This window comes from Teichococcus aerophilus (assembly GCF_014490485.1).
In the GTDB taxonomy this organism is placed as follows: Bacteria; Pseudomonadota; Alphaproteobacteria; order Acetobacterales; family Acetobacteraceae; genus Pseudoroseomonas; species Pseudoroseomonas aerophila.
This window is the reverse complement of sequence record NZ_JACTVA010000002.1, coordinates 112,251-227,593: the sequence shown is the minus strand read 5'-3', so window position 1 is coordinate 227,593 and position 115,343 is coordinate 112,251. Positions and strand designations below refer to the sequence as shown.

The following is a 115,343-nucleotide window of genomic DNA, read 5'->3' as shown; positions in this document are numbered from 1 at the left end:
CGAGTATCCCAGGGGGATCAGCGTACGAATGGCGTAGCGGCCTTCGGCATCGGTGCGGAACTGGCCGCGCATGTCCATGGTGGATGGGTCGTTCGCCTGCAGGTCGTAGGCACCATCCGCGTCAGTCGACCAGATCTCGACGATCGCGTCCGGCACGCCTTCGCCCTGCTCGTTGACGACCTGGCCGAACAGCATCATCTCCGGCCCCTTGGCGTGCACGGCGATGCTCTCGCCATAGCCGAATTGCGGCGAGGCTTCCCGGTAGAACGGGCCGAGCAGGCTGGTCTCGGTCGCCTCGCCCACGCGGTTGGCCTGGTCGTCCATCAGGTTGACGAGCCGGGAAAGGCCGAGCGTGTCGGAAAGCAGGATGAACTCTTGCCGGTACGGCGTGCAGGTCTGCCCGACGCGCGTCAGGAAGCCGATGGCGCCCAGCCACTCCTCCGGCGTCAGCTTCACCTCGCGCGCGAAGTCGTGCAGGTGGCGTACCAGGCTCGCCATCACCTCCCGCAGGCGCGGATCGGGGGTGGAGGCCATCTGCGCGATCACCGCCTCGGTGACGGTGTTCTGGTCCAGGTCAGCCATTCTTGTCATCCTCCAAACCGGGGCCGGTCTCCATGGCCTGCCCTCGGTACGCGCATGTTCGGCTAGTCAGGCTTGATTCCGGCGGCCGCGATGATAGGGCGCCACTTGGCGATCTCGGCGCGGGTGACGTCCGCCAGGTTCTCCGGCGTGCCGCCGGTCGGCTCCACGCCCTGCATACGTAAATTGGCCAGTGATGCCGGGTTCGCCAGCAAGGCATTGGTCGCCCGGTTCAGCCGCACCACGATCTCGGCCGGCATGCCGGCGGGGCCGAACAGGTTCCACAACCCTTCCACGACGAAATCGTCGATGCCGGCTTCCTGGATGGTCGGCGTGTCCGGCAGGCTGGAGACCCGGCGCGCGGACGTCACCGCCAGCGCCTTCAACGTTCCCGCCTCCAGATAGGGCTTCAGTCCCAGCGGATGGTAGAACATGGCATCGACCCGCCCAGCCAGCAGGTCGGTGATGCCCTGCCCGGCGTTGCGATAGGGCACATGGTCCGTCTTCAGCCCGGTGCGAAGGTTCAGCAGCGCCTGGGAAAGATGCCCGGTGGTGCCGTTGCCGGCCGATGCAAAGGTCAGCGGCCGGCTGCGCCCCAGGGCCAGCAGCTCTGCCACCGAGGACACGCCGAGCGAGGGCGGCACCCCCAGCACCGTGGGCGTCGTGACGAACGGGGCGATCGGCGTGAAGTCGCGCACCGGGTCGAAGCCCAGATCGGGAAACAGGCTGACATTGATGCCATGCGTGCCGTTGGTCGCCAGCAACAGTGTGTATCCATCCGGCGCCGCCTGCGCCACGGCCTGGGAGCCGACATTGCCGCCCGCGCCGGCGCGGTTATCCACGACCACGGGCTGCCCGGCTTCCCGCGCCAGGGCCTCGGCCAGGATTCGGCCGAGGATATCGGTCGTCGTGCCGGCCGCGAAGGGCACGATCAGGCGGATCGGCCGGTTCGGCCAGGCGCCGCGCGCGGCGCTCTGCGCCAGGGCGGGGTGCGCCAGCGCCGTTGCGGCCAACCCACCCAGCACGGTGCGACGAGACCAGCGCGTCATGGGACAGCTCCTGCCGTGGTCGGGTTCCGTTCTTCGGTCACGTAATCGGCGATGGGCCGCGTGGCCTGGCCGCGGCGCAGCAGCACGCACTCATCCGGGAAGCTCTGCTGGAACTGCGTGCCGCGATCGGCCAGCAGGCCAAGGAAGCGGTCCAGGTGCCGCATCGCGCCATTGGGCAGGTCGTGCAGCACCAGCACGGCCCGCCCGACGCACATGGCCAGGGCACGGTCCACCCAGCCGTCCGGGTCCTGGAAGTCGCCGGGTACGGCATTCCACAGGATGCAGCTATAACGTTCGCGTTCCAACAAGCGCAGCGCGGCACCGTTCAGCAGGTGCCGGCCTAATGCCCCGCCGCCGCCCTGCGGGCGGAACAGCCTGTCCGGATGCGCGAGGTCGCCGATCAGCTTCTGCGTCCGGCCGATCTCAGCCTCCGCCACCTCGGCCGTCACCGGCCCCAACGGACCGGCATGGGACCAGGTGTGGTTGCCGATCCAGTGCCCCTCGTCCCTGGCACGCTCCGCGATCATGCGGTGCGCCGCCAGCTTGTGGCCCAGGACGAAGAACGTCGCCTGCAGCCGGTGGGCGCGCAGGACATCCAGCACCCCCGGCGTCACCTCCGGCTCCGGCCCGTTGTCGAAGGAGAGGGTGACGGTGGTCATGGCGCGTCCAACGCCCGTTGCCGGCGGCAAAAGCTGGCTGCAACTGGGGGCGATGCCATGACCGTTCCTTCCCCTGCCCGGATCAGGCCTCGTCCTGAACCGGGTTGGACAGGATGCCGATGCCCTCGATCTCGATCTCGGCGGTGTCCCCGGCCTTCATGAACACCGGCGGCTTGCGCGGATAGCCGACGCCGCTCGGCGTGCCGGTGGCAATGATGTCCCCTGGCTCCAGCGTCATTGCCTCGGTCAGGATGGCCAGGATGCGGGGCACAGAGAAAATCATGTCGGAGGTGTTGCTGTCCTGCATGACCTGCCCGTTGATGCGGGACGTGATGCGGAGCGCATTCGGCCCCTGCGGGATCTCGTCCGGCGTCACGATCTCCGGCCCCAGACCGCCGGTGCGGTCGAAATTCTTGCCCATGGTCCATTGCGTGGACTTGCGCTGGTAATCCCGAATCGAACCTTCGTTCATGCAGGTATAGCCAGCGACGCAGGAGAGGGCATTCGCCTCCGTCAGGTGCCGGGCCCGCTGCCCGATGACGATAACCAGCTCGGCCTCGTAATCGAACTTCTCCGACGCCTTCGGGCGCAGCAGCGCTTCGCCCGGCGCGGCGAGCGACGTGGCGCCACGGAAGAACACGGCGGGATAGTCGGGGATCGGGTTGTTCCCCTCCTTCGCGTGCTCGACATAGTTCAGGCCAATGCAGATCACCTTGCCCGGGCGCGGCACCACCGGCAGCAGCTTGAGCGATCCGAGCGGACGCTTCGTGCCCCCGGAGAGCTTGGCCTGCAGCTCCGCCGCCGAGCCAGGCAGGCCGAGCGCGCCCAGCGCCAGATTCACGTCCTGCGGCAGGCCAGGCACGACCTCCTCAAGGGCGACGACATCGTTGCCGACCTTGGCGCCCAGAACCGCGCGCCCATCCTGCTCGAATGCGACAAGCCGCATACGACGCTCCTCCCTCTTTGCTTACCCGAACGTTTTATCGAAATTCTATCGCCGTCAACCAGAATCGTCGATAAAAGGACGTGGTGACGCAGTGAAGCTGGAGGCCCATGCAGCCGATCGATGCCACGGAGAGTGACCTGACCCTGGCCACGTCCGTCCACCGCCGTTTGCGGGAAGACATCCTGGCCGGAAAGCTCCCCCCAGGGCTGAAGCTGAAGCTGCGGGATCTTGCCGGGCAATATGGCGCCGGGGCGTCGCCCATGCGGGAAGCCCTGTCCAAGCTGGCGGCGGAAGGACTGGCGGAACGCCTGGAGCATCGCGGCTTCCGCGTCGCCGAGGCGCGGCCCTGCCAACTGGCCGGGCTGATCCGCAGCCGCGTGCTGGCCGAAGGCGCCGCGCTGCGCGACGCGATCCACCGTGGCGACCAGAACTGGGAAGAGGCCCTGGTGCTGGCAGAGCACCGGTTGAACCGCGTCGCCCGCTCCCTCAACCCGCAGCGCTTCCTGGCTAATCCGGAATGGGAAGTCTGCCACCTGGGCTTCCACCAGGCCTTGCTGGCAGCCTGCGACGCGCCCGCGCTGCTGTCCTTCTGCGAACGGCTGCGGGAAGAGGCCGGGCGATACCGCGCGCTGGCCAATACCCGCGCCTACCCGGACCGCGACGTCGCCATCGAGCACGCGGAGATCGCCCGCGCCGCGCTCAGCCGGGATGCCGACAAAGCCTGCACCCTCCTGGCCCAGCACTATGAGCGGACAGGCCAGTTCGTCGGTGCCGAGATGAACCGGCTGCATCACGCGGAAGCCTTGTCCGGCTAGAGCAGATCCCCATCAAGTTGAATCGTCTGATGGAGTGAAATGCTCTAGCCGGGTGCGGTAACGGAGCGGCTTCGGCGCTTCGCCGTGATCTCTGCGATGCACACCGGCCGGAACTCCCAGGCGTCGACGCCGACATCCGCCTGCCGTGGCAGGGGTCTCAGGCGGCCGTGGCTGTGGCCGTGCAGGTTCCACCAGCCCTTGCCCATCCGGTTCCAGCTTCGGAAGGCGTAGTGGCAGAGCACCAGCCCCACGCCCTCCACGCTGATCTCCGCATAGTGCCCGACGCTGGCCCATCCCGGCAGCTCCGCCGTCACCGGCGGGTCGTTGTTGCCGAGGATCAGGCGCTTCCGGCCGGGCAAGGCATCCAGCAACGCCGCCGACGCCGCGCCTGACATGCCAAGCGCGAAGTCACCCAGGTGCCAGACCTCATCCTCCGGCCCCACCGTCGCGTTCCAACGCTCCACCATCCCCCGGTCCATCTCCGCCACCGAGGCGAATGGACGCCGGTACAGCGCACGGGCACCCGCATGGCCGAAATGGGTGTCAGCGGTGAACCACACGGCCACTGCGCAACTAGCCCTGTACGGCCGGCCGGGCGCGGGACAGCGCGGCCAACTCGCTGAGCGAAGTGACGATGGTCTCGCCTGTCGCATCCTGCCGCAGTTCCGCCAGCAGCGGGCTATCCGCCTGCGCCTGCCAGAGCCCGACCACCACGCGGGCCTCCGGCATCTGCCGCTGCAGCCGGCGGACCAGGTAGCGGACGCCATCCGCCGTGTTGCCTTCCTCCAACGCCGACAGGCAACACAGCCAGGGCGCGATCCCTTCGGCGGGCGCGGCACCCTCGGCCAATACCAGGGTCCCGATACCGTCCGCCTGCAGCGCCTGTGCCGCCATCTCGGCGGCCAGATCATCCAACGGGCCCCGCCCGGCGGCGCAGATCACCTGCACGCCGCCCTTGGCCTCGGCAGGCGCGAGGTTGCCGAGCAAGATGGAAACCTCGCTCCGCACATCGTCCAGCCGCTCAGACGCCAGCACCTCGCGCGACCAATCCTGGTCCGCCAGCGCCAGGGCCGGCAGCCCGACCGTGTCATAGTAGCTGGCCAGCGCATTCCGTGGCCGCAGCAGGCGGCGCGCCTGGCGGGAGAGTTCCCGCCCATCACGCTGCAGGGCACGTTGGTAGAACGCCTCATGCGGGGCCAGCGCCGGCCGGTCGCCCAGCATCACGTCCAGGAATGCCAGCCGCGGCGCATGGCGTCCCACCACCACCAAGCACACGGTCAGCGGCGTGGCCAGCAGCAGGCCGATCGGGCCCCAGAGGAACGTCCAGAATGTCGCCGCTACGATCACCGCCACAGGCGACAGGCCGGTGCTGTGGCCATAGACGGCGGGCTCCACCACCTGCACCACCAGCGGCTCTGCCACCAGGAACAGCACCAGCACCCACAGCGCCATGGACCAGCCGGGGTCGACCGCCACCGCCAGCAGCAACGGCGGCACCAGCGCGATGAAGGTGCCGATGAACGGCACGAAGCGCATCAGACCCGCCAGGATGCCCCACAGCGCCGGGCTGGGCAGGCCGATGCCCCACATGGCCAAACCCAGTACCAGCCCCATCAACGAATTCAACGCCACCTGCGCCAGGAAGAGGCGGGAGAGGCGGCGCGCCGCATCGTCCAGCGCCACCGTCGTTCGGTGCAGGTCGCTGCTTCCAGCCAGCCGGATCAGCCGGTCCCGCAGATCCTCCCGGTAGATCAGGATGATGATGGCGAACAGGATGACGATGCCGGCCGTGGCCACCGGCCCCAGCACCGGTCCCGCCAGGCTGCGAATGACATCGAGCGGCGTGGCGCCGTCGCTGGCCGGCACGGCGGTTGCTGGCGGGGGCAGGGATGTCGCCTGCGCCGGCGCGGCGCGCCCGGCGATGCCATCGCCCATCATCTGCCGCAGATTGCGCAGGGCGGAGTCCGCTTCCTCCATCAACTCGCCCAACCGCAGCGATTGCAGCTTCTGCGCCATGATCTGCTGGTAGGCAGGCAGGTCCACCGCCAGCCGCCCCGCCTGCCGGCCCATGACGACGCCGAGGCCGAGGATCGCGGCCGCCGCCACCAGCACAGCCAGCACCACCGCGATGACCTGCGGCACCATCAGCCGCCGCAACCCCACGACGATAGGCGCCAGAACGAAGGCCAGCAGCACCGCCAGCACCAGCGGCACGATCAGGTCGCGCCCCAATGCCAGCGCGGCAATGCTGAATGCCGCGGCCAACAGCCCGAAAATGGCGTTCAGAACGCGCAGGGAGGGCAATTCGGCGGCAGGGGCCGAAGGGGGGATGGTATCGCCGGCCATGGAAGGCCCTCTCTATCCGGGAAGCAGCTTAACGCGCCGCCAGGGCGAAGGTTCGGTGCCGATGTTCAACCCAGGGCCGCTTGCCGCGTTATCCGCCACCATTCCTGGAATCGCTGCCTTGCCCAGCATTGCTGCCCCGCCTTTCCTGAACCGCGCGGCGGACCGTGTGCTGCCGCAGCGCGCCCGCCCTGTCCTGATCACCGCCGCGCTCCTCGCCGCAGTCGCCATCGGCGCCGCGGGCGTGCAGTGGCGGCTGTCGCGCTCGGCGCAGGAAGCGAATGCGCTGGCCCATGCCCATGTGCTGGAGGCCGAGGCGCTTCTCTCCGCCATGAAGGATGTGGAGACGTCGCAGCGCGGCTTCGTGCTGACAGGGGACGACACTTACCTTGCCCCCTATGAGGAAGCGCGCCGGGCTGTGGACAGCCTGTTGCCTGAACTGGAGCAGGATGGCCTGCCTGTCGGCCGGCTGCGCCCGATGGTGGCGGACAAACTCGCCTGGGCCGCACGCGTCATCGGCATCGGCCGCGCCGAGGGCCTGCCCGCTGCCTCCCGCGCCATTGAGACCGGCCAGGGCAAGGCGTTGATGGACACGCTGCGGCGCGAGGTCGCCTCCATCCAGGCCGAGACACGCGCGATCGCCGCGCGCCGCGCCGTCGCCGAAGCCCGGCGCGCCACCTGGCTCAGCTTCCTGACACTGGCGGCGCTGCTGGCCTCGGGCATCGCCCTGGGCCTGTACGCCTTGGCGCGGCGCCGGGCGGAGAAGCGTGCGACCGCGCTGCTGGATGGCGTGATGCTCCATGCCCCGGTCGGCCTCGGCTTCCTCGACCGGCGGTTGCGGCTGGGCCACGCCAATAACAGCCTGGCCATGCTGGGGGAGAGGGTGCTGGCCGGCGGCGTCTGGCCGGAAGAGGTGCGGAGCCAGTTGGAACCCCGCCTGGCGGAGGTATTGCGCACCGGGCGCGCGCAGGCGGACGTGGCCGTGGAAGTCCCCCCCGCACCCGGCCGCACCGCCCGGCACTTGCAGATGAGCCTGTTCCCCCTGGGCAACTCCGCCGAGGGCGTTGGCATCGCCGCGATCGACGTGACCGCCCGGCAGCGCGTCGAGGCCCGGCTGCGGCGCAGCGAGGCGAGGCTGCGCATGACGGTGGATTCCGTGCCCCAGCTGGCCTGGATGACCGACGCCGAGGGCGAGATCCAGTGGTACAACCGCCGCTGGTACGACTACACGGGCGGTACGCCGGAAGCCATGAAGGGCTCCGGCTGGCAGCAGGTGCACCACCCGGACCATCTGGAACGCGTCACCCAGCATTTCCGCGCCGCCATCGCAGCCGGCGAGGCGTGGGAGGATACCTTCCCCCTGCGCGGCGCCGATGGGCGCTACCGCTGGTTCCTCTCCCGCGCGCTGCCGATGCGCGACCTGCCGGATGCGGAAGCTCCCGAGGGACGGCTGATCGGCTGGTTCGGCACCAACACCGACATCACCGATATGCGGGAGGCGGAAGAGGCGCTGGAAGCCGCCAAGGCAGCGGCCGAGGATGCGAACATGGCGAAGAGTCAGTTCATCGCCAACATGAGCCATGAGCTGCGGACGCCGCTCTCCGCCGTCATCGGCTATTCCGAGATGCTGGAGGAGGAGGCCGAGGACCTGCAGGACGCGGAAAGCTTTCGCGAGGACCTCGGCAAGATCAAGAGCAACGCCCGCCACCTGCTCTCCCTCATCAACGACGTCCTTGATCTCTCGAAGATCGAGGCCGGCAAGATGGAGGTGCAGCCGGAGGACTTCACCCTGGCGCCCCTGGTGGCCGAGGTGGCGGAGACGGTCGGCGCCCTGGTGGCGAAGAAAGGCAATGCGCTGGAGGTCTCTATCGCCGAGGACCTGCCGCTGGCCTATTCGGACCCGGTCAAGATCCGCCAGTGCCTGTTCAACCTGCTGGGCAACGCCGCTAAGTTCACCGAAGGTGGCCGCATCACGCTCTCCGCCGCGCCGGATGCGGAACGTCCGGGCTGGGTCGCACTGCGGGTCTCCGATACCGGAATTGGCATGACGGCGGAGCAGCTGGAGCGCCTGTTCCAGCGCTTCAGCCAGGCCGATGCGACGACCACGCGGCGCTTCGGCGGCACCGGGCTCGGCCTGTCCATCACCAAAGCTTTCTGCACCATGCTGGGCGGCAAGATCGATGTGGAGAGCGAGGTCGGGCAGGGCACTTCCTTCACACTTCGCCTGCCTGCCGATCTCCGCCAGGCCCGTGCTGAATCGGACGACCCCGCCGTGCTGGCCGCCGAATCCACGCTGGACCCGGCGCCGGCCGAACGCCACGCCGGGCTGGTGCTGGTGATCGACGACGATGCGGCGACGCGCGACCTGCTGATGCGCTTCCTGACGCGGGAAGGCTTCACCGTCCGCGCCGCGCCGGATGGCCAGACGGGCCTGGCCATGGCACGCGAGCTGCGCCCGGACGCCATCCTGCTGGACGTCATGATGCCGCGGCTGGATGGCTGGGGCGTGCTCGCCGCCATCAAGGCCGAGCCGGAGCTGGCCGATACGCCCGTGGTGATGGTGACGGTGGTGCAGGAACGCGGCCTGGCCTTCTCGCTCGGCGCCGCCGACTACCTGAACAAGCCGGTGGAGTGGAGCCATCTGAAGCGGGTGCTGGACCGCTACCGGGCCCAGCCTTCCCCCGGCCTGGCCCTGGTGGTGGAGCAGGACGAAAGCCAGCGCGCTGCCTTGCGGGACCTGCTGCGGCAGGAAGGCTGGGCGGTGGAGGACGTGGCCGAGCGCCGTGCCGCGTTGGCCCGCATGGCGGCGCCGCCGGCGCCCGACATGCTGCTGGTCGAGGTACAAGGTGGCGATGGTGGGGAAGGCCTGGCGTTGATCCGCGAGCTCCGCGCCCGACCCGAGTGGGTGAACCTGCCGATCATCGCCCTGACCGCCGATGCCATGACCGAAGCGGGGCTAGAGACGTTACGCGGCAAGGTCCACGGCGTCATGCCGGCCGAGGACGGGATTCCCGAAGAACTGACCAGCGAATTGCGCCGCATCGCGTCGGCACGGAAGAAGGGCCACTGACATGACGAAGATCCTGCTGGTCGAAGACCATGAGGAATTGTGGGATTTCCTGTCACGCCGCCTGAAGCGCAGGGGGTTCGACGTCGTGCTGGCGCATGATGGCCAGCAGGGCGTGGACATGGCCCGGGCCGAGCAGCCCGACATCATCCTGCTCGACATGAACCTGCCGGTGATGGATGGCTGGACCGCCGCCCGTACTCTACGGCAGGCCGAGGACACCGCCCGCATCCCCATCATCGCCCTGACGGCGCACGCCATGTCCGGCGACCGGAACAAGGTGATCGAGGCTGGCTGCGACGACTACCATCCGAAGCCGGTCGACTTCTCCCGCCTTCTCGGCCAGATCGATACGGCCCTGCTGCGGGGGGAGGAGGGCTGAGCCCCCCACCCCGCACTGGCACCGGCCGCAGCCCGTGCGGCCGGTGCCGTGTTCTCAGCGCCCCGCCAGTGGCCAGACCAGCGCGATCAGCGGCACGCCCACCACCAGCACGATCAGCGTCAGCGGCGCGCCAAGCCGGGCGTAGTCGCCGAAGCGGTAGCCGCCGGGGCCCATCACCAGCGTGTTGCACTGGTGCCCGATGGGCGTCAGGAAGTCGCAGGCCGCGCCCACGGCCACGGCCATCAGGAAGGCATCCGGGCTGAGGCCCAGCCGGGTGGCCAGGCTGGCGGCGATGGGCCCCAGCATCAGCACCGTCGCCGCGTTGTTCAGGAACGGCGTCACCGCCATGGCCATGACCATGATCAGCCCCAGCGCCCCCAACGGCGGCAGCACCCGCACGGTGCCCTCCAGCCAGGCGGCGATCAGGTCGGTTCCACCGGTGGTGCGCACCGCCTCGCTCACCGGGATCAGCGCCCCCAACAGGATCAGCACCGGCCACTCGATGGCGCCATAGGCTTCGTTGTGGTCCAGGCTGCGCAACAGCAGCAGCAGGACGGCGGCCCCGAAGAACGCGATGGCCACGGGCAGCACGTGCAATGCCACCAGCAGCATGGCGCCCAGCAGGATCAGCACCGGCAGCCAGCTCCGGCGGCTGCGGCCCAGGGTGATGCTGCGCTCGGTCAATGGCAGCACGCGCAGGGTGCCGATGGCGTCGGCGATGGCATCGGCATTGCCGCGCAGGATCAGCACATCCCCGGCGCGCAGCCGCAACCCACCGAGGCGCCGGCTGATGCGCTGGCCGCTGCGGCTGACCGCCAGCAGGCCGACACCGAACCTGTCCTGCAGCCGCGCATGCTCCGCCGTTTCCCCCGCCAGCGGCGATTCCGCGGTGACGACGCCTTCGACGACGCTGGCATCCTCGCCCTCCTGGCCGGCGGGAAGCTGCAGACCGGCGCGGGCGACGATGCGTTCCACATCCTCCGGGTCACCCTCCAGCAGCAGCACGTCGCCGGCCCGGATCGTGCCCTCGGGGTTGGGGACGAAGCGGCGGAACCGCTCGCGGATGATGACGGCAACGCCGATGCGGCCCGCATCCATCGCCAGCAACTCCGCCACAGTGCTGCCGACCAGGGGCGATCCATCCGGCACCGTGGCTTCCACGGTATATTGCTCCACCGCCGGCGCACTGCTGGCGGGTGCGCGCCGGCCGCGCGGCAAAAGCCGCCAGCCGAAGGCAAGAAATGCCATGCCGGCCAGCGCGATGCCCAGGCCGACCGGCGTATAGTCGAACATGCCGAAGGGCTGCCCCGTCACCTCCGCCCGCACCCGGGCGACGATGATGTTGGGTGAGGTACCAGTCAGTGTGATCAAACCGCCGATCAGGGAGGCGAAGGCCATCGGCATCAGAAGGGCCGAGGGGCTGGTGCCGGTGCGCCGGGCCAGCTGCATCGCCACTGGCATGAAGATGGCCAGCGCGCCGATATTCTTGGTGAAGATGGACGTCACCAGCACCGCCCCCGCCAGCGCCGGTACCTGGGTTGCCACCGTGCCGAGATAGGGCAGCACCGGGCGCATCAACGTCTCCACCGCACCGGAGCGCGCCACCGCGGCGCTGACCAGCAGCGCCGCCGCGACGATCACCACCACGTCGTCGGCGAAGCCGGTGAAGGCCCGGTCCAGCGGAATGACGCCCACCAGCACCCCGGCCAGCAGCGCCAGCAGGGCCACCAGCTCATAGGCGATGCGGCCCCAGAGGAAGAGCGCCACCGTGCCGCCCAGGATGCCGAAGGCCAGACCCTGGTCGAGCGTCATGGAATCCACCCTGCTGCCAGCGCATCGCGCGGCGCGCCGTGAGGGTTTGGTCCTGTCATGTGGGAGATCCTGCGGAAGCGTGCCGGCGCAACCCGGCGGGGTGGCTGCGAGTTGCCGCCCGTGAGCCCGAACCAGCCGCCCACGCAGGGAATTCCCGCACCGTGACCGTGATGCCACGTCGATTGCTGCAGATTTTCGGCTTGGTGCAGGATGGCCGCAGCGAGCTGATGGAACGTCAGGCCCTCGGGCTTGGCGCAACGCCGACTGGACCGGAGGCGCCCGCCATCGCGCCGCAGATACCGCCGCGGCGGGTGCGGCCGGCACCCTCGCAGCGCGTATTGCAGCAACAGGTGGCCAGCAAGCTGCTGCATGGCTGGCTGCAGAACCGCCACCAGACCCTGTTTCCGCTCGCCCTCAACTTGCGCAACATGCCACCGCCGCAACGCCTATTGCTGGCACGCTGGATGGCCGCGACGGCAGCGATGACCGGCGCCGCGCTTCCCGATGCCGCCCTGGCCTCGGTCGGCGGCGGGGACGCAGAGAAGGCGGCACTGGCCGAGGCTGTATCGCCTTTGCCTGGATTGCTGCTGGACATCCGGCAGGCCGAACTGGGCCCCCACGCCTATACAGCCGCCTTGCTGGCTGCGGCGCCCGGGCGGGTGGGTCAGGCGTGGCTCGATTACCTGGCCGCTGCCCTCGGCTTGCCCCTGGACGTCATCTCGGACCTCAGGCGGCGCGGTGGCCGCCGGCTCAGCCGGGCGGCTCGGTAACGCCCCTTAGCGCCTGCTGCACCGCAGGCTCATCCACCAGCAATCGCCGGGCGATATCCGCCAATGTCACCCAGCCGACAACCTTGCCTTGCGCGTCCTGCACCGGCAGGCGGCGGAAGTTCTGTGCCGTCATCAGGTCCATCGCGACACGAAGGTCATCGGACGCGCGGCAGCCAATCGCGGGGGTCGTCATCGCGTCCCGTACCCGCATGGCCGCGGGGTCCCGTCCGGCGGCGATTACGCGGTACAGCAGGTCCCGATCGGTCACCACGCCGCGCAGGTCGGCTGGCGTGCCGACAGGCAAGCCGCCGACATCCAGCTCGCCCATCAGCTCGGCGGCCTGCTGCACCGTGGCATCGGCGGCGATGAATTCCACCTCCGCGCTCATGACATCCGCAACGTCCATCCTGCTCCCCCGTGCCGCGCCAGCCGCGCGCTGCGGTAACGGCGCAGCGGCGGCCGGGATGCAGGGCCGGGTTCAGCCGTCCGCGCGGATATTCGCCGCGCGGGCCACTTCGCCCCAGCGGGCATGGTCCCGCTTCACGCGGGCGTCGAATTCCTGGGCCGAGCCGCCGCCCGGCTCATCACCCTGGCCGGTGATGCGCTCGCGCACATTCGCATCGGCCAGCGCCGTGTTCAGCGCGGCGTTGAGGCGCTGGACGATCTCTGGCGGCGTGCCCTTGGGTGCGGAAAGGCCAATCCAGCTGGTGATGTTGAAGTCCTGCACCCCCAGCTCCGCCGCCGTCGGGATGTCCGGGAAAGCGGGCGCACGCTGCTGGCCGGTGACCAGCAGGCCACGCACCTGGCCGGACTTGACGAAGGGCGCGACCACCGAAGCCGCGTCGAACAATGCGCTGAAGCGGCCGGCGATGAAGTCTTGCATCGCCGGGCCACTGCCGCGATAGGGGATCATCTCCATCGGCGGGTTGCCGATGCGGGTGCGGAACAGCTCCATCGCGCAGTGGGACATGCTGCCGGCGGCCGCGGTGCCATAGTCCATGCCGCCCGGCTGGGCGCGGATCCAGGTGGCGAATTCCTGCACCGTCCTGGCAGGCACGGACGGATGCAGGCACAGCACAAGCGAGCTCTGCAACGCCAGGCCGACCGAGGTCAGTTCCAACGGATCGATGGTCATGCCGGGGAAGGTGTGCGGGTTGATGGCCATGGAGCTGGAGTTGGCCGCCAGCAGCGTATAGCCGTCCGGCCGCGCCCGCAGCACCGCCTCGGTCCCGATATTGCCGCCGGCGCCGCCACGGTTATCGATCACCACTGGCTGACCGAGCGCGGCGGACATGCCCTGCTGAATGACACGCGCGGCGAAATCCGTCTGCCCGCCCGGCGGGAAGCCAACGATCAACGTGACAGGGCGGGCGGGCCAGGATTGGGCCAGGGCCAGATGCGGCGCCGCCAGGCCCAGGGCGAGGCTGCCGCCCAGCAGGGCGCGCCGGGTCGGGCGGGGGAGGTCGTCCTTGGTCATTCCTCGGTCTTTCTTGAACTTTATCGTTCTGGCTGGGCGCCGGCAGGGCGGCGGCCTCAGGCCTTGGGCGTATGGTTAGATGTGCACTGGCATGACCGTCCAGACTAATATTGCGCCGCGTTCATGACGATTTTGGTATGCATGTCTCCATGCCCAAACGACTCGCGCCCCGCCCGCTGACGGCCGACTGGTTCGTCCGCTCCCGCCTCAAACTACGCCACCTGCAGCTGCTCTCTGCGTTGGGCGAGCTGCGGAACCTGAACCGCGCGGCGCAAAGCCTGGGGCTGACCCAGCCAGCAGCTTCCCGCCTGCTGGCGGAGCTGGAGCGGATGGTGGGCGCTCCGGTGTTCGAGCGGCGTCCACGCGGGGTCGAGCCCAATGAGATCGGCCTGCTGCTGCTGCGCCACGCCAGCGTCGTGCTGTTGGAACTGCGCCAGGCCGCCACCGAGCTGAACGGCCTGCGCTCCGGCTCCGGCGGCGCCGTGGCCATCGGCGCCGTCACCGCGCCGGCGGTGGAATGCGTGGCGCAGGCGGTAGAAAGCTTGCAGGAGACGCATCCGGGCCTGCGGATCACGGTGGAGGTGGAGACCAGCGCCCAGCTGATCGACCGCCTTTTCAAAGGCAGGCTGGACCTCGTGCTGGCCCGCGTGCCGCCGGGCGTGCAGGTCTCCGCCCTGGAATATCGCGAGGTCGGTGAGGAAGCCCTTTGCCTGCTGGTCCGTGCCGGCCATCCGCTGCTGGGGGCGCCGGAGATCGGGCTGGAAGCGTTGCTGCCCTTCACTTGGCTGCTGGAACCCCCCGGTAGCCTGCTGCGCCATGCTGTGGACATGCTGTTCGCCCGCCAGGGCCTGCCCATGCCGGTGCGGATCGTCGACACCGCCTCCATCCTGCTGAACCTGACCTTGTTGGGGCGGGGCGACGCCATCTGCGTGGTCAGCGAACCGGCGGCGGCCATGCTGGAAGCCCAGGGCCAGTTCCGCCGCTTGCCGCCGCTGCGGGGCGAGGCCGCCTTGTCGGTGGCCCCTTATGGACTGATCCGGCTGCGGGAACGGCCGCTTTCCCCGGCGGCGCAAAGGCTGCAGGACGTGCTGGAGCCGCTGCTGTTTCCCGGTGGTCCAGCGGCAGGACATACCTGAACGGCCATGTCTGGCCGCTATCTTGGGACTGGAACGGTATGAGAATGCGTGGCTAGCTGGCGGTCTGCCGGCCTGTTGCCGGCCACCAACATGGGGAAGGGACGCCGCCATGAAGAAAGGCGACAAGCCGCTGCGCAGCCAGGCCTGGTTCGGCCGGCAGGACAAGATGGGCTTCTACTACCGGTCCTTCCTGAAGAACCGCGGCTTTCCGCAGGACCAGTTCGATGGCCGCCCGGTCATCGGCATCTGCAACACCTGGTCCGAGCTGAACCCCTGCAACTCGCATTTCCGCACCATTGCCGAGCATGTGCGCTACGGCGTGCTGGAGGCCGGCGGCTTCCCGCTGGAATTCCCCGTCTCCTCGCTGGGCGAGGTGACGATGCGGCCGACGGCGATGCTGTTCCGCAACCTGGCCGCCATGGATGTCGAGGAAGGCATCCGCGCCCATCCGCTGGATGGCGTCGTGCTGCTGATGGGCTGCGACAAGACCACCCCGGCGCTGCTGATGGGCGCCGCCAGCGCCGACCTGCCGGCGATCGGCGTCTCCGGCGGCCCGCAGCTGCGCGGCGTGTACCAGGGTCAGATCATCGGCTCCGGCACCAACATCATCTCCATGAGCGAGCAACTCCGCGCCGGCGAGATCACGCTGAAGGAGTTCCATGAGGCGGAAGCGGGCATGAACCGCAGCCATGGGTCCTGCATGACCATGGGCACCGCCTCCTCCATGGCCTCGATGGTCGAGGCGCTGGGTATCGGTCTGCCGACCAACGCCGCCATCCCGGCCGTGGACGCCCGGCGGAACGAGCTGGCCCGCATGGCCGGCCGGCGCATCGTCGACATGGTCCATGAGGACCTGACGCCGACGAAGATCCTGACGCGGGAAGCCTTCGAAAACGCCATCCGCACCCTGGCGGCCATCGGTGGCTCCACCAACGCCGTCGTGCACCTCATCGCCATCGCGCGGCGGATCGGCGTCGACCTGACGCTGGACGATTTCGACCGCCTCGGCCGTGGCGTGCATTGCCAGGTGAACCTGATGCCGTCAGGCCAGTTCCTGATGGAGGATTTCTACTATGCCGGCGGCCTGCCGGTGGTGCTGCGGGACCTGGCCGAGCAGGGGCTGCTGCACAAGGACGCGCTGACGGTGAACGGCCAGACGATCTGGGACAACGTCAAGGACGCGCGCTGCTGGAACCGGGAGGTGATCACCACGCCGCAGGAGCCGTTCAAGCCGGATGCCGGCATCGCCATCCTGCGCGGCAACCTGGCGCCCAACGGTGCCGTCATCAAGCCATCCGCCGCATCGCCGCACCTGATGCAGCATACCGGCCGCGCCGTGGTGTTCGAGAATATCGAAGACCTGCACCATGCCGTGGATGACGAGGCGCTGGATATCGACGCCGACTGCATCATGGTGCTGAAAAACTGTGGGCCGAAGGGTTATCCCGGCATGGCGGAAGTCGGCAACATGCCGCTGCCGCAGAAGCTGCTGCGCCAGGGGGTAAGGGACATGGTGCGGATCTCGGACGCACGCATGTCCGGCACCGCCTATGGCACCGTCGTGCTGCACGTGGCGCCGGAAGCCGCCGCCGGCGGGCCGCTGGCACTGGTGCAGAATGGCGACCTGATTACCCTCGACGTCAAGGCCGGCACCCTGCACCTGCATGTGGAGGATGCGGACCTCGCCGCCCGCCGCGCCGCCTGGAGCCCGCCGCCGGAGCATATGGACCGCGGCTACACGCGCCTCTACGTGGACCACGTGCTGCAGGCCGATGAAGGTGCCGATTTCGACTTTCTGGTCGGCAAGAGCGGATCCCCCGTGCCGCGCGATAATCACTGAGAAGCAAGAAGGACACCGCCATGCCCATCAAACCTCGCTACAGCGGCATCTTTCCTGTCGTTCCCACCACCTTCGATGAATCCGGGGCGCTGGATCTGGCCAGCCAGAAGCGCTGCATCGACTTCATGATCGATGCGGGCTCCGACGGCCTTTGCATCCTGGCGAATTTCTCCGAGCAGTTCGTACTGTCGGATGAAGAACGCGAAGTCCTGACCCGGGTGATCCTGGAGCATGTGGCGGGCCGGGTGCCGGTCATCGTCACCACCACGCATTTCAGTTCCCGCATCTGTGCCGAGCGCAGCCGGCGGGCGCAGGATTTGGGCGCGGCCATGGTCATGATCATGCCGCCCTACCATGGCGCAACCATTCGCGTGGGCGAGGCCGCGGTCTACGACTTCTTCCGCGCCGTATCCGATGCCATCGATATCCCGATCATGATCCAGGATGCCCCGGTCGCCGGTACGCCGCTGAGCGCGACGTTCCTGGCGCGCATGGCGAAGGAGATCGAGCACGTCGCCTATTTCAAGATCGAGACCGCTGGCGCCGCCAGCAAGCTGCGCGAGCTGATCTCGCTGGGCGGCGACGCGGTGGAAGGTCCATGGGATGGCGAGGAAGCCATCACCCTGCTGGCCGACCTGGATGCTGGCGCCACCGGCAGCATGACGGGCGGCGCCTATATGGACGGCCTGCGTCCCATCATCATGGATTTCCTGGCCGGACGGCGGGAGCAGGCGGTGGAAGGCTATACGCGCTGGCTACCGCTGATCAATTACGAGAACCGCCAGTGCGGCCTGCTGGCGGCCAAGGCATTGATGCTGGAAGGCGGTGTCATCACCTGCGACGCGCCCCGGCATCCTGTCGCGCCCATGCACCCGGTGGTGCGGGCCGGGCTGCTGGATGCGGCGCGGCGGCTGGACCCGCTTGTGCTGCGCTGGGGCAAGTAGGGGGCGCAACGACCCCGTGTCCGGGCAGTGACGCCGCTGCCCGGAACGCCGCGGCCTCTCAGCTGAAGACCGGCATGCCCAGCACGGGGGTGGAAGGCGCCGCCATGTCCCGTGCCCGGACCGGGTCGGCCAGGAAGGCGGCCCGCCCGGCCTCCACTGCTTGCGCCATGGCCTTCGCCATCCGTGGCGGATCGCCAGCCCCGGCGACGGCGGTGTTGAGCAGCACGGCGTCGTAGCCCAGCTCCATGGCCTGCGCGGCATGCGATGGCAGGCCGATCCCCGCATCCACCACCAGCGGGACCTCCGGGAAATGCGCGCGGAGCGTGCGAAGCCCGTACACGTTATTCAGCCCGCGCCCGGACCCGATCGGCGAGCCCCACGGCATCAGCACCTCGCACCCCGCATCCAGCAGGCGCCCGGCGACGACAAGGTCCTCAGTGGTATAGGGGAACACCTGGAAGCCGTCCGCGATCAGGATGCGCGCGGCCTCGACCAGGCCGAAGACATCCGGTTGCAGCGTATCGTGCTCGCCGATCACTTCCAGCTTGATCCAGCGCGTATCGAACACCTCGCGCGCCATATGCGCCGTCAGCACCGCCTCCTTCACCGAATGGCAGCCGGCGGTATTCGGCAGCACGCGCAGGTTGAGCGGACGCAGCACGTCCCAAAATCGCTGCCCGGCCATGCCTTGCTCCCCGCCGGCGCCTTCGCGGCGGAGCGAGACGGTCACGACCTCGGTGGCCGAGGCCTGAATCGCCTCGACCATGACGGCGGGGGAGGGATACTGCGCCGTGCCCAGCAGCAGACGGGAACGAAGTTCGGTGCCGTAGACATGCATCGTTTCAGCCTCCTTGCATCGGCGCCAGGATTTCGACCTTGTCGCCCTCCCGCAACACGCAGCTCTCGCGGGCCGCGCGGGGGACGAAGGCACCGCCATGCGCGGTCGCGATCCGGGTCTCCGCCAGGCCCAGCTCCACCAGCATGCCGGCCAGCGTTGTCGCGCTGATCGTGCATTCCTTCCCGTTGACGACGATGATCATGCGCTGACCTCCCGGTGATGCGTGTGACGATGCAGCAAGATATCCGCTGCCTGGTTGGCGAGATGCGGCGCCAAAAGGAAGCCGTGGCGGTACATGCCGTTCAGGCGCAGCACCTGTCCTTCGTCCTTGAGCGCGGGCATGTTGTCCGGCAAGGCAGGGCGGATATTGGCGCCCGCTTCCAGGATCTCCGCCTCGGCAAAGGCTGGGTGCAGCGTATAGGCCGCGTTCAACAGATCCATGGTCGACCTTGCCGTGATGGCACGGCGGTCGCTGCTCTCGATCATCGTCGCGCCGACCATGAAGCAATGGTTGCCGCGCGGCACGATGTAGAGCGGGATGCGCGGATGCAGCAGCCGCACCGGCCGACTCAGCGAGATGTCCGGGCAGCGCAGCAGCAGCATCTCGCCGCGCACGCCGCGCAGGTCTCGCCAGTCCTGCGCCGCGGCGTGGCCGCGGCAATCGACGACGCGGTCATAGTCCCCGAAGCGTGCTTCGTCGGCATCACAGTCCCGCAGGGAGACACCCTGCTGGCGCAGTCCCTCCGACAGCGCCTCCAGGGCTTTGCGCGGGTCCAGATGGGCTTCCTCCGCAAAGTGGAGGCCCTGGTCGAAGCGCCCTTCCAAGTCCGGCTCCAGCGCGGCGATGGCAGCCGCGTCCAGCGCCGTATGATGGGACGTCCGTCTGGCGAAGCGGGCCAGTTCCTCCCGGTCACGCCTTGGCGCGACAACGAGGCTGCCATGACGCTGCGTGCCGGCAAAGTGCCCGCTCCACCAATCGATGGCGCTAGCCGCGTCCTGCGCAAGCCGGGGCGGTGCATCGGCCGCTTCGCACCATGGGGCAAGCATACCGCCCGCGAAATGCGATGCGCGGGTGCGTGTCTCAGGTCGGTGGATCAGCGAGACCTTGGCACCGCGCCCGGCCAGCACCGTTGCCGTCACCAGGCCGGATACACCGGCACCGATGACCAGCACGCGTGGCGCATGCTCAGGCAGCCATTGCATCGGCAAGGCAAGCTCCTCCGCCATGGGGCCACGCCAATGGGGAAGGCAGCGGATTGCGCTGTGTTTCCATCCCTCCGCCGGCATGACCCGGATCAGGTTCAATGGGTTCGGCGGAGCCGTCTCAGCCCGTCCAGCGGGCACCCCAGGAATAACACCATGACGCTAGAGCAGATTCGCTGGCACGCCAAGCTGGGCCGCTGGCCCTGTTACGCAACGGCATGTTCAGGGCCCTGATGCCCTGATGCCCTGGTCTCGCAGCGCTCGCTGAGCGGACAAGCTGCGGTTGAACCTTTGGCGCCAGCGCGTATGCGGCGGCTTGGCCGGCTCAGGCCAGGTCGGGCATCCTCTCATGCCAATCCGTGTCGCATTGCAGGGCGTCGGCGGCGTGCAGCACACGGCCCTCGCCGAAGGGGCGGCCTATCAGTTGCAGGCCCACGGGCAGACCCCGGTCATCGAAGCCGCATGGCACGCTGATGGCCGGCAGGCCCAGGTAGTTCAGAAGCCGGGTGTTGCGGGAAACCCCCATGAAGCGCTCCACCGCGCCGGGCGTGCCGGCGTCGATATCCGTCTCCAGCCGAGTGGGGATTCGCATTGGGATGGTCGGGGTAGCCAGCAGGTCCACCGCCCCGAACACCTCCTTGGCGAAGGCGCGCAGGATCGGCCCCCGCCGGCTCTGCGCCTCGATGTAATACGGCGCCGGGATACCGAGGGGCGGGAAGAGCCTGGCGGAGAGATGGATGGCATAGTCCTGCGGTCGCTCGCGCATCCACTGTGCGTGGATGGCGGCAGCCTCGCACCGCCCCAGGATCGCCGAGTAGGCGGCGATATCCTCGATCATCGGCAGCGTCAGCCGCACCAGCGTGGCGCCACGCGCCTGCAACACGGCCAGGGCGGCCTCCGTAGCGGCCATGATCGGTTCGTCGACGTCTTCCATGAACCAGGTGTCGGGTATGCCGATACGCGTACCACGCAGGTCCCCGTCCAGCTTCGCCTCGTAATCCGGCACCGGCACCTGGGCCGCTGTACGGTCCCTCGGGTCTGGCCCCGCCATCACGCGCATTACCCGGGCACAATCCCGCGCGCTGCGGGTCAAGGGGCCGACATTGTCGCAGGAGAAGGAGAGGGGCATCGCCCCATAGCGGCTGACCCGTCCCTGCGTCGGCTTCAGGCCGGTAACGCCGCAGCAGGAGGCCGGCAGCCGGATGGAACCGCCCGTGTCGGAGCCAAGCGCCATGAAGGTGAAGCGCGCCGCGACCGCCGCGCCGGAGCCGGAGGAAGAGCCCCCGGTGATGAAGTCGCCATTCCACGGATTCAGGCAATCGCCGAAATGGCGGTTATGCCCCGTGGGGTTCTGCGCGAACTCCGCCATGTTGAGCCCGGCGAAGGTGATGGCGCCGGCGGCCTCCAACCGCTCGATGACTGTCGCGGTGTAATCCGGGCGGAAATCGGCGCGGATGGCGGAGCCGCAGGTGCTCAGGCGCCCGGCCTGGTAGTACATGTCCTTATGCGCCATCGGCACGCCGTGCAGCGGCCCCAGCGCCTCTCCAGCCGCCCGGGCGCGGTCGGCCTTGCGCGCCGCTTCCAGCGCGGTCTCGGCCTCGGTCCAGATGACGGTGTTCAGCCCGAGGTCGTGCCGCGCGATACGGTCCAGGCATGCCTCTGTCAGTGCTAGCGAGGTCACGCTGCCATCCGCGACGGCCGCCGCGGCCTCGACCAGGGACAGGGTTGCGAGGTCGGTGCCCCGGCTGGTGAGGGTTGCGTCCATCACTCGGCTTCCCGGTAGGCCAGGAGGGCTGCCTCGAAATCCACTGGTTCGTCCTCGAACCGCAGGCGGCCGCGCAGCGCCTCGAATGCTTCGACGGTCTGCCGCAGGTCCGCCGCGAACTCCAGCGCCGCATCGTTCGGCGGCGCCACGCCGAACCAGCCCTGCGCTGTCTCGACCGCCAGATCCTTCGGATCACCCGTCATGCTCGCCCCCATGGAATCGCCTAGGGGGAAGCCTGGCCAAGAAGCGGCGTGGCCTCAAGCCGGCTTGTCGCGTGGCGGTGCCGATTTCGTCTCTGCGACGCGGTAGAAGCCGCATCCCGCTCAGGTATCCGTCTCCGCAGCGGATTGCTGCACCAGCCAGTCGGAGAAAATCCGCAGGGGCGCCGACCTGCGGCCTGAGGGCAAAATCAGCCAGTAGTGGTCCCCCGTCACCAGCGTGCGTCCCGGCAGGCCTACCAACCTTCCCTCGCGCACCTCGTCCTGGACGAAGCCCGGCGTGCAGATGACGGTTCCCAAGCCTTCCAGCGCCGCCTGGATGGCCAGCGTCGTACTCTCGAACAGCAAGGGTGGCGCCGGTATGTTCAGGCCGTTCGCGTGCAGCCATCGGGGCCAGTCCCGTGCCCGTACTTTGCTGCCCAGCAGCCGCCCGCCGGCACCCGAGCCATCGCCCCAGGCCACCGCCACCGCCGCTGCGGCGAAGGGGGCCACCGCCACCGCCTGCAGGCGCTGTGCGCCAGGGGAGGGTGGGCGGTCGCCGCGCGCCGTGCTGATCGCGGCATCCACACCCTCCCGCGCCAGGTCCACCATGGCCGTCGAGGTGCTGACTTCGACATCGATGCCGGGATGCAGGTCTCTGAAGCTGGCGAGGCGCGGGATCAGCCAGCGCATGGCCCAGGTCGTGTAGGCACGGATGCGCAGCGGCGGGTCCTGCGCCTGCAGGTTCTGTGTCGCCGCCTGCAACTGCGCGAAGCCTTGCCCGATCTCGGCGGCGAAGCGGTGGCCCAGCGCCGTCAGGCTCAGCGCATTGGCACCGCGCCGCACCAGGGCACAGCCCAGGGTGGCTTCCAGGTCCTTCAACCGCTTGCTGACGGCCGGCTGGGTCACGCCGAGCGTCGAGGCCGCCGCCGTCAGGCTGCCCGTCTGGGCGACGATGTGGAAAACCCACAGGCTGTCCAGCGGTGGCAGTGTGTGGCGCATCCCGCCAGCATAACATCAGGTTGGGGTAGAGCAACGCAATCTAGGACTTCTCAGCCCGCCCGGGCACCGCCCATGCTCGGCCGGCTCAAACCCCGCGACCGACGGGGAAGCAATGTCCTGGAGGATGTCTGCCATGATCAACCGCCGCAACGCCCTGCTACTGGCGCCCGCCCTGGCGCTCAGCCGCCCGGCCCTGGCGCAGGCCACCCGCTTCCCCGACCGCCCCATCCGGTTGATCATTCCCTTCGCCGCGGGTGGCAGCAACGACATCGTCGGCCGCGTCATCACCGATGGTATGGCCACGCGTCTCGGCCAGACCTTCGTGGTGGAGAACCGCGGTGGTGCCGGCGGCGTGCTGGGCAACGAGGCCGTGGCCCAGTCCCCGAAGGATGGCTACACCATCCTGCTCGGCGGCAGCGGCAGCTTCCTCATCAGCAGCCTGGTGCAGCCGCGCGTTCCCTACGACATCATCAAGGACTTCGCGCCGATCGGCTTCGTCGGCAACGCGCCCAACGTCATCACCGTCAATCCGCAGGTGGAGGCGAAGACGATGGGCGAGTTGCGCGACCTCGCGCGGCGTGCCCGGCCGCCGCTTGCCTATGCCAGCCCCGGCGTCGGCACCACCGGCCATGTGCTGGGCGCCCTGCTGTCGTTGGAGTTCGGCGCGGAGATGGAGCACATCCCCTATCGCGGCACCGGGCCGGCGATTACCGACGTTCTGGCGGGAAGGGTGCAGATCCTCACCAACGCGGCGGCGCCACTGCGCCCGCATATCGCCGCCGGCGGGCTGCGCGCCGTGGCCGTTGCCGCCCCCAGGCGGCTGGATTTCCTGCCGGAGGTGCCGACGACGGTGGAGCAGGGCTTCCCCAATGTCCTGTCCTCCACCTGGTATGGCCTGCTGGCGCCGACCGGCACGCCCGCCGACCGGGTGACCGCCTTGCATGCGGCGCTGAACGCCACCCTGGCCGATGCCGCGGTGAAGCAGCGGCTGCAGGAGGAGGGCGTCGAGATCGAGCCCAGCCCCACCCCCGCCGATTACGGCCGCTTCATCGAGCAGGACCGCAAGCGCTGGCAGGAAGTCGTCACCCGCGCCAACATCCGCGCCGAATGAGCCCGCGCCCGGCGCTGCGCCGCATCGTCCTGCTGGACGATTTCGGCGATGCGGCACGGCACGCCGCCGATTGGTCGGGCCTGCCGGTCGAGATCATGCAGGACCACCTGCAAGATACCGCCTTGCACGAGCGGCTGCGCGACGCCGATGCGGTGGTGCTGATCCGCGAGCGGACGGCCCTCACAGCTGATCTGCTGGCAGCGCTGCCCGGCCTGAAGCTTGTGGTCACCACAGGCATGCGGAACCGGGTGCTGGACCTGGCGGCTTGCGACGACCACGGCATTGCCGTCTGCGGCACGTCGTCCGAGCCATCGCCTACGGTGGAGCTGACCTGGGGCCTCATCCTGGCCCTGGCCCGCCGCATTCCGCAGCAGGAACAACTGCTGCGGCAGGGGGGCTGGCAGCAGGGCGCGGGGCTGGGCTTGGCTGGCGCTACCCTCGGCGTGGCCGGGCTGGGACGCATTGGTGCCGGCGTGGCAGCCATCGGCCAGGCCTTCGGCATGACGTTGCTGGCCTGGAGCCCCAACATGACGGCGGAGAAGGCCGAAGCCGCCGGCGCCACCCTGGCCTCCAAGGAGGCGCTGTTCCGCCGGTCGGACGTCGTGACGCTGCATCTCGGCCTCGGTCCCGCTACGCGCGGCATTGTCGGCGCGGCGGAACTTGGGGCGATGCGGCCCGGTGCGTTGCTGGTGAACACCGCCCGTGGCCCGCTGGTGGAGCAATCCGCCCTGATCGCGGCGCTGGAGAGCGGCCAGCTCGGCGGTGCCGCCATCGATACGCATGAGCCGGAGCCGATGGCGCCGGATGACCCGATCCGCACTGCCCCCAATACGATTCTGACGCCGCATCTCGGCTACGTCACGCAACAGAATTTCCGTCTCTACTTCGAAGGCGCGGTGGAAGCCCTGCGCGCCTGGAACGCCGGAACCACGCTGCCGCGGCCACTCAACGCCGCCGCGCGAGACTGAAAAGGCTGAGCATATGACCGCCACTTCCGCTGAACCTTCCATCCTGCTGGATACCACCGGCCCCGTCGCGGTACTGACGCTGAACCGCCCGGCCGCCCGCAACGCGATCGACGACGACATGCGCGCCGAGCTGATGGTGGCGCTGGACCGTGTGTCGCGCGACGATGCCATCCGGGCCCTCGTCATTACCGGCGCCGGCCAGGGCTTCTGCGCGGGTGGCGACGTCAAGTCGATGCAGGCACGGCTGTCCGTCCCCCCCGGCGAGGTCGCGCTCAATGGCTGGCGGCGGCAGCAGCGGACGCACCACGCCATCGCCATGCTCCACGACCTGCCGAAGCCCACCATCGCCGCCGTTAACGGCGCGGCCACTGGCCTGGGCTGCGATGTCGCGCTGTGCTGCGACTTCGTGATGGCGGCGGATACGGCGCGGTTTGCCATGAGCTACATCCTGCGCGGGCTGATCCCCGATGGTGGCGGCATGTACTTCCTGCCGCGTCGCGTCGGCCTATCGCGCGCCAAGGAGCTCATCTTCTCCGGCCGCACCGTGGAACCGGAGGAAGCTTTGCGCCTCGGCATGATCGACAGGGTGGCCAGCGCGGTGACGTTGCTGGACGAAGCACGCGCCTGGGCCACGCAACTTTCGCACGGCGCGCCAGCGGCCCTGGCCCTCGGCAAGAGCATCCTGAATCAGACGTTCGAGCTGACGGCCGAGCAGGTCTTCGGCATGGGCAGCCAGGCACAGGCCATCTGCTACAGCTCGCGCGAGCATCAGGAGTCGGTCGCCGCCTTCCTGGAAGGCGTCGCGCAACGCCGCGCCGCGAAGAAGGGAACGGCGGCATGAGCGCCATCGGGGCATTGCTGCGCCCCCGCAGCGTCGCCATCATCGGCGCCTCGGCCGATGCTTCGAAGATGACCGGGCGCCCGGTCGGCTACCTGCAGAAATACGGCTTCACCGGCGACATCTGGCCGGTGAACCCTCGGGCCGAGACCATTGCCGGGCTGCGCTGCTACCCGGATATCGCCGCGCTGCCCGGTGCACCGGACGCCGCCATCGTGCTGCTGGGCCCGGAGCGGGCGGAAGCCGCGGTGCGGGACCTCGCCGCGCGTGGCTGCCAGGCCGCCATCGTCCTGGCCAGCGGCTATGGCGAGGCGAATGAGGAAGGCGCCCGCCGCCAGCAGGCCCTGAAAGACGCTGCCGGCACGATGCGCCTGCTTGGCCCCAACACGATCGGCCTCGTCAATCTGACGGATGGCATGATGCTATCCGCGACCGGTGCGTTGGAGGTCGGTGACCTGCCGGCCGGGCGGATCTCCGTGGTGTCGCAGAGCGGCGGCATCCTCGGCTCTCTGCTGTCACGCGCGGCCGACCGTGGCATCGGCTTTGCCAAGTTGGTCTCCACCGGCAACGAGGCCGATCTCGACAGTAGCGACATGATCGAACACCTGGTGGAGGAGGAGGCCACCGACGTCATCGCCGTCTACATGGAAGGGCTGCGGCGGCCGGATGTGTTCCAGCGTGCGGCGCGCCGTGCCGCCGAACTCGGCAAGCCCATCGTCGTCTACAAGGTCGGGCGCTCGGATTCCGGTGCGCGCGCCGCGACGTCCCATACCGGCGCGTTGGCCGGTGCCGACCGTGTCTACGACGCGCTGTTCCGCCAATGCGGCGTGATCCGCGCGGAGAGCTTTACCGACCTGCTGGACATTCCCGCGGCGCTGGTGACGGGCCGCCGCATGCGCGGCAACCGCGTCGCCATCCTGACCTCCACCGGCGGCGCCGGCACGCTCCTGGCCGATAATTGCGGCCTGGCGGATATCGACGTGCCGCCGCCCGATGCAGCGACGACGGGCCGCCTGGCAACCCTGCTGAACGAGGACCCCGCCGCGATCGGCCGCAACCCCGTCGACGTCACCCTGGCCGGTCTGCGGCCGGACCTGTTCCGTGGCGCCATCGACGCGTTGCTGGAGGGCGATGCGTATGATGCGGTGGTGGTGGTCATCGGCTCATCCGCCCTGGCCACGCCGGATATCGTGGCGGGTGCCATCGTCGAGTGCCAGGCGCGCAGCGAGAAGCCAGTCCTTGCCTATGTCAGCCCACATGCACCGCATCTGGTACGGCTGCTGAATGCCCAGGGCATTCCGGCCTTCGCTACGCCAGAGAGCTGCGCGACGGTGCTGAAGGCTCTGCAGCCCCGCAACCTGCCGCCCGCCGCCGCCATGACGCCGCCGGATACCAGCATCCTGGCCCCGTTCCCGCGGGGCAACCTGAACGAAGCCGAGAGCAAGGCGCTGTTCGCCCGCTTCGGCGTGCCGGTGACGCGCGAGCAGACCGCCAGCGATGCCGCCGCCGCCGCAGCAGCCGCACGCGACATGGGCGGGGAGGTGGTGCTCAAGATCCTCTCCCGTGCCATCGCGCATAAGAGCGACCTGGGCGGCGTCCGTGTCGGCCTGACGGCGGAGCAGATACCCGACGCTTGCGCCGCGATGCTGCAAAGCCTGCGCGCGGCTGGTGCCCCGGCACCGGAAGGCTTCCTGGTGCAGGAGCGTATCCGTGGCGGAGTCGAGATGATCCTCGGCTTCCACCGCGACCCCCAGCTGGGTCCGGTGATCCTGCTGGGCTCCGGCGGCGTGGCGGCGGAGTTATTCGAGGACACCGCCCTGCGCCTGCTGCCGATCACCCGCACCGATGCCGAGGCGATGGTGGAGGAACTGAAGGCTGCCCGTCTGCTGCGCGGCTTCCGTGGCGCACCGCCTGCCGATATTCCCGCGCTGGTCGATACCGTGCTGGCCTTCGCTGCCATGGCCGGCGCTGCGGGCGAACGTCTGCTCGAAGCCGAGATCAACCCGCTCTTCGTGCTGCCGGCGGGGCAGGGCGCCTATGCGGTGGATGGGCTGGCGGTCCTGCGATAATGGGCAACCCGCTCCTCATCCTGGCCGACCACGCGGCAAGCTGGCATTCGCGCCCCTGGCCAGAAGGCCTGGAACATCATGCGCGGCGGGCGCTGCTGGATTGGTTCGCCGCCACGCTGCCGGGCGCGCAACGGCCGCCTGCAACTCTGCTGGCGGCTGCTTTGGCAGACGAACGTGGCGTGGGGCGGGCGGTCTGCTATGTCGATGGCGGGCGCGGATCGGCGCGTCACGCGGCGCTGTTGAACGCTGTTGCCAGCCACACAGTGGAGTTCGACGACATTCACCGCGATTCCGGCCTGCATCCCGGCAGCCCCACCATCGCCGCCGCCCTGGCCGTGGCACAGGCGCAGGGTGCCGATATGGGCCGGCTGCTGCGCGCCATGGTCGCTGGTTACGAAGTCGGCGGCCGTATCGCGCTTGCCGTGCAGCCCAGCCACTATCGCATGTGGCACACCACCGCGACGGTCGGCACCATCAGCGCCGCCGTGGCTGCGGCCGTGCTGCTGGGTTGCGACGCCGCCCGCATCGGCCACGCCATCGCATTGGCCGCGACGTCCGCTGGCGGCCTGCAGCAGGCGTTCCGGGGTGAGGGGATGAGCAAGCCGCTGCACGCCGGCCACGCGGCCGAGGCCGGGCTGCTGGCCGCACGTGCCGCGGCAGCGGGCGTCACTGGCGCGCCGGATGTGCTGCACGGCCCGGCAGGCTTCGCCGCCGCCACCAGCGATTCCACCGGGCAGTGGGATCGCGCACGAGACGGATTGGGCGAATCCTTCCTAATAGCCAGCATCACCTTCAAGAACCATGGTTGCTGTGGCCACATCTTTCCGGCGCTGGATGGCCTTTTGGCCTTGCGGGAACAGCACGGCTTCAAGCCGGACGACGTGCTATCCATCCACGTCGCCGGTTACCGTCCCACGGCCGAGATGTGCGACCGCCCGGTGGTCAGCACGGAACAGGAAGCGCGTTTCAGCGCCCAGTACTGCATCGCGGCGCTGCTGCATCTCGGTGCCGTGCGGCTGGACGCCTTCACGCCACAGCGTTTGCAGGACCCCATCCTGCACGCCTTCATGCCGAAGGTAAGCGTCAGCCTGGCGCCCGATCTGGCAGACGCCTATCCCCGGCGGCGCGCGGCCAGGCTGCGTGTGGAACTGAGGAACGGGCAGGTGCTGCTGCATGAGCAGCCTATCCGCAAGGGCGACCCGGAGATGCCGCTGACTGACCTGGAACTCGCCGACAAATTCCGTGAACTGGCCATTCCGGTGCTCGGGAAAGACAGGGCAGGGCTCCTGCTTGAACGTATCCTGACCGGGCAAAAGGTGCCTGAGAATGCTTGAGGCTGATGCGGCGCACCATGAGCACCGCCTAACGCAGTGCGCATAATATATATTATGTAAATAAACTTGTTAGGCTAGTATTGCCGAGCTTGGCCCGGTGCCGTCGTGCCGTGCCGTCCCTTAGTGAGGCCGCCCGACGAACGAAATAACGGTCGCGATGATTTCTTCGACCCGGAACGGCTTGTCGAAGACCGCTGCAAACAAATGGCCATTCTGACGCGCGATATCCGCCTGGGCGCCGCTGATCAGGATAATTGGCAGATCGGCACTCTCGGGGCGGGACTTGATGGCGCTGGCAAACTCCAGCCCGTTCATCACCGGCATCATGAAATCCGTAATCACCAGCGCCGGCCGGTCGCGCTGGAAGACATCCAGTCCCTTTCGCCCATTGCTGGCACGCACCACCATGTATCCCTCGTCCTCCAACGCGAAGGCCAGCACGTCCGCGACAAGGAACTCGTCGTCAACTACCATGATCGTTGTCATGCTGCGGCTTCCGTCCTGAGCGCTGACGCGATCAGCCCCCTAGCCGAGGGCGTGAGGCTTCCAGCTGGCGTGCGCTCGGCTCGCCGGGGGCATTGAGGCGGATACCATCCTGGTTCAACACCATCTCATGGAAGGAAGGGTCGTACTCGCTGTCCCGTACCTTGATGACGGTCAGGATGCGGCGCAGCTGAGTCTGGTCCTCGATAAACCGCAGCAGGATAAGGTTGTCGAAGATGCTGGACAGTTCCAGTGCCGGCGCTTGCGCGTTGGAATCGAACATGTCGCGAATTTCCCATGTAGCAATCACCGTCACGCCCATGGCGCGCAACTCGCCGATCAAGGCCGTAAAGAACTCGGTGACCCGGTTGCTCCGGACCGCGGCCCGGGCGATGCCGCCCAGGCTGTCGATCAGCACGCGCTTGATGTTCTTCTGCCGCACGGCGTTCAGCAGCCGGTGCCCGAGCGCGTCCAGCAGGCGCTCGGTCGTCGGCTGCCAAAGAACATGCACGGCGCCGTCTTCAATCTTCTGTGCCAGTCCGAAGCCCAATGCGCTCGCCTTGCGCTTCAGCCGCTCTTCCGATTCATAGAAGCCGAAGATCAGCCCAGGCTCGTCTACCGTCGCCTGTGACACGAAGCTGATGCCAAGCGAGGTCTTGCCGCTGCCGGAAGGGCCGATCAGCAGGGTGGAAGAGCCCTTCTGCAACCCCCCCCCGATCAGCCGGTCGACATCGTCGACCCCAGTACTCGTCCGCCCGAGATCCAGGTCGTCGGGCACGGAAGGCCGGCCGAGCACCGCTTCCAGGCGCGGGTAGATGACGATCCCGTTCTCGGTGATCTCGAATTCATGCAGGCCGGAGATGGCGCCGCTGCCACGCGTCTTCCGCAGGTTCAACCGCCGCACCGAACGGGCGCCGGTCAGGTCGTCGCCCAGTTCGATGACACCGTCGACCATTGTGTGCTCGGGGCTGCCATCGTCCAGCCTGGCGCTGGTCAGGAACAGCACGGTGCAGCCAGCGAAGGCCGCATGTCCCTGCAGTTCTGCAATGAACTTCTTCGTATCGATCGCCGTATCGGCACGGGACCGTGCATTCAGCACGCCGTCGACGATCAGCACCGATGCCTTCTGCCGACTGATCTCGCGCCGAAGCAGCTTGACCACCTCGTCCAGCCCCTCGCTCTGCAGAGTGTCGAAGGCACTGACGAACTGCATCTCGCGGCCGATGCGCTCACGGTCGAAGAAGCTGAGGGTGGAGAGGAACTGGAACAGCCGCTCATGGGTCTCGGAGAGTAACGTCGCGAACAGGACCCGACCGCCATGTGCCGCGTGGTGGAAGGCGATCTGGTTGGCGAAGATGGTCTTTCCCGAGCCGGGCCGCCCCTGGATGATGTAGGAGGACCCCGCCACCAGCCCGCCGTTCAGCAGCGTGTCTAGGCCGGCAATGCCACTTTCAATGCGTGGGAGCTGTTCCAACGTGTCGACAAGCCTCAGTCATGAAAGTGGATGAGTGGCCCGCAAAGGCCAGCCACTGGACCGGTAAGATCCTCAACGCAGTCCCTGTACCTTTCGCGGTAAACCGTCAAGGCTCCGGCACCCCAGGCTCTCTCCCGCTGTCCAGAACCTGCCGGAGCTTCCGTGCCAACGCTTCTCGCGTATACGGCTTGCTCAGCAATTCTACACCTGGATCAAGCCGCCCCTCATGCACGATGGCGTTCTCGGCGTAGCCCGAGGTGAACAGAACCGAGATGGAGGGCTGAAGTTGCTTCGCCCGCTCCGCCAATGCCGTGCTGCGCAGCGGCCCCGGCATCACGACGTCGGTGAAGAGCAGATCGATCTGCAGCCCGCTCTCGAGCACCATCAACGCACTCTGCGCATCCTTCGCCCGCAGCACCTTGTAGCCAAGCGCCGCGATGGTCTCGACCACGATGCTGCGCACAGCCTCATCGTCCTCCACCACCAGGATCGTCTCCTGCCCGCCTGAGACGAGGTCGCCACGCTGCGGCTCGGGCGCCTCCTCTTCGGCCATGATTTGCGGCAGGTAGAGACTGACCGTGGTGCCAGCTCCGGGCGTGCTGTCGATCCCCACATAGCCGCCGGATTGACGGACAAAGCCGTACACCATGGAGAGCCCTAGCCCGGACCCCCTGCCCTCAGGCTTCGTGGTGAAGAACGGCTCGAAGACATTGCTCAGGATATCCGGCGGGATGCCCTCACCGGTATCCTTGACCGACAGCATCACATAAGGCCCGGGCACGATATCGGCGTGGATGCGGACATCCGTGGCATCCAGCACAATATTCCGCGCCTCGATGACCAGCTCACCCTCGCCCTCCATGGCGTCCCGCGCATTGATCGCCAGGTTCAGCAGGGCATTCTCGACCTGGCCCGGGTCCACCAGGGTATTGCCCAGCCCTTCCGCGATGACGGTCCGGACCTCGACGCGCTCCCCCAGGGTGCGCGTCAGCATGTCGTCCAGCCCGAGGATGAACCGGCCGACATTCACCACCTTGGGCTGCAACGGCTGCCGCCGGCCAAAGGCCAGCAATTGCTGCGCCAGCTGCGAGCCCCGTTCCACCGCTGTCAGCGCGTGCTGGATGCGCTGACTGGCCCGGGGAAGTTCCCCCACATCCCGCTGCAGAAGCTCCAGACTGCCGTAAACAACCTGCAGCAAATTGTTGAAATCATGCGCAATGCCGCCGGTCAAATTGCCGATGGCCTCCATCTTCTGCGCCTGCCGCAACTGTTCCTGCGCCAGCAGCCGCTCCTGCTGCGCTTCCTCCAGCTGGCGCGTTCGTTCCTGGACCCTTGCCTCCAGGTCCAACGCATTCTGCCGCAGCAGCATCCGCGCCCGGACGGTATCCTCGATATCCGTGCAGGTGCCTAACCACCGCACCACCTGGCTTGTCGCCGGGTCCCGCACCGGCAGGGCGCGCCGCAGGTACCAGCGCCAGGCACCATCGGCCCGCCGAAGCCGATACTCGCTTTGGTACAGGTAGCCGCCTGCCACGGCCCGGCGCCACTGAAGCGCCGCGGCCTCCCGGTCCTCCGGGTGCACGACGGAAAGCCACAGCGCGGTATCCGTTGCCGTAGGCGACAGGCCGGTCAGCTCACGCCAACGCTCGTTGAAAAAATCGTAATGGCCTTCCGCATCGGCCGTCCAGATGATCTGCGGCAAGGCGGCGGTCAGTGCCTGAAGCTGCGTCTCGCTCTGCTTCAGGGCGACGCTGTCATCCAGCTGCCGCCGTTCCAGCAGGACGCGCCCAGTGGTCTCCATGATCACGCCCAGCACGCCGACCGGCTTGGCCATGCGGTCCCGCACCACGCTGTAATGCAGGTCCAGCCAGACCTCATCCGGCTCGGCATGCCGGTGCAGCATGAACCGCTGGTCCTTGAAGGACAGGGTCCGGCCGGAAAGGACATCGGCCACCACGCCGGCATTGAAGGCTGCCGCTTCCGGCCAGGCATCGGTGATGCGCTGGCCCAGGATTGCCGGGTGGCGGTCGCCGCAGAAGGCGGCATAGGCGTCGTTATAAAGAAGCCGCCCGTCCTTGCCCCACAGCAAGGCCAAGGGCAAAGGCGATTCCAGCACGGAGCTGAGCGTGGATTTCAACGTGCCGGACCAATCCGCGATCGGCCCGAGCGGCGTTGCCGCCCAGTCGAAATCCCGGATGGTCCGTGCCATGGCGGACTCGCCCCATGGGAAGGAAGCAGGCACCGGTATCGCCATCACGGCTTCAGTCAGGGTCATGCAGGGTCCGGCCGGCCGCAAGGACAGGAGGCAGTGCCTCTCCAGGCTGTGGCCAAGCCTCAAACCTGTACAGGCAGCCCGACATTGCCATGCTTGCTCCGCCGCCTCAAGATAGTAGCGCTTCAGGAGGGAAAGCTAGGCCATTGAAGGGTCTGGACTTATCCCGCCGCCCGCACGCCGCTGCCGGGCGACGCAGACCGCAGGAGGTGTTAGGTTGCCCAGGTTGAGGCACCCCGCAACCCGCTGGGGTCCGCCGGATCGTACCAGGAATATGGCCGCATGGACTTCGGGGTGTTCGATATCTTCCGTGTCGGGATCGGCCCTTCCAGCTCCCACACCGTCGGGCCCATGCGGGCAGCCGCCGGCTTCGTGGATACGCTTGCTTCGGACGGCCAGCTCGGCGCCGTCGCGCGCATCCGCGCCGAGGTCTTCGGCTCCCTGGCCCTGACTGGCTATGGCCATGCGACCGATATTGCCCTGCTGCTGGGCCTGTCCGGCGAACGCCCTGAACAAGTGGACCCGGACGCGGCAGCGGATATCGTTGCCCGCATCCGGCAGGATGCCCAGATCCGCCTCGGCGGACGCCACCTGGTGCCCTTCGCGGAGGCGGAGGATCTGCTGATGCACCGGCGGGACAGCCTGCCCGGCCACACCAACGGCATGCGCTTCACCGCCTTCGCGGCGGATGGCATCACCCTCAGCAGCCTCACCTGCTACTCGATCGGCGGCGGCTTTGTCGCGACGGAGCAGGAACTCCAGCAACAGGTGGTGGCACCCTCCGCCATCACGGTTCCCTACTCGTTCGGCTCGGGGCGGGAGATGCTGTCGATGGCTGAGCGCAGCGGCCTCGGCATCGGCGCCATGATGATGGCGAATGAGCTGGAGCGCGGCCGTGGGGCCCAGGAGGTCGAGGCCGGCCTGCGCCATATCCGCGACACCATGCGCGACTGTATCGAGCGCGGCATGCGCGGTGAAGGCCACCTGCCCGGCCGCACCCATCTGCGCCGCCGTGCCGCCAGCCTGCACCGCGACCTGGTGGCCCGACCACGGGAAGCCGACCCCATGGCCGTCTCCGACTGGGTCAGCCTGTTCGCCATCGCGGTGAACGAGGAGAATGCCGCCGGCGGCCGCGTCGTCACCGCCCCGACCAACGGCGCCGCCGGCATTGTCCCCGCCGTGATGCATTACTATGAGCGCTTCGTCCCCGGCGCGACCGAGCAGGGCGTGTTCGACCTGCTGTTGACCGCCGCCGCCATCGGCGTCCTGTACAAGCGCAATGCCTCCATCTCCGGCGCCGAGGTCGGCTGCCAGGGCGAGGTCGGCGTTGCCTGCTCCATGGCGGCGGCTGGCCTCGCGGCGGCGATGGGCGGCACGCCGCCGCAGGTCGAGAACGCCGCCGAGATCGGCATGGAGCACAATCTCGGCCTGACCTGCGACCCGATCGGCGGCCTCGTGCAGATCCCCTGTATCGAGCGCAACGCCCTGGGTGCGAACAAGGCCATCATCGCCGCGCGGCTGGCGCTGCGCGGCGATGGTGCCCACCACGTGTCGCTGGACGACGTCATCCGCACCATGCGGCAGACTGGCATCGACATGCAGTCCAAATATAAGGAAACGTCGCTGGGCGGCCTCGCGGTCAACGTTACCGAATGCTGATGGCGATGCAGCGCCGCAAGGCGGACATCTCGGCGCCCAACGCCGACGAACCAGGGAAGGAGAAGGCCCGGATGAGACTCAGACACCTGGCGCCCCTCGGCCTCCTGGCGGCATCGCTGACTGGCTGCGCCCTGCCGCCCGCCCAGTCCTGGGACGGCCAGCGTGGCTATGGCGGCAGCGGCGATTACGGTTACGACCTGAACGCCTCCCGCGCCGAGGCCAGCGCCTACCGCGCCCAGGCCACCCCCCGCCTCTATCCCATGCCCGGCCTGCCCGGTGACCCATGGGGCCCGTACATCGCCGAGGCCGCCACACGCTTCGGCGTGCCGGAAGTGTGGATCCGCGAGGTGATGCGCCAGGAATCCGGTGGGCGGCTTTATGCCGGTGACGGCTCGCTGATCACCTCGGGTGCCGGCGCCATGGGGCTGATGCAGGTCATGCCCGCCACTTACGACCGCCTGCGCGCCCGCCTCGGCCTCGGCAGCGACCCCTACGAGCCGCGCGACAACATCTTCGCCGGCACCGCCTATCTGAAGGACATGTACGACCGCTTCGGCTCGCCCTACTTCCTGGCCGCCTATAATGCGGGGCCGGACCGTGTGGCGCTGTACCTGGCCGGCGCCAAGATCCTGCCGGACGAGACGGAGAATTACGTGGCCGCCATCGCGCCGCGCATCGGCACCGAATACGCCGCCACCCCTGTCAGCGCCGCCTATGCCGCGCCCTCGCTGAACCCGGCGGATCGTGCTTTCGATGGCGGCGGCCTCGTCACCCCGCAATCGCCCTTCGGCCAATCCTACTACGTACCCTGAACCACGCGCCTCATCCGGGGTGTGTGTTTCACCTGGGGAACTTTTGGCCCTTTGGGTTGCCCCGCCCAGGTGCCGAGCCTAGGAACCTCCGATGCCCGCCACCTGCCGCGCTCCTCCCGGGGCGCGACCATTGGGCGGATGCAGGAGGACCTATGCGCAACGAACCCATCCCCCTCGCCAGCCTGTCCGCCGAGCTTGAGGCCAAGAGCCCCGTCTACACCGCCGTCGCGGACCGGATCTGGGACCACGCCGAGCTCCGCTTCGACGAGTACAAGTCGATCGAGGAGCAGATCACGGCGCTGGAGGCGGAGGGTTTCCGCGTCACCCGCAATGTCGGCGGCATTCCCACCGCCTTCATGGCGGAAGCCGGCGCCGGCGGCCCGGTGCTGGGCTTCCTGGGCGAGTTCGATGCCCTGGCCGGTTTGAGCCAGGAAGCCGGCGTGGCCGAGCCCAGCCCGATCACCCCGGGTGCCACCGGCCATGGCTGCGGCCATAACCTGTTGGGCGCCGGCGCCATGCTGGCCGCCGTCTCCGCACGGGACATGCTGGCGAAGAACGGCCTGCCCGGCACCGTGCGCTACTATGGCTGCCCGGGCGAGGAAGGCGGCTCGGGCAAGACCTTCATGGCCCGTGCCGGCGCCTTCAGCGACCTGGATGCCGCCGTCTCCTGGCACCCCGGGGTGGTCAGCGGCGTCATGTCCTCCCGCTCCCTCGCTAACTTCCAGGTCTATTTCCGCTTCAAGGGCCGCGCTTCGCACGCCGCGGGCTCCCCCTGGCTGGGCCGCTCCGCCCTCGATGCGGTGGAGCTGATGAGTGTCGGCGTGAACTACCTGCGGGAGCACATGCCGCTCGATTGTCGCGTGCATTCCGCCATCACCAACAGCGGCGGCAACTCCCCCAACGTCGTGCAGGCGGATGCGGAGGTGCTCTACCTGATCCGCGGCCCGCGCGTGAAGGAAGCCCAGGCGCTGATGGAACGCGTGAAGGCCTGCGCCGAAGGCGCCGCCATCATGACCGGCACGCGCATGGAGATGGAGATCGACAAGGCGTGTTCGGACACCATTCCGAACACCGCCCTGGAAATGCGGATGTTCGAGAACCTCTCCGCCATCGGCGCCCCCGCCTTCGATGCCGCCGACCGCGCCTTCGCGGCGGATATCCGCCGCTCGCTGAGCGAGGAAGACATCGCGGACAGCATCAACTCCGCCGGTGCGCCGGAGGACGTCGGCGCGCAGCCACTGCATGAAGGCGTGCTGCATTTCGACGGCCAGTCCCGCCCCGGCAACGGCTCCACCGATGTTGGCGATGTCAGCCAGCTGGTGCCCACCGTGCAGTGCTGGGGCCCGACCTGGGCCGTCGGCACCCCCTTCCACACCTGGCAGGCCGTCGCCCAGGGCAAGAGCCCCTCGGCCCACAAGGGCATGATCCAGGCGGCCAAGGCCATGGCCGCGACGGCGCTGGACGTGTTCCAGGACCCCGAGCTGCTGGCCCGCGCCAAGGCCGAGCTGAAGCAGCGCACCGGCGGCAAGCCCTATGCCTGCCCCATCCCGGACGACGTGCTGCCCCCGCCCCTGCGTGCCAAGCGTCGCTGACGCCCGCATCGCCGAGACGAAGGAAACTTCCCCGATGATTCGTATGTCCCCCCGCGCGGTGCTCCGCGCCGGGGCGGCCGCCATCGCCTTGATGGCCGCCGCCACGACCGCGCCGCGTGCCCAGGAACTGAATGTGGCCGTGGGGTCGCAGATCACGTCGATGGATCCGCACTACCACAACCTGACGCCGAACTCCGCCGTCGCCGGCATGATCTTCAATACGCTGGTGGCCACCGACGCACGCTCCCGCCTGCTGCCCGGCCTCGCGGAATCCTGGCGCGCCGTCGATGAATCCACCTGGGAATTCAAGCTGCGCCCCAATGTGCGCTTCCATAACGGCAACAGCTTCACCGCCGAGGATGTCGCCTTCACGCTGGAACGCGTGCCCAACGTCCCGAACTCGCCTTCGTCCTTCGCGCAGTTCGTCCGGGCGATCAAAAGTGTCGAGATCGTCGACCCACTGACGATTCGTTTCCGCACCGAAGGCCCCTACCCGCTGCTGCCGAACGACCTGATCGGCGTGATGATGCTGGACCGAGAATCCAGCCAGAACGTGACGACGGAAGACTTCAACACCGGCCGCGCCGCCATCGGCACCGGTCCCTTCCGCTTCGTCTCCTACCGCAGCGGCGACCGCGTGGTGCTGGAGCAAAACGACGACTACTGGGGCGAAAAGCCGCACTGGCAGCGCGTCCAGTACCGCATGCTGACCGGCGACGCCCCGCGCACCTCCGCCCTGCTGGCCGGTGACGTCGACCTGATCGACCAGGTGCCGACCAGCGACCTCGCCCGCCTGCGGCAGGACCAGCGCTTCTCGGTGCAGGAGACGGTCGGCCTGCGGCTGATCTACCTGGCGCTGGACCAGACGCGGGAAGACGGCACGCCCTTCGTCACCGGTCCGAACGGCGAGAAGCTGGACCGCAACCCGCTGCACGACCCGCGCGTCCGCCGGGCGCTCTCCTTCGCCATCGACCGGCAGGCCATCTCCGCCCGGGTGATGGAGGATGCGACCGTTCCCACCGGCCAGATCATGGCGGCCGGCACGTTCGGCTATGTCGCCGGCATTCCCGCACCCCCGGCAGACGCCAATACCGCCAAGCGCCTGCTGGCCGAAGCCGGCTACCCGAACGGCTTCCGCATCACGCTCCATGGCCCGAACGACCGCTACATGAACGACGCCCGCATCATCCAGGCCGTCGGCCAGATGTGGACGCGCATCGGCGTGCGGACCCAGGTGGAGGCGCAGCCCTTCACCACCTTCATCGCCCGCGCCGGCCGTGGCGAGACCAGCGCCCACCTGATGGGCCTGGCCGCGACCTCGGGCGAGGCCTCCACCATGCTGCGCGCGCTGCTGGGCACCGTGAATCGCGATACCGGCACCGGCGCCTCCAACCGCGGCCGCTATTCCAACGCGGCCTTCGACGCCAAGCTGACCGAAGCGCTGCGGACGCTGGATGACGGCGCGCGGGAGCGCCTGCTGCAGGATGCCACCCGCCTCGCCATGGAGGACCAGGGGCTGATCCCGCTCCACATCCAGAAGAATGCCTGGGCCATGCGGCGCGGCCTGACCATCGATGCCCGCGCCGACGAGTACACCAGGGCGCAGGATATCCGCCCCTTGCCCTGACACTGGGCGAACCCCGCTTCCAGGCCAGTCAGGCCTGGAAGCGGCCTCTCACTCCGCGGGAACGTTCTGCCGCAGTTCCTCCAGCCAGGCCGTCGCCTTGCTGTCGGAAGGCGCGCGCCAGTCGCCACGCGGCGAGAGCGAACCGCCCGCCACCACCTTGGGCCCGTTCGGCATGGCCGAGCGCTTGAACTGCGCGAAGCCGAAGAAGCGCCCCAGGAACACCTCAAGCCAGTGCCGGATCACCCGCAGCTCGTATTCCGGCCGGGCCTCGACCGGGTAGTTCGGCGGCCAGGAACCGCGCCCGGCATCGCTCCAGGCCCGCCAGGAGAGGAAGGCGATCTTGGAAGGGCGGAAGCCGTAGCGCAGCGTGTAGAACAGGTTGAAGTCCTGCAGCGCATAGGGGCCGATCTTGGCCTCCGTGCTCTGGATCGGCTGGCCGTTCTCCGCCGGGATCAACTCGGGCGAGATCTCGGTGTCCAGGATGGAGCGCAGCGTCACCCCCACCTCTTCGTCGAACTGGCCGGACGCGATGGTCCAGCGGATCAGGTGCTGGATCAGCGTCTTCGGCACGCCGCCATTGACGTTGTAGTGGGACATCTGGTCGCCCACGCCATAGGTGCACCACCCCAAAGCCAGCTCCGACAGGTCGCCCGTGCCCAGCACCATGCCGCCATGGTGGTTGGCGGCGCGGAACAGGTAGTCGGTGCGCAGGCCGGCCTGCACATTCTCGAACGTCACGTCATAGACCGGCTCGCCGCGCCCGAAGGGATGGCCGAGGTCGCTGAGCATCTGCCGCGCGGCCGGGCGGATATCCAGTTCCCGCGCTGTAACGCCGATGGATTCCATCAACTTATGGGCGTTTGTTCGCGTGCCGGCGCTGGTGCCGAAGCCCGGCATGGTGAAGGCCAGGATATCCGTCCGCGGCCGTCCCAGCACATCCATCGCCTTTGCGGCCACCAGCAGCGCCTGGGTGGAATCCAGGCCGCCGGAGACGCCGATGACCAGCTTGCCGCTGGTGGCGGACAGCCGCTGCACCAGCCCGGAGACCTGAATGTTGTAGGCCTCGTAGCAATCCTGGTGCAGGCGCTCGGCATTGGCGGGCACGAAGGGGAAGCGCTCCACCACCCGCTCGAACCCTATATCGCCCTCGGGCGGGTTCAGCAGGAAGGAGACGGTGCGGAACTCGGCGCCATGCCGGCGGCGGTTGTCATCGAAGGTGCCCTGGCGGGCGCGTTCCTGCCGCAGCAGGTCCAAGTCCACATCGGCCACGACAAGCTGGCCGGTGCGGGGGAAGCGCTCGCTCTCTGCCAGGATGGCCCCGTTCTCGAAGATGGAGACCTGCCCGTCCCAGGCCAGGTCGGTGGTGGACTCGCCCGCCCCGGCCGCGGCGTAGACATAGGCCGCCAAGCAACGCGCGGACTGGGACTGCGCCAGCAGCCGGCGCGTATCCGCCTTGCCGACGGTGATGTTGCTGGCCGAGAGGTTGGTCAGCACCGTGGCGCCCGCCAGCGCCCCCTGCCCGCTGGGAGGCAACGGCACCCAGACGTCCTCGCAGATCTCCACGTGCACGACGAGGCCGGCCACATCCTCCGCCGCGAACAACAGGTCCGGGCCGAAAGGCGCCTCCCTGCCCGCCAGCCGAATACGCCCGCCTTCCGTGCCGTGGCCGGAGGCAAAGTGGCGGCGCTCGTAGAACTCGCGGTAATTCGGCAGGTGGCTCTTCGGCACGACGCCGAGCAGCTTGCCGCCCTGGATGGCCAGCGCGGTGTTGTAGACCCGCCCGGCATGCCGCACCGGCGCGCCGATCAGCAGCAGCGGCCGCATCGCCGCCGATTCCTGCATCAGATGCTGGATCGCGGCCTCCACCGCATCCAGCAGCGTATCCTGCAGCAGCAGGTCATCGATGGCGTAGCCGGAGAGTGCCAGTTCCGGGAACACGACCACGGCGGCGCCACGCTCATGGCATTCCCGGGCAGCGGCCAGCAATGCGGCGGCGTTGGCTTGTGGGTCTGCCAGGGTGCACAGCGTCGTCGCGGCGGCGATGCGGGCGAAACCATGGCGGTAGAGCGAAGCAAAATTCATATCAGGCACCGGCTGGAGGCGAGGAGCGAGGGTGGCCCACCCCTGGCATCATGGACAAGCCCCACAGGGCCAGGAAGGTCTCAGGCCATGCCCGGCCGGAGCCGGTATTCGTCGAAATCCGCCGGGCGGAGCTGACCCAACTCCGCCAGCAGCATGGCCCAGCCCCGCAGGCCCAGTGGAATGCTGTCCAGGTGAAAGAACTCGTTGGGGGCATGAACGTCCTCATCCGGCAGGTTGAAGCCGAACATCAGCGTGTCGATCCCCAGCATGGCCTTGAACACCGCCGTGATCGGTACGGTTGCCCCAAGCCGCACCGGTACCGGCTGCTGCCCGGACAAAGCCAGCCACACCGCCGAGCCGGCGCGGAACAACGGATGCTCCGGCGGCAGGCTGGAAGCCGGGGAGCCATCGCGGCCGAAGCGGAATTCCAGCCGGCAGCCGGGAGGACACCGGGCCTCCAAATGGTCGCACACCGCCTGCCGCGCCTGTGCCGGGTCCTGGCCCGGCACCAGCCGGATGCTGACCTTGGCGAAGGCCTCGTTGGGAATGATGGTCTTGGCGCCGGCGCCGGTATAGCCGCCCCACAGGCCGTTCACGTCGAGGGCCGGGCGCAGCGTCACCCGTTCCCGCATCGTGTAGCCCGGCTCGCCGAAGGGGGTGGCGCCGACATCGGCGCAGAACGCCACCTCGTCCGCGCCAAAGGCCGCCGTCTCCGCCCGCTGTGCCGCCGTCAGCGGCGGCACGGCCTCCAGGAAGCCGGGTACGGCGATCCGGCCATCCGCGTCATGCAGGCTGGCCACCAGCCGCGCCATCTCATGCACCGCATTGCGGATGGTGCCGCCATAGCGGCCGGAATGGACTTCCTTGTCGGCCGTCGTCAGGGCGACCTCAAACCCCGTCATGCCGCGGGCGCCGACATTGATGGTCGCGATCGTCTCGCTGGCCCGGCCGCCATCGGCGGAGATCATCGCATCAGCTGCCAGCAAGTCCCGGTGCTGCTCGACGATGGCGGCGAGGCTGGGGCTTCCGACCTCCTCCTCCCCCTCGATGAACAGCTTGATGTTGACCGGGCAGCCGCCGGGCTGGCGCAGGAACGCCGCCACAGTCTCCAGCGCAATGGTGGTCGAGCCCTTCACGTCGGAAGCGCCGCGTGCGTAGAGCCGGTCGCCCTGGACCGTCGGCTCGAAAGGCGGCGTCCGCCACTGCTCCAGCGGCGCCGGGGGCTGCACGTCGTAATGGCCGTAGATCAAGAGGGTGGCCCGCCCCGGGGCGCCGTTCCAGGAGGCGAAAACCGCCGGCTGGCCGCCGCCATCCAGCAGACGGGCGTCATCCAGCCCCATCTCGCGCAGCCACTGCAACAGGAACTCGCGGGCCGCCCGCATGCCATCGGCGAAGGCGGGATCGGCGCTGACGCTGGGAAGCCGGAGAAACTGGTCCAGACGCGCGCGAATCGCCTCCTGCCGTTGCAGGAGATCATCAATGACGGTCTGGAGCATCGCGCTACGCCTTGGCCATGGGGACTGGTATCCGTGGCCATCCAGATGTCATGCCATGGCGGGGATGGCAACGCACCAGCCAAAGCTGGATGCATCCAACAGGCCCCGGCCGGCTGGCCGGGGCCTGTTGGGAATAGTCAGGTATCCCGCATTTCCAGCTGGCGATTACTGGTCAGCGCCAGCAGCGTGCAGATGGCGCCGGAGAGCAGGTAACCACCAATGGCGCCGATACCCCACCAGGACGACAGCGCCAGCACCACCAGCGGGGCGAAGCCCGCGCCCACCAGCCAGGCGATATCCGACGTCAGGGCCGAGCCGGTATAGCGGAACCGGCTGGCGAAGCGGGACGCCACGGCACCGCTGGCCTGGCCGAAGGACAGCCCCAGCAACGCGAAGCCCAACAGCAGGAACACCGTCTCGCCCGTCCGGCCCGCCGCCAGCAGCAACGGCGCGGCGAAGCTGAACACCGCGATCAACCCCGCGCCGATGGCCAGCAGGCGCCGACGGCCGATGCGGTCGGCAATGATTCCGGACAGCACCACCGTCCCCAGCGCCACCACGGCACCCAGCATCTGGGTGGTCAGGATATTCGCCGGGGAGCGATCGGAATTCAGGCTGATCCAGGCCAGCGGGAACACGGTGACCAGATGGAACAGCGCGAAGCAAGCCAGCGGCACGAAGGCGCCGATGACAATGCTCAGCCCATCGTTCCGCACCAGCTCGGAGATCTTAACCGGCTCCAGCTCATGCTTGTTCAGCATGTTGGCGAATTCGCGCGTCGCCACCAGCCGCAGCCGGGCGAACAGCGCTACGACGTTCAGCGCGAAGGCCACGAAGAACGGGTAGCGCCAGCCCCACTCCAGGAAGTCCCCGGGCGGCAAGCTGTTGATCAGGAAGGCGAACAGGCCGCCTGCCAGCAGAAATCCCAGCGGCGCGCCCAACTGCGGCATCATGGCGTACCAGCCACGCTTCCGCTCCGGCGCGTTCAATGCCAGCAGCGAGGCCAGGCCGTCCCACGCGCCACCCAGAGCCACGCCCTGGCCGATGCGGAAAAGAGCCAGAAGAACAACGGCTTCGGCGCCGATGCGCGTGTAGCCCGGCAGGAAGCTGATCGCGCAGGTGGAGCCACCCAGCAGGAACAGCGCGATGGTCAGCTTGGTGCCACGGCCATAGCGACGGTCGATCGCGGTGAAGATGAACGACCCCACCGGTCGCGCCACGAAGGCCAGCGAAAAGATGGCGAAGGAGTACAGCGTTCCTGTAAACGGATCGTAGTCCGGGAAAAACAGGTGCGGAAACACCAGCACCGAGCCTATGGCGTAGACGAAGAAGTCAAAGAACTCCGACGTCCGGCCGATGACCACGCCAAGGGCGATCTCGCCCGGGTCCACTTCATGGCCGTCGGCGTGAGCGAGGCGGGCGTCCCGTTCGAGCGAGGCCGAATTCGGCACTCCTTGCTCATGACTGGCAGAGATCACGTTACCCCCAATATCTTAGCTACACGCACCATCGACAGCGTGCCGGCGAATGGATGGTATCGTGCTTCCCGAGCCCTTCCATCAACAAAAGAGCCCCTATCTACGTGCTTAACGCATAACCGCCGCGATACGGTCCATAGGACAAAACGTCCAATCCCTACCCCGGCACCCTGGCTCTAATAGAGCGTGCACCGCAGCATGGTTTCATGAGCGATAGGCAATGCCCCGTAAAATTCTCCGCCTGCTAGCCCTGGCCCCGCTGGCGATCCTCCTCTCCGGCTGCAAGCTGGTGGTCATGAGCCCGTCGGGAGACGTGGCGCTGCAGCAGCGCGACCTGATCGTCGCCTCTACCCTGCTGATGCTGGTGATCATCCTGCCCGTCATGGCGCTGACCGTGTTCTTCGCCTGGCGCTACCGCCAGTCGAACACCAAGGCGACCTACGACCCCGACTGGCACCACTCCACCCGCCTGGAAGTGGTCATCTGGGCCGCGCCGCTGGCCATCGTCATCGTGCTGGGCGCGATGACCTGGGTCAGCACCCATTTGCTCGACCCCTATCGGCCGCTGGAGCGGATCGACGCCAGCCGCAGCGTCCCGGAAGGCACGCAGCCTTTGGTGGTCGAGGTCGTTGCGCTGGATTGGAAGTGGCTGTTCATCTATCCGGAGCAGGGCATCGCCACGGTCAATGAGCTGGCGGCGCCGGTGGACCGGCCCATCACCTTCCACATCACCTCCTCCAGCGTGATGAATTCGCTCTCCATCCCTGCCCTGGCCGGCCAGATCTACGCGATGCCGGGAATGCAGACCAAGCTGCACGCGGTCATCAACCATGCCGGCGTCTATGACGGCCTCTCCGCCAACTACAGCGGCGCCGGCTTCTCCGACATGCGCTTCAAGTTCCATGGCGTGAGCGAGACCGAGTTCGAGCAATGGGTCGAGCAGGCCCGCGCTTCCGGCAACACCCTGGGCCGCCCGGAATATACCGAGCTGGAACGCCCGACGGCCCGGGAAGCGGTGCGCCGTTACGCAACCGTGGCGCCGGACCTGTTTCACGCCATCCTCAACCGCTGCGTCGACAGCACCAAGATGTGCGCGGATGAGATGATGCGCGTCGATGCGCGCGGCAGCATGGGCCATGCCGGCACCTACAACGTGGCCGTCCGCGAGGGACGGGATAATGGTGAGCGTGGGCGCGGCCCGGCGCAGACCTATGTCCTGGCCATCTGCACCACGTCCGACCCCTACGGCATGCGGCAGACCGCGGCGGCCCAGCCGACCCAGCAGGTCAACTGAATGACCCTTCGCCCGATCTTCGCCTCCCGGCTGCCAGCCGGGGGGCATTGTTCCGTCACGGTGGCCCCTGGCCCCTGGAATGGCAGAGTAAACCCATGACCCTCGACCCGGAGCAGACTTCGTTCCTGTTCGGCCGCCTCACCCTGGGTGCGCTGCCGCTGCATGAGCCGATCCTGGTTGCCACCTTCGCCGCCGTCGCCCTGGGCGGCCTGGCGGTGATGGCCGCGCTGACCTACTTCAAGCTGTGGGGCTACCTGTGGCGTGAGTGGATCACCAGCGTGGACCACAAGCGCATCGGCATCATGTACATTATCCTGGCGCTTATCATGCTGCTGCGCGGGTTCTCCGACGCCATCATGATGCGCCTGCAGCAGGCCATCGCCTTCAACGGCTCCGACGGCTACCTGCCACCGCACCACTACGACCAGATCTTCACCGCCCATGGCGTGATCATGATCTTCTTCGTGGCGATGCCGCTGGTCACCGGGCTGATGAACCTGGTGGTGCCGCTGCAGATCGGCGCGCGGGACGTGGCCTTCCCCTTCCTGAACAATTTCAGCTTCTGGATGACCACCGGCGGTGCCGTGCTGGTCATGATGTCGCTGTTCGTGGGTGAGTTCGCGCAGACCGGCTGGCTGGCCTATGCCCCGCTGTCGGGCTCGCAGTTCAGCCCGGGGGTCGGCGTCGACTACTATATCTGGGCATTGCAGGTCGCAGGCGTCGGCACATTGCTATCCGGCGTCAATCTGCTGGCGACCATCGTGAAGATGCGTGCGCCGGGCATGACGCTGATGAAGATGCCGGTCTTCACCTGGACTGCGCTGTGCACCAACGCGCTGATCGTCGCCTCCTTCCCGGTGCTGACCGGCGTGCTGGCGCTGCTGACGCTCGACCGTTACGTGGGCACCAATTTCTTCACGAACGAATTGGGCGGCAACCCCATGATGTACGTGAACCTGATCTGGATCTGGGGCCACCCGGAAGTCTACATCCTGATCCTGCCCGCCTTCGGCGTGTTCTCGGAAGTCGTGGCCACGTTCTGCCGCAAGCGGCTGTTCGGCTACACCTCCATGGTCTACGCCACGGTCGTCATCACCATCCTGTCCTACATCGTCTGGCTGCACCACTTCTTCACCATGGGCTCGGGCGCCAGCGTGAACGCCTTCTTCGGCATCACGACGATGATCATCTCGATTCCGACGGGTGCCAAAATCTTCAACTGGCTGTTCACCATGTACCGCGGCCGCATCCGGTTCGAAGTGCCGATGCTGTGGACGATCGGCTTCATGCTGACCTTCGTCGTCGGCGGCATGACCGGCGTCATGCTGGCGGTGCCCCCGGCCGACTTCCAGTTCCACAACACGCTGTTCCTCATCGCCCACTTCCACAACGTCATCATCGGCGGCGTGGTGTTCGGCATGTTCGCCGGCATCGTCTACTGGTTCCCCAAGGCCTTCGGCTTCAAGCTGGACCCGTTCTGGGGCAAAATGTCCTTCTGGTTCTGGCTGGTCGGCTTCTGGGTGGCGTTCATGCCGCTCTACATCCTGGGCCTGATGGGCGTGACACGCCGGCTGAGCCGCTTTGAGGACCCCTCGCTGCAGATCTGGTTCGTCATCGCCGCCTTTGGCGCGGTGCTGATCGCCTTCGGCATCCTGTTCTTTATCGTCCAGCTTGTGGTCAGCTTCATGCGGCGGGAGCAGCTGCGCGACCTGACGGGCGACCCGTGGGATGGCCGTACGCTGGAATGGTCCACCTCCTCCCCCGCACCTGCCTACAACTTCGCCTTCACGCCGGTGGTCCATGACCATGATGCGTGGTGGGACATGAAGAAGCGTGGGCATGAGCGGCCGGTGCAGGGCTTCCACCCCATCCACATGCCCAAGGCCACGGGCGCGGGCGCCATCCTCTCGGCGCTGTGCGTCGCCTTCGGCTTCGCGATGATCTGGCACATCTGGTGGCTGGCGGCGGCGACGTTCGCGATGACCATCCTTGCCACCATCGTCCATACCTTCAACTACAACCGCGACTTCTACATCCCGGCCGCAGAGGTGGCGCAGACCGAAGGCGGCCGGACCCGCCAGCTGGCGGGTGAATAAGGCGATGGCAATGCAAGCGGCCCATGACGCCCCGCGGGGGGAGAAGCCCGTCTTCTACGTGACGGACGGGCATGAGCACGTGCATTCGGGGGACAGCACCGCGCTGGGCTTCTGGGTGTACCTGATGAGCGACTGCCTCATCTTCGCCGTGCTGTTCGCGACCTATGGCGTGCTGGGGCGGAACTTCGCCGCCGGCCCCACGCCGGCCGATCTGTTCGACCTGCCTCTGGTGGCCATCAATACCGCCATGCTGCTGTTCTCCTCCATCACCTATGGCTTCGCCATGCTGGCGATGGAGAAGGGCAAGCAATCCTCGGTCCTGCTCTGGCTGGGGATCACCGGCCTGTTCGGCGCCGCCTTCATCGGCATCGAGCTGTACGAGTTCAGCCACCTCATCCATCTGGGCGCCACGCCGCAGCGCAGTGCGTTCCTCTCCTCGTTCTTCGCGCTGGTGGGCACGCACGGCCTGCACGTCACCGTCGGCATCATCTGGCTGATCACGCTGATGGTGCAGGTCCGCCGGCGTGGCCTGGGCGCCGAGAACCGCCGCCGCCTGATGTGCCTGAGCATGTTCTGGCACTTCCTGGACGTCATCTGGATCGGCGTCTTCTCCTTCGTTTACCTGATGGGGGTCCTCCAGTGAGCACGGAACCGGCAACGGCCCGCCACGGCCACGACGATCACGCCCACGCGCATGAAGGTGCGCACGGCACCATGAAGAGCTACGTGACCGGCTTCGTATTATCGGTCATCCTCACCGCCATTCCCTTTTGGCTGGTGATGGGCGACGTGCTCGCCACGCCGCGGGCGACCGCCATGGCCGTCATGGTCTTCGGCGCCATCCAGATCGTCGTGCACATGGTGTACTTCCTGCACATGAACACGAAGGCGGAAGGCGGCTGGACCATGCTGGCGCTGATCTTCACCGTCGTCTTCGTGGTGATCACCCTGAGCGGCTCGCTCTGGGTCATGTACCACCTGAACACCAACATGATGCCCATGACGCCGCATGACATGCGGAACATGCCCTGAGGCATGGCGATGCCCCGGCCTGACGAAGCCCGGGCCGGGGAAGACTTCCGGCCCAGCTCGCCCCTCAAGCTGCTGGTCCTGGGCATCCTGGCGCTGCTGGCCTTCATCGGGCTGGTGGCGCTGGGCACCTGGCAGGTCGAGCGCCGGGCCTGGAAGCTGGACCTGATCGCCCGCGTCGAGAGTCGGGTCCACGCCCCCGCCGTCCAGGCCCCGCCCCCGTCCGCCTGGGCCGGCATCACCGCCGCCGCGGATGAATACAGCCACGTCCAGGCGGCCGGCACCTTCCTCTATGACCGCGAAGTCCTGGTCCAGGCCACCACGCGGCTGGGCCCTGGCTTCTGGGTCCTGACACCACTGCGGACGGCGCAGGACGCCACCATCCTGGTCAATCGCGGCTTCGTCCCCGCCGAGCAGCGGGATCGCGCCAGCCGCGCCGCCGCCGAGCAACCTGGCCAGACCACCATCTCCGGCCTGCTGCGCCTGACCGAGCCAGGCGGCGCCTTTCTCCGCAGCAATGACCCCGCCGGCAACCGTTGGTATTCACGCGACGTGGCAGCCATCGCCGCGGCCCAGCAATTAGGCAGCGTCGCGCCCTACTTCATCGACGCGGACGCGGCGCCCAACCCAGGCGGCCTGCCGGTGGGTGGCTTGACGGTGGTGGCGTTTCCGAACAATCACTTGGTCTACATCATCACATGGTATGTCCTGGCCTTGATGGTGGCCGGCGGCGCCGCCTATGTGGCGCGAGAGGAATGGCGGGGACGCAAGGCGCGCCGCCGCTGAAGGTGAGCCGGGACCGCTTGCCCTGAATGATGGACGCCGGGCTACCAAGATCCCGGGTGCAGCGCGCCGGGCCGCTGATTGGAGGATCCGGAATGCCGTCCCAAGCCACCAGCGTGCCGATGGCACCCTCCGGCGATGCCGCCGGCAGCCAGAACATGCTGCAGCTGATCCAGCTGCGCTGGATCGCGGTAATCGGTCAGGTGGTGACGATCGGGGTGGTGGAGTTCGGTTTCGGCATCCGGCTGCCGCTGCAATTGATGGCGCTGGTGCTGGCCACGCTGGTGCTGCTGAACATCCTCAGCCTGCTTCGCCTGCGGTTCCGGGGCTCCGTCGGCAATGCGGGGCTGTTCGTGGCCCTGGCCTTCGATGTCGCCGCGCTGACGGCCCAGCTCTATCTCAGCGGCGGCGCCACCAATCCCTTCATCTCGCTATACCTGTTGCAGGTGACGCTCGCAGCCATCCTGCTGGAGGTCCGCTGGGCCTGGGGCATGGCCGCCATCACCAGCGCCTGCTGCCTTGGACTGACCCTCACTTACCAGCCGCTGGAACTGCCGGACCATCTGAGCGGCGACCTGTTCCGGCTGCACCTGCAGGGCATCGTCGTCTGCTTCGTGCTGGTGGCGGCGCTGCTGGTGGTGTTCGTTACGCGCATCAGCGGCAATCTGCGCGCGCAGGATGCCAATCTGGCCGCCATGCGCCAGCAGGCGGCGGAGGAAGACCACATCGTCCGCATGGGCCTGTTGGCCTCCGGCGCGGCGCATGAGCTGGGCACCCCGCTCTCGACGGTCTCGGTCATCCTGGGCGACTGGCAGCGCGTCCCGGCCTTGCAGGCCATCCCTGACGTCGCCCAGGATGTGGAGGACATGCAGGCTGCCATCCGCCGCTGCAAGGCCATCCTGACCGGCATCCTGCTCTCGGCGGGCGAGGCGCGCGGCGAGGCACCCGCCGTCACCACCCTCTACGCCTTCATGGAAGACCTCATCGGCCACTGGCGCCTCAGCCGCCCCGCAGCCCGCCTGACCTATGACAGCAGCTTCGGCGAGGATGTCTCCATCGTGGCCGACCCGGCACTGAAGCAGGTCATCGCCAACGTGCTGGACAATGCCTACGAAGCCTCCCCCAGCCATATCCGCATGACCGCCGTGCGCGATGCGGAGGATTTGGTCCTGACGGTCAGCGACGACGGCCCCGGCTTCGTGCCGGACATGCTGGCGCAACTCGGCAAGCCCTACCAATCCAGCAAGGGCAAGCAAGGGGGCGGGCTGGGGCTGTTCCTGGTGGTCAACGTGCTGCGCAAGCTGGGCGGCGGCGTCACCGCCCGCAACCGGCCGGATGGCGGCGCGACCGTCACGCTGCGCCTGCCGCTTTCCGCCCTCCTCATCCAGAAGGCCTCCACCCATGTCAGCTGAGCGCCTGCTGCTGATCGTCGAGGACGATGCCGCATTCTCCAAGACGCTGCACCGCTCGTTCGAGCGGCGTGGCTACGTCGTCCTGGCGGCCGCCAGCCTTGAGGAGACACACGAGATCCTCAAGACCCGCTCGCCGCAATTCGCTGTGGTGGACCTCAAGCTGGGGGGCGGCGCGTCTGGCCTGACCTGCGTGCAGGCCCTCCACGCGCACGATCCGGAGATGCTGATCGTCGTGCTGACCGGCTTCGCCAGCATCGCCACGGCGGTCGAGGCCATCAAGCTGGGCGCCTGCCACTACTTGGCCAAGCCATCCAACACCGATGACATCGAAGCCGCCTTCAGCAAGGCGGCCGGCGATGTCGAGACGCCGCTGACGCACCAGGCGACCTCCATCAAGACGCTGGAGTGGGAGCGGATCCACCAGACCCTGGCCGAGACCGGCTTCAACATCTCGGAAGCCGCGCGCCGCCTGGGCATGCACCGCCGCACCCTGGCCCGGAAGCTGGAGAAGCGGCAGATCCGCTGACCGCGATAACGCGACCCCCGGGGGGGGCAGCCCTGTGGCGACCGGCATGCTTTATTGCCGGCTGATCGACAGGACAGGATTTCCATGACGGCCCTCGCGCTCGGCATCGTTGGATTTGGCATCATGGGGGAAAGGCTGCTCACCCAGGCGCTGCCCCACCCTGATTTCAGGCTCGCCGCGGTCTGGGACCCCTCGCCCGACGCCGCTGCGCGGCTGGCGGCGGTGGACTCTGCGCTCCGCATGTCCGGCAGCGCGGCGGACGTGATCGCGGCCTGCGACGTGTTGTACATCGCCGCCCCGCCGGCCGCGCATGTGCCGCTGGCCCGTGCCGCCCTGCTGGCGGGCAAGGCCGTGTTCCTCGAGAAGCCCCTGGCCACCGACCTGGCCGAGGCCGAGGCCTTCGTGGCGGAAGCCGAGGCCATGGGTGCCCGCGCGGCCGTCAACTTCCCCATGGCATCCTCGCCCGCCGTGGCCCAGCTGAATACCTGGCGCGAGCAGATCGGCGCGCCGCAGCGGCTGGAGATCGGCACCCATTTCGCCCGCTGGCCGCGCGGCTGGCAGAGCGATGCCGCCACCTGGCTGTCCCGCCGGGCCGAGGGCGGCTTCACGCGGGAGGTCGTCTCCCACTTCCTGTTCCTGGCGCGCCGGCAGCTCGGCCCGCTGCAGCTTCTTTCGGCCGACGTCACCTACCCGGGCGGCGACATGGCCGAGACCGCCATCTCGGCCGAGCTGAGGACTGGTGGCCTTCCCCTCGCTCTGCGCGGCAGCGTCGGCCGCATCGCCGAGGAGGAAGACCACGCCTGGACCCTGACCGCCGCGAGCGGCGCCATCCGCCTGCGCAACTGGTCGCTGGCCGAGCAACTGGGCGCGGATGGCGGCTGGCACACCGCCGCCGACGCCCTGCCGAATGAGAAGATGCGCCCGCTGACACTGCGCGGGCAGATGGACAAGCTGGCGGCCCTGGCCCGTGGTGAGCCCAGCAGCCTTGCCACCCTGCGGGAAGCGCTGGACGTCCAGCGCATTGTCGAGGCGATCCTGGCGAGCCGAAGCCCGGCCGCCTGAGGTCCAGACCAACCGCAGCATGATGCGTCACCGCATCATGCTGCGGCGGGCTCATTGCTTCACGCCGCCGCCGGCATGTCCTGGCCCGTCATCACCATATGGGCCAGCCGGTCCGGGTCCAGCCCGGCGACGGGCCGGTCGATTGCCTTGCTGCCTGCCTTCATGATCGCGACCCGGGTGGCGACGGCGCAGACATCGGCCATGTTGTGGCTGATCAGCAGCACCGTCCGCCCCTCCTCGTGCAGGGTACGGATCAAGGACAGAACCTGCGCCGTCTCCCGCACGCCCAGCGCGGCCGTCGGCTCGTCCATGATGATCAGCTCGGCCTGCCAGCGCAGAGCGCGGGCGATGGCCACCGCCTGCCGCTGGCCGCCGGACAGCCGCTCCACCGCCGCGCCCATATCCGCCTGCGGCAGGTTCAGCCGCTGCAGGTAGCCACGCGCCTCCGCCACCATGCGCCGCTTGTCCAGCAACTGCGGAAAGGGCAGTCCCAGCGGGCCGCGCGTCAGCTCGCTGCCCAGGAACACGTTCTGCGCGATGGAGAGGCGCGGTGCCAGCGCCAGGTCCTGATAGATTGTGGCGATGCCTTCCCGCAGCGCATCCTGCGGCGAGTGGAAGGCGACCTCCCTGCCCCGCCATTGCATGGTGCCGCCGCTGGGCGGCTGCGCACCCGCGATGATCTTCACCAGGCTGGACTTGCCCGCACCGTTGTCGCCACAGAGCGCCAGCACCTCCCCGGCCTGGATGTCGAGATCGACACCCCGCACGGCTTCGACGGCTCCGTAGGCCTTGCGGATGCCCCGCAGCGACAGCAGCTTCGTGGTCATGGCGTCAGGAAGCGCTGCACATTGCCCTGGTCCACTAGCTCGGCATCCAGCAGCAAATAGGGGCCAGTGGTAATGCTGTCGCGAGGCTGCTTGCGCTGCACGATGGCCTCGACGGCGGCGGCGGCGCGGCGGCCCATCTCCTCGAACGGCACGGCCACCGTCGCCATCAGCGTGGAATCCGGGTCGGCGATGCGCCGGTAGGTTTCCTTGCCGCCATCGACGGAGATGATGGGAACCTGACCCTTCTTGAAGTCCTGCGCCTGCAGCAGGTCATCGATCACGTAGGCCTGCCCGTCGAACGATGCCCAGACCCCCTGGAACCGCCCGCGATTGCGCAGCAGCAGCGCCTGCATGCCGGCACGCACGTCATCCTGCCAGCTGGCCGTCCGCGCCATGGCGTGGCTGCCGACGACGGTGACGGCCTGGTTCTCGGACAGCACGGCATCCAGCACCTTGCCGCGGATGCGCGTGGCGGTGTTGCCCTCGAACCGCGTGGTCAGCAGGCCGCCACGGTAGTTCATCCGCCCCAGCAGCCACAGCGCCGCCTGCGCGCCCACCTGGTACTCATTCACCGCGATGTCGAACAGCGCATGCGGGCTTGAGCCGGACATGATGGTGATGACGGGGATGCCGGCCTTCGCCGCGGCCTCGAACTGCGCATCCGCCTCGGTCGGCTTGCCCATGCAGACGACGATGGCGCCCGGCTTGCGCTGGATCAGCGCGGCGAACTGCTCGGCGTGCTTCGGCAGCGAACCTTCGGAGTTCAGCAGGGTGGCGTTCCAGCCCCTCTCCTTCGCCGCGGCGGCCGCCGCGTTGGCGGCGCGCGCATGTGTCTCGGAAGACATCTGGAAGCCGATCACCGCAAGCTCGAACGGCGTCTGCGCCGCCGCGGGCAGCGCGGCCAGCGTCAGGGCGGCGCCCGCGGCGCCCAGCAAATCCCGTCTCAGCATCGTTCGTGTCTCCCGGGTATGGCGCAGGCGGCGGCGTCAGCCGGCGGTGCGGAAGTTGAGCTTCTTGGTGAAGGCAGCGCGCCGCATGACCGTGGCGGAGAGCGCGACGGAGCCGATGATGATCGCGCCCAGCGCGATATCCTGCGCGTAGTACGGTGCGCCCAGCAGCACCAGGCCATTGCCCAGCGCCTTGAGCATAAACGCGGCCAGCAGGGTGCCGGGGATGTTCGGCCGCCCCGGCTCGATCATCGTCATGCCGAGCAGCACGGCGGCGATGGCGTAGAGGAAATGATCCGCCGCCATGTTCGGCGTGGCGGAGGAAAGGCTGGCGGCCAGCAGCACCGCCGTGACGCCTGCCAGCAGCCCGGCGAGCGCCAGACCCAGCCGCTTCATCCGACCGGTGCGGATGCCGGCCAGCCGCGCGGCCTCATCGGCCTCGCCCGTCGCCACCATGTGCAGGCCGGTGCGCGTCCATTTCAGCAGCAGCCAGGCCAGGAAGCCGATACCCGCCATCCACCAGATGAGGTTGGAGACGCCGAGCAGGCTGCCCCGCCCCAGCCCGGTGAACTCGCGCGGCCAGCGGCCGACGAAGGCCACGCCCTGCGTGATCATGAAGCCAAGGCCCTTGGCCATCGCCGCCATGCCGAGGGTGGCGATCAACGACGGCACTTTCAGCACCGTCACGGTCAGCCCGTTCAGCACTCCCGCCCCCAACCCGACGCCGAGCCCGACCAACACGGCCACCGCCGGCGCGGCGCCGCCCTGGATCAGCGCGCCGGTGGCCACCGCTGCCAGGCTGGCGACATCAGCGATGGAGAGATCCAGCTCCGCCGTCGTCAGCGCCAGGGCGAAGCCGATGGCCAGGATGGCGAGGAAGGCGGTCTCCTTCAGCACGATGGCCAGGTTGCCCAGGCTGGCGAAGTTCTCCGCGAACGCGGCGAAGAACAGCAGGACCAGCAGCCCGGCGAATGCCGTACCGAAGCGAGCCAACACGCCGGACATGCTCAGCCCTGCCCAACCAGGGCCATCACACATCCACGCATCGCATTGCCGCTCACCCGCCGACCCCTCGTCAATCGTGGCAGCACAGTAACGCAGTCTGGCCCGTGCGCCAGACGGGCGCGGCCGCTTTCACACGTCACTGCGCCAGCGCCGGGGGTGCGCGCAGGCTGGCGACGGCTTCGGCCTGCTCTTGCAGCGTGGCCACGGCCTGGGTCCAGGCCTGGTGCAGCGGCGCATAGGCGGCGTGCCGAGCCGGATTCGGCTCATGCCGCCGCGCGGGGTGGAACAGCGCCTGCTGCGCCTGTCCCAGGTCGGGGAACGCCCCCAGCCCGGTCCAGGCCACCGCCGCGCAGCCCAGCAGCCCAGGTTGCGCCGCCCGGCCGACAACAACGGGCCGCCCGGTGACATCCGCCTTGATCTGGCACCAAGCGGCGGACGCGGCACCGCCGCCGCCGCAGCGGATTTCCCGCACCGGGGCGCCCAGAGCGGTTTCCGCCCGCGCCAGCACGGTGCGGTTCAGAAAGGCCACGCCTTCCAGCACGGCCCAGGCCAGGTCGGCCGGGCCGTGGCGGCGGTTCAACCCCAGCCAAGCCGCCCGCAGATGCGGGTTCCAGTACGGCACACGCTCGCCGTGCAGGAAGGGCAGGAACAAGGCGGGCGCCTCGTCGCGCGGCGACTGGAGCAATTGCTCCAGCTTCTCGCCAGCCTGGCGCGTGTCGCCAGCGGCCAGCAGGCCCAGGAACCAGGCCACGCTATCCGCGCCAGACTGGCTGGGCCCGCCAATCTGTTGCAGGCCCGGGCCCCAGTCGACCAATGGCAGGCCGGCGACCAACGGCAGGCCGGGTGCCTCGACCGGCTCGGTCCCGATGACCCCCGTCACCTCCGTGGTGCCGGAGATGTTGTAGGCCAGGCCCGGTTGCAACGCGCCCAGCCCGGCGACCGCGGCCCAGGTATCGTGCGTCATGACGAAGACGGGGCAGCCAGCGAGCCGGGACAATGCCCCTGGCAGATCGGCCAGCACCGGCCCCAGCACTGCCGTCGGCGCCAGGGCCGGCGCGATGGTGGCGGTGGCCGGCAAGCCCATGGCGATGCGCACTGCCTCCGGCCCCTCCATCACGGCAAGCAGCCGGGCGGCGGAAATGGCATCCGTCGCCGCGCGGCCGGTCAGCCGAAAATTCAGGTAGTCCTTGGGGTCGAGGACGGTATGGAGCCGCGCCATGTGCTGTGGCTCGTGCGTCGCCAGCCAGGCCAGCCGCGCCGCCGGGTGGAAGGCGTTCAACTGGCCGCGCTCCGCCCAGCCTTCCGGTGCAAGGGATGCGAGCTTCGCGGCTTCTTCCACCGCGCGGCTGTCGCGGAATGTCATGGCGGGCCGGATCACCGCGCCGGCGACATCCAGGAAAACCTGGGTCCGGGTCATGCCGGTCAGGGCGATGCCCCGCACCGCCTCGAACGCGTGGTCCTCGGCCAGGGCTTCCACGGACTGGCAGAACAGGCGCCACCAATGGGCCGGGTCCACCTCGGTCACGGCCGGGCCGCCGGGGATGTCCTGGGGGGCTGCGTGCTCGGTGATGACCTGGCCCGTCTGGTCCAGAAGCGCCGCGCGGGTATTGGTTCCGCCGAAATCGAAAGCCAGGATCACGCTCATGGCGGTCGGTTATCGCCTTTGCCGGGGGAACGAAAGCCACCGGAGCGTGGAAGGTGGCCAGCCCCTTGCCGCCCGGTTCCGGCGGAATGGCCTCAATCATCCCAAATGTGCTGAAGATCTAGGCAGCCATGCCGAAATTGGCTGGGTTACCGCCCGAAACCCTACTTCCTTCCCAGGGCCGCCGGTGGCATGCCCCTCGCTTCACCGAAGGCCCTGAGATGCAGAGTCGTGCCGCCCCCGGCCCGGCGCAGGCGGGACATCACAGGCACGGGCGGCGGGACGCGGGAAGGGCTGGGACCATGGATTTCGAAGCACTGATCGGGGCCAATGACGGCGGCGTCGTGCAGATCCGCCGGGACCTGCACCGCCACCCGGAACTGGCCTTCCTGGAGTACCGCACCGCCGCCAAGGCTGCCGGGCTGCTGTCCGCGCTGGGTTGGCAGGTGAAGGCGGGGCCGGAGGTGATGGACGCTTCCACCATGCTGAACCCGCCGGACGCCGAGGCCGTACATGCCGCCCAGGCCCAGGCCCTTGCCGAAGGCGCGCCCGCGGAGTGGATCGCCCGGATGCCCGGCGGCCAGACCGCGGTGGTGGCGGAGCTGAGCCGGGGCGAAGGCCCTACCGTCGCCTTCCGTTTCGACATGGACGCGCTGCCGGTGGCCGAGACCGAGGCGGAGGCGCACCGGCCGAACCAGGGCGGCTACCGCTCCACTCACCCGGGCGTCATGCATGCCTGTGGGCATGATGGCCACACCGCCATCGGCCTGGCCCTGGCCGCGCGGCTGGCGCAGCCGGCCACGCGCTGGCGCGGCCGCATCAAGCTGATCTTCCAGCCGGCCGAGGAAGGCGGGCGCGGTGCCCAGCCGATGGTCGCTGCCGGCGTCCTGGACGATGTGGACCACCTGTTCGTCGGCCATCTGGGCTGCCTGCTACCCAGCGGGCAGATCGCGCCGGTGGCCACCGACTTCCTCTATTCCAGCAAGATCGACGCGACCTTCACCGGCCAGGGCGCCCACGCGGCCATGGGGCCGCAGGAAGGTCGTAACGCCTTGCTGGCCGGCGCGGCCGCCGCCCTGGGCTTGCACGGCATCACCCGCTATGCGGAAGCCGTCACCTTCGTGAATGTTGGCGTCATGCGCGCCGGCAGCGGGCGCAACGTGGTGGCCGACCGCTGCCACCTGATGCTGGAAGTGCGCGGCAGCACCGAGGAAGCCCTGGCCTTCATGCGCCGCCGCGCCCGCGAGGTGCTGGAAGGCGCTGCCGCCATGCAGGGCGTCTCCGTCACGATGGAGGACATGGGCGGCACCATCGGCTTCACCCCCAGCGAGGCCGCCGCCGCGACGGTGGCCGACATCGCCGCCGGCGTCGAGGGCATCGCCCAGGTCGTACCGAGTTGGCCGATCGGGGGTGGCGACGACGCGACCTACCTGATCAAGCGCGTGCAGGACCGTGGCGGCAGCGCCACCTACTTTATGCTGGGCAGCGACCTGGCCGGCATCCACCATGCCGCGGATTTCGATTTCGACGAGGCGTCGCTCCGGCAGGGCGTCGATCTCCTGGCGGGCATCGCGGACAAGCTGCTCGCCCCGGCTGACTGATCAGGCAAGGAAAAGTCTCATGACGCGGATCGACAAGCTGGCCTTCGGGCGGCGGCAGGCGCTGGGCGCCCTGGCTTTCGCGGGCCTCGCCCTGCGGCCGGGCCTGGGCCATGCAACCGGTGGCAGCGGCACCGTCGTCGCCGCCATCGACAACGACCCTCCGACGCTGAACCCCGGCATCTCGACCGATTACGCGACCGGCGAAATCGCCGCCAAGATCTATGAGAGCCTGGTCTGGCTGGATGTCGAATCCACGCCGCAGCCCTCCCTGGCGACGAGCTGGGAGGCGGCGTCGGATGGCCGTACCTACAGCTTCAAGCTGCGCCAGGGTGTCACCTGGCATGACGGCAAGCCCTTCACCGCGGCCGACGTGAAGTTCACCTTCGACGAGGTGCTGGGCAAGCTGCACCCCCGCATGGCCGCCGTGCTGAAGAGCCTGGGCGCCGTGATCGAGACGCCGGACGACCACACGGCGGTATTCCGCCTGCAGCGCGGCTATGCCCCCTTCCTGGTGCAGATGACGGTGTTCGACGCGCCGATCCTGCCGAAGCACCTGTTCGAGGGCACTAACATTCCCGCCGCGCCGGCCAGCCAGGCGCCCGTCGGCACCGGCCCGTTCAAGTTTCAGGAATGGAACCGCGGTGCCAATATCCGCCTGACCCGCAACGAGAACTATTGGGACAAGCCCAAGCCGTACCTGGCCGAAGTGGTGTTCCAGATCGTGCCGCAAGCCGCCAACCGCTCCGCCGGCCTGCAGACGGGCGAGCTGGACGTGGTCAGCGACTTCTACATGCCCAAGCCCGACCTGCCCCGGCTGATGCGGGATGCCAGCCTGCAGAACCGCCAGGGCATCAACATCCCGGCCATCTGGTTCGCCATGTTCAACACCAAGTCGCCCGTCTTCGCGCAGAAGGAAGCGCGGCAGGCGGTGGCCATGGCGGTGGACCGGCCGCGTTTGGTGCAACAGGTGATGCGCGGCATCGCCCGCCCCGGCGTCGGCGCGTTCGGCGATGGCTTCAAGTGGCTGGTCAATGCCGATGTCAGCTACGACAAGAAGTACCCGCTGGACGCCACCAAGGCGAAGGCATTGCTGGAGAAGGCGGGCTATGACGGCTCGCCCATCCGCATGGTGTTCGATGCCGCGCGGCCGCAATTGCGCAGCGAGGCGCAGATCATCCGCGAAAATCTCCGCGCCATCGGCATGGATGTGCAGTTGGAGCCGCTGGAACGCTCCGTGATGCTGGACCGCGTCTTCGCCAAGCGCGAGTTCGACATCACGCTGCAGTCGTTCTTCTCCGCCGGCGACCCCGCCATCGGCTACACCCGCCTGTACGCGACCACCACCAGCGGCACCAACAACAATGCCTCCGGCTATTCCAATCCCAAGGTGGACGAGCTGCTGGCCGAGGCCGCCACGGCGCCGGACCGGGACCGCCGCGCCGCGCTGTACAAGGAATTGCAGGTCATCCTGAACGAGGATCTGCCTAGCCTCGTGCTGTTCGACGAGGAAACGGTGAACGTCGCCACCAAGCGCGTATCCGGCCTGTGGAGCTCGGTCGATGCGCGCGATCGCTGGGCCGGCGTTCGCATTCAGGGGAACTGAGTTGTCACTGAGGCAGTACAGGCGGCCGGGTCAATGAGAGCCGGTGCCTTGATGTGGTTCGTGGCACGGCGGCTGTTGCACGCCGTGCCGCTGCTGTTCTGCGTGGTGGTACTGAACTTCGTGCTGATCGCCGCCACGCCCGGCGACCCGGTGACCATCCTGGTCGGCGACTTCCCCGCGCCGCCCGGCTATGTCGAGCAGGTGAAGCGCGAGTTCGGGCTGGACCAGCCGATCTACGTGCAGCTGATGCGCTATCTCGGCCACGTGTTGACCGGTGACCTCGGCTACTCCTTCGCCAACCGCCAGCCGGTGTCCACGCTGATCCTCGGCCGGCTGGCCGCCACGCTGGAACTGACGCTGACGGCGCTGCTACTAGCCTCGCTGCTTGGCATCGCGCTGGGCATGCTGGCGGCGCGCTGGCGTGGCAGCTGGCTGGATTCCGGCGTGCAGGGCATCGCCTCCACCGGCTATTCCATTCCGGATTTCTGGCTGGGCCAGTTGCTGATCCTGGTCTTCTCCATCTGGCTCGGCTGGTTGCCGTCGCAGGGCAACATGTCGGTCCGCGGCGCGCCGGAAGGCTTCGCCGGCTTTCTGGACCATTTGCGCTACCTGCTGCTGCCGGCCCTTGCTCTCTCCTTCCGCTACCTGGCGCTCATCGCGCGCATCACCCGCGCGGCGATGCTGGAAGTGCTGAGCGCCGACTTCATCCTGGCCGCGCGCTCGCGTGGTGCGTCAGAGACCAGCGTGATGATCACCCATGCGCTGCGCAACGCGGCGGCACCGGTCATCACCGTCATCGGCTATAATCTCGGCTTCATCCTGGCCGGCTCGGCGCTGATCGAAACCGTATTTGGTTGGCCCGGCATCGGCAGACTGTTGTTCGACAGCATTTCCCGCCGCGACTACCCGGTGATGATGGCCATCCTGCTGATGGTGTCCGTCACCGTCGTCCTCGCCAACCTGGCGACCGACATCCTGCACCGCGCCATCGACCCGCGGGTGGGCGACCGATGAGCGCGCCGCTCAACCCACAGGCCGAAGCCATCGCCACCTCGCGCGGACCCGGCTTCCTGCGCCGCCTTTGCCGCTCCCGCACCGCCATGCTGGCGCTGGGCTTCATCGGGCTGGTCATCCTGCTCGCCGCGCTGGCCCCGTTCGTGGCCGGGCACGACCCGATGGTCGGCGGCGATGATGCCATGCTGCCGCCGCTCTCGCCCGGCCACTGGTTGGGCACGGACGATCTCGGCCGCGATGTCTGGGCGCAGACCGTCTATGGCGCCCGGGTCTCGCTGATGGTGGGGCTGGTCACCGCCCTGTTCGCCGTCTCCATCGGTGTCGTCGTCGGCGGTCTGGCCGGGTATTACGGCGGCTGGGTCGACACGGTGCTGATGCGCGTCTCTGAATTCTTCCAGACGCTGCCGCGCTTCGTCCTGGCGCTGATCGTCATCGCGCTGTTCGGCTCCGGCCTCTGGAAGGTGATCTTTGTCATCGCCATCCTGTCCTGGCCGCAGACGGCGCGGCTGGTCCGCGCGTCGGTCTCCAGCCTCCGGCAACAGCCCTTCGTCGATGCCGCCCGCGTCGGCGGCATGGGGGACCGCGCCTTGCTGCTGCGGGAGATCCTGCCCAACGTCGCGGCGCCGATCATCGTCACCGGCTCGCTGGATGTCGCCGCCGCCATCCTGCTGGAAGCCGGGCTAGGCTTCTTCGGCCTGGGCGACCCGAACCACATCTCCTGGGGCAGCATGCTGAACGAGGCGCAGCAATATCTTCGCATCGCCTGGTGGATGTCGCTGTTCCCCGGCCTGGCCATCGCATTGACGGTGCTGTCCTTCAACGTGCTGGGCGATGCCTTGAATGATGCGCTGAACCCGCGCAGCCGGGTGCGGTCGTGAGCGCGCCGTTGCTCGAGGTGCGTGACCTCTCGGTTGAGATCGCCGCCGGGCGGGAGAAGCTGCGCGTGGTGGAAGGCGTGTCCTTCTCCGTCGGCCGTGGCGAGGCGGTGGGGCTGGTGGGGGAGAGCGGCAGCGGCAAGTCGATGTCCGCCTTCGCCATCCTCAACCTGTTTCCCTCCCCGCATGCACGGATCGCTGGTGGCGATATCTGGCTGGAAGGGCGCAACCTGCGCGGGCTCTCGGCGCGCGAATGGCGTGGTGTCCGCGGCGCGCAGATCGGCATGGTGTTCCAGGACCCGTCCAGCTACCTCGACCCGCTGATCCCGGTCGGGCGCCAGGTGGCGGAGACGCTGCGGGCCCATGGCCGCAACGAAGGCGCCGAGGCCCGGGTCCTGGAATTGCTCGACCTGATGGAGTTGCCTAGCCCGGCCGAGGTCGCGCGCAAGTACCCGCACGAACTCTCCGGCGGCATGCGCCAGCGCATCCTGATCGCCGCCGCCCTGGCCCTGCGCCCCGCTCTGCTGATTGCCGACGAGCCGACCACGGCGCTCGACGTCACCGTACAGGCCGGCATCCTGGACCTGCTGACCCGGCTGCGGGTGGAACTGGACCTCGGCATCCTGCTGATCACCCATGATCTGGGTGTGGTGGCCGAGACCTGCCAGCAGGTGCACGTGATGTATGCCGGCACCATCGTCGAGCAGAACGAGGTGGGCGCGCTGTTCCGGCAGCCCCGGCACCCTTACAGCCAAGGCCTGCTGGGTAGCATGCTGGGGCCGGATAGCCGCGCTGGTAACCTGTTCTCCATCCCCGGTAGCGTACCGGGGGCGCGGGATATGCCGGCGGGTTGCCGCTTCCATCCGCGCTGCCCGATCTTCCAGCCCGGCCTGTGCGATACCGGCGAACCCGCCCTGGTGGACCGCACCGGCGGCGGCTCGGACCGCTGCCGCCGCTCCGGCGAATTCGACAATGCCTGGAGGCGGACCGCATGAGCACGCCGATCCTGGAAGCCCGCAGCGTCAGCCAGCTGTTCCCCATCCGCAGCCGGCAGCGGCTATTTGCCCGCACGGTGATGCAGCGGGCGGTGGACGGCATTTCCGTTTCCATCCACCCGGGCGAGGTCGTTGCCCTGGTGGGGGAAAGCGGCAGCGGCAAATCGACCCTCGGCCGCATGCTGCTGGGCTTGTTGCCGCCCAGCGAGGGAAGCATCCATTTCCGTGGTGAGCCGGTGGCCGGCCTCAGCGGTGATGCCGCGCGCAGGTTCCGCCGCGAGGTGCAGGTGGTGTTCCAGGACACCGGCGCCTCGCTGAACCCGCGCCACACCATCGGCCAGAGCGTCGCGCTGCCGTTGCAGCACAATCTCCGCCTGCCGGCGGGCGAGGTCGGCCGGCGGGTCGATACGCTACTGGACCAGGTCGGCCTCGCTCCAGCGCGGTTCCGGGAGCGGCTGCCGCACGAACTCTCCGGCGGCCAGCGGCAACGCGTCGGCATCGCCCGGGCCCTGGCCTCCGAGCCCTCGGTCATCATCGCCGATGAGCCGGTCTCGGCGCTCGACGTCTCGGTGCGTGCGCAGGTGCTGGAGTTGCTGGACCGGCTGCGGCGGCAACGGCAACTGGCCTATCTGTTCATCACGCATGACCTGGGCGTCGTCCGTGCCCTGGCCGACCGCGTGCTGGTCATGCAAGGCGGCCAGTTGGTAGAAAGTGGCGAGGTCGATGCGCTGCTGACCAGCCCGCAGCACGCCTATACGCAGCGTCTGCTGGCCGCCACGCCGGTGCCGGACCCCGCCCGGCAGGCGCAGCGCCTGGCGCAGGCGCTGGCGGGCCGGCCGGCATGAGGTCCGCCACGGCGCCCCTGGCCACCCGTAGCCCCGGAAGCTGAGCCAGCCAGGATGTTTCGCCAGAGCGGATTGCCCTCTCTTCGCTTCATGCCGAAAGGCGCCCAGTGGGTGATTCTTGTGGTGCTTTCCGCCCTGCTGGTGTTTGGCCTGACCTTGCTGCACCTGCCGGCCGCGCTGCTGCTAGGGTCCATGGCGGCGGCCATCCTGCTGGCAGCCGGCGGCGGCAATCTCGGCCTGGGCATGTGGCCCTTCACGCTTGCCCAGGGTGTGCTCGGCTGCCTCATCGCCCATAGTATCACCGCGGACATCCTGGGCGAGATCGCAGCGGACTGGCCCATCTTCATCGTGGGCGTCGCCGCCGTCATTGCCGTCAGCAGCATCCTGGGATGGTGGCTGGCCAAGCGGCAGATCCTGCCAGGCACCGCTGCCATCTGGGGTTCTGCGCCCGGCGCCGCCTCGGCGATGATGCTGATGGCGGAAGCGCATGGGGCCGATGTCCGGCTGGTCGCCGTCATGCTGTATCTACGCGTCGTGCTGGTGGCGCTGACCGCGTCCGTCGTGGCGCGCCTCTGGGCTTTGCCGGAAGCCATCGCGGCCGCCCCGGCCCCGCTATTCCCGCCGCTGGACTGGCTGCATTTCGCCCTGACCCTCGCCCTCGCCCTCGCCCTGGGGGGCGCGGTGCTCGGGCGGGTATCGCGCATCCCGGCAGGGGCGCTGCTGGTGCCGTTGGTGCTTGGGGCGCTGCTTCAGGGCTTTGGCCTGTTGAACATCGTACTGCCGCCCTGGCTGCTGGCGGCAAGCTATGCCGTGGTCGGGTGGAGCATCGGCCTGCGCTTCAATCGCCCGATCCTGATGTACGTGGCCCGCGCCCTGCCCCGCATCATCGCATCCACCATGCTGCTCATCGGCTTCTGCGGCGGCCTGGCGGTACTGCTGACCTACACGATGGGGATCGAACCGCTGACGGCCTACCTGGCCACCAGCCCGGGCGGCCTCGATTCCGTTGCCATCATCGCCGCATCCAGCCAGGCTGACCTCGCCTTCATCATGGCGATGCAGACGGCGCGCTTCCTGATCGTGCTGCTGGTGAGCCCCAGCCTGGCCCGGTTCGCCGCCAGCCGGCTGAACTTCCAGAAGGGGCCGGACTAAATCGCCAGGGCATGACGCGGCCACATCCGTTCGCGCACCATGCTGTCCGTCTCTGTTTGACCGCCTGATCCAGGCTCTATCGCGAGGACAGGCACGGGTTCCGCCGCGCGAAAGGCCGCAGCTCCGGCAGCAGACGGTTGACGTTGTCGTTCGCTGCCAACTCCGCCCGCCCGGCAGCGGACCAGCGGGCTGGCCTGATCGTCGGGCTGCTCATGGAACCGCTGAGGCGCACCGGCACATCCAGGGCGAAGGAACTGGTCGTCGAAGCCTCGCTGGAGACCGTCAGGTCGACCTGCCGCCGGAACACGTTGAAGCTGCCGCTGCCGGCGATGGTGCCGCTTTGCGTCCGTATCCGCAGCGGCGAGATGGTGCCCGCGCCCGCGCGCACGTCCAGCACCGCGACCAGGCAGGAGATGCCGGTCATCCCATCGGCGGAGCGGAACAGGCCGCGCACGTCCGTGGAGGCGATTTCGATCAGGCGGCGGGAGATGCTGCCGCCGCGCATATCGACCACGGCGGAGGCGCGTGCCTCGCGGCTGGCCGCATTCAGCGTGGCGCCTTCGGCGATGACGGCGAACTGGGCGTTCAAACGCCCCTGCAACGGCAGATTGCCGATGCCCAACAGGCGCCGCAGGCTCTGTGCCTCCATGCCGCTGACCAGCACCTTGGCGGTGATGCGGCCCCGGTTGCCTTCGCCAATGGCGGCGATCTGCCCATCCGCGTCGATCCGCGAGCCCGTATAGGTGAGGCTAAACGCCTTGACCGCGATCAGCCCGCTATCGAGTGACGCTTCCAGCGTGACGTTATCCGCCTCCACCCCGGCATAGAACAGTCGCTCGGCCGTGAGCTTGGCCTCGACCAGCGTGTCCGGTGCACGGTCGACCGCGAGGGAGAGGTCGGCGTTCGAACGGCTGCCACGCCGCCCCTCGCCCAGCAGCGCGTTGAGATCGAGCCGCCCGAACGCCACCTCGGCCTTGACCGCATCCGGCTGTCCGCGCGCCCCTTCGCGCAACTGAAGCAGCGGTGCCGTGAAGGTGGCGTCGTCGAGCCACCCGCTGGCATCGGTCATCCGCCAGAGATCGCCGCTACGCTCGAACGGCCCCTTCAATTGCAGCGTGATGTCGAGGTTGCTGGACACGCCCGCGATGGCCAGCAGGGCGGCCGACGTCGGGGCGTTCAAGTCCAGATTGCCCTTGGCTCCATCGACATTCAGCGGGTCGGTTAGCACGCCCTGGAAGGTCAGTTGGGTCTCGCCGGATGCCACCGCGATGCGGGCCTCATAGGGCTTGCCGGCTTCGCGCAGCGCCGCCAGCGGCGCGAGGTCCGCCTGCAACCGGATCGGGACATTGTTGTAGGCACCGGTCGCGGTCAGCACCAAAGGCTGGTCGTCGCCCTCGGTGCGCAACAGTGCATCCTCCAGCCTGATATGCAGGTCGGTCCCGCTGGTTGTCCGGTAGACCAGCTCGCTACCGGCGAAGCGCAGGTCGTAGAGGCCGGGGAAGCTGGCCCTGGCGTCCCCGGCCTGCGCATTGGCGGGGGGAGCCGATCCGAACTGCCAATTTCCGCGCCCTTCCGGCGTACGGGCGAGGAAGACCTTCGCGCCCTCCACCGTCGCGCGCCGGATGACAACGGGCCCGCGGATCAACGAGAAGACATCGACCTCGGCGTCCAGGCGCGCCAGTTGCACCACGGGCTCCCCGGCGAGGGCAGGCAGGTTATCGACCCGGACGTCCTTCAAGGATACCGAGATCCACCGCCCCGGCGTCAGGCGGAGGGAGCCCACGCTGACCGGCCGCTCCAGGGCGGCGCCCAGGCGTGCGGCGGCGAGGCCGGCGAAGTCGAAGCGGCCAGCGGCGATCCAGGCGCTCCCTGCCAGCAAGACGAGGAGCAGTATGGCGGCGCCGATCCATCGAACCACGTCCTACTCCCCAGCCCGTAAGCCGATTGACGAATAGGGCGAAAGCCGCGTCCTGGATATGCGCAACTGCTAACGCCTTCCGGCCGGTGCGCCAGGTATTGGCCCAGTGCCGAACCATCATCGGCCCCTCAGGCAGCAGGTCATACAGCCAGGCGATCAAGCCCAGTTATCGGCTCGCCATGACTGGCACAAAGCTCGGCACATCTTTGCCTTTGCTTCGAAGGGCCGGCCGAAGGCGCGCGCTAGCCGTCAGATCGGAGCGGGCACGCAGCGCAGGCTTGGCCGGCATACCTTCCCACCGTCCGGCCGCCCAGCGATGGTCATTGGCAGCTATCAGATCCGATGCCGGACCTGTCGGAAACCATTACACATTAATATCTATATAGCAATGTTCTGGAAATTTTCCTTTCTTAAACAAGAATTTATGCGCTGGCATGATTACTGCAATTCCCTCGTTACACCGCGCCCCGACGGGCTGGTGATCCGATGCGTAGACGAGGAGATGTCGTTGTCCCGCAGGTCTTCTGGAGTTGCCCCGGCAGCTCTCGCCTGGCTCCCCCGGCCCGCTTCCAGCGTGGCCCGGATCGGCTATCCCCACCTGATCCCTCCCGAGATCCCCCGCCTCTCGCAGCGGCCCACCCGCCCCTATCAGCGGCCCGCAGAAGCCCCCCACTGAGCCGCTCCGTCCCGAGTTGACCCGCCCCGGAATCAAGGCCGGCCCGCGTTGCGGAACCAGCGCTGCTGGCCGGCGCGCACGGCACGTGCGCAACCACGTCCTCCAAGAAAGATCCAACAATGGCCGATATTCTTCCCATAGTGGTGCAGGCTGAAGCCGGCACGATCACGCTGGTGGCCGCTGCCGACGCATCCAGCACCATGGTGCGCGATCCGCAGAACCCGGAGAGCAACGCGACGCTCCCCAACGGCCTCCGCCCCGGCTTTAGCGGCACCGGCTACCTCGATTTCGGCAACGACGCCGGTGATACGGTCAGCTACACGGTCTCCGTCGCCGCGGCCGGCACTTACGATCTCAACATCCGCTACGCCTCGCAGCCCGCCGGCAACGCCACCCGCTCGCTCGTCGTCGGCGTCAACGGCGCCAGCACCGGCAGCACCACCTTCCCCAACACCGGCCCCGGCACTGGCCCGGTCGAGCAACAGGGCTTCAATGTCTGGGGCTTCCTGACGCTCCCGGTCACCCTCGCCGCCGGCAACAACACCCTCACCTTCGCCATCCCGCCCGGCCAGACCACCGGCCCCAACATCGACCGGCTTGAGATCACCACGCTCGGCAGTGGCCCGATCCCGCCCGACACCTCGGCCGACCAGGACGGCAACCTGCTCCTCGACGGCCCCGACGCTCCGCTTTCCGCCGCAGCCGCGGCGGCCATCAACTTCAACATCGCCGGTGTCGACGCCGACATCGTGAAGATCGAAATCAGCTTCGACGGCGGCGTGACGCGCCAGGACATCACCACGCGCGTCGAAGCCGATGGCGACTTCGTCTTCGACGGCTCCGCCCTGCCTCCCGGCAATGCCACCGCGACCGTCTATGTCACCGACGCCGCCGGCCATGTCGCCTCCAGCGCCGCTGCCATCACCATCGCCCAGCCTTCCGTCCCCGCCGTCCCGATCCGCATCGAGGCAGAGGACTTCACCCAGCGCGGCGCCTTCCTGCGTGAGGCCATTGCCGGCACGTCTGACGGCCAGGTCATCCGCTTGAACACCAATGTCAGCGGCGCTGCTTCCACCAGCCTCGCCGCCGCCGGTGTCGCCAACGGCACCTTCGACGTCTCCATCGCCTTCATCGATGAGAATGACGGCGTCATCGCCGCCTCGCTGTGGATCGATGGCGTCAAGGTCGGGGACTGGAGCTTCAACAACGCCACCCCCGGCAATGGCAAGGAAATCGCCAACCTCCGCTTCGCGACCTTCTCCGACGTCGTCGTCGGCCCCAACTCGGTTGTCGAGCTGCGCGCCACTTCGAACGCCAAGGAACTGGCCCGCATCGACTACATCGAGTTCACCCCGGCCGCGCCAGGCCCGGTGAACCAGGCACCCATCGTCGCCGATGCCATCGAGGACCAGGCCGCCAAGGCCGGTGACGCCTTCTCCCTCACCCTGCCCGCCGGCACCTTCACCGACGCCGACGGCGATGCGCTGACCCTCGCCGTCTCCGGCCTGCCGCAGGGCGTGACCTTCAACCCGGCCACCGGCACCTTCACCGGCACCCCGGCGCAGCCCGGCACCTACCAGGTCGTCGTCACCGCGACCGACACCGCCAACGCCTCCGTCTCCGACACCTTCGCCATCGTCGTCGCACCGGCTGATGTCGCCCCGGGCCAGACCATCCGCATCGAGGCGGAGGACTTCACCCAGCGCGGCGCCTTCCTGCGTGAGGCCATTGCTGGCACGTCCGACGGCCAGGTCATCCGCCTGAACACCAATGTCAGTGGCGCTGCCTCCACCAGCCTCGCCGCCGCCGGTGTCGCCAACGGCACCTTCGACGTCTCTATCGCCTTCATCGATGAGAATGACGGCGTCATCGCCGCCTCGCTGTGGATCGATGGAGTCAAGGTCGGGGACTGGAGCTTCAACAACGCCACCCCCGGCAATGGCAAGGAAATCGCCAACCTCCGCTTCGCGACCTTCTCCGACGTCGTCGTCGGCCCCAACTCGGTTGTCGAGCTGCGTGCCACTTCGAACGCCAAGGAACTGGCGCGCATCGACTACATCGAGTTCAAAGCCGCTACGCCCGGCCCGGTGAACCAGGCGCCCATCGTCGCCGATGCCATCGAGGACCAAGCCGCCAAGGCCGGTGACGCCTTCTCCCTCACCCTGCCCGCCGGCACCTTCACCGACGCCGACGGCGATGCGCTGACCCTCGCCGTCTCCGGCCTGCCGCAGGGCGTGACCTTCAACCCGGCCACCGGCACCTTCACCGGCACCCCGGCGCAGCCCGGTACCTACCAGGTCGTCGTCACCGCGACCGACACCGCCAATGCCTCCGTCTCCGACACCTTCGCCATCGTCGTCGCGCCCGCCGATCCGGTGCCCTTCACCCCGATCGTCCTGCAGGCGGAGGCCGGCGCGATCACACTGGTGGCTGCCGCCGATGCGTCCAGCACCATGGTGCGCGATCCGCAGAACCCTGAGAACAACGCGTCCCTGCCCAACGGCCTGCGTCCTGGCTTCAGCGGCACCGGCTATCTCGATTTCGGCAACGATGCTGGCGATACGGTCACCTACACGGTCTTCGTCGCTCAGGCCGGCACATACGACCTCAACATCCGCTACGCGTCGCAGCCCCCCAGCGGCACTGCCACGCGCTCGCTTGTCGTCGGCGTCAACGGCGCCAGCTCGGGCAGCACCACATTCCCGAACACCGGCCCCAGCACCGGGCCTGCGGAGCAGCAAGGCTTCAACGTCTGGGGCTTCGTGACTCTTCCGGTCACCCTGACCGCCGGTAACAACACCCTGACCTTCGCCATCCCGCCCGGCCAGAACACCGGGCCGAATCTGGACCGCATCGAGATCACCGCCGCCAATTCCGGCCCGATCCCGACGGACACGTCGGCCGACCAGGATGGCAATCTGTTCCTGGATGGCCCCGACGCACCGCTCTCCGGCGCTGCCGCGGCGTCCATCAACTTCAACATCGCCGGTGTCGACGCCGACGTCGTTAAGATCGAGATCAGTTTCGATGGCGGCGTGACGCGCCAGGACATCACCACTCGTCCCGACGCCGATGGCGACTTCGTCTTCGACGGCTCTGCCCTAACGCCGGGAAATAAGACCGCGACCGTCTACGTCACCGACGCCGCCGGCAACGTGGCCTCCAGCGCCGCGTCCTTCACCATCGCGCAGCCGACCGGCCCCGTCGCGCCATTCACCATCCAGGCCGAGAACACCACTCTCGTCACGGTGCAGGATACCGGTGTCCCCACCGATGCCAGCTTTACTCGCGTCGTCGATGCAGCCCACCCGGATGCCACTGGCAACTACCGCGCCGGCGCCACGGGCGGCGGCTATATGGATTTCGGCGCCAATGCTGGTGATGCCATCACCTTCAACGTCACTGCGCCGGTTGCTGGCACCTACCTTGTCTCCATCCGCTACGCCAATGGCGGTGCTGCCAACCGCCCGCTGGAGCTCTCCCTCAACGGCGGCACCGCTACATCCGTCGACTTCGTGCCGGGGCCCGTCGTCGGCACCGGCGCGAATGCCAACGGCTGGGAGTCCTGGGTCACCAAGACCGTCGAAGTCACCCTGAACGCCGGTGCCAACACGCTCTCCCTCGCAATTCCCGCAGGCGCCACCAGCGGTCCTAACGTTGATCAGCTGACGTTCACCCACCAGGATGATAACACGCCGACCCCCTTCCAGGTTGTCATCGAAGGCGAGACTTTCACGCCGATCGACACCACCGGGACCGGCGCCCAGATCACCCAGCCGCGTACGCCTGCCAACACTGAGCCGAACCTTCCGCTGATACGCGATATGAATGGCGATGGTCTGTGGGACGGCTTCACCGGCCAGGGCTACATGGACATGGGCGGCCAGATCGGCGATGCCGCGTCCTTCGTCGTCAACGCCCCGGAAGCAGGGCTCTACACCTTCACCTTCCGCTACTCGAATGGCGGCAGCGACCAGGCCAACCGGCCGATGACGCTGACGATCGGCGGCCAGACCACCACGGTCAATTTCCCGGGTACCACCGTGAATGGCTGGGACAACTGGGCCACGGCCACCGTCGAGGTGCAGCTGGGCGCTGGTGCCAACACCATCGCCATCGCCAACACCGTCGCTAACGGGCCGAACATCGACAACGTGACCATCACGCGTGATGACACCGTCCCGGTCGACCCACGTGACCAGATGGTGTTCGAACCGGTCATCAAGGTGAACTTCCAGCCGGCACCGGGCCAGGCCAGCAATGGCCTGCCCGCCGGCTATGTCACCCCAGCCGGCTTCGTGGCCGATATGGGCGCTGCCTTCGGAGACCGCGGCAACGGCTTCAGCTATGGCTGGGTGACGGAAGCCAGCGTGGCCGACGGCACCGCCAATGGCACCATCGCCGCCGCGCAGCCCGCCAACGCGCATTGGTACAAGGGCACGGTGGGCGGTGCCTCCGATCTGCAGAAGACGTATGCCCACTTCGAGTATCCGGGCGCCGGCGCGGCCGGTGCGCGGGCCTGGGAAATGGCGCTGGCCAACGGCACCTACCAGGTGAAGATGTCGATCGGCGACACCGCCGGTGCGTTCGACAGCAGCTACCTCGTCCGCCTGGAAGGCCAGCAGGCCGGCTCCGCCTGGACGCCCGCCAATCCGGTGGACGGCTCGCAGGCTGGCGGCGGCTTCCGCTCCACCCTGGTCACCCGCATCGTGCAGGTGACGGATGGCCGTCTGACCATCGACTCGATCGGCGGGACCAACACCGAGATCCAGTATCTCGAGATCGAGCGCGTGCCGGACCTGACCCCGGGTGACGGCCGCACCGCCGACCTGGACTACTCGTTCTTCGCCGCCCCGGTGGCCGCCTACCTGAACGACCAGGTGACCATCGAGATTGGTAGCGACGGCAGCCTGCCGACCGGCATCAACCCGCTCTCCAGCCTCGTCGTCGGCGTGAACGTGCAGGCCCCGGACCATCGCGGCCCCAACATCTCGCACGTTGACAACATCAAGCTCGTCGAGACCCTGACGGGCATCGAAGTCGCCATCGACGTGCAGATCAGCGGCGGTGCCGACTCCCTGACCATCCGCCCGCTGCAGCCGCTGAAGGAGTTCACCAGCTACACGCTGAAGGTCGAGGATGTCCTGGATCTCGGTAGCATCACCGATGGCACCGCGCCGCTGCACCAGATGCAGGACCTGACCACCACCTTCACCACGGGTGTGGCCCCGCCGGTCGAGCCGGCGCGTGAGGTGGCCTTCACCACGGACGTCCTGCTCAACGGCTTCGCCGATGGCGCGGGCGGCTACACCACCATTGAGTTCGGCCCGGACGGCAAGCTCTACGTCGCCACCATCACCGGCGAGATCCATCGCTGGGCCGTGAACGCCGATGGCACGATCAACAAGGCGTCGCAGGAGACCCTGTCGCTCAGCTACCTGGCGCTGCCGGGCGGGGAGCGCCGCGGGATCGTCGGCTTCGTATTCGATCCCGAAGATGCCAACACCATCTGGATCTCCGACAACTACGCCATCCCGCGCGAGAACAAGGCCTTCGATACGCCCGAGTTCTCCGGCCGCATCAGCAAGATCACGCTGGGCACCAATGGCTCCTTCCAGGGCGTCACGGCGGAAACCTATATCGACGGCCTGCCCCGTTCGGGCGGCGATCACCTGACCAACAGCCTGGAATTCCGCGCCAACCCGGATGCGGGCGATGCGGGTGAGCCGAACTACCTGCTCTACGTTTCCCAGGGCTCCAACTCCGCCGCTGGCGCCCCCGACGGCGCCTGGGGCAACCGCCCCGAGCGGCTGCTCAACGCAGCGGTGCTGGAGATCGACCCGTCGCGGGATGCGCCGACGGGCGGCTACAACGTGCGGACCGAGCCGGTCGGCGCACCGACGACGGTCAACCCCGCCGGCAACTTCAACAATGACGGTACCTATCCGGGCTTCTACAACCCGTTCGCTGCCGACGCGGTGCTGAAGATCTTCGCCACGGGCGTGCGCAACGCCTATGACCTGGTCTGGCACTCGAACGGCCACCTGTATGCGCCGACCAACGGCACCGCCTCCGGCGGCCGGACGCCCGATGATCCGACCCAGGCTGGCAGCCAGGTCATCACCAACTCGCCCAAGCAGCTCGACTACTTCTTCACGGTCGAGGAAGGCCAGTATTACGGCCACCCCAACGTGCTACGTGACCAGTACGTCCTCAATGGCGGCAACCCGACCGCGGGCGTCGATCCGAACGAGGTGACCGACCGCAAGGACGGCAACCCCAACAGCGATGGCTACGACCCCGGCGTGCTGCCGGATGCCGATTACGACAACAACCTGATCTACAGCCTGGGCTACAACCAGTCCCCCAACGGCGCGATCGAGTACAAGGGCACCGCCTTCGGCACCAACCTGAAGGGTGCCATCCTGTTCGCGCAGTTCTCCTCGGGCGATAACGTCCGGGCACTGCTGGTGGACGCACAGGGCAAGGTCATCGGCGACGACGTGCTGCGCCGGCCCGACGGCTCCATCATCGACGACTACATCGATCCGCTGGACATCATCGAGAACCCGGTGACCGGCCAGCTCTACCTGATGACGCTGAACCGCGGCACCGGCGCCAGCCAGCTGATCCTGCTGACCCCCGCCCCCGGCGGCGTGACGCAGGACACCACGGCCGACCAGGGCGGCGACCTGAAGATCACTCTGGTCACTGCCGCGGACCCCGAAAACGTCATCTTCGCCGTCACCGGCCTGGATGATGACATCACGGCCCTGCGTGTCAGCCTGAACGGCGGCGCGCCGCAGACCATCACCCTGGACGCCCAGAAGCGCTTCACCCTGGACGCCAGCAGCCTGAGCGGCAACGTCACCGTGTTGCTCGAGGTGACGGACGACGCGCAGAACCGTGCCACGACCACCGCGACCTTTACCCCGGGCCAGAACCCGGTCGGCCTCGTCTCCCTGGTGACCATCCAGGCCGAGGACAACACCCCGGCTGACGGCACCTCCGTCACCGTCTCCACCGGCGCCTCGGCGGAGATCAGGATCCGCACTGAAGCCAACCCGGAGACCGGCACCACCGGCCTCGTCAACGGCCTGCGTCCCGGCGCCTTCGGCCTGGACGGCAATACCAACAACAATGACGGCGTCGGCGGCGGCTATGCCGATTTCGGCGCCGTGGCCAACGACACGGTCACCTTCAGCTTCCAGGTGCCGACCGGCCAGGCAGGCCTTGGTGCCATCAAGATCCGCTACGGCAACGGTGGTACGGCGGACCGTCCGCTGGACGTGCTGGTCAACGGCGCCAGTATCGGCATCTTCGGCTTCAGCCCGCCCGCGGGCGTGACCGGCGACGCGGCCTGGAGCACCTGGCAGGTCATCGAGATCCCAGCCAACCTCGTCTCCGGCCTGAACACCGTCACCTTGCGCGCCACCACGGCCACGGGTCCGAATATCGACCAGATCGAGGTCATGGCCCCGCAGGCGTCGCAGCCCAACCCGACCTACACCTACTACGAGGCCGAGGCAGCCACCCTGGTCGGCGCCGTCATCGCGACGGATGACCGCAACCAGGAGGGCAGCGGCTATGTCGACTTCGACGGCACCGGCAACCAGTCCATCACCTGGACCGTCAACGCGGCCCAGGCCGGCGCCTTCGAGATCGCCTTCCGCTACGCCTTGGCCGCGACCAAGACGGATCGGCCGCTGGCGCTGACGGTCAATGGCGTCAGCCTCGGCACCGTCAACTTCCAGGGCTTCAGCAACGCAGCTGAGGACCAGTGGCAGTTCCAGACCACGCTGGTGAACCTGCTGGCCGGCGCCAACACCATCACCATTACCGCGCCCAACGCGGTCGGCCCGAATATCGACCAGCTGCGCATCACCAACACCGCGGCATCCGGGCCGTTCGTGCCGGACTATGTCGAGGTCAGCGGCGATACGCGGATGGAGCTGGAGCAGACGGCAGACCAGTCCACGCGCGTCCTCAACAGCCAGGCCGTCGAGTTCTACTTCACCGTCAACCAGGATGGCGCCTACGTCATCGACCTGGCCGCGAATGCCGGTGCGCCGAACGGCCAGGGGCTGACGCTGTACCTGAACGGCGTGATCGTCGAATCCCTCGCCTTCCCCGGCGCGGGCACGATCGGCGAGAGCTCGACCTACCTGCAGCTGGAAGCCGGCGAGCAGTACCAGCTGCGCGTCGTCTCCAACGCCCCTGGTGCCAGCTCGCTGGATTATCTCGACCTGCGGCCGATGCCCAGCAACGCGAATGCGGACATCGCCATCCAGAGCATGGACCCGGGCTTCTTCGACAACCGCCTGCACTTCAGCTATCTGGAAGATCCGGACGCGGTGAACCCGGCCGCCGTGGCGCGCGACTTCAAGGAGAGCGGTACGGTCCGCATCTCCAACACGGGCACCGAGCCGCTGTCCTTCCTGGCGGCAGACCTCGACGGTCCGTTCGTGCTGGCCAACCCGTCGGTCTTCCAGGGCCTCGTGCTGGCACCGGGGCAGTCGATTGACGTGGTGGTGCAGTTCAACCGTGCGGCCTACACGCCGCCGACCACCAATGTCGATGCGACCTCGACGGTGTTCCAGGGCTCCCTGCGCCTGATCACCAACGATGCGGATACCCCGATCTCGACCATTGACCTCGCCGGCTTCTGGCAGGCGCGGGACGAGGGCGGCCAGGAGCCCAACATCAACGAGGTCTGGAAGATCTTCGGCTTTGGCAATGTCATCGAGGGCCTCAGCACCCGCGGTGGTGGCGAGAGCTCCATCCTCGATGATTTCGACCTGTACCGGCCGCTGGACTCCACCGAGGTGATGTCGCCCTACTGGCGCATCGCGGATGGCTACAGCGCGGTGAAGGTCACGCATATCGCCGCCTTCCATGGCGATGGCGGCGCCACCTTCGGCATCCACAACCCGGGCAACAAGGGCCAGCAGGTCCAGCTCTGGAACCACGGCGGCAACCAGAACCAGAGCATCCTGCCACTGCTGGGCAACGGCAACTTCGCGACGGCCAACATCACCAACAGCACGATCCCGGATGCCTGGGTCGGCAACGAGATCTTCGGCATGTCCATCGCCGGGCTCTCGACCGACCCGCGCCTCAACCCGAATGGCGGCGGCACCCCGCCGGCCGGCACGGAAGGGATCCAGCGCGGCTACACGCATCGCGTGTTCCAGGCGGTGGACCAGGCCGGGAACGCCATCCCGAACGTCTTCCTGGCGGTGATGGACTACACCGGCATCAACTACGATTATAACGACAACATGATCCTGATCGAAGGGATCACGCCGGTCGGCTTCGGCCAGCTGCTCACCGTCCAGGGCCTGGACGATGCGGCCGCTGACCAGCGCCTCGTCTTCACCAATATCGACAACCCGGTGAACGCGTCGCAGGCCTTCCGCAACGAGGCCACCTTCACGCTGAAGAACGATGGCTTCGTCGCGCTGAACATTGCCAGCATCACGGTGGGCGACCCGGCCTTCCAGATCGTCGGCACCCCGCCCGCCTCCATCGCCGCCGGTGCCAGCGCGACCATCACCGTGCGCTTCGTCGGCATCCATGCCGGCACGACGGCCGGTGCGGATCTCTACAAGTCCACGCTGACCATCCGGTCGGACGACTTCGCCCAGGGCACCAAGGTCATCGCCCTGGCCGGCCTGGCGCAGGAGTTCTCCGAGAACAACTCGGAGCCCAGCGTCGCGCAGATCGTCGAGGCTTTCGGCTACTCCACCGACGTCGCCCAGGGTGAGCTGGCCGGTGGTGGCGTCGTCGAGACCATCGGTGACGAGGTCCTGCTGCCCTACCTGCAGCGCCTCGACACCGGCAAGGCGATCGAGGTGATCCAGATCGCCGCCTTCCTGAACCAGGGCAACGTCGCCCGGCTTGGCTTCCATGGCCTGACCTCATCCCAGGTCACGCCGCTCTTCGCCAATGACGACCAGCAGGGGCAGACCGTGCTGCCCGACCAGCTGGTCGCCGGCGCCGGGGCCGGAGCCAATGTTGCCCGCGCCACTATCAACCAGAACGGGCCGTTCGGCCTGTACATCTCGGTCGATGGCCGGCCGACCTACGCGTCGTGGAGCGACCCCGAGATCAACAAGATTGATCCGAATTTCGGGCAGCTCGTCGGCGACAACCAGGGCCACCTGATCCGTTTCTTCAAGGCTCTGGATGCCAACGGCGCGGTGATCGAGGGCACCTATATCGGCATCCAGGATTACCCGGGCGCCGGCAACTACGACTACAACGACCACATGTTCGTCATTAAGAACGTCAAGGCCTACGACCCCTCTGGCGTTCAGGATGCCAATAATGACGGCGTCATCGATGCCCTGCAGACGGATACCGACAACGACGGCACGGTAAACTTCTTCGACACCACGCCGTCCCCCGGCCAGCAGGCACCCTACGGCGGCATCGCGCCCAGCTTCACGGCCGGTACGCTCACCGTCGATGCCTCCAACTACGATACGGGCGGCCAGGGCGTTGCCTATAACGACAACCCCGGCAAGGACGGCGGGACCACGTTCCGTCCGAACGACGCGGTCGAGACCGTCGGCACGCAGAACGACATCGGCCACGTGCTGCCGGGCGAGTGGATCGAGTACACCATCAACGTCGCGCAGAGCGGCACCTACAAGCTCAGCCTGATGGCGAAGACGCCGCTCAGCAACGCGACCGTCGCGGTCTCGCTGGCTGGCGGGGCGACGCTGGCGACCGTGGCGCTGCAGGATGGTGGCACCAGCTTCAGCAACGCCCCGTTCCAGGCGACGGCTCCGGTGGAACTGTCGCTCGCTGCTGGCCTGCAGACGATCCGGCTGGCCTTCAGCGGCACGCCGCAGGCGGGCTCCGCCTACCTGCTCGACCTCCGCTCCTTCACCTTCGACTACGTGCCGACCGGGCCGGTGCAGACGCCGTTCGGCGGTACGCCCATCGCGGTGGGCACAGCCGGAGTGGTGGTCAACGCCGCGCTGTTCGACCTTGGTGGTCAGGGCGTCGCCTATAACGACACCACGCCCAACGTGGATGAAGGCGGCACGGCCGGCCGGAACGAGGGTGTCGACATCGTCGGCAACAACTCGGCCATCGGCTGGATCGCGAATGGCGAGTGGGTGGAATACACCATCAACGTCGCTCAGAGCGGGACCTACAACCTGTCCTTCCTCACCGCGCTGGGCGAGCAGACCACCGGCCGCGCCATCACGGCGACCTTCGAGAAGGCCGGTGCGGTCTACGAAGCCGCAACGCCGGTTCCTGTCGGCTTCTCCGGTGGCTGGACGACGTTCCAGCAGACGGGGGCCACCCAGGTCGACCTGGAAGCCGGCGTGCAGACGGTGCGCTTGGCTTTCTCTGGTGGCTCGATGGATCTGAAGTCCTTCAGCCTCTCCGCGCCGCAGCCCGCCCTGATGGCGGCTTCGGTGGCCGAGGACGACGCGATGTTCCTGTTCTCCGCGGCCGGCTTGCAGCAGGAGCCGCAGGACATCACGCCCCCCGACGCGACGGAGCCGGCAGCGGCCTACCAGATGGCCGAGGTCGCGGACGTGCCCATGGACATCCTGGTGCTCGACGAGGCCGCCCTGCGCGACCCCGACGCGAACCCGCTGAGCTGAAGGCGAGGCTCGGAACTGGCGTCATCGGGACCTCGTCCCGGTGACGCCTCCCTGAAAGACCAGGTTCAGCCGGTGCTTCCACCACGCCGGCGAAATCTCACCGAGGCACTCCGATGTCCAGCTTACTTCCCACCCGCCGGCCCAGCGTCTTCGCTTCCTGTCGTGGCGCCCTGCTGGGCGTGGCGGTTCTCAGCGGCTTGATCAACATCCTGTACCTGTCCGGCTCGGTGTTCATGCTGGAGGTCTATGACAGGGTCGTGCCCAGCCGATCGGTGCCGACACTGATCGGCCTGTCCGTCATCCTGGTGGTGCTCTATGCCTTCCAGGGCCTGTTCGACATCCTGCGCACACGCATCCTGTCCCGCGCCGGCGCGGCGCTGGACGAGGATCTCAGCCAGCCGGTGTTGCAGGCGCTGCTCAAGGCGCCGTTCACCGCCGGCAAGGACATCGGGCAACAACCGTTGCGGGACCTCGATCAGTTGCGGGCCTTCCTGGCCGGCAGCGGCCCCACGGCGTTGTTCGACCTGCCGTGGATGCCGCTCTACCTCATCATCTGCTTCGCCTTCCATCCGCTGATCGGCATCGTCGCCTGCGCTGGCGCCGCGCTGCTGATCGTGTTCACCTTGCTGACCGAAGTTCTTACCCGCAGCTCGACGCGCGAAGCCGTCGGCGCCGCGGTCCAGCGCAACGGCATCGCCGAATCCGCGCGCCGCAACGCCGAGGTCGTGAAGGCACTCGGCATGGGCCGGCGCATCGGTCGGCGCTGGGGCGATGCGAATGCCCGCTACCTTTCCCTCCAGCAGCGCACCTCGGACGTCTCGGGCGGCTTCGGCGCCACCTCGAAAGTCCTGCGCCTCCTGCTGCAATCCATCGTGCTCGCCGTCGGCGCCTACCTCACCATCAAGGGCGAAGCCAGCGGCGGCATCATGATCGCCTCTTCCATCCTGACCTCGCGCGCCCTGGCGCCAGTCGAGTTGGCCATCGCCAACTGGAAGGGCTTCGCCACGGCCAGGCAGGGTTGGAAGCGCCTCAACACCTTGATGGAAGCCAGCGGCCAGCAGGAGCCTCCGCTGCAACTGCCCGCGCCGAAGGCGATGCTGACGGTGGAGCAGGCCAGCACCGGCGCCCCTGGCACGCAGCGCCCGACCATCCAGGAAGTCTCTTTCCAGCTGCAGGCAGGCAGCGGGCTCGGCATCATCGGTCCCAGCGCGTCCGGCAAGTCGTCCCTGGCGCGCCTGCTCGTCGGCGTCTGGCCGGCCTGGCGCGGCAAGGTGCGGCTGGATGGCGCGGCGCTGGAACAATGGCAGTCCGAGCATCTCGGTACGCATCTTGGCTACCTGCCGCAGGATGTGGAGCTGTTCGGCGGCAGCGTCGCCCAGAACATCGCGCGCTTCGACGATGAAGCCACGCCCCAGGCCATTATCGCCGCCGCCATGGCCGCCGACGTCCACGACCTGATCCTGCAATTGCCGGAAGGCTACGAGACACAGATCGGCGAAGGCGGTGCGGCGCTTTCCGGCGGCCAGCGCCAGCGCATCGCCCTGGCCCGCGCCCTGTACGGCGACCCATTCCTGGTGGTGCTGGACGAGCCGAATTCCAACCTCGACGCTCGTGGCGAGCAGGCCCTGACCCGCGCGGTCGAGAACGTCCGCGCACGCGGCGGCATCGTTGTCATCATCGCCCACCGGCCCAGCGCACTGGCGGGCGTCGACCTGGTGATGATCGTCGGTGACGGGCGCGTCCAGGCCTTCGGGCCGAAGGATGAGGTCTTCAACAAGACCCTGCGTCCGGTGCCCGCGTCCGGCCTGCCCAGCGCCCCGGCCGCGCCCATCATGAGACCGGCCGAAGGCCGAGGAGCCGCGTCATGATCCTGCAATCCACCTCTCTCGCCCGCCGTTCCATCCGCCGGCACACGCGCATCGCGCTGCTGGCGACGCTCGCCCTGATCGGCGGCGTCGGCGGCTGGGCCTACACCACGGAACTTGCCGGCGCCGTCGTCGCGCAAGGCACCGTGGTGGTGCAGAGCAACGCCAAGAAGGTCCAGCACCCCACCGGAGGCGTGGTGGGTGAGATCCTGGCGCGGGAGGGTGACCGGGTCCGTAGTGGCGACGTTGTCATCCGCCTGGACCAGACCGTCACCCGCGCCAGCCTCTCCATGGTGTCCAAGAACCTCGACGAACTGGCCGCCCGCCAGTCCCGCCTGCTGGCGGAACGCGACGGGCAGCCGGAGATGGCGATGCCGCCCGAGTTGGCCGCACGCGCCGCCGAAGCCGGCGTCATGGAGCTGCTGCACGGCGAAAGGCGGCTGTTCGAGCATCGCCTGATCTCCCGCAACGGCCAGCGCGCCCAGCTGCGGGAGCGCGTCGTGCAGCTGCGCGAGCAGATCGACGGCCTCAGCCTGCAAGCCGATGCCAAGGCCGACGAAACCGCGCTCATCGGCAACGAGTTGCGCGGCGTGGAGCAGCTCTGGCGCCAGAACCTGGTGCCCATCACCCGCGTCATGGCGCTGCGGCGGGAGGAGACGCGGCTGCGTGGCGAGCGTGGCCAGCTGATCTCCGGCATCGCCCAGGCCCGCGGGCGAATCAGCGAAACCGAATTGCAGATCCTGCAGATCGACCAGGATCTCCGCAGCGAAGTCGCCAACGAGCTGCGCGAGGTGCAGGCCAAGATTTCCGAACTGGTCGAGCGCCGCATCGCCGCGCAGGATCAGCTGGACCGGATCGAGATCCGTGCGCCGCAGGATGGCGTCGTGCACCAGTCCCGCGTGCACACCGTGGGTGGCGTCATCGCCGCCGGGGAAGCGATCATGCTGATCATTCCGGAAGCCGATGAACTGTCCGTCGAGGTCAAGGTGCAGCCGCAGGATATCGATCAGTTGCTGCCGGGGCAGGAGACGATGCTGCGCCTCTCCGCCTTCAACCAGCGGACGACGCCGGAACTGCGCGGCAAGGTGCGCCTGATCGCCGCCGACCTGGTGACGGACGAGCGCACCGGCCTGCAATACTACCCGGTGCGGATCAGCTTCGCGGAAGGCGAGTTGCAACGCCTGTCGGTCAGCCTGCTGCCGGGCATGCCGGTGGAGACCTTTGCGCAGACCAGCTCCCGCACCGTGCTGTCCTACCTCACCCGGCCGCTCTGGGATGAAGTCTCCCGTGCGTTCCGGGAAGACTAAAGCGCCGTGCCCCGACTGGCGGCGTGAATCCCGCAAGCAAGCAGTCAGAAACGGGCGCTCTCCATGCAGAGAGCGCCCGCAATTCGCCTCAGGCGGGCTCGACGCCGCACCAATTGGCCACGAACAGGGCGATGGCCTTGGTGGTGTCGCGAATGGACTGAATCTCCACCCGTTCGTTGAAGCCGTGGATCTTCTCGGCCTTCGGGCCGTAGCAGAAAGCGGGGATGTCGTAATACAGGCTGTAGAAGCGGGCATCGTTCAGCCCTGTCCCGGCCCGGCTGACCAGCTCGCCGCCGGTGATCGCGGCATGTGCCTCGCGGAGCACTGACACCGACTCATCGGCATCCTTCAGCTCATAGCCGTGCGAGAGGTAGCCAGACCACACCACTTCCGGCGGGCTGTTGGCCATGAACGGGTCCTTCGCCGCCGCGGCCTTCACGCAGTCGGTAATCTCCTGCCGGCAGGCATCGACATCCCAGCCCGGCAGGATGCCGATGCGACAATCGAGGTCGCACCAGGCCGGGACCGAGGAGGCCCAGTCACCGCCCCGGATGATGCCGGGGTTGAAGTTCAGCGGGTGGTTCATCTTGCCGTAGCGCGGATGGCTTTCTGCCCGGCGGTTCCACTCCGCTTCCAGCCCTTCCAGGCCCTGGATCAACCGGTAGGCCGCCTTGATGGCGTTGGAGCCCTCGCTGGCATAGGCCACATGCGCCGGCTCGCCCCGCACCCGCAGGCGGAACCAGATCACGCCGACGCAGATATCGGTGATGCTGCCTGCCGTGGGTTCCGGTAGCAGCGCGCAATCAGCGCGGTACCCACGCTGCAGGGTGGAAAGCGCGCCGGCCCCGGTGCTCTCCTCCTCGATGACCGACTGGAAGTGCAGCCGCCCCTTCAGCTTCAGCCCCGCCGCATGCAGCGCATCCACCGCGTAAAGGGCGGCGATCGTGCCGGACTTCATGTCCCCGGCGCCGCGCCCATACATCCAACCATCCTGGATCACCGGATTGAAGGGCGGCGTGTTCCACATATCCAGCGGCCCCGCCGGCACCACGTCGCAGTGCCCCTGCAGAATCAGCGAGCGGCCGGTCTCCTGCTCCGGCCGCAGCGTGCCGACCACGGTGCGCGCCTGGGAAAAGTCATGCTCGATCGGCCCGAAATCCGGCAGGGACTGGATATCCTCGACCTTCAGGGCCCAGTCATCGACGGAATAGCCGCGGGCGCGCAGCAGGTCCGCCATCATGTCCTGCGTCGGCCCTTCGGCACCCCGTGTGCTGGGGATGGCGGAGAAGCGGATCGTGGTCTCGATCTGCTCGTCGAACTTCTGGTCCACCGCCTCGGCGATGCGTGTGGCGGTTGCTGCGTCGATCATGCGATTCGGCCTTCCCTGCGTCGAGCGATAGCCGGGATGATCGGCCGACTGGCGCCCGGCACAATCAGCTATTTGCCATCCATTGGTGCAAAAAACGCACCATCTGGCTGACACATGGCATGGAACCAGTCGCGGATGACGGTCACGTCGGCATCCGCCCAATGGCCCGCATCCGCCAGGAAGTGATAGCTCTTGGGTCGCACCTCGGACGGAATCGCCTCGACCAACCGGCCGGCGCGGAGGTCATCCTCCACCAGCAACTCGTTCGCCAAGGCGACGCCCTGGCCCAGCCTGGCGGCATCGATGGCCAGTTGCGCCGTACCCAGGCAGGACCCGTGCGGCTGAAGCTGGGACCGCATGGCCCGCAGCCAGGCGCGCCAGAGATCCATGGACTCATCATGCAGCATCGGCAGGCGCAGCAGGTCGTCCACCTGCCGGATGGGCTGGCGGTCCCGCAACTCCGGCGTCATCACCGGGAACACGCGCGGCACCGCCAGCCGCTCCGCCCGCAGGGGTGGCACGACATTCAGGTGCTCCAGATACACCACCTCGACATCGACCTCGACGCCGACGGGGCGGGAGCGGGACAGGCGCGGTTCCAGCACCACCTCCCGCTCCGGCAGCAGGCGCTGCAAATCCGGCAGGCGTGGCAGCACACGGACATTGGCGAAGCCCGGCACGCAGCGGATGGTCAACCGCCGCCCCCGACGCCAGAGGTCGGACGCCGCCTCCGCCAGCCCGGCCAGGTGCGGCGCGATGCGGGCCTGGAAGCGTGCGCCTTCGGCCGTCAGCAGCAGTCCGCGCCCGGCGGGACTGACCAGCTTCACCCCCAGCGCCTGCTCCAAATTCCGCACATGGCGGGAGACGACCGTGTGGCTCACCCCGAGCGCCTCGCCCGCCGCGCGGACGCTGCCGGTCACCGCCAGGGCATGGAAGGCGCGCAACGCGACAAGAGGCGGCAATCTGGGCAGCATGCGGGGCTCTCTCGTCTCTCCGCCATATCCTTGCGGGCGGCCCGATCATATCCGGGCACCCGCCCGGCGCCACCCCGCGCCCGGCCGCCGCCGGCATTGTGCCCGGCCAGGAACACCGATATAGCCGATTGGGAACAGCGCCCGGAGACCCGCTATGCTTCGTCGTCCCTTCTTCGCAGCGCTGGCGGCTTGCCTGATGCTCGGTGCCGCGCCGCTGCACGCCCAGGGCAGCGATGGCCCCACCATCTTCGCCGCCGCCAGCCTGACCGACGCCATGAAGGCGCTGGGCGAACAATGGCGCAGCCAGGGCCACCCGATGCCGCGCTTCTCCTTTGCCGCCTCCTCCGCCCTCGCCCGGCAGATGGAGCAGGGCGCGCCCGCCGACATCTTCGCCTCGGCCGACGAGCCATGGATGGACTATGTCCAGCAACGGCAACTCATCCAGGACACCACCCGGGTCAGCCCGCTGGCCAACAGCCTGGTGCTGATCGCCCCCGCTAACGCCCCCGCGCGCCCGGTCACGCTGGACCGGCAGACGGACTTGGCGGCGCTGCTCGGCCCGGACGGCCGCATCGCGACCGGGGACCCGGCGCATGTGCCGGTCGGCAAATATGCGCAGGCGGCGCTGGGCTGGATGGGCCAGTGGGACGCGCTCTCCCCCCGCCTGGCCCGGGCCGACAATGTCCGCTCCGCCCTGCTGCTGGTCGAGCGTGGGGAAGCACCGCTCGGCATCGTCTACGCCACGGATGCCGCCGCCTCCTCCGGCGTGCGGGTGGTCGCCACCTTCCCGGCGGAAAGCCATCCGCCTGTCACCTATCCCTTTGCCCTGACCCGGCGAGCGGCGGAGAACACGGAAGCGCGCGCCTTCTTTGCCTTCATCACCAGCCCGGCCGCGGCGGAGACCTATCGCCGCTTCGGCTTCGCCCTGCGGACGCCCTGATCCCGCGTGGCGATGGATTGGTTCAGCCCGGAGGAATGGCAGGCGATCCAGCTGAGCCTGTCCGTCGCCCTGCGCTCCGTCCTGTTCGGCCTGCCGCCGGCGGTGCTGGCGGCGTGGCTACTGGCCCGCTGCCGCTTTCCCGGCAATACGTTGCTGGATGCCTTCGTGCACCTACCGCTGGTCATGCCCCCGGTGGTGGTCGGCTGGCTGCTGTTAGTCACGTTCGGCATCCGTGGGCCAGTGGGCGCCTGGCTGCATGACTGGTTCGGCATCCGGCTGGTCTTCACCACGGGCGGCGCCGCTCTGGCCACCGCGGTCATGTCCTTCCCGCTGATCGTGCGCGCCGTGCGGCTCAGCCTGGATGCGGTGGACCCGGGGCTGGAGGAAGCCGCCCGCACCCTGGGCGCCGGGCCGCTCGACCGCTTCGTCACCATCACCCTGCCGCTGATCGCGCCCGGCATCCTCTCCGGCGCCATCACCGCCTTCGCTGCCGGGCTGGGCGAGTTCGGCGCCGTCATCACCTTCGCCTCCAACATCCCGGGACAGACGCAGACCCTGCCATTGGCCATCTACAGCGCGACCCAGACGCCGGGCGGGGAAGCGACGGCCGCCAAGCTCGCCGCCGTGTCCTTCACCATGGCGATCGCCGGCCTGTTGCTGGCGGAACTGGTCGGGCGGCGGATGCAGGTGCTGCTGGGGCGGGCGCCGCGCTGATGCTGGACGTCACCCTGCAACATCGCTTTCCCGGCTTCACCCTGGATGCCGCCTTCACCGCCCCGGCCTCTGGCGTCACCGCCCTGTTCGGGCCATCCGGCTGCGGCAAGTCCACCATCCTCGCCGCCGTCGCCGGGCTGCTGCGGCCGGAGGCCGGCCGCGTCGTCCTGAACGGCCAGGCGCTGTTCGACAGTGCCTCAGGCCGCATGCTGCCGCCGGAACGCCGCCGCTGCGGCGTCGTCTTCCAGGACTCCCGGCTGTTCCCGCATCTCTCGGTCGAGACCAATCTGCGCTACGGGCTGCGCCGCGCGCCGTCCGTTCCCAAGGGCGGCCCTGTTGAAGGCCCGGGTATGGAGGAGGTCATCGCCCTCCTCGGCATCGGCCATCTCCTCGGCCGGCGCCCGGCCGCCCTCTCCGGCGGTGAGAAGCAGCGCGTCGCCCTCGGCCGCGCCCTGCTCTCCCGCCCCGACCTGCTGCTGATGGATGAGCCCCTGGCGGCGCTCGACGCCGCCCGGAAATCCGAGGTACTGCCCTTCCTCTCCCGCCTGCGGGAACGGCTGAGCATCCCGGTGCTCTACGTCACCCACGCGCTCGACGAAGTGGACCGCCTGGCGGACACTCTGGTGCTGATGGAGGCCGGCCGCATCCTGGCCCACGGTCCCGTCGAAGCCCTGGCGGCACGCACCGACCTGCCGCTCCTGGCCGCGCGGCGGGATATCGGCGCCGTCCTGGCGTGCACGGTACAGGCCCATGATACCGAGCGCGGCCTCAGCCAGCTGCATTTCGCCGGCGGCACGCTGATCGTGCCGCTCGACCCGTCACCGCCCGGCACGCGGGTACGGGTGCGCGTGCGGGCCCGGGATGTCTCGGTCGCCACCACGCGGCCGCAGGACATCTCGGTCCAGAACGTCCTGCCCGCGTTGGTCGAGCGTGTGGAACACGGACAGCCGCATGAGGCGATGCTGCATCTGCGGGTGGGGGAAGTTCTGCTGCTTTCTCGCATCACCCGCGATGCCGTCGCCAGGTTGGGGCTGCGGCCGGGCGCGGCGGTCTGGGCCCTGGTGAAGTCGGTGGCTTTCACCCCGACCGGTGGCCCGTCCACCTAGCGTGGAGAACGGCAACCGATCCTTTTCCGGCGCGTGATCCATCTCGCCGAATGGCGCCGACGGCCGCGTGCGGTGTCCCGCCGCGCACCGCGGCGATGGGCGGTTGCGTCCATGGCGACCGCGTGATTGCCTGCGCCATGCCCCGTGCCCGAAGCTCCGCCCCGGAAGCCACCACGACGCCCCCTTCGCTCAGCCTGCGGCTGGATCTCGGCGGCGGTTTGCGCATCGGTCCCGGCAAGGTGGTGCTGCTGGAAGCGATCGGCCGCACTGGCTCCATCTCTGGCGCCGGGCGTGCGCTGAAGATGTCCTACCGCCGGGCGTGGGAGCTGGTGGAGGACCTCAATCGCGGCATGGGCACGCCGGTGGTGGAAGCCGTGGCCGGCGGTGCCGGCGGCGGCGGTGCCCGGCTGACCCCGACAGGCGAGGCCATCATCGTCCACTACCGCCGCATTGAGGCCGAGGCCCGCCAGATCGCCGCCGCGCCCCTGGCCGAACTGGCGCGCTGCCGGCTGCAGGGCGCGACGGTAGAAGCGGACCCGTCCGTCGGGACACCCGGGGCCTAAAGGGCGAACGCTAGAGGCCGGATCAAGCAGGGGCGCCCGTCCAGGCTCAACCGGCTTTGGCGCTGTGATCCCAAGCCAGCCGTTAATGCGTGTTGAACCGGCCCGCAGCGCGGAACTCCAAAGGTGCGGCGGGTATCGGCCGCCTGCGGGTACGATGAGGCGGCACAACCGACCCCATCGCACCCTCCCCGTCACATGTCGAAAAACACCGTCTCGTCCTCGCCCTGCAGCTGAATGACGAGGCGATAGGTCGGCACGTCCGCCGCATCCGTCCGCTCGGCCACCAGCGTCGCGCGGCGGCCCACCTGCTCGATGCTGCGCAGCACCGGGTCGGCTTCCAGCGCCGCCGCGTCATCCGGCAGATAGAGACGGGTGTGCAGGTGGATGTTGATGCCACGGGCGAAGATCAACAGGCTGACATGCGGTGCCTGCGGCCGGCCATCGCGCCAGGGCACCTGGCCGGGGCGGATGGTCTCAAACATCCACTCGCCCGTGACGGGGTCGGCCGCGCCGCGGCCCCAGCCCAGGAAGCCGCCTGCATTGTGCCGGCCCTCGGCATCCGCCTGCCAGATCTCTAGCAGCGCATCCCGCACCGGGTGGCCGGAGCCATCCATGACGATGCCGGTCAGGCGAATCCGCTCGCCGGCGCCGGTCAGGATATGCTGCTGCTCCTGTGTCCGCGTCGCCAGCCCGGCGGCGGCCGGCAGCAGCCCGATATGCACGTACGGCCCACCGGTCTGGGAGGGCGTTTCCTTCAGGTACTCGATGGGCATGGTTCAGAGCCCTTCCGGCTGCGTCTCGAAGAAGGTCTGGCGGCGGCCGCGCAGCACGATGTCGAAGCGATAGGCCAGGGCGTCGAATGGCACCGAGTTGCCCATGTCCAGCTTCGCCACCAGCCGCTGCCGCGCCGCATCGTCCGGCAACGTGCCGAGGATCGGGCAGAGATGGATCAGCGGGTCGCCCTCGAAATACAGCTGGCTGACCAGGCGCTGCACGAAAGCATCGCCAAACAGCGAGAAATGGATGTGCGCCGGCCTCCAGTCGCTGCCGTTGTTGCGCCACGGGTAAGGGCCGGGGCGGATGGTGCGGAAGAAGTAATTGCCGTCATCATCCGTCATGCACCGCCCGGCGCCGCCGAAATTCGGGTCCAGCGCGGCGAGGTAGCTGTCATTGTGGTGGCGGTAGCGGCCGCCCGCATTGGCTTGCCAGACTTCCAGCAGGGTGTTGCGCACCGGCCGCCCGGTCTCGTCCAGCACCTTGCCATGCACGATGATCCGCTCGCCCACCGCCTCGCCATCCTTGGCGTAGTTGCGGATCAGGTCGTTATCCAGGGGCGCGAGGATATTGGCCTTGAAGATCGGCCCGGTATTCTCGCCGGGCCCCGGCTCCACCGATACCAGGGCGCGGCGCGGGCTGCGCAGCACGCTCGTCTTGTAGGCCGGGGTGAAGGCCTGGGGGTGGGCAAGCCGATCCCGCCGGATGATGTCGCCCAAGGGGGCCATGATGTTTCCTCCTGCGGGGGATTTGCAGGCCCCGCTGTGCAGCAGCATGCCGCATGGCATAACATGCATACATCGCTGCTTTGGCATGAAATCCATGAATGAAGTCGATGCATTGGCGTTAGATGGGCATGCCCTGCGCCTGTTCCTGGCCGTGCTGGAAGAAGGCTCCGTCACCGTGGCGGCGGAACGACTGGGCATCAGCCAGTCCGCCGCCAGCCATGGGCTGAACCGGCTGCGCGACTTGCTGGGCGACCCGCTTTTCGTCAAATCCGGCCGCGGCATCGTGCCGACCCAGCATGCGCGGGACCTCGCCCCACAGGTGCAGGGGTTGCTGGACATTCTGCTCGGCCTGGCCCGTCCGCACTATTTCGACCCGGCCCGGGCGCGCATGAGCCTGACCATCGCCGCCAATGATTTCCAGCGGGACCTGCTGCTGCCGGCTTTCTTCGCCAGGGTGCAGGCCGAAGTGGCCTCCTTCAGCCTGCGCGTGGTGCCGTCCGGCTCGCCCTCCGCCGCGCTGCTGCGGGAACAGGGCTGCGACCTACTGATCACGCCCATCCCCCCATCCGGGACGGATATCCTGCAGAAGCGCCTGCTGACCGACTGTTATGCCTGCTTCTACGACCCCGCCATCCGCCCGCCGCCCCAGGGCCAAGCCGCATACCTCGCCGCCCGCCACATCACCGTGGCGCATGCGGAGGGCGATGCGCTAGATTTCGACCGGCGGCTGGAATCCCGGGGCATCGCGCGGGACATCGCCATCCGCGTCGCCGGCTTCAGCGGCGTCACCGCTTTCTTGCGCGGCAGCGACATGCTGGCGACGCTGCCAGGCCTGCTGCGGCGCTCGGCCCTGCAAGGCCTGGCCTGCTGCCAGGTGCCACTGGCGGACATCTCCGTCGACCTGCCGCTCTACATGGCGTGGCACCGGCGGGACCAGCAGGACGGCCGCCATATCTGGCTGCGCGCGCAGTTGCTGGCGGCGGCGCAGGATGCGTTGCAGGAGACCGTGGGCGACGCATTGTAACCCAGGGCCGCGACGGAGCGTTTCCATCAGGCAACGCCGGAGATGTGCCCGTCCCGGCTGGCCGAAAGAGGAGCGTCAGCATGCGTCAGGCCCCCCGGATCGAAGACGACCTCCGTGCACGGCTGGACCGCGTGACCGGCGCACCCGCGGCGGAGAGACCAGCCGATCCCTCGCCTACCGCCGCCGCGCCCGCACAGGAGCCCGGTTATGGGCAGGATGCCAGCAAGCCGGCGGAAATCCCCCGCAAGGGTTGGTGGTCCATCACCAAGCGCGTGGCCATGGAAAGCAACGAAGATCGGGTGATGACGGAAGCGGCCGGCATCACCTTCTACGCGCTCCTGTCCCTGTTCCCGGCCATGACCGCCATGGTCTCCCTCTTCGGCCTGTTCGCGGATAGGCAAACCATCGCCCAGCATCTGGGCGACTTGCAGGGTGTGCTGCCGCAGGGCGGCATGTCCATCATCAGCGACCAGCTGGACCGGCTGCTGGCCAGCCCGCAGCAGGCACTCGGGTTCGGCGCCATCGTCGGCCTGCTGGTGGCGCTGTGGAGCGCCAACCAAGGCACCAAGGCGATGCTGGACGCCCTCAACGTGGTTTATGAAGAGACGGAGAAGCGCAGCTTCGTCTTCCGCACGGTTCTCTCGCTCGGCATGACGCTCGGCGCGCTGGTGTTCGTGCTGATCGCCATGGGCGCCATCGTCGTGTTGCCGGTGGTGCTGAAATTCATCTGGCTTGGCGAGGGCGTGGAGACAGTGCTCTCCCTTGCCCGGTGGCCGATCATGCTGGTCGCCATGACGTTGCTCCTGGCCGTGCTCTATCGCTATGGCCCGAGCCGGGAACTCGCACGCTGGCGCTGGGTCACCTATGGCGGTGTCTTCGCGGCCGTGACCTGGCTGCTCGCCTCCGCCGGCTTCACCTGGTACGTGGCGAATTTCGGGAACTACGACGCCACCTACGGCTCGCTCGGCGCCGTCATCGGCTTCATGACCTGGATCTGGCTCTCCTCGATCGTCGTACTGGTCGGGGCTGAGCTGAACGCCGAGATGGAACACCAGACGGCGCGAGACACCACCACCGGGCCGGAGCGCCGTCTTGGCCAGCGCGGCGCCGTCATGGCGGACAAGGTGGCCGAGAACTAAGGCGTCAACAGACCGCTGGCACAGGTGACAAAGACCTGTATCAGCGGTCTGGCCGCGTCAGCGTAGTGGAAAGCCCAACCGGTGCAGGATGCCCTGCATCCTGTCACGCCCACTCAGCGATGCACCCGAAGCCACACGCGTCAGCATCCGGCGGACCCAGCCATTCCCCGCGCCCATACCCTGGCGTTCCGAGAACGCGGCTAGGGCGCCGTCATAGGCCGTCACCTGTGCGGCCTCATCAATCACTTCATAGCGTTCGTGGTGCAGCACCAGCGACTGCGGCAAGCGCGGCTTGATCGCTGTCGGCACCTGCTCATCCGGCACGCCGACTGCCAGGCCGAACACCGCCATCACCCCCGGCGGCAGGCCCAGCTCGGCCGCCACTTCCTCCGGCCGGTTGCGCAAGGCGCCGACATAGACGCTGCCCAGACCAAGGGATTCCGCCGCCACCACGACATTCTGCGCGGCCAGCGCGGCATCCACCGCAGCAACCAGGAAAGACTCCAGGTATTGCAGCCCTTCCAGCGTCTGCCCCTCCCGCTGCCCCAGCCGATCGAGCCGTGACGTGTCGGCGAGGAATGCCAGGAATAGCGGTGCCTGCCGGATGAAGCCCTGCCGCGCGGCCAGCTCGGCCAGCCGCACCTTCCGCTCCGGGTCCCGGATGGCCACCACGCTCCAGCTCTGCATGTTGGACGATGTGGGCGCCGATTGCGCGGCGGCGATCAGCGTCTCCAAGACGCCATCCGGCAATGCATCGGGCCGGAAGGCTCGCACGGAGCGGTGGCTCAGCAGGTTCTGCAGCACCGCGTTCATCGGTGCCTCCGCCGCGGCCGGCACCGCGCCGCCGTAGCGGGCCCCCAGCAGGTCAAGAAACGCAGTATCCGGCTGAGGCATCCGACAGTCTCCGGGTTAGAGCATTTTCCGTTCGCGCAGGCTCACTTCAAATACTCTAGCTTGTTGTTTGATGGGCATCGTCACGCCATCGAGTGATTCCACCTGATGGCGATCTGCTCCAGGGCAGAATCAGGCCGCGCCCATGCTGCGGCGCACTGGCAGAGGAGACGGCAGGCGGAGCGTTTCGTAAAGCCCCTCCAGCAGGTCACCGATAGCGTAGCGGGACCGCCAGTTCACCCAGCGCTGCCGCCGGTGCCATTCCCGGTCCAGCCGCAGGTGGCAGGCGCCACAGGCGGCCACCAGGTCACCCGGCTCGCTCTTACGCGGGTCGTGCCGCACGTGGCAGCAGGCCAGCACCACAGGGCGGCGCCAGGCCCTGGCCTCGCCATAGGCCAGCATGTCCGGCGCCTTGGCCGGCTTGCCGCTACGGTCCCGCCACTCGCCATCCCCCGCAGTCCAGCGGCCGTCCCGCAGTTGGACGATGCGGGCGCCATGCGGCTTGCCGCAATACTCGCACTGCCCCCCGGCCCGGCCGAAGCGCACGGCGTGGCTGATGGAAGTCCAGTCGGCAGGGTAGAGGCGGCGCATCTCGGGGCGTATCGGCATGCCCCATGGCTATCATGTGGCCCCGGCCGCTTCATGCCCTTCGGCCGGCTTACCCACCGCCCATCGCATCCGTCGAAGCTCTTATCCCCAGGTCCCACCGAATCCCCAGATATCGGGATCACTCTTTTCTCAGTTGAGAATTCGTCTCATTCTCATTTAACTGGTCTGGTCAGCACGGAAACCCAGGCATGCAACACCATCGATCCATCGGAACCACCAGCCTGGTCGCGCTCATGGCCGCGCATCGCATGGTCCAGGAACGCGCCTTGCCCACCCCTCTGGACCCCGGCGCCATCCGCCGGATCGCGGAGCGACTGTGGGACAGTAACGGCCTTCCGCCGGAAGGCCCAGAAGACGCACTGGCCACCCACACTCTCGCGTTGCGTGCCTCACCCACCGGGTGAGGCACCGCCAACGACTCAGGCCGCCAGGGCCAACTGCTCCCGCAGCCCGGCGACCAGCTCGAAGGACCGCAGGCGGGCCTTGTGGTCGTGGATCTGCGCGGTCACCAGCAGCTCATCCGCCCCGGTCTCCCGCAGGAAGCCTTCCAGCCCGGCCCGCACCGTCTCCGGCGTCCCGATATACGACCGGGCCAGGGCGCGGTGAACATTCGCCAGCTCCGGGCCCGAGGCGTAGCTCTCGATCCGCTCGATCGGCGGCGGCAGCAGGCCCGGGGTGCCCCGGCGCAGATTGACGAATTGCTGTTGCAAGGAAGTGAACAGCCGCTTCGCCTCCTCCTCGGATTCCGCCGCGATGACGTTGGCCGCCACCATGGCATAGGGCTTCTGCAACTGGTCCGAAGGGCGGAAATGCTCGCGGTAGGTGGCCAGTGCCTGCATCAGCATGTCCGGCGCGAAATGCGACGCGAAGGCGAAGGGCAGGCTCAGCATGCCCGCCAGCTGTGCGCTGAACAGGCTGGAGCCCAGCAGCCAGATCGGCACCGCGAGCCCGGCACCCGGCACCGCCCGCACCGCCTGCCCAGGCGCCGCCGGCTGGAACCAGCCCTGCAACTCCACGACATCCTGCGGGAAGCTGTCACCGTTGGCATCCAGGTTGCGCCGCAGGGCGCGCGCGGTGCGCTGGTCCGTGCCCGGCGCCCGGCCCAGGCCGAGGTCGATGCGACCGGGGAACAACGCTTCCAGCGTGCCGAACTGCTCCGCCACCATCAGCGGCGCGTGGTTGGGCAGCATGATGCCGCCGGAGCCGACGCGGATGCTCTTGGTCCCGGCCGCGACATGGCCGATCACCACCGCCGTCGCCGCGCTGGCGATGCCCGGCATGTTGTGGTGCTCGGCCAGCCAGAAGCGATGGTAGCCCAGCGCCTCCGCATGCTGCGCCAGGGAGAGGCTGTTGCGGAATGCCTGGGACACGTCAGCCCCGGCGGGTACCGGCGCGAGGTCCAAAACCGAAAAGGGAATCATCGGAAGGAATACTCTTGAAGTGGGTGCGGCCGTCAGCCGCGTTACCCTTCAGATGTGTCCTGGAGGCCGGCCTTGCCAGGGTGCGGGGCCAATTGGCCGGTAAGCGCCTCGCTCACCGCGGCAAACACCCCCTCCGCCAGGATGTCCCGCGCCACCCCATCCCCCCGCCGGTCGCTGCGCCAGATCAGCCAGTCGGTGCGCCGGTCCTGCCACTGCAGCGCCCCCGGCAGGGCTGGCTGGTGGTCGCCATAGACGCACAGTACCAATGGTCGGTCGAGTTGCCCCGCCGCGCCGGACAGCAGGCCGAGCATCGCATCGGCATCGCGCAGATGGGCCAGCCATTGCCCTTGCGGGTCCGCCCCGGGCCACGGCCCATGCGCCTGCATGGTGATGGCGAAGACGAAGGCGGGTCCGTCCGCTTCCGCCAGCGCCGCCAGGATGCGCTGGGCCACGGCGCTATCTGCCACATGCGCCCCTGCCTTGGCCGCACCGTCGAAAGCGGTTTCGCTATCGAAGCGCTGGAAGCCCAGTGCGGGCATCACCCGATGCCGGCCGAAGAAGCGAGGATCGAAGGGATGCAGCGCCAGGGCACGGTATCCCGCCGCCCTCAGCGTCGTTGCCAGCGACCGCAGCCCCGGCACGACGAAGCGGAAATATGGATTGAACCGGTCCAGCCCCAGCCCGTCGGCGCCGATGCCCGTCAGCGCTGCGCATTCCGCCCGCATGGTGTTGGCGCCGAAGCCCGCTACCTCCAGGCGCCCCTGGGCCAGTGACTGTGCCTTCAGCCGGTCCCAATGCGGCAGCGGGTTCGCCGGCAGGTCCGCCAGCGTGCCGCGCGGGTCCCAGAAGGATTCGGCCTGGATGAGGATGAGATGGGGCGCAGGCCCCCCCCCCGCCGGCGCGAAGGCGGGCGGATATGCGGGGAAGGCAGCCTGCCGCCCGGGCCGTTCCGCCCGCGCCGCGGCCCGGTACAGCGCCAGGCTGGCCAACAGGCCGAAGCGGGCGGTGTCGGCAGCGGGCGCGCGGGCCAGGGCACGGCGCAGGGCAGCAGGTGGCGCCCGCAACGGCCCGAAGATCAGCAGCAAGCCGCCGGCCACCAGACCTGCTCTCACCGCGCCAGTCAGCGGGGGCCGAGGCTCCCAGACCCAAAGTGCAGCCAGTACCGCCAGCCCGGCCACCAGGCCGCCGACCACCCAATGCGTTCCGGCGAATGGCAGATAGAGCGAAGGGTGGCGCACCACCAAAGGCAGCATCGCCGCGTCACTGAAAACCACGGGCTCGTCGAGCACCGCCCGCTTCGTGGCGTCCGCGAGCACCAGCCCCGCCAGCGGCATGGCCGCCAGCACCCCGGCCAGCACCGGCAGCCCGGTCAACCCCAGCAGGATGGCGGCGCAGGCGACGACGGGAATGAGGTCCAGCCATAGCCCCTGCATGCCATAGGCACGGGAGACAGCCCGCCCCGCCGCCCAGGCCAGCAGCGGCAATAGCAACGCGGGCAGGTAAGGCAGCAGCATGATCAGGGCGAATATCCGCAAGTCATCGCGGCAGAGTAGCCCAGCTGGCCCGCCGGGTCGCCGCCGCGATGCTCATGACCAGCAGCCTGCCCGGGCCTCGCGGCACCGGGCAGGCCGAAGCCTGGATCAGCCCAGGCCGGCCAGCACCTTGGCGGAAGCGCCGGAACGCTCGCCGAGCTTGGCGCCCTTGGCGACGGCCGCCTGCCCTTCCAGGCCGCGCGCCTGGGTCGCGATGGCCTTGCGCGCCTCTTCCTCAGCCTCGCCCGGCGGCAGCACCAGCACGCCGCAATCGTCGCACAGCACCGCGTCGCCCGGCATCACCACCACGCCGCCGACGGAGACCGGCACGTTCATGCGGCCGCCCAGGTCGTAGATGCGGGTGGTGATGGGCGCCATGCCCTTGCACCACATGGGGAAGTCGGAGGCCTCGATCTCCTCGATATCCGTGCAGGGGCCGCCGACGACGCCGGCCTTCGCGCCGGCGGCCTTCGCCGCCACGGTCACGCCGCCGCCCCAGCAGGCATGGCGGTCATCGCCCAGGCGGTCCACGATCAGGATATCGCCCGGGCGCAGCAGGCCGAGCGCGTGGTGCAGCAGCGTCGAGTCAGGGCCGGGGATCTGGATGGTCACGGCGGTACCGGCAACGCGCCGGCGCAGCAGGCCCTGGATCGAGCGATCCATGAAGCCCCAGTGGCGCCAGTGGCCGACGGTCGCGGTCTCGGCCTTCTCCATCAGCTCGATCACCTCGGCGCTGATCTGGTTCGGCATCGCTTCAACGATGTATTTTGGCATCATTCACGTCCCATGGCGTTGGAGAAGCCCATCAGCCGCTCGACGAGCAGGACCATCAGGGCGGCGAAAGCAATCAAGGTCATCGCCAGGGCGGCGATGAGGGGGTCGGTGGTGTGCTCCGCATAACGGAACATCTCCACCGGCAGCGTCGTCAGGCGCGGCCCGACGAGGAAAAGGCTGATCACCGTTTCATCGAAGCTGACCAGGAAGGTCAGCACACCCGCAGCGATGGCACCGGGCGCCGCATTCGGCAAGGTGATGCGCAGCGCGGCCTGGAACGGCGTGGCGCCCAGGGTCCAGGCCGCGGCCTCCAGCTCCTTCGGTACGCCGGCGAAGGCGGTGGTCATGATCCGCACGGCGAAGGGAATCGCCACCAGGCAATGCCCCAGCACCAGCCCCGGCCACGTCGCCGCCAGCCCCAGCGGCTGCAACACCAGCAGCAGCGCCAGACCCAGCACGAGAGTCGGCAGCAACAGCGGCGCGGTCAGCAGCGCCGCCAGGACGCCACGGCCGGGAAACTCCAGCCGGGCTATGGCATAGGCCGCCGGTCCGCCCACCAGCAGTGCCACCACGGCCACCACGGCGGCCAGGATGGCGCTGGTGCCCAGCGCCGACATCAACACCGAATTCCCGGCCAGCGCGACATACCAGCGGGTAGAGAAGCCAGGCGGCGGAAAGGTCAGGAAGTCCCCGGCGCTGAAGCTGATCAGCAGCACCAGCGCGGCCGGGGAGAGCAGCACCAAATAGCCCACGCAGGCCAGCAGGCGGAGCGCCAGGGTAGGCTTCATGCGCGCTTCCCCTGCAGCCAGCCGACGCAGCCACGCAGCAGCATCAATAGGATCAGCCCGCCCAGCAGCAGCATCGCCATCGCGGCGGCGGCCGGCCAGTCGACGCTCTCCAGCGCCAGGTTGTAGATCTCGGTCGCCAGCACGAACACACGCCCGCCACCCATCAGCCGCGGGGTGATGAAGGCGGAAATGCCCAGCACTAGGGTCAGCAGCCAGGCCGCCAGCAAGGCGGGCGCCGCCAACGGAAGGGTGACGCGGATGAAGGTGCGGAAGCGGTTGGCGCCCAGCGTCGCGGCCGCTTCCTCCAGCCGGCTGTCCAGCCGGCCGAGGCCCGCCAGCAGCACCAGCACGGCATAGGGCATCAGGCTTTCCATCAGCCCGACGCGTACCCCGGTCCAGTTGTTGATCATGCGGATTGGCGCATCGGTCAGCCCAACCCAGCGCAACACCACGTTGATCATGCCCTGGTCGCCCAGGATGGCCATCCAGCCCACCAGCCGCGCAGTGCCGGAGACCAGGAGCGGCGCGATGGCCAGCAACGCCAACAGGCCGCGCCAGCGCGGGCTGGCGGCGCGGATCATCAGCGCCACCGGGAGCGCCATGGCCACCGCGATGGCGGCCGAGGTGCCGGACAGGCCGAGAGTGTTGCCGATCAATTCCCAGGTGAATTCATCGCCCAGCAGCCGCGTGTAGCTCTCGCCCGTGACCGCCACTTCCATGGCGCCGGTCTCGGTGGTGCGGTTCAGACTGATGCGGAACAGCATCGCCAGCGGCCAGAGGAAAGCGAGGCCCATCACGCCCAGGGCGGGCAAGGCCAGCAGCCAGCCGATCATGGCGCCGGAAACACCAGCAGGTCGGTATCGCGGAAGGCCAGCCGCATCGGGCTGCCCGGCTGCAGCTCCCGCCACAGGCCATCGGTCCCGGCATGCAGCTCGGCGGTGATGACGCCCGCCGGGGTGTTGGCTTCCAGGGCAACGATCTCGCCGGTGTAGACACGCCGGGCCAGGGTGGCGTCCAACACATTGGCCATGCCGGTCGGCGCAGCCTCGCCCGGGGCCAGCAGGCGGACGCGGTGCGGGCGCAGGAAAGCCTCGACCGGCCCGGCCGCCAGGCTGGAATGGGTCCGCAGCGCGGCCCCACCTTCCGTCCGCAGCACGCCGCCGGCTTCCAGCCGCCCCTGAATCCGCGCCGCGCGGCCGACGAAGGTCGCGACGAAGCGCGTCGCAGGCCGTTCGAAAATCTCTTCCGGCGCGGCCAGTTGCTCGACCTTGCCGGCATTCATCACCGCGACCAGGTCGGCCATGGCCAGCGCCTCGGTCTGGTCATGTGTGACAAAGACGGCGGTGGTGCCCAGCCGCTGTTGCAGGGCGCGGATCTCATCGCGCACCCCTTCCCGCAGCTTGGCATCCAGGGCGGAGAGCGGTTCATCCAGCAACAGCAGATCAGGCTCGATCGCCAGGGCGCGGGCCAGGGCCACGCGCTGCTGCTGGCCGCCTGAGAGCTGCCGCGGCTTGCGTTGCGCGAAGCCGGACAGCCCGACCAGCTCCAGGGCCGCCAGCGCGCGAGGCCCCCGCTCCGCCCGCGCCACGCCCTGCATTTCCAGGCCGAAGGCAACGTTGCCGACCGAGGTCATGTGCGGGAACAGCGCATAGGACTGGAACACCACCCCCATGTGCCGCTTATGCGGCGGCAGGGCGGTCACATCGCGGCCACCGACCAGGATGCGGCCTGATTCCGGCTTCTCCAGCCCAGCGATCATCCGCAGCGTCGTGGTCTTGCCACAGCCGGAGGGGCCGAGCAGCGCCAGCAGGGCGCCGCGCGGCAGATCGAGGGAAATACGGTCCACCGCCGGAGCAGCGGCCCCGGCATAGTGGCGAACGAGTTGCTCAAGGCGTAGATGTGGCGAGGACCGGGACATCTGTTCCGAAGACTTACTGCTGCGCCGTGATGACTTCACGCCGCCAACGCTGGTTCCAGTTCTCCCGCACCCGCTGCATCTCGACCCAGTCCAGCGGGATGACGCGGGCGTTGAATTCTGCGGACTGCGCCGTGCGCGCCCGGGCCTCGGGCGAGATCTGCGCCGTGGTGTTGGTGGGGCCGTAGAACAGCCGCTCAGTGAAGGCCTTCTGCGCCTCGGCCGAGAGCGCATGCGCCATGAAGGCGCGCGCGGCGGCGGCGTTGCGGCTGCCGGCGACGATGTTGATCGTGTTGATCTGGAACGCCGTGCCTTCCTGCGGCAGCACCACGCCGATCCGCCCCTGGGATTGCAGGCTGTACAGTTGGGAGCGGGCGTTCCAACCGGTTGCGAAGGCGATCTGGTCGTTCAGGATCATCGTCGCACCGTCCGGCTTCGGGTCGAAGGTCTGCGCGTTGGCGGCGATTTCCTTCAAGCCGGGGATGGCGTTGCGCAGGTTGCGCCAGTCGCCGCCATTCGCATGCGCTAGGATGGCCGTCAGCACCAGACCCTGGATATTCGGCGGCGCGGAGACGGAGACGCGACCGCGCAGCGCCGGATTCGCCATGTCCATGAAGCGGGTGGGCGCCGGATTGATGGCCTTGGTGTCGTAGATCATCACCAGGTGGTCGAAGGTGACGCCGGGGCCGCACCCGCCGCCCGCGGTGCGCGCCTGCGCATCGATCTGGTTCAGCACCGGCATCTCCGCAGGGGTGATCTTCTCGACCAGCCCTTCAGCGCAGGCCAGGGCGGCGGTCGTGGTGTCCATGATCACGACGTCGACCTGCGGGTCCGCCTTCTGGGCGCGGAGCGTTCCCAGCATCTGCGCGCTGGTGCCGGGGGCGAAGTACTGCACCCGGTGGCCCGAGGCGGCCTGGAACGGCTCGATGACCCCGGCGGTGTATTGTTCCTGGAAAATTCCGGAATAGGTCATCAGGGTGACCTGGGCACCACTCTGGGCGGCCGCCGGCCATGCGGTTGCGGTCAAGCCGGCGACGCCAAGCATCGCCCCGATCCATCTGCTCATCCGGAGCCCCCAAATCTCGTCACTCGAGGGATATGTTGAACAGCGTTGCGCTAGGTGAGCAAGCCATCAATCCGATCCTGACCGGAAGAATTAGCCAGATGCCAGTTTTTTACTCAGATTCGGCGCGTTTTCGGCAATGCCCGCCCGAAACATAGGCTTCTCGCCATGGAGAATCATGCGGTGCATTGCTAAGAAGCACTCGGTTCGGCCATACGATTCGAAACTCAGTACCCCGGCCCAATTGAGGTTTCATCAAATGGAACCGGTAGCCGCACCATGATAACGCGCCTGGCCCTTCAAATCCGGGTAAAACACCCTCAGGTAAGGGAGCGGCAACCTGTCCGTCACCACGGCCGTATTGCCTGAATATGGAGAGAATGACGAAAATCCTCACAGCGCCGTGAGAGAGTTATTCCTCTGATAGCTTGTTTCGGGCATCGTCCCGCATCTGCCGCTTGTTGGGGGGATTAATACGCGTGGCGGAGTTTTGGGCGGACTGGGGGGCCTTGGCCTATGCGGCCGCAGCCCTCTGGGCGTTTTTCGAAGGTGAGACTTTCGTATTGCTCGCCGCGGCGGCAGGACGGGCGACCAATCTAATCAACCCCTGGTGGCTGATGTTATCGGTCTGGGGCGGTTCCTTCCTGGGTGACCAGGTCTGGTTCACGCTCGGCCGGAAATACGGCACGAAGGCCGTGCGCAAGATCCCGGGCGCCGAACGCAAGATGGCGACCGCCGTGGGGTTCCTCGAGAAATACGGGGTGCTCTTCGTGCTGACCTTCCGCTTCGTCTATGGCGTGCGGAACGTGGCATCCGCAGCCTGCGGCATCGCGAAGATGCCTTGGTCCCGCTTCGCTTTCCTCAACTTCATCGCGGCTGGCCTGTGGGCCGGCTCCTTCGTGGCGGCAGGCTGGTACATCGTCGGTTGGCTGGGGGAGAAGGGCACGCTCTACGCCCTCGGCTCCATCGGCATCGCGGTCGTGCTCTACCTGGGGTTCCGGGCGGTGCAGAACTGGCGGAAGCCGTCGGCCACCCCCGCGACCTCCCCTGTCCCTGCTCCGGTCCCCTCCCCGGCACGGACCGAGGAGCCATAAAAAAAGGGGCCGCGAGGCCCCTTCTTTCGTCTCAGACCGTCTCGGCCTGCTTCGCCGGCAGCAGGTCCGCGTGCCAGCGTTCCGCCACGTCGGGGTGGGATCGCAGCCGCCCCTTCAGGTAGTTCTGGCCAACCGAGCGGAACAAGGGGTTCTGCGGGTCGCTGGCCGGGCCCTTCGCCTCGCGCGCCAGATGCTCTGGCAGGTCCAGCAACGGCACCTCCGCATCCAGCCGCGCCCCCAGGAAGAACGCGACGGAAATTCGCTCCTCGCCCGGGCCAGGGCTCACCACCCGGTGGATCGTCGCGCGCAGATAGCCGTTGGAAGCCAGTTCCAGCAATTCGCCGATATTCACCACGAAGGTGCCCGGCACCGGGGATGCGTCCACCCAGGTGCCATCCTCCTTCAGCACCTGCAAACCCCGGCGGCTGTCCTGCAATACGAAGGTCAGCAGGCCGCTATCCTTGTGGGCGCCCACGCCCTGGTCGTCGCGCGCCTGCTCCTGCCCGGGATAGCGGATGATCTTCATCGTCTGGTTGGGCGTGCCGGCGACGATACCGTCCAGCGCATCCGCCGGCTGCTCCAGCGCCTCGGCAAAGGCACGGACCAGGCGCTGCGCCACTTCGGTCAGACGGGCCTGCCAGTGCAGCAAGGCTGGCTTCAGCGCCGGCAGCGCCTCCGGCCACTGGTTCGGGCCTTGCAGGCGGGACCAGGGCTGGCTTTCCGGCCCACGCGGCAGCGCCTCCCGCTCCGCATGCACGTCGAACTGCTCGCGCCAGTCGGCCTTGCCGCGCGTCAGCTCCTGCCCGGCGCGGTTGTAGCCGCGGAAATGCGGCGAGTGGATCATCTGCACGGACAGCTTGTCGGCCTCCGGCAGCGCGAAGAACTGGCGGGAGGTCGCCAGCACCTCATCGGCCTCCTGCTGCGACACGCCGTGGCCGGCCAGGTAGAAGAAGCCCACATCGCGGGCCGTCTGCCGCAGCTTCAGCAGGAAGGCGGCGCGTTGCTCCGGCCCCGCATCCAGTTCGCGCAGATCCAGCAGGGGCAGGGAAAGTTCAGCAGTCACGGTTGGTTTCCTCCGTCTTATTCAGCGGCGATCGGCAGCCGGGCTTTCTCCAGCGCCTGCCGCAGATCGGCCAGGATGTCGTCGATATGCTCGATGCCAATGGAAAGGCGGACATAGCCGGGCGTTACCCCGCTCGCCGCCTGCTCCTCGGCCGAGAGCTGGGAATGGGTGGTGGTGGCGGGATGGATCGCCAGGCTGCGTGCATCGCCGATATTGGCCACGTGGTAGAACAGCTTCAGCCGGTCGATGAAGGCAGCACCCGCATCGGCGCCCCCAGCCAGCTCGAACCCCACCAGGCCGCCATGGCCGCCGCGCAGATAGCGGTCCGCCCGCGCCCGCGCCTGGCCGGTCTGCAGCGAGGGATAGATGACGCGGGATACGCCGGGCTGCCGCGTCAGCCACTCCGCCACCTCGGCGGCATTGCGCGCATGCCGCTCGATCCGCAGCGCCAGCGTCTCGATGCCTTGCAGCAGCTGGAACGCGTTGAAGGGGGAGATGGCCGCGCCCAGGTCCCGCTGCACGGTGCTGCGCACCAGTGCCGCATAGGCGCCGATGCCGTGCCGGGCGGCGACCTCGGTCCAGACCGCGCCGTGGTAGCTGGGGTCCGGCTCGTTCAGCGCCGGCTGGCGCCCGGGATGCGCCGTCCAGTCGAACTGCCCGCCATCGACGATGATGCCGCCGATGCTGGTGCCATGTCCGCCCAGATACTTGGTGGCGGAATACACCACCACCGCCGCGCCGTGCTCCAGCGGCCTGGCCAGAAGCGGCGCCGCCGTGTTGTCCACGATCAACGGGATGCCGAATTCCCGCCCGATGGCGGCGACCTCGGCGATCGGGAAGACTGTCAGCTTCGGGTTCGGCAGCGTCTCCGCATAATAGGCCCGGGTACGGGCGTCGGTCAGGCGGCGGAAGCTCTCCGGGTCCGCCGGGTCGGCGAAGCGGACGGAGATGCCCTGCCGCGCCAGGGTATTGGCCCAGAGGTTCCAGGTGCCGCCATACAGGTCGGTGGAGGAGACGATGTTGTCCCCGGCCCGCGCCAGCGCCAGGACGGAAAAGGCCGAAGCCGCCTGCCCCGACGCCACGGCCAGCGCGCCGACGCCGCCTTCCAGCGCCGCCACGCGCTTCTCCAGCACATCGGTCGTCGGGTTGCCGGTGCGGGTATAGGTGAAACCCAGCTTGGTCAGTGAGAACAGGTCCTGCGCATGGGCGGAATCCTGGAACTTGTAGGAGGTTGTCTGGTAGATCGGTACCGCCACGGCGCCGGTGGCAGGGTCCGCCCGCCAGCCGGCATGCAAGGCGAGAGTCTCGGGGCGCTGGGTCATCGGTTGCCCCTCACTCGGCCGCGACGGCGGCACTGGCAATGGAGACGCGGCCCACATCCTCAGCCGCCGCCAACTCGTGCAGCAGCGGGATCAACTCGCGCCCATAGCCGATGACGTCCGGCAACGGGTCCCACCCGCGAATGATGTAGTGGGAGACGCCCAGCTTCCGATAACGCAGCATGGAGCGTGCCACCTGCTCCGCCGTCCCGACCAGCGCGGTGCTGTTGCCGCGCCCGCCCAGCACGCCGGCCATGGCGGTCCACAGCCGTTCATCCAGCACCTCCCCGCGCTGGGACAGGCCGACCAGGCGCTGCGAGTTGACCGCCTGCCCGGCCGCGATCAGCCCGGCCGAGCCGCTCTGCTGCAACTTGGCGATGGCACGGGCGCGGATGTGATGGGCGTATTCCCAGGCCTGCTTCTCGGTCGCGCCCAGGATCGGCCGGTTGGACCAGGAGAAGGCGAGCCGACGGTCGGACGGCACCGAAGCACGCACGCGGTCCAGCATCGCCGCCGTATCCGCCAGCGGCTCGCCGAACAGCGCATACACATCGGCATGCCGGGCCGCGACCTTCAACGCGGAATCCGATGCGCCGCCGAAGAAGATCGGCAGATGCGGCTTCTGCGCCGTGCGGATATCGGACCACGCCTGCTGGATGTTGTAGAACTCGCCCGCGTGGTCGAAGGGCTTCTCCGCCGTCCAGACCCGGCGGATGACGTCGAGGAATTCATCGGTGCGGCGGTAGCGCGCGGCATGGTCGGCGTGGTCGCCATCCTTGCGCTGGTCGGCATCCTCGCCGCCGGAGATCACGTGCAGCGCCAGCCGGCCGCCCGTCAGCTGGTCCAGCGTCGCCAGCTTGCGGGCCGCCAGGGTCGGGGCCACGAAGCCGGGGCGGTGCGCCAGCAGGAACTGGATCTTCTTCGCCACGGCGGCGGCATGCGCCAGCACCAGAAAGCCGTCCGGCGCGTTCGTCCAGTATCCCGCCAGCACGCGGTCGAAGCCGCCATCTTCATGCGCGCGGGTCAGTGCCTCGATATGCGCCGGCTGGAACGCCTCGCCGGACGCCGCCTCCAGATCCGACGTGGGCTGGGCCCAGATCATGCCGGTCACGTGCAGACTGCTCATTGTCGCTCTTCCTTTCAGATCGATGGAAGGTGCGGCCGCCATGCCGGGATGGCGTGGCGGCCGCGGCGACATCGCAAGGACGGCTGACGCGGCATGGCCTGGCTACTCCGCCGCGACGGAGAGGCCGCGCGCGTCGAGGTGACGCACCGCCGGCAGCAGGGAACGGCCATACTCCACCGCATCCTCCTCCGGGTCGAAGCCACGGATCAGGAAGGTGTCGACGCCCAGCGCACGGTAGTCGATCATCGCCTCCGCCACCTGCTCCGGCGTACCGACCAATGCAGTGGTGTTGGCGCCGGCCCCGACGGCGGCAGCGACTTCGGTCCACAGCCGCTTGTCACGGACACGGCCGCCCTTGGCGGCTTCTAGCAGCCGCGCGGAGCCGATGCTCTGCGGCTTGCTGTTGCCCTGCTCCACCGCATCGCCGCGCAATTCCTTGATCCGCTCCAGGATGCGGTCTGCGCGCTTCCAGGCGGCCTCCTCCGTCGCCGCCATCACCGGGCGCACGGACAGGCTGAAGCGGATGGAAGCCGGGTCCCGCCCTGCCTCGGCGACGGAGCGGCGGACGCGGGCGATGGTCTCGCGTGCCTGGTCCAGCGTCTCGCCCCAGAAGGCATAGATATCGGCGTGCCGGCCGGCGAAGCGGATGGCGTCGTCCGAGGAACCGCCGAAGAACACCGGGACATGCGGTTTCTGTACCGGCTTGATGGCCGAATGCGCGCCGGCGACCTTATAGTACGTGCCTTCGAAGTCGAACGGCTTGTCCTCGGTCCAGACGCGCCGCAGCAGCGTCACGAACTCGTCGGTGCGCGCGTAGCGCTCGGCATGGTCCAACCAATCGCCATCGGCGCGCTGCTCGGCCGGGCTGCCGCCGGTGATGATGTGGATGCTGGCCCGCCCGCCGCTGATATGGTCGAAGGTCGCGAATTGCCGCGCGGCCAGGGTGGGCGCGATGAAGCCGGGGCGATGCGCGATCATGAACTGCAGGCGCTTGGTATGCACCGCCGCCAGTTGCGCCAGCGCCATGCCATCCGGCGTGCTGGAATGCCAGGCGATCAGGACGCGGTCGAACCCCGCCTCCTCATGCGCCTGCGCCATGCGGATGACGTAGTCGGTATCCAGGATCGGCCCGCTGGGCGGATGGATCTCAGAACCGGCCCGGTGCGACGTGAAGCCGATGAATTGCAAGGGATGAGCCATGGGAAGGGTCCTCCGTATTATCGTGCGGCGACGCGGTCGGGGCGCGGCGACGTCTCGCCCAACCCGGCGAGGCCGATCAGTCCGATGGTCAGGCCCAGCGCCAGGGCCGTGCGCAGCAACAGGTTGATCATGGCAGCAGCGCCGCGCGCCCGGCGGCGCTGTGGGCAGCTTCCGGCACCGGTACGTGCACGCGGCCGCACAGCACGTCCCGCAAATGGCGCTCGATCGGGTTGCGGCGGCTCTGCGCGTGGTTGCCGGCCAGGGACACGGCAATCTCCACCGCGCGCACGGCGTTCTCCACCAGGGCGCTCTTCATCACATGCGCCTCCGTGGCCGGCGCCGGCGTGCCCTGGTCCAGCGCCTGGGCCAGGGAGCCGATCAGGCGCGCGTTGACGGCCAGCAACGCCTCGATCTCGCCCACCTTCTCCTGCATCCGCGGCAGCGTGGCCAAGGGCTTGCCCAGGCCGCTCGGCACCCGGTTGCGCAGGAAGTGGATGATCCAGTCCCGCGCGCCATGCGCCACCCCGGTATAGAGCGCGCCCAGGCCGGCGGCGTTCCAGGTGGCCTGCACCGGGTCCGGCTTCGCCCAGGCCTCCGGCGGCCTTAGGTCCGTCGCGTACTCGGCGGGGATGCGGACATTCTCGAACACCACGTCATGGCTGCCGGTTGCCCGCATGCCGAGATGGTCCCAGCTCTCCTCGATCCGCACGCCGGGGGAGCGCGCCGGCACCAGCACATGGCCGACCTTCGGCTCCTCCGCCTCGTCCCGTGCCCAGACCAGCATCCATGTCAGGCCGGGGGAGCCGGTGCAGTAAATCTTGCGGCCGGAGAGCAGCAGGCTGCCATCCGGCTGCCGGCGCAGGATGGTCTGCGGCAGCCCGCCCCGGGTGGGCGAGCCCAGTTCCGGCTCAACCCGCATGGCGTTCAGCAGGCCGCCATGGGCCACTGCATCCGCCGCCACCCGGGCGCGCACCTGTTCCGGCACATGCTCGTTGCGGGAGAGCGAGCCCTGCTGCGTCAGTTGCATGGCATAGACCAGGCCGGTGGACGCACAGCCCTTGGCGACGATGCCGATGGCCTCGGCCGCCTTCGCCAGCCCGGCGCCCTGGCCGCCGAAGCGGCGCGGGATGGTCAGGTTGAGCCAGCCGCCATCGTGCAGCCGGTCGAAATTCTCGTGCGGGAAGCTGCCATCATGGTCATGGCGCGCCGCCTCCGCGGCAAAGCCTTGCGCCAGGAGCTGCAGGTCCGTCTCCGCGACATGCGGTGCGAGGGCGAGAGACATGGCAGTCACCTCCTAATCGGGCAGGCCGCGCCGGGGCTGGGCCCGGCGCGGTTGCCCTCAGCTATCGAGACCGAGGACGGCCAGGGCCTGGCGGCGCAGTTCCACCAGATGCGGGTCGTCGCGATGGCGCGGGTAGGGCCGGTCCACCACCAGCTCCGCCGCGATGCGCGCCGGGCGCGGGCTGAAGACGATGACGCGCTGGGCCAGGATCAGCGCTTCCTCGACATCGTGCGTCACCAGCAGCGCCGTCAGGCCGGAGCGCTGCCAGAGCGAGACGAGCTCCCCCTGCATGGACAGCCGCGTCAGGCTGTCCAGCTTGCCCAAAGGCTCATCCAGCAGCAGCAGGCGCGGGTCGTTCACCAGCGCCCGGGCCAGCGCCACGCGCTGTGCCATGCCGCCGGAAAGCTGGTGCGGGTAGGCGGCCTCAAACCCCGCAAGGCCCACCAGCCGGATGGCATCGCCGACGCGGTGGCCCTGCGTCTTCAGCAACCCGCGCGCCTCCAGCCCCAGCGCCACGTTGGCCTGCACCGTGCGCCACGGGTACAAGGTCGGGTCCTGGAACACCAAGACGCGGGAGGGGTCGGGCGCGGTGATGTCGGCGCCGTCGCCGACCACCCTGCCCTCGCTCGGCTGGTCCAGCCCGGCGAGCAGCCGCAGCAGGGTCGACTTGCCGCAGCCGGAGGGGCCCAGCAGGGCGACGAACTCGCCCGGCTGCACGTCGATGGACACGTCGTCCAGCACCGGCAGCGGCCGATCCTCTAGCTGGAAGCTGTGGCTGACGCCGTGGATGCCCACGGCCATGCCGGCGGCGGAGCCGGCGGTCTGCAGATTCGCGCTCACCACCGCACCGTGCCTTTCTGCCACGCCAGCAGGCGGTCGCGGCTCTTGAAGAGGAGTGTCGTCAGGCCAGAGCACATCAGCGCCATCACGACGAGGGCCGCATACATGTTGCCGTAGGCAGCCCAGCCCTGGGCCCATTGCAGGTACCAGCCCAGCCCGGCCTTCACGCCGAGCATCTCCGCCACCACGAGCACGGAGAAGGACGCGCCCAACCCCATGAACAGGCCGACGAAGACCTGTGGCAGGGCGGCCGGAATGGCCACCTTCAGCACCAGGAAGGTCTGGCTGGCGCCCAGCGTGCGGGCGATGTCGTAGTAGTTACGGTTGACGCCGACGACGCCGGACCAGGTCAGCACCGTCACCGGGAACCAGGCGGCCAGGGCCACCAGGAAGGTGCTGGCGCTGCCGCTGGTCGGGAAGACGAAGAAGGCGATCGGCAGCCAGGCGGTGGCCGGCAGCGGCCCGATCAGCCGCAGCACCGGGTGCACCCAGTAGCCGATGGCCTTGGACCAGCCGAGCGCGACGCCCGCCACGAAGCCGGCGAAGGCGCCGATGGCGTAGCCGGTCAGCAGCAGCCAGAGGGAGCGCAGCACGCTCTCACCCAGGCGCGGCCAGTCCTCCAGATAGACTTCCAGAAGACCTTGCGGGGAGGCGAAGAACGGCAGCGGCAAGGTGCCGCTCTTGGCTGTCAGCCACTCCCAGCCGATCAGCGCCAGGCCGAGGACGGAGAGCCACGGCCCGGCCTTGCGCAGCTTCAGCCCAGCCTCGCCAAACAGGCCGGAGGTCAGTGCCGCCAGCACGGCCAGGCCGCCCAGCACGGCGGCCAGCAGCGCCAGCTCCTGCGTGCGGCCGACCTCGATCTCGTCCGGCAGCCAAGCGGTGAAGGCCGCGGCGCCCAGCCAGATGCCGCCGGCCAGCAGCCCGCCCAGCCACAATGCCGGCGCCGAAGCGCGTGGCGTGACGCCGGGTGCGGCGACGGTGATTCCAGATGCACTCATCAGGTCATCTCCCTCACACGCTCAGCACGTCGGCGGTTACCCGCTCGGCGAAGCGCTTCGGATCGGTGTTGGCGCGCATGACGCCGACGGCCTTGAGCTCCTCGGCATACAGCTCGATCTCGCGGCGGATGTCGGTACCGGCGGGGCTGTGGCCGTGGGTGTGGCTGCTCAGCATGGCGATCAGGTCGTCACGGTTCACCCGGCCCGGCGCGTAATCCATGAAGGCGTCGGCAGCGATCGAGAGGTCGGACGCGGCAAGGTGCTGCGCCTCGATCAGCGCGCGGGTCAGGGCGGCAGCCGCCTGCGGGTCGTTCTTCACCAGGGCGCCGGAGACGCCGATGATGCAGCAGGCGCGCTGCGCCCATTCACCGGTCAGGTTGGTGGCGACCTCGACCAGTTGCTTGTCCCGCACCAGGGTCCAGGCAATTGGGTCACCGGCCGCAAAGGCGTGCGCCTCGCCACGCTCCAGCGCAAGGCCGAAGACATGCGGCGGAAAGACGCGCCAGGTGACGTCCCGGTCCGGGTCGATGCCGCGGCGCTTCAGCAGCATGGAGAAGAAGTTCTTGTCCGCGCCCGCCATGTCGCTGACCGCGATGGTCTTGCCGCGCACCGAGTTGATGTCGTTCGTCAGCCCCGCCGAGGCAGGCCCGGCGAGCCGCAGGCAACCGCCATGCGTGCCGCCGGTGATCTTGACGTCGAAGCCCATCTCCAACGGCTTCAACCAGCGCAGCGCCATGCCCACCCCGGCATCCGCCTTGCGGGTGGCGATGGCCTCCAGCAGCGCTTCCGTGGAGCCGCCGAAATTGACCAGCTCCACCTCCAGCCCATGGCGCGCCAGAATGCCGCTGCGCCGTGCGACCTCGACAGGGGAGGTGCAGATGGAGGTGGCGTTCCAGGCGATGGTCAGCTTCCGCAGCGGGCCAGCGGCAGCGCCTGGGGCAGCGACGGGGGCCAGACAGGTGGGCGTATTCTTCAGCATCGCCTCGAACGCCCTGCGCTCGGCGCCCAGCGGGGCGAAGCCGGCGAGCGGCAAGGCGAGACCGCCGAGGCCGAGCGCCGCCAGAACGCTGCGACGCCCCTGGGGGCGGGCGGTCTTAGAAGCTGTGGAATACTGCTGCGTCATCTGGAAACCCCCACGGGAAGGGGACGCCGTCCCGTATCACGCATTGTGAACGGGTTTATCTCAAACGACATCGCGTAATGAGTCAATTAACTTATTGCGCGCGGAGATCCCATCGCCAGCCGCTTTAGGCGCGCGCAATACCCAAAGCCTTGTTTTGCCTGGAACAAAAAAAGCCGCCCTGCAGGCAGGACGGCTATCTTGGGTGCCTCCTGGCACATATCACGCGACGCGGTCGGGAATTAAACCGGCCTCAGGCGTCCACGGTGGGACGCAACCGGGCCTCGATCCGCTCGACCTCCTGCCGCAGCATGGAGACGATAGCCGGGCGCTTATCCGGCAACAGGCGGTCCGACACCGCCGAGCAGCTCAACGCCACGATCGGCCGGCCCCAGGCATCGTTGGCGACCATGGCAATGGCCGTCATGCCGGGGACGATGACCCCTTCGTTAATGGCATAGCCCTGGGCCCGGGTCTCGGCGACGCCGGTACGCAGATAGGTTTCGGTGATCGGCGCGTACCGCCCAATCCGCTCGGGCGCCGTGGCCTGGATCGCGCGGTTCACCTCGTCATCCGGCAGGGCGGCCAGCAGCGCCAGGGCATGGGCACCGCAGCCGAGCGGGTGGATGGAGCCGACGCGGATAGAGGTCGGCAGGATCGGCGAGTCGCCTTCCTCCCGCGCCACGCAATGGGTGTGGTGGCCGGCCAGGACGCCCAGCAATGCGACGTCGCCGGTCTCGTCCGCGATTCGGCGCAGAGAGGGCAGTGCGAAGGCGCTGAGGTCAAAGCGCTGGGCGGCGGCGCGGCCAATCAACCAGGCCTGGGGGCCGAGCGCGTAGCCACCGGGGATCGGCTGCACCAGCCCCTCCGCCATCAGGCCGCCGAGCAAGCGGTGGACCGTCGCCTTGTGCAAGCCGGACGCAGCCGCCAGGTCAGTCAGCCTCCAGGAGCGCGTTGGGGAACCCGCGAGATGGCGCAGCAACGTGGAGGCGCGAGAAAGTGTGCGGAGGCTACTGTCTTGGTCGGCTGCGACTGGCAACGCGTTTCGTCCTATGAAAGGATCGGCGGTCAGATTCTTACTGTCCGATGGTAATTGCGATGCGGCAAGCAAGAATTTGACCGATTTTCGATCTTTCTTGCCAGTGAGTGCTAAGCCTTGCCTGCCAGACAAGCAGATTGTCGCCTACAGCATCACTCTTGGCAGCCGCCCTCCATGCTTGCATCTGGGCATGGGTTGATGAAATGCTCTCATTGCCCGGCAACGAGAGCTTCGAATCATGCTCTTCGACGTTGCCCAAGGCATGAAGAGAGGCCCCATGGAACTTGTTTCTGTTGGCTTTGCCCCGCTTTTGTGCATGCCTGACCATCGTCAACCCAAGGTCAATATGACAGTTTAGGGGTGTGCGTTGGCGCGGGACTGCCTATGTAGAGGTCCGGTCGCCAGACGGCGCGCCCTCCCCCCGACGCAAGTTGTCCTGTCACGCCCCCTGGCGGTCGGACGCGGCGCGTTCTCGTGGCGGAAGGGGGCACAGGCGCCGTTTGGTTGGGTAACCCCCAGCCCCCACAGAATGAAGAAGGCGCAGGTCTGAAGCATGGACGGGATGTTTACGCAGGCGGCGATGGATCAGGACGAGGCGGAGAACGAGCCCGCGCTCCGCGCACGGACGGGCGCCTTCGGTAACTTCCACGATAGCGCCTGGAGCCGCCGTGAGGGCGAAACCCCCGCGGCTGCGCCCAGCACTTGGGTTGGCGAGGACGACGAGGTCCAGCCGGAAGCCGAGGACGAGAACGCCGAGACCGAGGCCAGCGAGGACGCTGCCGAGGAAACGGTCGACGAGAATGGTGCGCCCGTAGCGCGGGAGAGCCAGGGTTCCGACGGCAATGTGGATGAGGCCTCCCTCAGCCGCACCGACGACCCCGTGCGCATGTTCCTGCGCGAGATGAGCGGTACCGACCTGCTGACGCGCGAGGCGGAGATCGCCGTCGCCCAGCGGATCGAAGCCGGCCGTGACGACATGCTCGCTGGCCTGTGCGAGCACCCCGCCACCTTTACCATGCTGACCGCGTGGTACGAGGCGATGGTGCAGAGCCAGGTGCCGCTGCGCGACATGGTCGAGGTCGAGGCGATGGCCGCGGCCGACGCCGCGCAGTCCGGCGAGACGACGGCGGAGAGCGAGGACGCGGACCCCGCGCTTCACTCGACGCTTGAAGAGAAGATGAAGCCGGAGGTTCTGGCCTCCTTCGAAGCGCTGTTCGCCGCGCGCACCCCGCTGCCCAACCTGACGGGTGCGGAAGCGGAAGCGCTGAAGATCGAGCTCGCCAGCCTGCTGGCGAATGTCCACCTGCGCCCGGCGCGGCTGGATCTGCTGGTCGGCACCGTGCGGGAAGCCAAGCGCAAGCTGATGGCGCTGGATGGCCGCGCCTCGCGCGCCGCCCAGGGCAGCGGCGTCCCGCATCCCGACTTCCTGCGCCTGTGGGACGGCAGCGAAGCTTCTATCCAGGCCGTGCTGAAGCTGGAGAAGCCACGCCGCCGTGGCGCGCCGGTCATCGACCTGGCCGGCGAGCTTGCCAATGTCCGCAAGGACATCGCGGTGCTGGAGCAGGAGAATGGTCTCTCGGCCAGCCGCCTGCGCGAGGTCTGCAACGCAGTCGCCCAGGGCGAGCGGCAGATGCGCCGTGCGAAGGAGGAGCTGGTCCAGGCCAATCTCCGCCTCGTGGTGCATATCGCCAAGCGCTACCGCAACCGCGGCCTGATGTTTGGCGACCTGATCCAGGAAGGCAATATCGGCCTGATGCGGGCGGTCGAGAAGTTCGACTGGCGCCGTGGCTTCAAGTTCGGCACCTACGCCACCTGGTGGGTCCGGCAGGCGATCACCCGCTCGATCGCCGACCAGTCCCGCACCATCCGCGTCCCCGTGCACATGACGGAGACCGCGGCCAAGGTGGCGCGCACCAGCCGCCGCTTCGCCCAGAAGGCCGGCCGCGAGCCGACGCCGGAAGAGCTGGCGGGCGAGCTGGGCATGTCGCCGGACAAGGTGCGCACCGTGCAGCGCCTGGCGCGTGAGCCGATCAGCCTGGAAGCGCCGATCGGCGAAGAGGATGACGGCCGCCTGGGCGACCTGATCGAGGACGAGAACGCGGTGATGCCGTTCGATGCGGCCGCCCGCTCCTCGCTCCGCGACGCGGCGACCAACGTGTTGTCCGGCCTCAGCCCGCGCGAGGAGCGTATCCTGCGGATGCGTTTCGGCATCGGCGCCGAAAACGAGCACACGCTGGAAGAGGTGGGCCGCACCTTCAACGTGACCCGCGAGCGTATTCGCCAGATCGAGGCGAAGGCGTTGAAAAAGCTCCAGCAGTCCCGGCGCGGCCGCGCGCTGCGCAGCTTCCTCGCCTGAGACCAGGGCGGGATGGGCAACCATCCCGCCCTTGCTTTATCCAGGGATCCGCTCCCCCAGCCGGGTCACCGCACGGCGGAGGGCCGGCAGGAATAGCCCCTCCACCACAGCATCCGTCGCGCGCCCGGCATGGGCACCGATATTGATGGCCGCCACGCACCGCCCACGCATGTCCCGCACCGGCATGGCGACGGAGCGCAGGCCTGGTTCCAGTTCCTCATTCACCAACGCATAGCCCGCCGCCCGTGCGGCCTGCACGGCGCCGCGCGTGTGCTCGGCCAGCGGGCCCGGCTGCACCTGCGCCAGAAAGGCCTCCAACCGTGACTCCGGCAGTGCCGAGAGCAGCGCGCGCCCGAGCGACGTGCAATGCGCCGGCAGCCGACTGCCGACCCCCAAGGAAACAGACATGATCCGCCGCGCAGCGCTCCGCGCCACGTAGATCACGTCCGGTCCGTCGAGAATGGCGGCGGAGCAGGATTCGTGCACCGCCTCCCGCACCGCTTCCAACTCGGGCTGCAGGATGTCCGGCAAGGGGGTGCTGGAGAGGTAGGCACCCCCTAGCCGCAACACGCGCGGCGTCAGGGTGAAGAACTTGCCGTCGAACTCGGCATAGCCCAGGCCTTGCAGCGTCAGCAGGCAACGCCGGGCCGCCGCGCGGGTCAGGCCAGTGGCCCGGGCGATATCAGCGATGCTGGCCTTGGGGCGCTGTGGGTTGAAGGCCTCGATGACGGCCAGCCCACGGGCCAGCCCGCCTAGCGTATCCCCCTTCTCCAGCTCCGATCCATCCAAGTTTGTTCGCATAGCGCACAGCGTTGCGTAGATCGCCCAAAAGAGTCAACCTCGCCGGCAACGGCATGCGGGAGGACAGCATGATCAACAAAGTGGTGCGCGACATGGCGGAAGCCATGGCGGGCGTTCAGGACGGCAGCACGGTGCTGGTGGGCGGCTTCGGCTCGGTGGGCCAGCCCGATGCGCTGATCGATGGGCTGATCGAGCACGGCGCGAAGGAGCTCACGGTCGTCGCCAACAATGCCGGTGCGGGCCGTATCGGTCTGGCGCGGCTGCTGGAACTGCGGCGGGTGCGGAAGATCATCTGCTCCTACCCCCGTAGCGCTGGCTCGGTCGTGTTCGAGGAACTGTTCCGTAACCACGAGATCGAACTGGAAGTGGTCCCACAGGGCACGCTGGCCGAGCGGCTGCGCGCCGCCGGCGCCGGTATTCCGGCCTTCTTCACCCCGACGGGCTACGGCACCCTGCTGGCCAAGGGCAAGCAGACCGCCGAGTTCAACGGCAAGCCCTGCGTGCTGGAACTAGCCCTGAAGGCCGATGTGGCACTGGTGCAGGCGGAGCTCGCCGACCGCT

The 115,343-nt window shown here is 68.4% G+C and carries 93 protein-coding genes and 1 riboswitch (2 of these 94 cut by a window edge); of the genes, 44 read left to right on the top strand and 49 right to left on the bottom strand.

Annotated features, from left to right (window positions below):
- From IBL26_RS02175 to IBL26_RS02160, 4 genes are all read right to left on the bottom strand, one after another.
- Window positions 1-582, bottom strand: the 5' portion of a protein-coding gene (locus IBL26_RS02175) for a dioxygenase family protein (protein WP_187782795.1). 324 nt of this gene lie to the left of the window's left edge; only the first 582 of its 906 coding nucleotides appear in the window; it begins with the start codon at window positions 580-582; its stop codon lies beyond the left edge, outside the window.
- Window positions 583-644: 62 nt separating this feature from the next.
- Window positions 645-1,628, bottom strand: a complete 984-nt coding sequence (locus IBL26_RS02170; protein ID WP_187782794.1) for a Bug family tripartite tricarboxylate transporter substrate binding protein — start codon at window positions 1,626-1,628, stop codon at window positions 645-647.
- Window positions 1,625-2,287, bottom strand: coding sequence for a polysaccharide deacetylase family protein (locus IBL26_RS02165; RefSeq protein ID WP_187782793.1), 663 nt, complete (start codon window positions 2,285-2,287; stop codon window positions 1,625-1,627). Before IBL26_RS02165 ends, IBL26_RS02170 begins: the two co-directional genes overlap by 4 nt.
- Before the next feature lie 82 nt (window positions 2,288-2,369).
- Window positions 2,370-3,233, bottom strand: coding sequence for a fumarylacetoacetate hydrolase family protein (locus IBL26_RS02160; protein WP_187782792.1), 864 nt, complete (start codon window positions 3,231-3,233; stop codon window positions 2,370-2,372).
- A gap of 107 nt (window positions 3,234-3,340) precedes the next feature.
- Here IBL26_RS02160 and IBL26_RS02155 point away from each other — a divergent pair, with 107 nt between their 5' ends.
- Entirely contained in the window at window positions 3,341-4,048 is a 708-nt protein-coding gene (locus IBL26_RS02155; protein ID WP_187782791.1) for a GntR family transcriptional regulator, read from the top strand.
- A 44-nt stretch (window positions 4,049-4,092) separates the two neighbouring features.
- Here IBL26_RS02155 and IBL26_RS02150 read toward each other — a convergent pair whose 3' ends face one another.
- Complete coding sequence (locus IBL26_RS02150; protein WP_367615350.1) at window positions 4,093-4,608, bottom strand: metallophosphoesterase; 516 nt, start codon at window positions 4,606-4,608, stop codon at window positions 4,093-4,095.
- A gap of 13 nt (window positions 4,609-4,621) precedes the next feature.
- Complete coding sequence (locus IBL26_RS02145) at window positions 4,622-6,394, bottom strand: AI-2E family transporter (RefSeq protein ID WP_187782789.1); 1,773 nt, start codon at window positions 6,392-6,394, stop codon at window positions 4,622-4,624.
- A gap of 118 nt (window positions 6,395-6,512) precedes the next feature.
- On the opposite strand from IBL26_RS02145, the gene IBL26_RS02140 reads away from it, so the two are divergent.
- Window positions 6,513-9,461 (top strand): response regulator, encoded by a 2,949-nt coding sequence (locus IBL26_RS02140; RefSeq protein WP_187782788.1) that lies wholly within the window; start codon window positions 6,513-6,515, stop codon window positions 9,459-9,461.
- Window position 9,462: 1 nt separating this feature from the next.
- Window positions 9,463-9,840 carry a response regulator gene (locus tag IBL26_RS02135; protein ID WP_187782787.1) on the top strand — a complete coding sequence of 126 codons (378 nt, stop codon included), beginning with the start codon at window positions 9,463-9,465 and terminating at the stop codon, window positions 9,838-9,840.
- Between the two features lie 54 nt (window positions 9,841-9,894).
- On the opposite strand, the gene IBL26_RS02130 is transcribed toward IBL26_RS02135, so the two are convergent.
- Window positions 9,895-11,652, bottom strand: coding sequence for an SLC13 family permease (locus IBL26_RS02130; protein ID WP_187782786.1), 1,758 nt, complete (start codon window positions 11,650-11,652; stop codon window positions 9,895-9,897).
- 161 nt (window positions 11,653-11,813) lie between these two features.
- Here IBL26_RS02130 and IBL26_RS02125 point away from each other — a divergent pair, with 161 nt between their 5' ends.
- Window positions 11,814-12,422 carry a hypothetical protein gene (locus IBL26_RS02125; RefSeq protein WP_187782785.1) on the top strand — a complete coding sequence of 203 codons (609 nt, stop codon included), beginning with the start codon at window positions 11,814-11,816 and terminating at the stop codon, window positions 12,420-12,422.
- Here IBL26_RS02125 and IBL26_RS02120 read toward each other — a convergent pair.
- Both IBL26_RS02120 and IBL26_RS02115 read right to left on the bottom strand, forming a co-directional pair.
- A complete protein-coding gene (locus tag IBL26_RS02120) occupies window positions 12,403-12,828 on the bottom strand; it encodes a CBS domain-containing protein (protein WP_241748886.1) in 426 nt (141 codons plus the stop codon). The genes IBL26_RS02125 and IBL26_RS02120 overlap by 20 nt on opposite strands.
- A 72-nt stretch (window positions 12,829-12,900) precedes the next feature.
- Window positions 12,901-13,899: a Bug family tripartite tricarboxylate transporter substrate binding protein gene (locus tag IBL26_RS02115; protein ID WP_187782784.1), complete on the bottom strand. Its 999-nt coding sequence runs from the start codon at window positions 13,897-13,899 to the stop codon at window positions 12,901-12,903.
- A gap of 149 nt (window positions 13,900-14,048) precedes the next feature.
- Here IBL26_RS02115 and IBL26_RS02110 point away from each other — a divergent pair, with 149 nt between their 5' ends.
- The 3 genes from IBL26_RS02110 to IBL26_RS02100 all read left to right on the top strand — a co-directional run bounded on the left by IBL26_RS02110 (window position 14,049) and on the right by IBL26_RS02100 (window position 17,819).
- Window positions 14,049-15,035 (top strand): LysR substrate-binding domain-containing protein, encoded by a 987-nt coding sequence (locus IBL26_RS02110; RefSeq protein WP_187782783.1) that lies wholly within the window; start codon window positions 14,049-14,051, stop codon window positions 15,033-15,035.
- Between the two features lie 109 nt (window positions 15,036-15,144).
- A complete protein-coding gene (locus IBL26_RS02105) occupies window positions 15,145-16,875 on the top strand; it encodes an IlvD/Edd family dehydratase (RefSeq protein WP_187782782.1) in 1,731 nt (576 codons plus the stop codon).
- Between the two features lie 20 nt (window positions 16,876-16,895).
- Window positions 16,896-17,819 carry a dihydrodipicolinate synthase family protein gene (locus IBL26_RS02100; RefSeq protein WP_194443459.1) on the top strand — a complete coding sequence of 308 codons (924 nt, stop codon included), beginning with the start codon at window positions 16,896-16,898 and terminating at the stop codon, window positions 17,817-17,819.
- 58 nt (window positions 17,820-17,877) lie between these two features.
- Here IBL26_RS02100 and IBL26_RS02095 read toward each other — a convergent pair whose 3' ends face one another.
- The 6 genes from IBL26_RS02095 to IBL26_RS02070 form a co-directional block, all read right to left on the bottom strand.
- Complete coding sequence (locus IBL26_RS02095; protein WP_187782781.1) at window positions 17,878-18,657, bottom strand: thiazole synthase; 780 nt, start codon at window positions 18,655-18,657, stop codon at window positions 17,878-17,880.
- A gap of 4 nt (window positions 18,658-18,661) precedes the next feature.
- Window positions 18,662-18,859, bottom strand: a complete 198-nt coding sequence (gene thiS / locus IBL26_RS02090) for a sulfur carrier protein ThiS (protein ID WP_187782780.1) — start codon at window positions 18,857-18,859, stop codon at window positions 18,662-18,664.
- Window positions 18,856-19,860 carry a glycine oxidase ThiO gene (gene thiO, locus IBL26_RS02085; RefSeq protein WP_187782779.1) on the bottom strand — a complete coding sequence of 335 codons (1,005 nt, stop codon included), beginning with the start codon at window positions 19,858-19,860 and terminating at the stop codon, window positions 18,856-18,858. The genes thiS and thiO overlap by 4 nt, the downstream gene beginning before the upstream one ends.
- 51 nt (window positions 19,861-19,911) lie before the next feature.
- A riboswitch (TPP riboswitch) is annotated at window positions 19,912-20,015 on the bottom strand.
- A gap of 170 nt (window positions 20,016-20,185) precedes the next feature.
- Window positions 20,186-21,625, bottom strand: coding sequence for an amidase (locus IBL26_RS02080; RefSeq protein WP_187782778.1), 1,440 nt, complete (start codon window positions 21,623-21,625; stop codon window positions 20,186-20,188).
- Window positions 21,625-21,828 (bottom strand): hypothetical protein, encoded by a 204-nt coding sequence (locus IBL26_RS02075; protein WP_187782777.1) that lies wholly within the window; start codon window positions 21,826-21,828, stop codon window positions 21,625-21,627. Before IBL26_RS02075 ends, IBL26_RS02080 begins: the two co-directional genes overlap by 1 nt.
- 120 nt (window positions 21,829-21,948) lie before the next feature.
- Window positions 21,949-22,824, bottom strand: a complete 876-nt coding sequence (locus IBL26_RS02070) for a LysR substrate-binding domain-containing protein (protein WP_187782776.1) — start codon at window positions 22,822-22,824, stop codon at window positions 21,949-21,951.
- Window positions 22,825-22,957: 133 nt separating this feature from the next.
- Here IBL26_RS02070 and IBL26_RS02065 point away from each other — a divergent pair, with 133 nt between their 5' ends.
- The 5 genes from IBL26_RS02065 to IBL26_RS02045 are packed head-to-tail and all read left to right on the top strand — an operon-like array spanning window position 22,958 to window position 29,144.
- The gene (locus IBL26_RS02065) at window positions 22,958-23,935 is read left to right on the top strand and encodes a Bug family tripartite tricarboxylate transporter substrate binding protein (protein WP_187782775.1); all 978 of its coding nucleotides are present in this window, start codon (window positions 22,958-22,960) and stop codon (window positions 23,933-23,935) included.
- A complete protein-coding gene (locus tag IBL26_RS02060; RefSeq protein ID WP_187782774.1) occupies window positions 23,932-24,903 on the top strand; it encodes a D-2-hydroxyacid dehydrogenase family protein in 972 nt (323 codons plus the stop codon). The genes IBL26_RS02065 and IBL26_RS02060 overlap by 4 nt, the downstream gene beginning before the upstream one ends.
- A 13-nt stretch (window positions 24,904-24,916) precedes the next feature.
- Entirely contained in the window at window positions 24,917-25,744 is an 828-nt protein-coding gene (locus tag IBL26_RS02055; RefSeq protein WP_187782773.1) for an enoyl-CoA hydratase/isomerase family protein, read from the top strand.
- Window positions 25,741-27,810: an acetate--CoA ligase family protein gene (locus IBL26_RS02050; protein ID WP_187782772.1), complete on the top strand. Its 2,070-nt coding sequence runs from the start codon at window positions 25,741-25,743 to the stop codon at window positions 27,808-27,810. The genes IBL26_RS02055 and IBL26_RS02050 overlap by 4 nt, the downstream gene beginning before the upstream one ends.
- Complete coding sequence (locus IBL26_RS02045) at window positions 27,810-29,144, top strand: MmgE/PrpD family protein (protein ID WP_187782771.1); 1,335 nt, start codon at window positions 27,810-27,812, stop codon at window positions 29,142-29,144. The genes IBL26_RS02050 and IBL26_RS02045 overlap by 1 nt, the downstream gene beginning before the upstream one ends.
- Before the next feature lie 120 nt (window positions 29,145-29,264).
- On the opposite strand, the gene IBL26_RS02040 is transcribed toward IBL26_RS02045, so the two are convergent.
- From IBL26_RS02040 to IBL26_RS02030, 3 genes are all read right to left on the bottom strand, one after another.
- Window positions 29,265-29,630: a response regulator gene (locus IBL26_RS02040; protein WP_187782770.1), complete on the bottom strand. Its 366-nt coding sequence runs from the start codon at window positions 29,628-29,630 to the stop codon at window positions 29,265-29,267.
- 31 nt (window positions 29,631-29,661) lie between these two features.
- On the bottom strand, window positions 29,662-31,101 hold the full coding sequence (locus IBL26_RS02035; RefSeq protein ID WP_187782769.1) for an ATPase domain-containing protein: 1,440 nt from the start codon (window positions 31,099-31,101) through the stop codon (window positions 29,662-29,664).
- 106 nt (window positions 31,102-31,207) lie between these two features.
- Entirely contained in the window at window positions 31,208-33,376 is a 2,169-nt protein-coding gene (locus IBL26_RS02030) for a hybrid sensor histidine kinase/response regulator (protein ID WP_187782768.1), read from the bottom strand.
- A 279-nt stretch (window positions 33,377-33,655) separates the two neighbouring features.
- Here IBL26_RS02030 and IBL26_RS02025 point away from each other — a divergent pair, with 279 nt between their 5' ends.
- From IBL26_RS02025 to IBL26_RS02010, 4 genes are all read left to right on the top strand, one after another.
- The gene (locus tag IBL26_RS02025; RefSeq protein WP_187782767.1) at window positions 33,656-35,032 is read left to right on the top strand and encodes an L-serine ammonia-lyase; all 1,377 of its coding nucleotides are present in this window, start codon (window positions 33,656-33,658) and stop codon (window positions 35,030-35,032) included.
- Between the two features lie 71 nt (window positions 35,033-35,103).
- Window positions 35,104-35,844: a lytic transglycosylase domain-containing protein gene (locus IBL26_RS26230; protein ID WP_187782766.1), complete on the top strand. Its 741-nt coding sequence runs from the start codon at window positions 35,104-35,106 to the stop codon at window positions 35,842-35,844.
- A gap of 152 nt (window positions 35,845-35,996) precedes the next feature.
- Complete coding sequence (locus IBL26_RS02015) at window positions 35,997-37,436, top strand: M20 family metallopeptidase (RefSeq protein WP_241748885.1); 1,440 nt, start codon at window positions 35,997-35,999, stop codon at window positions 37,434-37,436.
- 34 nt (window positions 37,437-37,470) lie between these two features.
- The gene (locus IBL26_RS02010; RefSeq protein ID WP_187782765.1) at window positions 37,471-39,063 is read left to right on the top strand and encodes an ABC transporter substrate-binding protein; all 1,593 of its coding nucleotides are present in this window, start codon (window positions 37,471-37,473) and stop codon (window positions 39,061-39,063) included.
- Between the two features lie 48 nt (window positions 39,064-39,111).
- On the opposite strand, the gene IBL26_RS02005 is transcribed toward IBL26_RS02010, so the two are convergent.
- The 3 genes from IBL26_RS02005 to IBL26_RS01995 all read right to left on the bottom strand — a co-directional run bounded on the left by IBL26_RS02005 (window position 39,112) and on the right by IBL26_RS01995 (window position 44,092).
- Complete coding sequence (locus IBL26_RS02005; RefSeq protein ID WP_187782764.1) at window positions 39,112-41,145, bottom strand: NAD(+) synthase; 2,034 nt, start codon at window positions 41,143-41,145, stop codon at window positions 39,112-39,114.
- 80 nt (window positions 41,146-41,225) lie between these two features.
- Entirely contained in the window at window positions 41,226-42,641 is a 1,416-nt protein-coding gene (locus tag IBL26_RS02000) for a M20/M25/M40 family metallo-hydrolase (protein WP_187782763.1), read from the bottom strand.
- A 137-nt stretch (window positions 42,642-42,778) separates the two neighbouring features.
- Window positions 42,779-44,092 (bottom strand): MFS transporter, encoded by a 1,314-nt coding sequence (locus tag IBL26_RS01995; RefSeq protein ID WP_367615349.1) that lies wholly within the window; start codon window positions 44,090-44,092, stop codon window positions 42,779-42,781.
- Between the two features lie 247 nt (window positions 44,093-44,339).
- On the opposite strand from IBL26_RS01995, the gene cyoA reads away from it, so the two are divergent.
- The 8 genes from cyoA (at window position 44,340) to IBL26_RS01955 (ending at window position 52,321) form a co-directional block, all read left to right on the top strand.
- Window positions 44,340-45,413, top strand: a complete 1,074-nt coding sequence (gene cyoA / locus IBL26_RS01990) for a ubiquinol oxidase subunit II (RefSeq protein WP_187782762.1) — start codon at window positions 44,340-44,342, stop codon at window positions 45,411-45,413.
- A 125-nt stretch (window positions 45,414-45,538) separates the two neighbouring features.
- Window positions 45,539-47,509: a cytochrome o ubiquinol oxidase subunit I gene (gene cyoB / locus IBL26_RS01985; RefSeq protein WP_456316396.1), complete on the top strand. Its 1,971-nt coding sequence runs from the start codon at window positions 45,539-45,541 to the stop codon at window positions 47,507-47,509.
- Between the two features lie 4 nt (window positions 47,510-47,513).
- A complete protein-coding gene (gene cyoC / locus IBL26_RS01980; RefSeq protein ID WP_187782760.1) occupies window positions 47,514-48,152 on the top strand; it encodes a cytochrome o ubiquinol oxidase subunit III in 639 nt (212 codons plus the stop codon).
- Between the two features lie 71 nt (window positions 48,153-48,223).
- Window positions 48,224-48,541 (top strand): cytochrome o ubiquinol oxidase subunit IV, encoded by a 318-nt coding sequence (cyoD, locus tag IBL26_RS01975; protein WP_367615348.1) that lies wholly within the window; start codon window positions 48,224-48,226, stop codon window positions 48,539-48,541.
- A 9-nt stretch (window positions 48,542-48,550) separates the two neighbouring features.
- Window positions 48,551-49,324: an SURF1 family protein gene (locus IBL26_RS01970; protein ID WP_367615347.1), complete on the top strand. Its 774-nt coding sequence runs from the start codon at window positions 48,551-48,553 to the stop codon at window positions 49,322-49,324.
- Between the two features lie 92 nt (window positions 49,325-49,416).
- On the top strand, window positions 49,417-50,733 hold the full coding sequence (locus IBL26_RS01965) for an ATP-binding protein (RefSeq protein ID WP_206684121.1): 1,317 nt from the start codon (window positions 49,417-49,419) through the stop codon (window positions 50,731-50,733).
- Window positions 50,723-51,259: a response regulator transcription factor gene (locus IBL26_RS01960; RefSeq protein WP_187782757.1), complete on the top strand. Its 537-nt coding sequence runs from the start codon at window positions 50,723-50,725 to the stop codon at window positions 51,257-51,259. The genes IBL26_RS01965 and IBL26_RS01960 overlap by 11 nt, the downstream gene beginning before the upstream one ends.
- An 84-nt stretch (window positions 51,260-51,343) precedes the next feature.
- Window positions 51,344-52,321: a Gfo/Idh/MocA family protein gene (locus tag IBL26_RS01955; protein ID WP_187782756.1), complete on the top strand. Its 978-nt coding sequence runs from the start codon at window positions 51,344-51,346 to the stop codon at window positions 52,319-52,321.
- 59 nt (window positions 52,322-52,380) lie between these two features.
- On the opposite strand, the gene IBL26_RS01950 is transcribed toward IBL26_RS01955, so the two are convergent.
- The 4 genes from IBL26_RS01950 to IBL26_RS01935 all read right to left on the bottom strand — a co-directional run bounded on the left by IBL26_RS01950 (window position 52,381) and on the right by IBL26_RS01935 (window position 56,745).
- Complete coding sequence (locus tag IBL26_RS01950; RefSeq protein WP_187782755.1) at window positions 52,381-53,148, bottom strand: ATP-binding cassette domain-containing protein; 768 nt, start codon at window positions 53,146-53,148, stop codon at window positions 52,381-52,383.
- Entirely contained in the window at window positions 53,145-54,098 is a 954-nt protein-coding gene (locus tag IBL26_RS01945) for a sugar ABC transporter substrate-binding protein (RefSeq protein WP_187782754.1), read from the bottom strand. Before IBL26_RS01945 ends, IBL26_RS01950 begins: the two co-directional genes overlap by 4 nt.
- A 36-nt stretch (window positions 54,099-54,134) precedes the next feature.
- Window positions 54,135-55,100, bottom strand: coding sequence for an ABC transporter permease (locus tag IBL26_RS01940; RefSeq protein WP_187782753.1), 966 nt, complete (start codon window positions 55,098-55,100; stop codon window positions 54,135-54,137).
- Between the two features lie 136 nt (window positions 55,101-55,236).
- A complete protein-coding gene (locus IBL26_RS01935; RefSeq protein WP_187782752.1) occupies window positions 55,237-56,745 on the bottom strand; it encodes a xylulokinase in 1,509 nt (502 codons plus the stop codon).
- 299 nt (window positions 56,746-57,044) lie between these two features.
- On the opposite strand from IBL26_RS01935, the gene IBL26_RS01930 reads away from it, so the two are divergent.
- The 7 genes from IBL26_RS01930 (at window position 57,045) to IBL26_RS01900 (ending at window position 64,827) form a co-directional block, all read left to right on the top strand.
- The gene (locus IBL26_RS01930) at window positions 57,045-58,343 is read left to right on the top strand and encodes an amidohydrolase (RefSeq protein WP_187782751.1); all 1,299 of its coding nucleotides are present in this window, start codon (window positions 57,045-57,047) and stop codon (window positions 58,341-58,343) included.
- 19 nt (window positions 58,344-58,362) lie between these two features.
- Window positions 58,363-59,946 carry an ABC transporter substrate-binding protein gene (locus IBL26_RS01925; RefSeq protein ID WP_187782750.1) on the top strand — a complete coding sequence of 528 codons (1,584 nt, stop codon included), beginning with the start codon at window positions 58,363-58,365 and terminating at the stop codon, window positions 59,944-59,946.
- A 51-nt stretch (window positions 59,947-59,997) separates the two neighbouring features.
- Complete coding sequence (locus IBL26_RS01920; protein ID WP_241748898.1) at window positions 59,998-60,960, top strand: ABC transporter permease; 963 nt, start codon at window positions 59,998-60,000, stop codon at window positions 60,958-60,960.
- Entirely contained in the window at window positions 60,957-61,838 is an 882-nt protein-coding gene (locus IBL26_RS01915) for an ABC transporter permease (protein WP_187782748.1), read from the top strand. Before IBL26_RS01920 ends, IBL26_RS01915 begins: the two co-directional genes overlap by 4 nt.
- Entirely contained in the window at window positions 61,835-62,830 is a 996-nt protein-coding gene (locus tag IBL26_RS01910) for an ABC transporter ATP-binding protein (protein ID WP_187782747.1), read from the top strand. Before IBL26_RS01915 ends, IBL26_RS01910 begins: the two co-directional genes overlap by 4 nt.
- A complete protein-coding gene (locus IBL26_RS01905) occupies window positions 62,827-63,675 on the top strand; it encodes an ATP-binding cassette domain-containing protein (RefSeq protein ID WP_187782746.1) in 849 nt (282 codons plus the stop codon). The genes IBL26_RS01910 and IBL26_RS01905 overlap by 4 nt, the downstream gene beginning before the upstream one ends.
- Before the next feature lie 111 nt (window positions 63,676-63,786).
- Entirely contained in the window at window positions 63,787-64,827 is a 1,041-nt protein-coding gene (locus tag IBL26_RS01900) for an AbrB family transcriptional regulator (protein ID WP_367615346.1), read from the top strand.
- A gap of 76 nt (window positions 64,828-64,903) precedes the next feature.
- Here the strand turns inward: IBL26_RS01900 and IBL26_RS26050 are convergent, their stop codons facing one another.
- On the bottom strand, window positions 64,904-66,745 hold the full coding sequence (locus tag IBL26_RS26050) for an AsmA family protein (RefSeq protein ID WP_187782744.1): 1,842 nt from the start codon (window positions 66,743-66,745) through the stop codon (window positions 64,904-64,906).
- Between the two features lie 795 nt (window positions 66,746-67,540).
- Here IBL26_RS26050 and IBL26_RS01890 point away from each other — a divergent pair.
- The 3 genes from IBL26_RS01890 to IBL26_RS01880 all read left to right on the top strand — a co-directional run bounded on the left by IBL26_RS01890 (window position 67,541) and on the right by IBL26_RS01880 (window position 82,220).
- Window positions 67,541-79,048: a carbohydrate-binding protein gene (locus tag IBL26_RS01890; RefSeq protein WP_187782743.1), complete on the top strand. Its 11,508-nt coding sequence runs from the start codon at window positions 67,541-67,543 to the stop codon at window positions 79,046-79,048.
- A gap of 113 nt (window positions 79,049-79,161) precedes the next feature.
- A complete protein-coding gene (locus tag IBL26_RS01885; protein ID WP_187782742.1) occupies window positions 79,162-80,916 on the top strand; it encodes a type I secretion system permease/ATPase in 1,755 nt (584 codons plus the stop codon).
- On the top strand, window positions 80,913-82,220 hold the full coding sequence (locus tag IBL26_RS01880; RefSeq protein ID WP_187782741.1) for an HlyD family type I secretion periplasmic adaptor subunit: 1,308 nt from the start codon (window positions 80,913-80,915) through the stop codon (window positions 82,218-82,220). Before IBL26_RS01885 ends, IBL26_RS01880 begins: the two co-directional genes overlap by 4 nt.
- Window positions 82,221-82,308: 88 nt before the next feature.
- Here IBL26_RS01880 and IBL26_RS01875 read toward each other — a convergent pair whose 3' ends face one another.
- Together IBL26_RS01875 and IBL26_RS01870 are read right to left on the bottom strand one after the other, a co-directional pair.
- Window positions 82,309-83,589: an ArgE/DapE family deacylase gene (locus IBL26_RS01875; protein ID WP_187782740.1), complete on the bottom strand. Its 1,281-nt coding sequence runs from the start codon at window positions 83,587-83,589 to the stop codon at window positions 82,309-82,311.
- Window positions 83,590-83,657: 68 nt separating this feature from the next.
- Entirely contained in the window at window positions 83,658-84,563 is a 906-nt protein-coding gene (locus IBL26_RS01870) for a LysR family transcriptional regulator (RefSeq protein WP_187782739.1), read from the bottom strand.
- 154 nt (window positions 84,564-84,717) lie between these two features.
- Here IBL26_RS01870 and modA point away from each other — a divergent pair, with 154 nt between their 5' ends.
- From modA to IBL26_RS01850, 4 genes are all read left to right on the top strand, one after another.
- A complete protein-coding gene (modA, locus tag IBL26_RS01865; protein ID WP_187782738.1) occupies window positions 84,718-85,503 on the top strand; it encodes a molybdate ABC transporter substrate-binding protein in 786 nt (261 codons plus the stop codon).
- A gap of 12 nt (window positions 85,504-85,515) precedes the next feature.
- Window positions 85,516-86,217, top strand: coding sequence for a molybdate ABC transporter permease subunit (gene modB / locus IBL26_RS01860; RefSeq protein WP_187782737.1), 702 nt, complete (start codon window positions 85,516-85,518; stop codon window positions 86,215-86,217).
- Complete coding sequence (gene modC / locus IBL26_RS01855; protein WP_187782736.1) at window positions 86,217-87,323, top strand: molybdenum ABC transporter ATP-binding protein; 1,107 nt, start codon at window positions 86,217-86,219, stop codon at window positions 87,321-87,323. The genes modB and modC overlap by 1 nt, the downstream gene beginning before the upstream one ends.
- 137 nt (window positions 87,324-87,460) lie before the next feature.
- On the top strand, window positions 87,461-87,886 hold the full coding sequence (locus IBL26_RS01850; RefSeq protein WP_187782735.1) for a winged helix-turn-helix domain-containing protein: 426 nt from the start codon (window positions 87,461-87,463) through the stop codon (window positions 87,884-87,886).
- 191 nt (window positions 87,887-88,077) lie between these two features.
- On the opposite strand, the gene pcaG is transcribed toward IBL26_RS01850, so the two are convergent.
- Both pcaG and pcaH read right to left on the bottom strand, forming a co-directional pair.
- Window positions 88,078-88,659, bottom strand: coding sequence for a protocatechuate 3,4-dioxygenase subunit alpha (gene pcaG / locus IBL26_RS01845; RefSeq protein WP_187782734.1), 582 nt, complete (start codon window positions 88,657-88,659; stop codon window positions 88,078-88,080).
- A 3-nt stretch (window positions 88,660-88,662) separates the two neighbouring features.
- Complete coding sequence (gene pcaH, locus IBL26_RS01840) at window positions 88,663-89,388, bottom strand: protocatechuate 3,4-dioxygenase subunit beta (RefSeq protein WP_187782733.1); 726 nt, start codon at window positions 89,386-89,388, stop codon at window positions 88,663-88,665.
- Between the two features lie 94 nt (window positions 89,389-89,482).
- Between pcaH and IBL26_RS01835 the strand changes: the two genes are divergently transcribed.
- The gene (locus tag IBL26_RS01835; RefSeq protein ID WP_187782732.1) at window positions 89,483-90,412 is read left to right on the top strand and encodes a LysR family transcriptional regulator; all 930 of its coding nucleotides are present in this window, start codon (window positions 89,483-89,485) and stop codon (window positions 90,410-90,412) included.
- An 80-nt stretch (window positions 90,413-90,492) separates the two neighbouring features.
- A complete protein-coding gene (locus IBL26_RS01830) occupies window positions 90,493-91,551 on the top strand; it encodes a YihY/virulence factor BrkB family protein (RefSeq protein ID WP_187782731.1) in 1,059 nt (352 codons plus the stop codon).
- Window positions 91,552-91,608: 57 nt separating this feature from the next.
- Here IBL26_RS01830 and IBL26_RS01825 read toward each other — a convergent pair whose 3' ends face one another.
- Window positions 91,609-92,445, bottom strand: coding sequence for an NADPH-dependent oxidoreductase (locus IBL26_RS01825; protein WP_187782730.1), 837 nt, complete (start codon window positions 92,443-92,445; stop codon window positions 91,609-91,611).
- 129 nt (window positions 92,446-92,574) lie between these two features.
- Window positions 92,575-93,051 carry a hypothetical protein gene (locus IBL26_RS01820; RefSeq protein ID WP_187782729.1) on the bottom strand — a complete coding sequence of 159 codons (477 nt, stop codon included), beginning with the start codon at window positions 93,049-93,051 and terminating at the stop codon, window positions 92,575-92,577.
- A gap of 188 nt (window positions 93,052-93,239) precedes the next feature.
- On the opposite strand from IBL26_RS01820, the gene IBL26_RS01815 reads away from it, so the two are divergent.
- Window positions 93,240-93,455 carry a hypothetical protein gene (locus IBL26_RS01815; RefSeq protein ID WP_187782728.1) on the top strand — a complete coding sequence of 72 codons (216 nt, stop codon included), beginning with the start codon at window positions 93,240-93,242 and terminating at the stop codon, window positions 93,453-93,455.
- A 15-nt stretch (window positions 93,456-93,470) separates the two neighbouring features.
- On the opposite strand, the gene IBL26_RS01810 is transcribed toward IBL26_RS01815, so the two are convergent.
- The 7 genes from IBL26_RS01810 to IBL26_RS01780 all read right to left on the bottom strand — a co-directional run bounded on the left by IBL26_RS01810 (window position 93,471) and on the right by IBL26_RS01780 (window position 100,508).
- Window positions 93,471-94,472: an LLM class flavin-dependent oxidoreductase gene (locus tag IBL26_RS01810; protein ID WP_187782727.1), complete on the bottom strand. Its 1,002-nt coding sequence runs from the start codon at window positions 94,470-94,472 to the stop codon at window positions 93,471-93,473.
- Window positions 94,473-94,513: 41 nt separating this feature from the next.
- Window positions 94,514-95,986: an LTA synthase family protein gene (locus IBL26_RS01805; RefSeq protein WP_187782726.1), complete on the bottom strand. Its 1,473-nt coding sequence runs from the start codon at window positions 95,984-95,986 to the stop codon at window positions 94,514-94,516.
- Window positions 95,987-96,112: 126 nt separating this feature from the next.
- Window positions 96,113-96,781 carry an RraA family protein gene (locus IBL26_RS01800; protein ID WP_241748884.1) on the bottom strand — a complete coding sequence of 223 codons (669 nt, stop codon included), beginning with the start codon at window positions 96,779-96,781 and terminating at the stop codon, window positions 96,113-96,115.
- On the bottom strand, window positions 96,778-97,566 hold the full coding sequence (locus IBL26_RS01795) for an ABC transporter permease (protein WP_187782725.1): 789 nt from the start codon (window positions 97,564-97,566) through the stop codon (window positions 96,778-96,780). The genes IBL26_RS01800 and IBL26_RS01795 overlap by 4 nt, the downstream gene beginning before the upstream one ends.
- Entirely contained in the window at window positions 97,563-98,399 is an 837-nt protein-coding gene (locus IBL26_RS01790) for an ABC transporter permease (RefSeq protein WP_187782724.1), read from the bottom strand. Before IBL26_RS01790 ends, IBL26_RS01795 begins: the two co-directional genes overlap by 4 nt.
- Entirely contained in the window at window positions 98,396-99,412 is a 1,017-nt protein-coding gene (locus tag IBL26_RS01785) for an ABC transporter ATP-binding protein (RefSeq protein WP_367615345.1), read from the bottom strand. Before IBL26_RS01785 ends, IBL26_RS01790 begins: the two co-directional genes overlap by 4 nt.
- An 85-nt stretch (window positions 99,413-99,497) precedes the next feature.
- Window positions 99,498-100,508: an extracellular solute-binding protein gene (locus IBL26_RS01780; RefSeq protein WP_241748876.1), complete on the bottom strand. Its 1,011-nt coding sequence runs from the start codon at window positions 100,506-100,508 to the stop codon at window positions 99,498-99,500.
- Window positions 100,509-101,053: 545 nt separating this feature from the next.
- On the opposite strand from IBL26_RS01780, the gene IBL26_RS01775 reads away from it, so the two are divergent.
- Window positions 101,054-101,638, top strand: a complete 585-nt coding sequence (locus IBL26_RS01775; protein ID WP_241748874.1) for a DedA family protein — start codon at window positions 101,054-101,056, stop codon at window positions 101,636-101,638.
- Window positions 101,639-101,669: 31 nt separating this feature from the next.
- Here IBL26_RS01775 and IBL26_RS01770 read toward each other — a convergent pair whose 3' ends face one another.
- The 9 genes from IBL26_RS01770 to IBL26_RS01730 form a co-directional block, all read right to left on the bottom strand.
- The gene (locus tag IBL26_RS01770) at window positions 101,670-102,701 is read right to left on the bottom strand and encodes an isopenicillin N synthase family dioxygenase (protein ID WP_187782720.1); all 1,032 of its coding nucleotides are present in this window, start codon (window positions 102,699-102,701) and stop codon (window positions 101,670-101,672) included.
- A 17-nt stretch (window positions 102,702-102,718) separates the two neighbouring features.
- Window positions 102,719-104,023, bottom strand: a complete 1,305-nt coding sequence (locus IBL26_RS01765; protein WP_187782719.1) for an O-acetylhomoserine aminocarboxypropyltransferase/cysteine synthase family protein — start codon at window positions 104,021-104,023, stop codon at window positions 102,719-102,721.
- A 10-nt stretch (window positions 104,024-104,033) separates the two neighbouring features.
- On the bottom strand, window positions 104,034-105,146 hold the full coding sequence (locus tag IBL26_RS01760; RefSeq protein ID WP_187782718.1) for an LLM class flavin-dependent oxidoreductase: 1,113 nt from the start codon (window positions 105,144-105,146) through the stop codon (window positions 104,034-104,036).
- A gap of 102 nt (window positions 105,147-105,248) precedes the next feature.
- Window positions 105,249-106,346 (bottom strand): LLM class flavin-dependent oxidoreductase, encoded by a 1,098-nt coding sequence (locus IBL26_RS01755; RefSeq protein WP_187782717.1) that lies wholly within the window; start codon window positions 106,344-106,346, stop codon window positions 105,249-105,251.
- 127 nt (window positions 106,347-106,473) lie between these two features.
- Window positions 106,474-107,628: an acyl-CoA dehydrogenase family protein gene (locus IBL26_RS01750; protein WP_187782716.1), complete on the bottom strand. Its 1,155-nt coding sequence runs from the start codon at window positions 107,626-107,628 to the stop codon at window positions 106,474-106,476.
- A gap of 57 nt (window positions 107,629-107,685) precedes the next feature.
- The gene (locus IBL26_RS01745) at window positions 107,686-108,429 is read right to left on the bottom strand and encodes an ABC transporter ATP-binding protein (RefSeq protein ID WP_187782854.1); all 744 of its coding nucleotides are present in this window, start codon (window positions 108,427-108,429) and stop codon (window positions 107,686-107,688) included.
- Between the two features lie 35 nt (window positions 108,430-108,464).
- Complete coding sequence (locus IBL26_RS01740; protein ID WP_187782715.1) at window positions 108,465-109,466, bottom strand: ABC transporter permease; 1,002 nt, start codon at window positions 109,464-109,466, stop codon at window positions 108,465-108,467.
- 13 nt (window positions 109,467-109,479) lie between these two features.
- Complete coding sequence (locus IBL26_RS01735) at window positions 109,480-110,589, bottom strand: ABC transporter substrate-binding protein (RefSeq protein WP_187782714.1); 1,110 nt, start codon at window positions 110,587-110,589, stop codon at window positions 109,480-109,482.
- A gap of 250 nt (window positions 110,590-110,839) precedes the next feature.
- Window positions 110,840-111,625, bottom strand: coding sequence for an IclR family transcriptional regulator (locus IBL26_RS01730; RefSeq protein WP_277817274.1), 786 nt, complete (start codon window positions 111,623-111,625; stop codon window positions 110,840-110,842).
- Window positions 111,626-112,178: 553 nt separating this feature from the next.
- Between IBL26_RS01730 and rpoD the strand changes: the two genes are divergently transcribed.
- Window positions 112,179-113,981, top strand: a complete 1,803-nt coding sequence (gene rpoD, locus IBL26_RS01725; protein ID WP_187782712.1) for an RNA polymerase sigma factor RpoD — start codon at window positions 112,179-112,181, stop codon at window positions 113,979-113,981.
- 36 nt (window positions 113,982-114,017) lie between these two features.
- Here rpoD and IBL26_RS01720 read toward each other — a convergent pair whose 3' ends face one another.
- Window positions 114,018-114,770, bottom strand: a complete 753-nt coding sequence (locus tag IBL26_RS01720) for an IclR family transcriptional regulator domain-containing protein (protein ID WP_241748870.1) — start codon at window positions 114,768-114,770, stop codon at window positions 114,018-114,020.
- 80 nt (window positions 114,771-114,850) lie between these two features.
- On the opposite strand from IBL26_RS01720, the gene IBL26_RS01715 reads away from it, so the two are divergent.
- On the top strand, window positions 114,851-115,343 hold the 5' portion of the coding sequence (locus IBL26_RS01715; protein WP_187782710.1) for a 3-oxoacid CoA-transferase subunit A. 203 nt of this gene lie beyond the right edge of the window; 493 of the gene's 696 nt are visible here — the first part of the coding sequence; its start codon is at window positions 114,851-114,853; its stop codon lies beyond the right edge, outside the window.

Excerpts from the sequence above, each read along its gene's own strand:
- IBL26_RS02170 (WP_187782794.1), bottom strand. The coding sequence starts at position 1,628 with ATGACGCGCTGGTCTCGTCGCACCGTGCTGGGTGGGTTGGCCGCAACG.
- IBL26_RS02165 (WP_187782793.1), bottom strand. The coding sequence starts at position 2,287 with ATGACCACCGTCACCCTCTCCTTCGACAACGGGCCGGAGCCGGAGGTG.
- IBL26_RS02160 (WP_187782792.1), bottom strand. The coding sequence starts at position 3,233 with ATGCGGCTTGTCGCATTCGAGCAGGATGGGCGCGCGGTTCTGGGCGCC.
- IBL26_RS02155 (WP_187782791.1), top strand. The coding sequence starts at position 3,341 with ATGCAGCCGATCGATGCCACGGAGAGTGACCTGACCCTGGCCACGTCC.
- IBL26_RS02145 (WP_187782789.1), bottom strand. The coding sequence starts at position 6,394 with ATGGCCGGCGATACCATCCCCCCTTCGGCCCCTGCCGCCGAATTGCCC.
- IBL26_RS02135 (WP_187782787.1), top strand. The coding sequence starts at position 9,463 with ATGACGAAGATCCTGCTGGTCGAAGACCATGAGGAATTGTGGGATTTC.
- IBL26_RS02130 (WP_187782786.1), bottom strand. The coding sequence starts at position 11,652 with ATGACGCTCGACCAGGGTCTGGCCTTCGGCATCCTGGGCGGCACGGTG.
- IBL26_RS02120 (WP_241748886.1), bottom strand. The coding sequence starts at position 12,828 with ATGGACGTTGCGGATGTCATGAGCGCGGAGGTGGAATTCATCGCCGCC.
- IBL26_RS02115 (WP_187782784.1), bottom strand. The coding sequence starts at position 13,899 with ATGACCAAGGACGACCTCCCCCGCCCGACCCGGCGCGCCCTGCTGGGC.
- IBL26_RS02110 (WP_187782783.1), top strand. The coding sequence starts at position 14,049 with ATGCCCAAACGACTCGCGCCCCGCCCGCTGACGGCCGACTGGTTCGTC.
- IBL26_RS02105 (WP_187782782.1), top strand. The coding sequence starts at position 15,145 with ATGAAGAAAGGCGACAAGCCGCTGCGCAGCCAGGCCTGGTTCGGCCGG.
- IBL26_RS02100 (WP_194443459.1), top strand. The coding sequence starts at position 16,896 with ATGCCCATCAAACCTCGCTACAGCGGCATCTTTCCTGTCGTTCCCACC.
- IBL26_RS02095 (WP_187782781.1), bottom strand. The coding sequence starts at position 18,657 with ATGCATGTCTACGGCACCGAACTTCGTTCCCGTCTGCTGCTGGGCACG.
- thiS (WP_187782780.1), bottom strand. The coding sequence starts at position 18,859 with ATGATCATCGTCGTCAACGGGAAGGAATGCACGATCAGCGCGACAACG.
- thiO (WP_187782779.1), bottom strand. The coding sequence starts at position 19,860 with ATGCAATGGCTGCCTGAGCATGCGCCACGCGTGCTGGTCATCGGTGCC.
- IBL26_RS02080 (WP_187782778.1), bottom strand. The coding sequence starts at position 21,625 with ATGGACGCAACCCTCACCAGCCGGGGCACCGACCTCGCAACCCTGTCC.
- IBL26_RS02075 (WP_187782777.1), bottom strand. The coding sequence starts at position 21,828 with ATGACGGGTGATCCGAAGGATCTGGCGGTCGAGACAGCGCAGGGCTGG.
- IBL26_RS02070 (WP_187782776.1), bottom strand. The coding sequence starts at position 22,824 with ATGCGCCACACACTGCCACCGCTGGACAGCCTGTGGGTTTTCCACATC.
- IBL26_RS02065 (WP_187782775.1), top strand. The coding sequence starts at position 22,958 with ATGATCAACCGCCGCAACGCCCTGCTACTGGCGCCCGCCCTGGCGCTC.
- IBL26_RS02060 (WP_187782774.1), top strand. The coding sequence starts at position 23,932 with ATGAGCCCGCGCCCGGCGCTGCGCCGCATCGTCCTGCTGGACGATTTC.
- IBL26_RS02055 (WP_187782773.1), top strand. The coding sequence starts at position 24,917 with ATGACCGCCACTTCCGCTGAACCTTCCATCCTGCTGGATACCACCGGC.
- IBL26_RS02050 (WP_187782772.1), top strand. The coding sequence starts at position 25,741 with ATGAGCGCCATCGGGGCATTGCTGCGCCCCCGCAGCGTCGCCATCATC.
- IBL26_RS02045 (WP_187782771.1), top strand. The coding sequence starts at position 27,810 with ATGGGCAACCCGCTCCTCATCCTGGCCGACCACGCGGCAAGCTGGCAT.
- IBL26_RS02040 (WP_187782770.1), bottom strand. The coding sequence starts at position 29,630 with ATGACAACGATCATGGTAGTTGACGACGAGTTCCTTGTCGCGGACGTG.
- IBL26_RS02030 (WP_187782768.1), bottom strand. The coding sequence starts at position 33,376 with ATGACCCTGACTGAAGCCGTGATGGCGATACCGGTGCCTGCTTCCTTC.
- IBL26_RS02025 (WP_187782767.1), top strand. The coding sequence starts at position 33,656 with ATGGACTTCGGGGTGTTCGATATCTTCCGTGTCGGGATCGGCCCTTCC.
- IBL26_RS26230 (WP_187782766.1), top strand. The coding sequence starts at position 35,104 with ATGAGACTCAGACACCTGGCGCCCCTCGGCCTCCTGGCGGCATCGCTG.
- IBL26_RS02015 (WP_241748885.1), top strand. The coding sequence starts at position 35,997 with ATGCGCAACGAACCCATCCCCCTCGCCAGCCTGTCCGCCGAGCTTGAG.
- IBL26_RS02010 (WP_187782765.1), top strand. The coding sequence starts at position 37,471 with ATGATTCGTATGTCCCCCCGCGCGGTGCTCCGCGCCGGGGCGGCCGCC.
- IBL26_RS02005 (WP_187782764.1), bottom strand. The coding sequence starts at position 41,145 with ATGAATTTTGCTTCGCTCTACCGCCATGGTTTCGCCCGCATCGCCGCC.
- IBL26_RS02000 (WP_187782763.1), bottom strand. The coding sequence starts at position 42,641 with ATGCTCCAGACCGTCATTGATGATCTCCTGCAACGGCAGGAGGCGATT.
- cyoA (WP_187782762.1), top strand. The coding sequence starts at position 44,340 with ATGCCCCGTAAAATTCTCCGCCTGCTAGCCCTGGCCCCGCTGGCGATC.
- cyoC (WP_187782760.1), top strand. The coding sequence starts at position 47,514 with ATGGCAATGCAAGCGGCCCATGACGCCCCGCGGGGGGAGAAGCCCGTC.
- cyoD (WP_367615348.1), top strand. The coding sequence starts at position 48,224 with ATGAAGAGCTACGTGACCGGCTTCGTATTATCGGTCATCCTCACCGCC.
- IBL26_RS01970 (WP_367615347.1), top strand. The coding sequence starts at position 48,551 with ATGCCCCGGCCTGACGAAGCCCGGGCCGGGGAAGACTTCCGGCCCAGC.
- IBL26_RS01965 (WP_206684121.1), top strand. The coding sequence starts at position 49,417 with ATGCCGTCCCAAGCCACCAGCGTGCCGATGGCACCCTCCGGCGATGCC.
- IBL26_RS01960 (WP_187782757.1), top strand. The coding sequence starts at position 50,723 with ATGTCAGCTGAGCGCCTGCTGCTGATCGTCGAGGACGATGCCGCATTC.
- IBL26_RS01955 (WP_187782756.1), top strand. The coding sequence starts at position 51,344 with ATGACGGCCCTCGCGCTCGGCATCGTTGGATTTGGCATCATGGGGGAA.
- IBL26_RS01950 (WP_187782755.1), bottom strand. The coding sequence starts at position 53,148 with ATGACCACGAAGCTGCTGTCGCTGCGGGGCATCCGCAAGGCCTACGGA.
- IBL26_RS01945 (WP_187782754.1), bottom strand. The coding sequence starts at position 54,098 with ATGCTGAGACGGGATTTGCTGGGCGCCGCGGGCGCCGCCCTGACGCTG.
- IBL26_RS01940 (WP_187782753.1), bottom strand. The coding sequence starts at position 55,100 with ATGTCCGGCGTGTTGGCTCGCTTCGGTACGGCATTCGCCGGGCTGCTG.
- IBL26_RS01935 (WP_187782752.1), bottom strand. The coding sequence starts at position 56,745 with ATGAGCGTGATCCTGGCTTTCGATTTCGGCGGAACCAATACCCGCGCG.
- IBL26_RS01930 (WP_187782751.1), top strand. The coding sequence starts at position 57,045 with ATGGATTTCGAAGCACTGATCGGGGCCAATGACGGCGGCGTCGTGCAG.
- IBL26_RS01925 (WP_187782750.1), top strand. The coding sequence starts at position 58,363 with ATGACGCGGATCGACAAGCTGGCCTTCGGGCGGCGGCAGGCGCTGGGC.
- IBL26_RS01920 (WP_241748898.1), top strand. The coding sequence starts at position 59,998 with ATGTGGTTCGTGGCACGGCGGCTGTTGCACGCCGTGCCGCTGCTGTTC.
- IBL26_RS01915 (WP_187782748.1), top strand. The coding sequence starts at position 60,957 with ATGAGCGCGCCGCTCAACCCACAGGCCGAAGCCATCGCCACCTCGCGC.
- IBL26_RS01905 (WP_187782746.1), top strand. The coding sequence starts at position 62,827 with ATGAGCACGCCGATCCTGGAAGCCCGCAGCGTCAGCCAGCTGTTCCCC.
- IBL26_RS01890 (WP_187782743.1), top strand. The coding sequence starts at position 67,541 with ATGGCCGATATTCTTCCCATAGTGGTGCAGGCTGAAGCCGGCACGATC.
- IBL26_RS01885 (WP_187782742.1), top strand. The coding sequence starts at position 79,162 with ATGTCCAGCTTACTTCCCACCCGCCGGCCCAGCGTCTTCGCTTCCTGT.
- IBL26_RS01880 (WP_187782741.1), top strand. The coding sequence starts at position 80,913 with ATGATCCTGCAATCCACCTCTCTCGCCCGCCGTTCCATCCGCCGGCAC.
- IBL26_RS01875 (WP_187782740.1), bottom strand. The coding sequence starts at position 83,589 with ATGATCGACGCAGCAACCGCCACACGCATCGCCGAGGCGGTGGACCAG.
- IBL26_RS01870 (WP_187782739.1), bottom strand. The coding sequence starts at position 84,563 with ATGCTGCCCAGATTGCCGCCTCTTGTCGCGTTGCGCGCCTTCCATGCC.
- modA (WP_187782738.1), top strand. The coding sequence starts at position 84,718 with ATGCTTCGTCGTCCCTTCTTCGCAGCGCTGGCGGCTTGCCTGATGCTC.
- modB (WP_187782737.1), top strand. The coding sequence starts at position 85,516 with ATGGATTGGTTCAGCCCGGAGGAATGGCAGGCGATCCAGCTGAGCCTG.
- modC (WP_187782736.1), top strand. The coding sequence starts at position 86,217 with ATGCTGGACGTCACCCTGCAACATCGCTTTCCCGGCTTCACCCTGGAT.
- IBL26_RS01850 (WP_187782735.1), top strand. The coding sequence starts at position 87,461 with ATGCCCCGTGCCCGAAGCTCCGCCCCGGAAGCCACCACGACGCCCCCT.
- pcaG (WP_187782734.1), bottom strand. The coding sequence starts at position 88,659 with ATGCCCATCGAGTACCTGAAGGAAACGCCCTCCCAGACCGGTGGGCCG.
- pcaH (WP_187782733.1), bottom strand. The coding sequence starts at position 89,388 with ATGGCCCCCTTGGGCGACATCATCCGGCGGGATCGGCTTGCCCACCCC.
- IBL26_RS01835 (WP_187782732.1), top strand. The coding sequence starts at position 89,483 with ATGAATGAAGTCGATGCATTGGCGTTAGATGGGCATGCCCTGCGCCTG.
- IBL26_RS01830 (WP_187782731.1), top strand. The coding sequence starts at position 90,493 with ATGCGTCAGGCCCCCCGGATCGAAGACGACCTCCGTGCACGGCTGGAC.
- IBL26_RS01825 (WP_187782730.1), bottom strand. The coding sequence starts at position 92,445 with ATGCCTCAGCCGGATACTGCGTTTCTTGACCTGCTGGGGGCCCGCTAC.
- IBL26_RS01820 (WP_187782729.1), bottom strand. The coding sequence starts at position 93,051 with ATGCCGATACGCCCCGAGATGCGCCGCCTCTACCCTGCCGACTGGACT.
- IBL26_RS01815 (WP_187782728.1), top strand. The coding sequence starts at position 93,240 with ATGCAACACCATCGATCCATCGGAACCACCAGCCTGGTCGCGCTCATG.
- IBL26_RS01810 (WP_187782727.1), bottom strand. The coding sequence starts at position 94,472 with ATGATTCCCTTTTCGGTTTTGGACCTCGCGCCGGTACCCGCCGGGGCT.
- IBL26_RS01805 (WP_187782726.1), bottom strand. The coding sequence starts at position 95,986 with ATGCTGCTGCCTTACCTGCCCGCGTTGCTATTGCCGCTGCTGGCCTGG.
- IBL26_RS01800 (WP_241748884.1), bottom strand. The coding sequence starts at position 96,781 with ATGATGCCAAAATACATCGTTGAAGCGATGCCGAACCAGATCAGCGCC.
- IBL26_RS01795 (WP_187782725.1), bottom strand. The coding sequence starts at position 97,566 with ATGAAGCCTACCCTGGCGCTCCGCCTGCTGGCCTGCGTGGGCTATTTG.
- IBL26_RS01790 (WP_187782724.1), bottom strand. The coding sequence starts at position 98,399 with ATGATCGGCTGGCTGCTGGCCTTGCCCGCCCTGGGCGTGATGGGCCTC.
- IBL26_RS01765 (WP_187782719.1), bottom strand. The coding sequence starts at position 104,023 with ATGACCCAGCGCCCCGAGACTCTCGCCTTGCATGCCGGCTGGCGGGCG.
- IBL26_RS01760 (WP_187782718.1), bottom strand. The coding sequence starts at position 105,146 with ATGAGCAGTCTGCACGTGACCGGCATGATCTGGGCCCAGCCCACGTCG.
- IBL26_RS01755 (WP_187782717.1), bottom strand. The coding sequence starts at position 106,346 with ATGGCTCATCCCTTGCAATTCATCGGCTTCACGTCGCACCGGGCCGGT.
- IBL26_RS01750 (WP_187782716.1), bottom strand. The coding sequence starts at position 107,628 with ATGTCTCTCGCCCTCGCACCGCATGTCGCGGAGACGGACCTGCAGCTC.
- IBL26_RS01745 (WP_187782854.1), bottom strand. The coding sequence starts at position 108,429 with ATGGCCGTGGGCATCCACGGCGTCAGCCACAGCTTCCAGCTAGAGGAT.
- IBL26_RS01740 (WP_187782715.1), bottom strand. The coding sequence starts at position 109,466 with ATGAGTGCATCTGGAATCACCGTCGCCGCACCCGGCGTCACGCCACGC.
- IBL26_RS01735 (WP_187782714.1), bottom strand. The coding sequence starts at position 110,589 with ATGACGCAGCAGTATTCCACAGCTTCTAAGACCGCCCGCCCCCAGGGG.
- rpoD (WP_187782712.1), top strand. The coding sequence starts at position 112,179 with ATGGACGGGATGTTTACGCAGGCGGCGATGGATCAGGACGAGGCGGAG.